Raw genomic sequence first — 87850 nt, forward strand, 5'->3', positions numbered from 1 at the left:
CGTTCTCATCCTGATTGACGCTGGATTCTCAGCCTGTTTGTCGCGCGGCAGTGGGCCAGCCGTTCGGAACTGTGTGGCAGTTTGTGTGGCAGTTTCTGAGAGGGACAACAAAAAACCCTCGAAAACCGATGTTTTCAAGGGTTTTTGGGGTTGACTTTGGTGCCCAGGAGAGGACTCGAACCTCCACGGCCTTGCGGCCACTGGCACCTGAAGCCAGCGCGTCTACCATTCCGCCACCTGGGCAGGTGTCGTGAGGAGGGCGTTTAGACTCGCGCCGCCGCACTGTCAACGGCGATTCTGGGGATTTCTTTCAATCTGCCCTATCGTCTTGTTCCGCGTCGTTTATGGCGCTACTTACCATACAGATTTCATGTGCCGGAGGCAAAGATGTCGAAACTTGTCACCATCTATGGCGGCTCGGGGTTCGTGGGGCGCTATATCGCCCGGCGGCTGGCCAATGCGGGCTGGCGCGTGCGTGTGGCGGTGCGCCGTCCCAACGAAGCGATGCATGTCAAACCCTACGGCACGCCGGGGCAGGTCGAGCCTGTGTTCTGCAACATCCGCGACGATGCCAGCGTGCGGGCGGTCCTGCAGGGGTCCGATGCGGTCGTGAACTGCGTGGGCACGTTCGATGCCGGCGGCAAGAACAATTTCGACGCGGTGCAGGATCAGGGGGCCACGCGCATCGCCCGCATCGCCGCCGAAGAGGGCGTTGCCCGGATGGTGCATATCTCGGCGATCGGTGCGGATGCCGAAGCCCCCAGCCGCTATGGCCGGACCAAGGCGGCGGGCGAGGCGGGTGTGCTGAAACACATGCCGGGTGCCCTGATCCTGCGTCCGTCGGTCGTCTTCGGGGCCGAGGATGCGTTTTTCAACCGGTTTGCGAAAATGGCGACCTCGACACCGGTTTTGCCGCTCGTCGGGGCGGGCACAAGGTTCCAGCCCGTCTATGTCGACGACGTGGCCGCAGCAGCCGTCATGGGCGTCGAAGGGCAGGCCAGCGGCGTCTATGAACTGGGTGGGCCGGACGTGCGCAGCTTTCGCGAGCTGATGCAGGAAATGCTTGGCGTGATCCAGCGCCGCAAGCTGATCGTGAACATGCCCTTCTGGGTGGCGGGGCTGATGGCGTTCGGGCTGGACATGCTGCAATCGCTGACCGGCGGTTTGCTCCACAACAGCATGATCACCCGCGATCAGGTCAAAAGTCTGCGGGTGGACAATGTCGTGTCCAAGGACGCCAGGGGCTTTGCCGATCTGGGTATCTCGCCGATGGCCACCGAGGCTGTCTTGCCCGAGTATCTGTGGCCTTTTCGCCAGTCCGGGCAATACGCGGCGATCAAGAAATCGGCGGGGAACCTGCGGGGCTGATCAGGTGTACCCGATCCACAGAAGCACCATACCCAGCACGACGCGGTAGATCACGTAGGGCGTAAAGCTGACCGCACGCAACAGGCGCATCATCAGCGCCAGTGCCAACAGCGCTGCGACAAAGGCAAAGACCGCAGCGATCGCGCCATCGCGGGCGGCCTGAACATCGGCGGTTGCAGCGACCTCGACCCCCAGGACCATGCCGCTGGCGATGATCACAGGGATCGACATCAGCATGGCGATCTTGGCGCCGTCGTGCCGGTCATATCCCAGCATCCGTGCCGCCGTGATCGTGATGCCCGAACGCGAGACTCCGGGGATCAGCGCAACCGCCTGCCACAGGCCCATCCTGACGGCGTCGGACATGGTCCAGTCGGCCTGCGTCTTTGCGGTCGTGCCGCGCTGATCGGCCCAGTACAGCAGCAGCCCGAACAGCAGCATGGTCCAGCCGATCACCGTGACGCTGCGCATGGCGTCGTCCAGCCCGGTCAGCTTCAGCAGCAGGCCGAAGATCACCGCCGGGATCGTCGCCACGATCAGCAACAGGGCCAGCCGCGCGCCCGGCGTGTCGGCGCGGCCTGTCAGCAGCCTTGGCAGCCCTGCCAGCGCGCCGCGCACGTCGGGCCAGAAATACAGGATCACCGCCAGCAAGGTGCCAAGATGGACGGCCACGTCGATCGCCTGTCCCTGATCCGCCAGTCCAGTGAGATTCGGCAACAGGATCAGGTGCCCGGACGAGGAAATCGGCAAAAACTCGGTGATGCCCTGCACGACGGCGACAAGAAAGATGTGAAACAGGGTCATTGCTGCGGTCCCGCGTTTGGTTGACCTTTGCTAACGACCCTTGAAACAAAGGGAAAGCCCACTTATAGGTCCGTATCGGACATAAATCAGACCGTTTTCATGTCGCGCGGCAGCGCGTCGCACAAAAAAAGTGTAAAATAGGTCAGCATGTGTGACTTTTATTTCATTTCGAACTGAAATATACCATCGCGACTGAATGGAATCTTAGCGGAGGCTTTCCCTTGGCCCAGCAACCGATGTTGAAATTTACGTCCATCCCCCGCGACATGCCCGAAAAGCGTGCCGCAGAAGAGCGCAGGACTGATTTCCACGAGATTTACGCCGAGTACGCTGCCGCCAAGGCCGCCGAGCAATCTGCGCGGTGCAGCCAGTGTGGCGTGCCCTATTGCCAGTCGCATTGCCCGCTGCACAACAACATCCCCGACTGGCTGAAACTGACGGCGACGGGCCGTCTGCAAGAGGCGTATGAACTGAGCCAGGCTACCAACACCTTCCCCGAGATCTGTGGCCGCATCTGCCCGCAGGATCGCCTGTGCGAAGGCAATTGCGTGATCGAGCAGTCGGGCCACGGCACCGTGACCATCGGTGCGGTCGAGAAATACATCACCGACACCGCTTGGGACAAAGGCTGGGTCAAGCCGATCAGCCCCGCGCAGGAGCGCCCCGAGAGCGTGGGCATCATCGGGGCCGGTCCCGGCGGGCTGGCGGCGGCGGATGTGCTGCGCCGTGCCGGCGTGCAGGTCACGGTCTATGACCGCTATGACCGCGCGGGCGGGTTGATGACCTATGGCATCCCCGGCTTCAAGCTGGAGAAGGACGTGGTGATGCGCCGCAACGACCAGTTGGTTCAGGGCGGTGTTACCTTTGTGCTCAACTGCAACGTGGGCGAGGATATCGGTTTCGACGAAATCCGCGCGAAACATGATGCCGTGTTGATTGCAACGGGTGTGTATCAAAGCCGCGATCTGGGTGGACCGGGGGCCGGGGCAGAAGGCATCGTCAAGGCGCTGGACTATCTGACCGCATCCAACAGGGCCGCCAATTTCGGCGATTCCGTGCCGGAGTTCGAAAGCGGCGCCCTGAATGCGGCCGGCAAGAAGGTCGTCGTGATCGGCGGTGGCGACACCGCGATGGATTGCGTGCGCACGGCCATCCGGCAGGGTGCGACCAGCGTCAAATGCCTGTATCGCCGCGACCGGGCCAACATGCCCGGGTCGCAGCGCGAGGTGCAGAACGCCGAGGAAGAAGGCGTTGTCTTTGAATGGCTGACCGCGCCCAAGGGATTTACCGAAGCCGATGGTCAGGTCGCGGGCGTGCTGGTGCAGAAGATGCGGCTGGGCCAGCCGGATGCCACGGGGCGCCAGTCTCCTGAGCCTATCGAGGGCGCGGATTACGTCGAAGAGGCCGATCTGGTGATCAAGGCGCTGGGCTTCGAGCCTGAGGATCTGCCGAAGCTCTGGGGCGTCGATGGGCTGGAAGTGACCCGCTGGGGCACGGTCAAGGCCGAGTTCACCACCGGACAGACCGCGCTGGACGGCGTGTTTGCCGTGGGCGACATCGTGCGCGGCGCGTCACTGGTTGTCTGGGCGATCCGCGACGGGCGCGATGCGTCGCAGGCCATTCTGGACCACCTGAACCAATCTGCCGCCGTGGCCGCCGAATAGGCAAAAACGGCGATACACAAACCATGCAAATCCCATGCACATGTCATGCGTGGGCAGATCGCAAGGCCGGACAGGCACATGTCAGCAAGACTGACATAACCGAGGAGAGGGCGAGATGATGAGGCACACCCGCTTGGCCGCCGGTCTGGCAGCGCCGGGTCTGATGGTCGCTTCGGTTCCGGCAGTGGCGCAGGAGTCGCCCTATGCCGGGATGGACGCGCGCGAGATTGCCAGCCTGTCGCAGGCGGATGTCGACGCCATTCTGGCCGGTCAGGGCTGGGGGCTGGCGCTGCCGGCCGAACTGGGTGGCTATCCCGGCCCGCTGCATGTGCTGGAACTGGCCGATGCGTTGGAGCTGTCCGATGCGCAGCGTGCCGAGGTGCAGGCTGTTTACGACGCCATGAAGGTCGAGGCGCAGACCGCGGGCCGCGCCTATGTCGAGGCAGAAGCGATGCTGAGTCACATGTTCAAGGCCGGGCACGCGTCGCCACAACGGCTGGAAATGATGCTGGGGCAATCTGCCGATGCGCTGGCCGATCTGCGGGCGGTGCATCTGCGGGCGCACCTAGAGGTGACTCCGGTCCTGAGTGACGCACAGAAAGAAGTTTATGCGCGCGAGCGCGGGTATGGCGGGGGGCATGGCGACGCTGATCACAGCGGCCATGCCAACCACTGAACAGGAGGTCAGACAATGACAAGATTTGATGCCGATTGGGCGCGCCGCGAAGACGCCAAGCGCAAGTGGATGGCCGAGAACGGCCTGTATTCCGAGGCAGAGGAAAAGGCCAGCTGTGGCGTCGGTCTGGCCGTGTCGATCGATGGCAAGCCCAGCCGCAAGGTGGTCGAGAACGGGATCAACGCGCTGAAAGCGATCTGGCACCGCGGCGCGGTGGATGCCGATGGAAAGACCGGCGATGGCGCGGGCATCCATCTGCAGATCCCCGTCGCGTTCTTTTATGACCAGATCGAGCGGACCGGCCACACCCCCCGCAAGGACGAGCTGATGGCGGTGGGGCAGGTGTTTCTGCCGCGCACCAACTTTGGCGCGCAGGAGACCTGCCGGACCATCGTGGAAACCGAAGTGCTGCGCATGGGCTATTACATCTATGGCTGGCGGCATGTTCCGGTGAACATCAGCGTTCTTGGGGAAAAGGCTAACGCCACCCGCCCCGAGATCGAGCAGATCCTGATCTCGAACACCAAAGGCACGGATGAAGAGACGTTCGAGCGCGAACTGTACGTGATCCGACGCCGGATCGAAAAGGCCGCTGCGGCGGCGGGCATCGGCAACCTGTATCTGGCGTCGCTGTCGTGCCGGTCGATCATCTACAAGGGGATGATGCTGGCCGAGCAGGTGTCCGAGTTCTATCCCGACCTGCAAGACGAGCGGTTCGTGTCGGCCTTTGCGATCTATCACCAGCGGTACAGCACCAACACGTTCCCGCAGTGGTGGCTGGCCCAGCCGTTCCGCATGCTGGCCCATAACGGCGAGATCAACACGCTGAAGGGCAACACCAACTGGATGAAAAGCCACGAAATCCGCATGGCCAGCGCCGCGTTCGGTGACATGGCCGAGGATATCAAGCCGATCATCCAACCCGGAAGCTCGGATTCCGCCGCGCTGGATTCGGTGTTCGAGGTGCTGGTGCGGGCGGGGCGGAATGCGCCCATGGCCAAGACCATGCTGATCCCCGAAAGCTGGTCCAAGCAGGCGGTGGAACTGCCGCAGGCGTGGATCGACATGTATTCCTACTGCAACAGCGTGATGGAGCCGTGGGACGGCCCCGCGGCGCTGGCGATGACCGATGGCCGCTGGGTCTGTGCCGGGCTGGACCGCAACGGGCTGCGGCCCATGCGCTATGTCATCACCGGCGACGGGATGCTGATTGCGGGCTCCGAGGCCGGGATGGTTCCGGTGGACGAGGCGACGGTCAAGGAAAAGGGCGCGCTGGGGCCGGGGCAGATCCTGGCCGTGGATATGGCCGAGGGCGCGCTTTATCACGACACCGAGATCAAGGACAAACTGGCCGCAAGCCAGCCCTTTGGCGAATGGGTCGGCAAGATTGTCGAACTGGATGACGAACTGGCCAAGGTGACGGAAAAGCCGCTGTTCCGGGGCGATGACCTGCGCCGCCGCCAGATCGCGGCGGGCTATACCATCGAGGAACTGGAGCAGATCCTGTCGCCCATGGTCGAGGACGCCAAGGAGGCGCTGGCCTCGATGGGGGATGACACGCCCAGTGCGGTGCTGTCCAAGCAGTATCGCCCGCTGTCGCATTTCTTTCGGCAAAATTTCAGTCAGGTGACGAATCCACCGATCGACTCCTTGCGTGAATTCCGGGTGATGAGCCTGAAGACGCGGTTCGGCAACCTGAAGAACGTGCTGGACGAAAGCAGCAGCCAGACCGAGATCATCGTGCTGGACAGCCCGTTTCTGGGCAACGCGCAATGGGATCGGGTGCGGCAGGCGTTCAATGCCGACATGATGGAGATCGACTGTACCTTTGCCAGCGGGCCGAATGCCTTGCAGGCGGTGCTGGAGCGTATCCGCGCCGAAGCCGAGGATGCCGTGCGCAGCGGTGCGGGCCATCTGGTGCTGACCGATCAGCATCAGGGCACCGACCGCGTGGCGATGCCGATGATCCTGGCGACAAGTGCGGTGCATTCGCATCTGACGCGCAAGGGCTTGCGGACCTTTTGCAGTCTGAATGTGCGATCGGCCGAATGTATCGACCCGCATTACTTTGCCGTGCTGATCGGCTGCGGGGCCACCACGGTCAACGCCTATCTGGCCGAGGATTCCATCGCCGACCGGATCGACCGGGGCCTGCTGGACGGGCCGCTGACCGAGGCCATGGCGCGCTATCGCGAGGCGATTGATCAGGGTCTGTTGAAAATCATGGCCAAGATGGGGATTTCTGTCGTGTCCTCCTATCGTGGCGGGCTGAATTTCGAGGCCGTAGGCCTGAGCCGTGCGATGTGCGCCGAGTTCTTCCCCGGCATGACCAGCCGGATCAGCGGCATCGGGGTCAGCGGTATCCAGAAGAAGGCCGAAGAGGTGCACGCGCGCGGCTGGCTGTCGGATGCGGTGATGCCGATCGGTGGCTTCTACAAGGCGCGCAAGTCCGGCGAGACGCATGCCTGGGGTGCGCAGTCGATGCACATGATGCAGATGGCCTGCAACAAGGCCAGCTATCAAATGTGGAAGCAGTATTCGGCCAAGATGCAGAGCAACCCGCCGATCCACCTGCGCGATCTGCTGGCGATCAAGCCGCTGGGCGATGCGATTCCGCTGGAAGAGGTGGAGAGCATCACCAGCATCCGCAAGCGGTTCGTCACCCCGGGGATGAGCCTTGGCGCGCTGTCGCCCGAGGCGCACAAGACGCTGAACGTGGCGATGAACCGGATCGGGGCCAAGTCGGACAGCGGCGAAGGTGGCGAAGACCCGGCGCATTTCGTGCCCGAGCCGAATGGCGACAACCCGTCGGCCAAGATCAAGCAGGTGGCGTCGGGGCGCTTTGGCGTGACCGCCGAATACCTGAACCAGTGCGAAGAGCTGGAGATCAAGGTGGCGCAGGGGGCCAAGCCCGGCGAGGGTGGGCAGTTGCCCGGCATGAAGGTCACCGACCTGATCGCGCGGCTGCGCCATTCGACCAAGGGTGTCACGCTGATCTCCCCTCCGCCGCATCACGACATCTACAGCATCGAGGATCTGGCACAGCTGATCTATGACCTGAAGCAGATCAACCCGCGCTGCAAGGTGACGGTCAAGCTGGTGGCCAGCAGCGGTGTCGGCACGATTGCCGCCGGTGTGGCCAAGGCCAAGGCGGATATCATCCTGATCTCGGGGCACAATGGTGGCACCGGGGCCAGCCCGGCGACCAGCATCAAATATGCCGGTCTGCCGTGGGAAATGGGCCTGACCGAGGCGCATCAGGTTCTGAGCATGAACAACCTGCGCGACCGGATCACCCTGCGCACCGATGGCGGCCTGCGCACCGGGCGCGACATTGTCATGGCCGCAATGCTGGGCGCCGAGGAGTATGGCATCGGCACCGCCGCCCTGATCGCGATGGGCTGCATCATGGTGCGCCAGTGCCAGAGCAATACCTGCCCCGTGGGCGTCTGCACGCAGGACGAAGACCTGCGCGCCAAGTTCACCGGAAACGCCGACAAGGTGGTGAACCTGATCACCTTCTACGCGCAGGAGGTGCGCGAGATTCTGGCCAGCATCGGCGCGCGCAGTCTGGATGACGTGATCGGCCGGGCCGACCTGCTGACGCAGGTCAGCCGGGGGTCGGCGCATCTGGATGATCTGGATCTGAACCCGATGCTGATCACCGTCGATGGGGCGGCCGACATCGTCTATGACCGCAACAAGCCGCGCAACGAGGTGCTGGATACGCTGGACGCCGAAATCGTGCGCGATGCCGCGCGATTCCTTGAGGATGGCGAGAAGATGCAGCTGCAATATGCGGTGCAGAATACCCATCGCAGCGTCGGCACGCGGGTCAGCAGCCATATCGTGCGGCGGTTCGGGATGCGCAATTCGCTGCAACCCGATCACCTGATCGTCAAGCTGAACGGCAGCGCCGGGCAGTCGTTGGGCGCGTTCCTGGCACCGGGCCTGAAGATCGAGGTGTCGGGCGATGCCAACGATTACGTCGGCAAGGGCCTGTCGGGCGGAATCATCGTGGTGCGCCCGCCGATGGCCAGCCCGCTGGTCGCCAGCGAGAACACGATCATCGGCAATACGGTTCTGTATGGGGCCACGGCGGGCTATCTGTTTGCCGCCGGCCGCGCGGGCGAGCGGTTCGCCGTGCGCAACTCGGGCGCGTCGGTTGTGGTCGAGGGCTGCGGCAGCAACGGTTGCGAATACATGACCGGTGGTGTGGCGGTGATCCTGGGCCAGATCGGGGCCAACTTTGGCGCCGGCATGACCGGTGGCATGGCCTATCTCTACGATCCCAAAGGTGCTTCTGCGCCGCTGATGAACAAGGAAACGCTGGTGACCTGTCCTGTCACGGTCGAGCACTGGCAGGCGCAGCTCAAAGGGCTGATCGAGCAGCATCTGGCGGAAACCGGCAGCCGCAAGGCCGCCGATATCCTGCAGCACTGGGAGGCCGAGCGCGGCAATTTCGTGCAGGTCTGTCCCAAGGAGATGCTGAACAAGATTCCGCATCCCCTGATGCTGGAGCAGGGCGCGATCCCGGCGGAGTGACCGATGCGAAGGGCGGGTGCATGGCATCCGCCCTTTTGCATTTTGCGCAAACGGCGCTTTGCACAGCACACGAGCCTGCCGTATATCTGCGGCCATGGCGCGGGCAAAATCATCCAGAAAGACCAAGGCGAGGGATACGAGCCTGAGGGCCGCGTTTCGCGATGCGCGTCCGCGTCCGGTGCGTTGGCTGCTGCGCTGGTCCTTGCGCGCCGTTCTGCTGGCGGCGGTTCTGGCCGGGTTGTGGGTGCTGGCCTACAAGGTGATCAACCCGCCGACCACGCCCTATATCATGCAGGAAACCCGCCGGCTGGGCGCGGTCGACCGGATCTGGGTGCCGATGGGGTCGATCGCGCCGGTGATGGCGCGCAGCGCCGTGGCGGCCGAGGATGCCAATTTCTGCCTGCATTGGGGGTTCGACATGGTCGCGATCCGTGCCGCGCTGGAGGATGGGGCGGTGCGCGGGGCCTCGACCATCTCTCAGCAGGTGGTCAAGAACGCCTTTCTGTGGCAGGGCCGCAACTGGTCGCGCAAGGCGCTGGAGGGCATCCTGACCCCGGTGGTCGAGGCCACATGGTCCAAGCGCCGGATACTGGAAGTTTATCTCAACATCATCGAGTTCGACGAAGGCGTGTTCGGCATCGAGGCCGCGGCGCGGCATTATTTTGACGTCGGCCCCGAGGCGCTGAGCGCGGTGCAGGCGGCGCGGCTGGCCGCGGTGCTGCCCAACCCCAAGGCGCGCGATGCCGCGCAGCCGACGCCGAACCTGCGCCGCCGCGCCGCCGGCATCATGGACGGGGCGGAGACGATCCGCCGGGATGGGCGGGCTGCCTGTTTCGAGGATTGAAATTCCCTGTCCCAGCGTGCATGCAGGGATACGTTTTCACCGCATGACTGAATGAGACCGCCCCGATGGCCCGATTGTATCACGTTCCCCTTTCGCCTTATTGCCGCAAGGTGCGGCTGGTTCTGGCCGAGAAGAAGATCGAGTGCGAGCTGGTCGAGGAACGCTATTGGGAGCAGAGCCCGGATTTCCTGCGCCGCAATCCTGCCGGCAAGGTGCCGGTGCTGAAGATCGACGGCAAGACCATGTCGGAAAGCACGCCGATCTGCGAATGGCTGGACGAGGTCTATCCGCAGCCCGCACTGATCCCGCGCGACACCGATGCGCGCTATGAGGTGCGGCGGCTGGTGGCGTGGTTCGACGACAAGTTCCATTCGGAAGTGACCAGCAAGCTGGTCTATGAGCGGGTGAACAAGAAGGTGATGAAGCTGGGCTTTCCCGACAGCGGCAACGTGAAATCCGGGGCGCGGGCGGTGAAGTACCATCTGGATTACATGGCGTGGCTGCTGGACCGGCGGCGCTGGCTGGCGGGGGATGTGATGACGCTGGCGGATTTCGCTGCTGCCGCGCATCTGTCGTCGCTGGATTACATCAGCGATGTTGACTGGAACCGCAGTGACGTGGTCAAGGACTGGTACGCCAAGATCAAGTCGCGCCCGGCCTTCCGCAGCATCCTGGCCGACCAGGTGCCAGGGTTCCCGCCGCCGCCACACTATGCCGATCTGGATTTCTGAGGCGGTTGCGCGGGCTGTCGCCCGCGCCAAGGCAGGGGGGCGTTGCCCCCCCGTCGCTGCGCGACTCCCCCCAGGATATTTGGGGAGAGAGGAAACATGAAGGATGATCTGAAAACCCGGTTGGTGGCGCAGGCGCGCGCGGAAGGGTTCGATCTGACGCGGGTGTGCCGACCGGATGCGGTGGGACATGTGCCCGCGCGGTTGGCCGAGTTTCTGGCCAAAGGCTATCACGGGCAGATGGCGTGGCTGGCGGACCGGGCCGCGTGGAGGGGCGATCCGGCGGCGCTGTGGCCCGAGGCGCGATCGGTGATCGTGCTGGGCGAGAGCTACACGCCTGACGATGATCCGATGGCCGGGCTGGCACGGCGGGATCGGGGGGTGATCTCGGTCTATGCGCGGGGGAGCGATTATCACGACCTGGTCAAGAAGCGGCTGAAGCGGCTGGCGCGGTGGCTGATCGCCGAGGCAGGCGGCGAGGTGAAGGTGTTCGTGGACACGGCACCGGTGCCCGAAAAGCCGCTGGGGCAGGCGGCGGGGCTGGGGTGGCAGGGCAAGCATACCAACCTGGTCAGCCGCGATCTGGGCAGCTGGTTCTTTATCGGGTCGGTCTTTACCACGCTGGAGATTTCCCCGGACGCGCCCGAGACGGATCATTGCGGGTCGTGTCGGGCCTGCCTGGATGTCTGTCCGACCGATGCCTTTCCGGCCCCTTACCAGCTGGACGCGCGGCGCTGCATTTCCTATCTGACGATCGAGCACAAGGGGCCGGTGGCGCCCGAGTTGCGCGCGAAGATGGGCAACCGGATCTATGGCTGTGACGACTGCCTGGCGGTCTGCCCCTGGAACAAGTTTGCCGCCGAGGCGCGCGAAATCCGCTATGCCGCGCGCGACGGCATGGTGGAGCCTGCGCTGGCCGAGCTGGCGGCGCTGGATGACGCGGCGTTCCGGCAGCGGTTTTCCGGCAGCCCGATCAAGCGGATCGGCCGCGACAGGTTCGTGCGCAACGTGCTGTATGCCATCGGCAATTCCGGCGACCTGGCGTTGCGGGCCGTGGCGCAGGGGCTGGTGGATGATGCTGACCCTACGGTGGCGGATGCGGCGCGCTGGGCAGCCGCGCGACTGGCCTAGCCTGTCGGTTCGACCACGCCGACGATCGGCCCCATGCGAAAGCCGGGGTCCGAGCGGTTCATCCCCGGCGCGTGCAGGCGCGAGATGTTGCCATCGAAATACAGCGCGTTGGGTGTGCCAAGGCCATCGCGGAACAGGCGTCCGAACTCGTGAAAGGTGACCGCCGCGTCGGACATCACGAAATGCGCGGTGCGGCCATCGGCGCTGGTGCCCACGCCGTTGCGGACATAGCGCGAGGTGCTGTCGGGCAGAAAGCGCGGGTGCAGCGCGCCGTCGATCACCAGCATCGGGCCGGATTGGGTGGCATGGCGGCAGGCGGGGCTGCGGGCGACAAAGTCCTCGGTCTCGATCACGTCGGCGCGGCCCTGCGCGATGCAAAACACGCCGTTGGGCAGCAGTCCGAAATTTCCCGGCCCGGCGGCGGTGACGACGCGCATCTGTTCCTGACCGTCCTCGACATAATGGCCCACCGGGCTGCGGTCGCTGTGATACATCCCGGCGTTCATCGCAAAGGCCAGTCGCAGCCCCTGACCGGCCAGCGCCCGGTCCAGTGCGTTGAAATGGCTGTAGGGTGTGCCGTCCGGCGCGGTCAGGAACAGGCGCAGATCCTGCGCGCCCGTATCGACGGTGCAGACCGTGTAGCGTTTGCCATCATGCTCGACCGGGCGGCATTCGACAGCGTGGGCCGTGGTTGCGGCGAACAGCGCCAGCGCGCCGAACAAGGCCGCGCGCAGGCTCATGGCTCGTCCGGGGTGTCGGTGTCGGGCTCGATATCGCGGCGCACGTTGTCTTGCGAGAACAGGCGGCGGGTTTCATCCAGCCGGTCGAATGTCTCGTCCAGCTGGAACCGCAGGTCGGGGGTGTATTTCAGCCCGACCTTCTTGCCGATCATGCGCTGCAACTCGCCCTTGTTGCGGGCCAGCAGTTTCAGCGTATCCTCGGACCCGTTGCCGCCCAGGGGCAGCACATAGGCGGTGGCGATGCGCAGGTCGGGTGAGGTTGTCACCTCGCCCACGGTGATCGACAGCCGGTTCAGCTCGGGGTCGTGGATATCGCCGCGCGCCAGCACCTCGGAGAGCGAGCGTCGGATCACCTCGCCCACGCGCAACTGGCGTTGGCTGGGGCCGGGACCATCATTGAATTTGTTCTTTGCCATGCACAGGCATTTAAGGGTTTGCCTTGGCTTTGCCAATGGGGGCTGCTTTGTTAAGGCTGCGCGAAATCATAGGAGCACTGGAAATGACAGATCTGCCGGGAATCGTGGTGACTGGGGCGTCGGGGCGCATGGGCCAGATGCTGATCCGCACTGTGCTGGACAGCCCGCGTGCGCGGCTGGTGGGCGTCGTGGAGCGGGCAGGCCATGACTGGGTCGGTCAGGACGTGGGCGTGGCGATGGGCGGCGCGCCCGTGGATCTGCATGTGACCGATGACGCGCTTGAGGCGTTTTCGCGCGCGCAGGCGGTGATTGATTTCACCGCGCCAGCCGCGACGGTGGAATTTGCAGGCATCGCGGCGCAGGCGCGGGCGGTGCATGTGATCGGCACGACCGGGCTGTCCGAGGACGATCTGGCCGCGATCGCGGCGGCGGCGCGCCATGCGGTGGTGGTGCGGGCCGGCAACATGAGCCTGGGCGTCAACCTGCTGGTGCAGCTGACGAAAAAGGTGGCTGCCGCGCTGGACGAGGATTTCGACATCGAGGTGATCGAGGCACATCACCGCCACAAGGTCGATGCGCCCTCGGGCACCGCGCTGATGCTGGGGCAGGCGGCGGCGGATGGGCGCGGCGTGTCGCTGGACGCTGTCAGCGACCGGGCCCGCGACGGCATGACGGGCGCGCGCAAGCGTGGCGATATCGGGTTTCACGCCATTCGCGGTGGGGACATCGTGGGCGAGCATGACGTCCTGTTCGCCGCCGAGGGCGAGCGGATCGTGCTGCGCCATGTGGCCACGGATCGCGCCGTGTTCGCGCGTGGCGCGCTGAAGGCGGCGTTGTGGGGGCAGGACAAGAAGCCCGGCGAATATGACATGGTGGATGTTCTGGGGCTGTAGCGCCGGGGAAAAGGGTGATCCGGAGGACGTGGTTTAACGTATCTTTCACGAGTTTCGCAAAGGATACGCGCCATGATCAGGATGATTTCCATATGTATCGGGCTGCTGCTGGCGGTCCCCGCCTGGGCCGAAGAGTTCCAGACCGTTCGTGACAGGGGCACGTTCCTGTCCATCGTGCAGGACAGGAATCTGAACATTCCGTTCTGGGGAATCAGGTTGGAGGTTCAGCCGGATGGCAGGATCAGGGGCGAGGCGCTGGGGCGTCCGGTATCGGGCATGTGGCAGTGGCAGGGCGATTACTTCTGCCGTGACCTTATGTGGGGCGAGCGTGATCTGGGTGCAAATTGCCAGGAGGTGAAGGTGCAGGGGCAAACCGTGCGCTTTACCTCGGACAGGGGTGAGGGGCGGTTCGCCGACCTGACCCTGCGCTGACGCCGGTCGCGATCAGAAATCGATCGCGATGCCCTTTTTCTCCCAATCGCCATAGCGCACAGGCTCGGGGCCATCGCGGCCTCCTAGCTCCTTGGGCATGGCGCTTGCCTCGGCTTCGGCCTTCTTGCGGCGCTCGGCGGCTTCGGCCAGGGCGCGCAGGGCGGCGGGGGGCAGGTCGGGATCGGTATCGGACATGACGGGTTCCTTTGGCTCTGTGCCCTTGATATACGCCGCAGGCCCCGCACAACAAGGTTGCCCTGATGTCCCAAGCTTCACCCGCCCGCCGCAGTGCCGTTTTCCTGCTGGATCAGATACTGGGCGAGGGGCGGCTGATGGCCGAACTGCCCGGCGCGCTGGAGCGGCTGGACCCTGCCGACCGTGCGCGCGCGCAGCGTCTGGCGCTGGATACCCTGCGGGGGATGGAGCGGGCCGATCGTCTGCTGGAGCCGCATCTGCGCAAGAACCCGCCGCTGCATGTGCGCAACATCCTGCGACTGGCCACGGACGAGATGTGCCGGGGCGGCGATGCGCATGGGGTGGTGAATGACGCGGTGGCGCTGACGGCGGCTGACAAGCGCGGCCAGCACATGAAGGGCATGGTCAATGCCGTGCTGCGCAAGATGGCCGATGCGGGGCCGGACTGGCAGAAGATTCGGGTGCCGCGCCTGCCGGAATGGTTGCGCGAACCGCTGGTTATGGCCTGGGGCGCGCAAGGCGTGACCGCGATGGAGGCGGCGCATTTCGCCGGTGCGGCGCTGGACATCACGGTAAAGGAGGACGCGCCTGGCTGGGCCGCGCGGCTGGGCGGCGTGGTGCTGCCAACGGGGTCGGTGCGACTTGCTGCGGCCGGGCAGGTGTCAGCCCTGCCGGGATTTGCCGAGGGCGCATGGTGGGTTCAGGATGCGGCCGCGGCCATTCCCGCGCGGCTGCTGGATGCGCAACCCGGCGAGGCGGTGCTGGACATGTGTGCGGCACCGGGTGGCAAGACCTTGCAGATGGCCGCCGCCGGTGCCGATGTGACCGCACTCGATATCTCCGAAGGCCGGTTGGCGCGGGTGCACGAGAATTTGGCGCGCACCGGATTGCGTGCGCAGGTGGTTGCAGGCGACGCGATGGCGCATGAGGACCAGTATGACGCGATCCTGCTGGATGCGCCCTGTTCGGCCACGGGCACGATTCGCCGCCACCCCGACCTGCCCCATGCCAAGGACGGTGCCGAGTTCGGCGCGTTGATCGACATGCAGGCGGCGATGCTGGATCATGCCCTGACGCTGTTGAAACCGGGCGGACGGCTGGTGTTCTGCACCTGCTCGCTGCTGCCGGACGAGGGCGAATGCCAGATCGACGAGGCGCTGGCGCGTTACCCCGGGCTGCGCGTGGATCGCGCGGCGCTGGACCGTCCGGGGCTTGATCCGGCGTGGCAGACCGAAGAGGGCGGATTGCGCCTGCGCCCGGATTACTGGCCCGATCTGGGCGGGATGGACGGCTTTTACATGGCGATGCTGCGGAAGGACCCGTGAAACGGCGTGCCGGGCCGACGCCATCTGACCCATTGCACAAATCTTGTGCGCGCGTCCGCCTGGCGGCGCATTTTGGTCGATCCGTAAATTTTACCGATTGATAAAAAATAGAATCGTGGAATACTCGCTCTCAACAAAGGCACCGAAAAGGCACCAACAGGAGAGACGGGATGGCAGCCAACGCGCTTACTCCCGGTATCGTCGCGGGGCGTCTGGCCCCCGCCGACTATGCCGAGCATTTTACCGACCTGCACCCAAGGCTGAGTGATCACGAGGCGCTTGTCGCCGCGGATCGCTGCTATTTCTGCCATGATGCGCCCTGCATCACGGCCTGTCCCACGGATATCGACATACCGCTGTTCATTCGGCAGATCGCCACCGGCACGCCCGAAGCCGCGGCGAAAACGATATTCGAGCAGAACATCCTGGGCGGCATGTGCGCCCGCGTCTGCCCGACCGAGACCCTGTGCGAAGAGGCCTGCGTGCGCGAACTGGCCGAGGGCAAGCCTGTCAAGATCGGCGAATTGCAGCGTTATGCCACGGACACACTGATGGCGGCGGGCGTGCATCCGTTCAGCCGCGCCGCGCCGACGGGTCGGCGGATTGCCGTTGTGGGCGCGGGTCCGGCAGGCCTTGCCTGCGCGCATCGGCTGGCGATGAAGGGGCATGACGTGGTGATGTTCGACGCCCGGCCCAAGGCGGGCGGGCTGAATGAATATGGCATCGCCGCCTACAAGACGCCCGGGGATTTCGCGCAGGCCGAGGTGGACTGGCTGTTGCGGATCGGCGGCATCACCGTCGAGAATGGCAAGGCGCTGGGGCGTGATCTGACCCTTGAGGCGCTGAAGTCCGAGTATGACGCCGTGTTCCTTGGCATCGGGCTGGGCGGGGTGAACGCCCTGAACGCCCCGGGCGAGGACAAGGCCGGTGTGCTGGACGCGGTGGATTTCATCGCCGATCTGCGGCAGGCGGGCGATCTGTCGGCCCTGCCCGTGGGGCGCGACGTGGTGGTGATCGGTGGCGGCATGACGGCGGTGGATGCGGCGGTGCAGGCCAAACTGCTGGGCGCGCTGAACGTGACGCTGGTCTATCGCCGGGGGCGCGAGCGGATGAACGCCAGCGTGTACGAGCAGGATCTGGCGGCCTCGAAGGGCGTGCGGATCATCACCAACGCCACGCCTGTTGCGGTGCATGGAAACGGCGCCGTGCGCGAGATCGAGTTCGAATACACCGATGACGCGCTGACCCCCACGGGCGAGCGGTTCCGGCTGGCTGCCGATCAGGTGTTCAAGGCCATCGGCCAGACGCTGACCGGCGATGGCCTGCCCGACCTGGAGGGGCGCAAGATCGCGATAACGGGAGCAGGCCGCACCAGCCTGCCCGGCGTCTGGGCCGGGGGCGATTGTGCCAGCGGCGGCGATGATCTGACCGTGACGGCGGTGGCCGAAGGGCGCGATGCCGCCGAGGATATTCATGCAACATTGACGGCGGAGGGCTGAGCCATGGCCGATCTGACGACGAATTTCATCGGGATCAAATCTCCCAACCCGTTCTGGCTGGCCTCGGCCCCGCCGACGGACAAGGAATACAACGTGCGCCGCGCCTTTGATGCCGGTTGGGGCGGTGTGGTCTGGAAGACGCTTGGCGAACCAGGGCCGCCCGTGGTGAACGTGAACGGCCCGCGCTATGGCGCGATCTGGGGCGCGGACCGGCGGTTGCTGGGGCTGAACAATATCGAACTGATCACCGATCGCCCGCTGGAGGTGAACCTGGAAGAGATCGCCCGGGTCAAGCGCGATTACCCCGACCACGCCATCGTGGTGAGCCTGATGGTGCCGGTGAACGAAGATGCGTGGAAAACCATCCTGGCCCGGGTCGAGGATACCGGCTGTGACGGTGTCGAGCTGAATTTCGGTTGTCCGCACGGGATGAGCGAGCGCGGCATGGGCAGCGCCGTGGGGCAGGTGCCCGAGTATGTGCAGCAGGTGACCGAGTGGTGCAAAACCCATTCCGACCTGCCGGTGATCGTGAAACTGACGCCGAACATCGCCGACATCCGCAAACCCGCGCAGGCGGCCAAGGATGGCGGCGCGGATGCGGTGAGCCTGATCAACACGATCAATTCGATCACCTCGGTCAACCTCGATCTGTTCGCGCCGGAACCCACGATTGACGGGCGCGGCGCGCATGGCGGCTATTGCGGGCCGGCGGTGAAACCCATCGCGCTGAACATGGTGGCCGAGATCGCGCGCACCCCGTCGCTGGCCGGTCTGCCGATTTCGGGCATCGGCGGTGTGACGACCTGGAAGGACGCGGCCGAGTTCATCGCGCTGGGGGCGGGCAATGTGCAGGTCTGCACGGCGGCGATGACCTATGGGTTCAAGATCGTGCAGGAAATGATCTCGGGCCTGTCGCAATACCTGGACGAAAAGGGCATGTCGTCTGTTGACGAGTTGGTGGGGCGCGCGGTGCCGAACCTGTCTGACTGGCAGCATCTGAACCTGAACTACGTCACCAAGGCGCGGATCGATCAGGACCTGTGCATCCAATGCGGTCGTTGCTATGCGGCCTGCGAGGACACTAGCCATCAGGCCATCGCGATGTCGCCCGAGCGGGTGTTCACGGTCAAGGACGACGAATGCGTGGCCTGCAACCTGTGCGTCAACGTCTGCCCGGTCGAGGATTGCATCACCATGGTCGAGATGCAGCCCGGTCAGGTTGATCCGCGCACCGGCAAGGTGGTCGAGGAGGCCTATGCCAACTGGACGACGCACCCCAACAACCCGGGGGCCTGCGCGGCGGAGTGACCGAGATTTTTCGTCCGAAAAATCTCGGGGGCGGCGTGCGCATCCGCGAGAAAATTCGGACGAATTTTCTCGCTCAGCAGATCACGCGCATCTGCCCGTCGTGGCAGATGATCAGGTATTGATCGCCGCATTCGATCAGGTGAAAGCCGCGCGCCTGCACCTCGGCCACCAGCGCCGCATAGCCGATTTCGCGATGCACATCGCGTTTCTTGCGGCGGATCAAGCCGCCGCTTTGCGCGGCCTTGGCCCCGAACAGGCGATTGCGCCAGCCGGGGTTATGCGGAGCGGGGATGGGATCATAGCGGGTCATGCCCGCAGACTGTGCCCCTCCCGGTAAACGTCTGGTTAAGGCGTCAGCATCTCGCGAAACATCCGTTCCAGATGCTGGCTCGCCCCGTCCCACATGTCGGGCTGGTCGGGCATCAGCACGGCCAGTTGCGATTCGAAATCGGCGTAATGCTGCGTGGTGGCCCAGATCGACACGATCAGGTGGCCGGGATCGACCGGGGCCAGCCGTCCCTGCGCCACCCATTGCGCGATCAAGGTGCATTTGCGGTCGAACAGAGGTTTCAACCCACTTTCCAGATGCGGGGCCATGCGTGGTGCGCCCTGGATGATCTCATTCGCGAAAAGGCGGCTTTCGCGGGGGTAATCGCGGCTCATCTGAAGTTTGCGGTGGATGTAGCCCAGCAATTCCTCCAGCGGGTCGCCGTCCTCATCCATCGCGATCAGCGGGTCCAGCCATGCCTCCATCAGCCGGTTCAGAAGGGTGACGTGAATCTCTTCCTTTCCGTTGAAATAATAGAGTATGTTGGGCTTGGACAGGCCGGCGGTCTCGGCGATCTGGTCAAGCGTCGCACCGCGGTAGCCATGCTGCGAAAACACGTCGAGCGCGGCGTCGAGGATGCGCTTGCGGTTTTTCTGCTGGATGCGGCTGGGCTTTTTCGGGCTGGGCTGGTCCATCGCTGCTGCATCTTTCATCACGTTGCCCCGGGGGATAGCCTGTTGGCGGCGGGCCCGCCAAGATGAATCTTGACAGGTTGCAGGCCATTGGCAATCGTGAGTTTACCAAATGGTAAAAAAGCGGCAAGCGAAGCCGCAAGGCAAGACAGGGGGATATCATGTCTGCACCGGGTGAAAACCTGCGGATCAATGGCGACCGTCTGTGGGACAGCCTCATGGAGATGGCCAAGATCGGCCCGGGTGTGGCCGGTGGCAACAACCGCCAGACGCTGACCGACGCGGATGCCGAAGGGCGCGCGCTGTTCCAGCAGTGGTGCGAGGCTGCGGGCTGCGAGATGGGGCTGGACACGATGGGCAACATGTTTGCGCTGCGCGCCGGCACCGACCCCGATGCGCTGCCGGTCTATGTGGGCAGCCATCTGGACACCCAGCCCACGGGCGGGAAATACGACGGCGTGCTGGGCGTGTTGGGCGGGCTGGAAATCCTGCGCACGCTGAACGATCTGGGGATCAGGACCAGGCACCCGATCGTCGTCACCAACTGGACGAACGAAGAAGGCACGCGCTATGCCCCGGCGATGCTGTCGTCGGGCGTGTTTGCCGGGATCCACGCCGAGGACTGGGCCAAGGACCGCGTGGATGCGGCGGGCAAGCGTTTCGGCGACGAGTTGAAGCGCATCGGCTGGGAAGGCGAAGAACCCGTGGGCGCGCGCAAGATGCACGCGTTTTTCGAGTTGCACATCGAGCAGGGTCCGATCCTCGAGGCCGAGGGCGTGGATGTCGGCGTTGTCACCCATGGTCAGGGGCTGAGCTGGACGCAGGTGACGGTGACGGGGCGGGACAGCCACACCGGATCGACCCCGATGCCGATGCGCAAGAATGCCGGGCTGGGCATGGCGCGCATTCTGGAAAAGGTTGAAGAGATTGCGTGGTCGCACGCGCCCCATGCTGTTGGTGCGGCGGGGCATATCGATATCTATCCCAACTCGCGCAACGTGATCCCCGGCAAGGCGGTGTTCACCGTCGATTTCCGCAGCCCCGATCTGGCGGTGATCGAGGATATGGAGACCCGGCTGCGGACCGAGGCGCAGGCGATCTGCGATGACATGGGGCTGGAGGTTGCGTTCGAAAAGGTCGGCGGGTTCGACCCGGTGACGTTCGATCCCGGCTGCGTGCAGGCCGTGCGCGACGCGGCCGAGCGGCTGGGCTACAGCCATCGCGAAATAATCTCGGGGGCGGGGCATGATGCCTGCTGGATCAACCAGGTGGCACCGACGGCGATGATCATGTGCCCCTGTGTTGACGGGCTGAGCCATAACGAGGCCGAAGAAATCAGCAAGGAATGGTCCACCGCCGGGGCCGAGGTGCTGTTTCATGCGGTGGTCGAGACGGCGGAGATCGTTGAATAAACGTTGGCGACTGGACCGGGGCGACCTGCGTTCACGGACAACAATAGGGAGATAGCAATGACCACAGTCATCAAGAACGGCACCATCGTCACCCATGACCGGACCTACAAGGCCGATGTGCTGATCGAGGGCGAGCGGATCGTCGAGATCGGCGAGGGGCTGAAGGGCGATACCGAACTGGACGCCACCGGATGTTACGTGATGCCGGGCGGGATCGATCCGCATACGCATCTGGAAATGCCCTTCATGGGCACATACTCGACCGATGATTTCGACTCGGGCACGCGCGCGGCGCTGGCAGGAGGCACCACGATGGTGGTGGATTTCGCGCTGCCCAGCCCGGGTCAGGGCCTGCTGGACGCCCTGCAGATGTGGGACAACAAATCGGGTCGGGCGCATTGCGACTTCAGCTACCACATGGCGGTGACATGGTGGAGCGAGCAGGTGTTCGACGAGATGAAGACCGTGATCGAGACGCGCGGGATCAACACCTTCAAGCATTTCATGGCCTACAAGGGCGCGCTGATGGTGAACGACGACGAGATGTTCGCCAGCTTCAAACGCCTGGCCGAACTGGGTGGCACCGCCATGGTGCATGCGGAAAACGGCGACGTGGTGGCGGAGCTGTCGGCGCGGCTGCTGGCCGAGGGCAATAGCGGCCCCGAGGCTCATGCCTACTCGCGCCCGTCGCAGGTTGAGGGCGAGGCGGTCAACCGTGCCATCATGATCGCGGACATGGCGGGTGTGCCGCTGTATGTGGTGCATGTGTCCTGCGAAGAAGCGCACGAGGCGATCCGGCGCGCGCGCCAACAGGGCAAGCGGGTCTGGGGCGAGCCGCTGATCCAGCATCTGACACTGGACGAGTCCGAGTATTTCAACGCCGATTGGGACCATGCCGCGCGGCGCGTGATGTCACCGCCGTTCCGCAACAAGGCGCATCAGGACAGCCTGTGGGCAGGTCTGCAATCGGGCAGCCTGTCGGTGGTGGCGACGGATCACTGCGCCTTTACCACCGAGCAGAAACGCTATGGCGTGGGCGATTTCACCAAGATCCCCAATGGCACCGGCGGGCTGGAGGACCGGATGCCGATGCTGTGGACCTATGGGGTGGGCACCGGCCGGCTGACGCCCGAGGAGTTCGTGGCCGTCACCTCGACCAACGTGGCCAAGGTGTTGAACTGCTATCCGAAGAAGGGTGCGATCCTGCCCGGTGCGGATGCCGATATCGTGGTCTGGGACCCGGAAAAGGAAAAGACCATCACTGCAGGTGCGCAGGTTTCTGCCATTGATTACAACGTGTTCGAAGGTCACAAGGTCAAGGGCCTGCCCCGGTTCACCCTGACGCGTGGCCATGTCGCTGTGTATGACGGCGAGATGCGCAGCCGCGAAGGGCACGGGCAGTTCGTCGCGCGCAAGGGCAACACGGCGACCAACACCGCGCTGTCGAAATGGAAAGACCTGACCGCCCCGCGCCCCGTAGAGCGCACGGGCATTCCGGCGACGGGGGTGTGAGCATGGGTTGGTTGACTTTTTGTTTCATTTGGAGCATTTTTGTACCAAATGAAACGTTTTGAAAGGACACTTCAATGCCCATTAAACGATACGCGCGCCCTGCGAGGCGACATGAGCAGGCACATCAAATATTCATGATTGTTTCCAGTTTCGTTGGACATAAGTGCTCGGGGAGGCTGGCCCGGCAAGGAATCCTTACATACGGGGAGTTGGCTCAGTTGATGGGCTATACAGTTCAGGCTGGCCACACGCTCTCCGAACCATTGGGAATGGTCGCCCGTTTCTGCCAAGCGCATGAGCTACCTCTACTAAATGTAATGGTAGTAAACTATGAAACCGGTGAGCCTGGGCATGATGTGATAATCAATCCTCTGCAATCGGTGACTAAGGAACAGAATCTTGTCAACTCATTCAAATGGTTTGAAGTCAGACCCCCGACACTCCGTTCGATGAGAGAAGCATCTGTAGAATGAGCATGTCAATCATAGCGGCGCGCGATCTGGACCTGACGTTCCAGACCAATGACGGCCCGGTTCATGCGCTGAAGGGTGTCGATCTGGACATCGCCAAGGGCGACTTCGTGTCCTTCATCGGGCCGTCGGGGTGTGGCAAGACGACGTTCCTGCGCTGCATGGCCGATCTGGAAACCCCCACCGGCGGCAGCATCACCGTCAACGGGGTGAGCGCCGAAGAGGCCCGTAAATCAAGGGCTTATGGTTATGTGTTTCAGGCGGCGGGCCTGTATCCGTGGCGCACCATCGGGCGCAACGTGTCCCTGCCGCTGGAGATCATGGGGTATGACAAGGCCGACATACGTGCCCGTGTGGCCCGTGTGCTGGAGCTGGTCGATCTGGCGGGGTTCGAAAAGAAGTTCCCCTGGCAATTGTCTGGGGGCATGCAGCAGCGCGCCAGCATCGCGCGGGCGCTGGCCTTCGATGCCGACATTCTGTTGATGGATGAACCCTTTGGCGCGCTGGACGAGATCGTGCGCGACCACCTGAACGAGCAGTTGCTCAAGCTTTGGGACCGCACCAACAAGACTATCGCTTTTGTCACCCATTCGATTCCCGAGGCGGTGTATCTGTCGACCCGGATCGTGGTGATGAGCCCGCGACCGGGGCGCATCACCGACGTGATCGAAAGCACTCTGCCGCGCAACCGGCCGCTGGATATCCGCGACACGCCCGAGTTTCTGGAGATCGCCCATCGCGTCCGCGAAGGGCTGCGCGCGGGGCATGCCTATGAGGGATAAGGCGGTCACATCCCGTGCACGGGCCATGCACATGGCATGCATATACGCATGCGTATGGTTCTGTAGCGGCCACAAGTCGGGGGAAGGGCGAGGATGACACGCAACGCGCTGCCGATCCTGACCATCGTCGCCGCGATTTTCGTGCTTTGGTATGCTGCCGCCGTCTGGCTGAACGCGGCCTGGGCCTATGACCGGGCGGGGCGCGCGGGGGTCGAGCTGTCATACACCGAAATGGTGGCCGACACCTGGGCGCAGGACAAGCCCAAGCTGCCCGCACCGCATCAGGTGGCGGTCGAGCTGTGGGAAACCACGGTCGAAAAGAACATCACGTCAAAGCGCAGCCTGATCTATCATTCCTGGATCACTCTGTCGGCCACGCTGCTGGGGTTCGCCATGGGCACCGCGCTGGGCATCGCGCTGGCGGTGGGCATCGTCTATAATCGCGTCATGGACATGAGCGTGATGCCTTGGGTCATCGCCAGCCAGACCATCCCGATCCTTGCCATCGCGCCGATGATCATCGTGGTGCTGAACGCGGTGGGCATTTCGGGGCTGCTGCCCAAGGCGCTGATCTCGATGTATCTGTCGTTTTTCCCGGTGGTCGTGGGCATGGTCAAGGGGTTGCGCAGTCCCGGTGTGATGCAGCTTGACCAGATGAAGACATGGAACGCCAGTTCGGGGCAGACGTTCTGGACCCTGCGCCTGCCATCGTCGATGCCGTATCTGTTCACCTCGATGAAGGTGGCGATGGCGGCGTCGCTGGTGGGTGCCATCGTGGGCGAATTGCCCACCGGGGCGGTGGCCGGACTGGGCGCGCGCCTGCTGGCGGGAAGCTATTATGGCCAGACGATCCAGATCTGGAGCGCGCTTTTGATGGCCGCGGCACTGGCGGCGGTGTTGGTGTCCGGTATCGGCCTGATCCAGCGGATCGTGCTGAAACGCATGGGGATGGCGTGATGGGCTGGGTTCTTGCAGGGCTGGTGGCATGGGCCCTGGGCTGGCTGGCCAATGTCTGGCTGGCACGCCTGCCCAAAAGCCGCGCCACGGGGCTGGCGGTGCCGGTGATATTCGGCATCACGCTGCTGGTGATGTGGGAATGTTTCGTGCGCGGACTTGATGTGCCTTCGGTCATCCTGCCGCCACCCTCGGCCATTGCCGCGCGGTTCGCGATTTCCACCGGCATCCTGTGGCAGGATTTCGTGCAGACCGTGATCAAGGGTGCGCTGTCGGGCTATGTCATGGGCTGCGGCGCGGCCTTTTTGATAGCGGTGGCGATCGACCGCTTTCCGTTTCTGCAACGCGGGCTGCTGCCGGTGGGAAATTTCGTGGCCGCGCTGCCGATCATCGGCATGGCCCCGATCCTGGTGATGTGGTTCGGCTTTGACTGGCAGTCCAAGGCGGCCGTGGTCGTGGTGATGGTGTTCTTTCCAATGCTGGTGAACACCGTGCAGGGCTTGCAGGCCAGCGAGAGGATGCAGCGCGACCTGATGCGCACCTACGGGTCCAGCTACTGGCAGACGCTGCTGAAACTGCGCCTGCCGGCCGCGATGCCGTTCATCTTCAACGGGCTCAAGATCGCAACCACGCTGGCGCTGATCGGTGCGATCGTGGCCGAGTTCTTTGGCTCGCCCATCAAGGGCATGGGCTTTCGCATCTCGACCTCGGTTGGGCAGTTGGCGCTGGATCTGGTCTGGGCCGAGATCGTGGTCGCCGCCATCGCAGGGTCGGCATTTTATGGCGGGGTCGCGCTGCTGGAAAAGGCAGTGACCTTCTGGCACCCGTCGCAACGAGGCAGAGCATAACAAAAAACAACCAAGCCAACAAACCAGCAAGGAGAGTATGACAATGAAACATGTGGGAACGACACTGGGTGTGGCCGCCCTTGGCCTTTGGGGCGGCATGGCCGCCGCGGACGAGGTGACGCTGCAACTGAAATGGGTCACGCAGGCGCAGTTTGCGGGCTATTACGTGGCGCAGGACAAGGGCTTTTATGACGAAGAAGGGCTGGATGTGACGATCAAGCCCGGCGGCCCGGATATCGCGCCGACGCAGGTGATCGCCGGGGGCGGGGCCGACGTGATGGTCGACTGGATGCCCGCCGCGCTGGCCGCGCGCGAAAAGGGTCTGCCGCTGGTCAATATCGCCCAGCCGTTCAAATCCTCGGGGATGATGCTGACCTGCCGCAAGGACAGCGGCGTGGCCACCACGGATGACCTGCCGGGCAAGACGCTGGGCGTGTGGTTCTTTGGCAACGAGTTCCCGTTCCTGAGCTGGATGAGCCAGCTTGGCATCCCCACCGATGGCAGCGACGAAGGCGTGACCGTCCTGAAACAGGGGTTCAACGTCGATCCGCTGATCCAGAACCAGGCGGCCTGTATCTCGACCATGACCTACAACGAATACTGGCAGGTGATCGACGCGGGCTTCACCCCCGAGGATCTGGTGGTGTTCAAATACGAGGATCAGGGCGTCGCCACGCTCGAGGATGGTCTCTATGTGCTCGAAGACAACTTGGACGATCCGGATTTCGTCGACCGGATGGAACTCTTTGTGCGGGCCTCGATGAAGGGCTGGAAATACGCCCAGGAAAACCCTGACGAGGCGGCCGAGATCGTACTGGACAACGACGCGACCGGCGCCCAGACCGAAGAGCACCAGAAGCGAATGATGGGCGAGATCGCCAAGCTGACCGCAGGCAGCAACGGCGCGCTGGACCCCGAGGATTACGAGCGCACGGTGCAGTCGCTGCTGGCCGGTGGGTCTGATCCGGTGATCACGCAAGAACCCGAAGGGGCCTGGACCCACGCGATCACGGACAAGGCGCTGAACTGAACCTGACCGGATGACGACGGCAAGGCCCGGGTGCCCCCCGGGCCTTTTCTTTTGCGCGCTGGCCTGTGAAAGACCGGGGGTCCCCTTCATCTTGCCGGGTAAACTCCCGCCGGAGGCATCCGACAGCGCCGCCAGTGCAATGGGTCAAGGTTCATCCCCCCGGTGCCACCCGCGGCGGCCCGGGCCGCCGCCCCCAAGGGCGCAGGCGAGNGGTCAGTGTCAAAGAAGCTGATGGAAGGAGGTATCAGCCCTTGGTGAAGTCGGGATAGGCCTCCATGCCCAGTTCCGATGTATCCAGACCGGTGATCTCGGCCTCTTCGCTGACGCGGATCCCGATGGTCAGCTTGAGGATGAACCAGACCACCAGCGCCACCACGAAGGTGAACACGCCGTAGGCCACGATGCCCGTCACCTGTGTCGTCAGGCTGGTGTCGCCGTTGTAGAACACCACGGCGAGGGTGCCCCAGATACCGGCAAACAGGTGGACGGGGATCGCGCCGACGACATCGTCGATCTTGAGCTTGTCCAGCAGCGGCACGGCGTAGACCACGATCACGCCACCCACGGCCCCGATCCACAGCGACCCGAACAGCGTCGGTGCCAGCGGTTCGGCGGTGATCGACACCAGACCGGCCAGCGCACCGTTCAGAACCATCGTCAGGTCGACCTTTCCATAGGTCAGTTGGGTCAGGATCAGCGCGGCGACGGCCCCGGCGGATGCGGCCATGTTGGTGTTGGCAAAGATCCGGCCGACATCGGTGATGTCACCCACGGTGCCCGCAGCCAGCTGCGAGCCGCCGTTGAAGCCGAACCAGCCCAGCCACAGGATGAACGTGCCCAGCGTGGCCAGTGCAAGGTTGGAGCCCGGCATCGGATTGACGCGCCCGTCCTTGTACTTGCCCAGACGCGGACCCAGCACGATGGCACCTGCCAGCGCGGCCCAGCCACCGACCGAGTGAACCACGGTCGAACCGGCGAAATCCGAGAAGCCCATTTCGGAAAGGAAACCGCCGCCCCACTGCCAGGAGCCCGAGATCGGGTACATGAAACCGGTCAGCACGACCACGAAGGCCAGGAACGGCCACAGCTTGATCCGCTCGGCCAGCGCGCCGGACACGATCGAGGCGGTGGCGGCGACGAACATCAGCTGAAAGAAGAAGTCCGAGGCGACCGAGGCATAGCCGAGATCGGCGTCGGCCGCATCCAGACCCACTGGCTCAAGCTGGGTGATGCTGAAGAAGCTGCCGATGTAGCCATTGAAATCGCCCGGATACATCAGGTTGAAGCCGACCAGCCAGTACATGATGCCCGCGATGGAGAACAGTGCGATGTTCTTGGTCAGCTGCATCGTCACGTTCTTGGAACGGACGAGGCCGGCCTCGAGCATGGCAAAGCCTGCGGCCATCCAGAACACCAGAAAGCCGCCGATCAGGAACAGCAGCGTCGTCATGATATAGGGCATGATATCGGGCGCGGCCTCGGCTGCGGCCTCGGTCTCTTGCGCCATCCCGAGGCTGGGCAGCGCGACAAGCGCGGCTGCCAACCCCAGTTTCGTTGCGAAATTCATCATCTTGTCCTTTCCCCCTGCACGCATCACAGCGCGTCTTCGTTGGTTTCGCCGGTGCGCACGCGCACGGCCTGCTGAAGGTCCAGCACAAAGATCTTGCCGTCACCGATCTTGCCGGTCTTGGCGGTCTTTGCGATGGTTTCGACCACCTGATCGGCCATCGCGGCGTTCACGGCGATCTCCAGCTTGATCTTGGGCACGAAATTCACGGCATATTCGGCACCGCGATAGATTTCGGTGTGGCCCGACTGTGCGCCGAACCCCTTGATTTCGGTCACCATCATCCCGCGCACGCCGATTTCGGTCAGCGCTTCGCGGACCTCTTCGAGCTTGAACGGTTTGATCGTTGCAATGATCAGTTTCACCTTAGTCCCCTTTGCGACTTGCGGCGGTGGGTGCCCGCCAGTTTGCAGATGCAGAAAATCGGAGAGTCGGGGCCAAGAGGAAGGTTTGGTGCTGTATCCGTGGGCATTAATCTGGGGTAAACGCACAAAAATTAATCTCAATAGGAAATATGCCTAAAAAATAGTCAAAACAAAAAGATCATGGGGTCCATGTGCAGGGTCAACATCTGTTGCTATCAGGGGTATGGTCGGTGCAATCAAAAGGGCTCGGGCAGGGCGATCATGGCTGATTCAGGACGCAGGCGGCCACCACTGGTGGCAGAACGGCGCTACGGCAGAACGACGAAGAAGACGGCGAAACCGGCAGCGCGCAAGCCTGCGGGCAAGAAACCCGTGCGGCGCAAACCTGCGCGGCAACGCAATCCGGTGGCCGCGTTCTTCATCGGGATCATCCGGTTCTTCTGGCGCATCATCTGGGGCGTGTCGTGGCGGCTGGGAACGGTGGCCTTGCTGCTGCTGGGTCTGGCGGTCGGGTATTTCTACAGCAGCCTTCCGGACCTGGATCAGGTGCTGGACGGGCGGCAGCGCGGGTCGGTCACGCTGCTGGATGCCAATGGCGCGAAATTCGCATGGCGTGGCGATCAGTTCGGCGGAGTCGTGACCGCGGACATGGTCAGCCCGCATCTGAAGAATGCCGTCATCGCGATCGAGGACAAGCGGTTCTATCGTCATTTCGGCGTCAGCCCGCGCGGGATCGCCAGCGCCATCCGCATCAACATGCGCGAGGGGCGCAGCCCGTTTTCCGGCCATGGCGGATCGACCATCACGCAGCAGACGGCCAAGCTGATGTGTCTCGGGGTGGAGTACGATCCCGCGCAATGGAAGACCGAAGCCGCCTACGAGGCGGATTGCCGCCGCAACTCGCTGTCGCGCAAGGCCAAGGAGGCGGTCTATGCGTTGGCGATGGAGGCGAAATACACCAAGGACGAGATCCTGACGATCTACATGAACCGCGCCTATATGGGCGGCGGGGCGTTCGGGGCCGAGGCTGCGTCGCAGCGGTTTTTCGGCAAGACCGCGGGGCAGTTGATTCCGGCGGAAGGCGCGATGCTGGCGGGTCTGTTGACCGCGCCCACGGCGCTGTCGCCCACCAATAACCTGGAGCGGTCGCAGGACCGGGCCGGGCTGGTGATCGGGCTGATGCGCGATCAGGGCTATCTGACGGACGCGCAGGCACGCGAGGCACGGGCCAACCCGGCGCAACTGTCCGAGGCGGCCGAGGCGCAAGCGGGCGGGTACTTTGCCGATTGGGTGATGTCGTCCGGCCCCGAGTTCTTTACCCGCAATACGTCGGATGACGTGATCATCGGCACCACGCTGGACCCGCGCGTGCAGCGGGCCGCCGAGGACGCGATGAAGCACATCTTTGAAACCAAGGTGCGCGAGGGGTCAAAGGCGCAGGCGGCCATCGTGGTCATGGATGCCGAAGGTGCCGTGCGGGCCATGGTCGGCGGGCGTCAGACCAAGGTGATCGGGGCGTTCAACCGCGCCACGCAGGCGCTGCGGCAAAGCGGATCGGCGTTCAAGCCGTTTGTCTATGCCGCCGCGCTGGACATGGGATATTCGGCCAACGACGTGATCGAGGACGCGCCCTATTGCATCACCATCCCCGGTTCGGGCGAGTGGTGCCCGCAGAACTACAGCCGCGATTACAAGGGCCCGGTGACGTTGACCCGGGCGCTGAGCGACTCTCTGAACATACCGGCGGTCAAGGTGGCGCAGAGCGTCGGGCTGGACATGGTGCGCAAGGTGGCCGGCGATTTCGGCATCGCCTCGGACATGGCGCTGGGGCCGGCGCTGGCGCTGGGGGCGTCCGACACGACGCTGATCGAGATGACGGGAGCCTATGCCGGTATCCTGAACGGCGGATCGTCCGTCACGCCTTATGGTCTGGTCGAGCTGAAGATGCTGGGCGATGACACGCCGGTGATGTCGGCGACGGGCGGTATCGGCGAACGGGTGATCCAGGAGGACGCCGCGCGCGAGCTGACATGGATGATGCATCAGGTGGTGACCGATGGCACCGGCGGCCGTGCGCGCATGCCCGATGGCCGCCCCGTGGCGGGCAAGACCGGCACGACGCAGGCCGCGCGCGATGCCTGGTTCATCGGGTTTTCCGCCGATTACGTGGCCGGTGTCTGGATGGGCTATGACGACAACACGCCTCTGACCGGGGTGACGGGATCGGGCCTGCCTGCCGAGATCTGGCACGAGACGATGACACGCGTGCACGAGGGCGTGCCGGTGCGCGAGCTGCCGATGACGCCGCCTGCCGCGATGTCCGAGTTTTCCGAGCAGCCCGGGCAGATGACGCCGCAGGACAGCACCCGCAACGGGATCGAGGCCGTGCTGGACAGCCTGTTCGGAGGCGGTCGCAGCGGCGGCGGTGGTGGCGGTGGTGGTGGTGGCGGCACAGCCGAGCCGGGCCAGGCACCGACGCAGGGTGGCACCCGGTAGAGGCGTCAGGCTGCCGCGCGCAGGTCCGCGATCATCTGGTCGATGTTGCCGCCGCGCCGGTCCAGCATCGCGCCGATCTCGGTGCGTTCGGTCAGCAGCATGTTCACGCCTTCGATGAACATGTTGAAGAACCTGTCACTGCCCGAGCGGTCGGAAACCAGAAAGGTCACGTTGAACGGGGCCTTGCCGCGCAGGATTGCCGTGGTGCGCACCTCGATGAAGCTTTTGACGGCGCGTGCCTCGTTCACCTCGATCCGGCCGCCGATGAAGTCGCGGAAGCGGCGGCCATACTTGACCGAGATGAAACGCTGGAACGCCTGGGTAAAGGCGCGCATCTGGGCGGGGTTGGCACGGCGGGCATCGGCCCCCAGCGCATAGCGGGCAATCGTGGGCACGTCGGCGTAGCGCGTGAAGATGCCTTCGAATTCGCGGTACATCGCGGCCTCGGACTGGCCCGAGCTGATGACGGCGTTGATTTCGGCCACCAGCTTGTCCACCAGCGACTTGGCCGCGGCCTCGGTCATCGCAAAGGCGGGTGTGGGCAGGAACGGCAGCGCGGCGATGGTGCCGCCGATCAGGCCGAGGAAGCCGCGGCGCGAGCGGTTGGAGCGTGGTCTATTCTGCATAGGGATCATCATAGGGGTCCTCGTACATCGGGTCGTTGCCGGTGGCATAGGGGTCGTCATAATCGGCATCCGAACCACCGCCGAGTTCGAACCGCCGGTTCTGCAGGTACATCAGCCGCGTCTGGGCATAGCTGTCGGCGCTGTCGTACAGCACCGAATCAACCGTGCCGGAAAACTGGCCCCGGTCGGCGACACGCGCGGCGATGTTGACGCCGGTGGCATAGTATTTCTCGGGTTTGGGCAGGCTGCCGGTCAGCGGATTCAGGAAAAAGTCGACCGCGCGGCCAGCCACGTCGCGCTGTGTCGAGGGGCCAAAAACGGGAAGTTCCACATAGGCCCCTTCTCCGACACCCCATGTGTGCAGGGTTTCACCGAAATCGGTGTCGAACTCGGGCATCCCCAGCGCGCTGGCCATGTCGATCAGACCGCCCAGCCCGACCGTGGTGTTCACCGCAAAGCGCAGGGTGTTCATGATCGCGCCTTCGACATTGCCCTGAAGGGCGTGGTTCACGAAATGCCGTGGTTCGCTGAGGTTGTCGGCGAAATTGGACACGCCGGAGGTGACCGGGCCGGGTACGCCCTGCGCAAGGCCCCGGCTGGCAGGGCCGACAAGGGCACGGTCGAGGTTGCGGTTGAACTCGTGGCGAACGCGGTTCTCGTCCTCGTAGGGGTCGTTGATTCCGCTGGAAACAGGGGCAGCACAGGCCGCGACTCCGGCAAGGGCCACGCCCGAAATCAGGGACCGAAAAAAGGATGAGCGCGTGATCTTCAATTTATTTCCCACCATAATGCATGTAGATGTACCTAATTCAATTGGCGGTCGAACCCACCCCCTGCTACCCAGATAGACAGTGCTGTGGCAGATTCGCGACAGCAACACAAAAGCATTTGAACACCCGCTGCCTGTTGGCAAAACTGTGCCGGGCAGATGAATGATTAGACAGATCGGCGGAAGACGTACATGACATCCAAGAAAACCGAAGCAGGACGCGCGGAACTGGTCGCGGTGCGCAAGCAGAGCCGGTACCTGTACTGGTTCGTCGGCATTTTCAGCGTGTTCGCCAACCTTCTGATGCTGACCGGCCCGATCTACATGTTGCAGATCTATGACCGGGTGCTGGGCAGCCGGTCGTATGAGACGCTGTTCGCGCTGACGGTGCTGGTGGCGTTCCTGTACGGCATGATGGGGCTGCTGGATTACACGCGCGGGCGCGTCATGGCCCGGGTGGGCGCAAGGTTTCAGTCGGCGCTGGACAAGCGGGTGTTCGACGCGGTGATCCGCAAGTCGGCGCTGAAATCGGACGAGCAGACCTCGGGCGGGCTGCGCGATCTGGAATCGGTGCAGCGGCTGATGGCGTCGCCGGTGCTGATGTCGGTGTTCGACATCCCTGCCACGCCGTTCTTCCTGCTGGCCATCGCGATCTTTCACCCGTGGCTGGGCTATCTGGCCATTGTCGGCGGGGCGATCCTGATCTTCGTGACGGTGATCAACCAGTATGTCACGCGTCGCCCGGTGACCGAGGCCAACAGCGCCACCTATCATGCCGAGATGGTGTCGAACCAGATCCAGTCGGAATCCGAGATGGTGCAGGCGATGGGCATGCGCGACGCGGCGTTTGCGCGCTGGCAGGCGGTGCGCGACCAGTCGCTGGACCGTCAGATCGGCGCGGCGGACCTGTCGGGCACGTTCACCTCGACCACCAAGACATTCCGGCTGTTCCTGCAATCGGCCATGCTGGGTCTTGGGGCCTATCTGGTGTTGCAGGGCGAGCTGACGCCGGGCGCGATGATCGCGGGGTCGATCCTGATGGGGCGCGCGCTGGCACCGATCGAGATGGCGGTGAACCAGTGGCCCGTGGTGCAGCGCGCGGTCAAGGGCTGGCAGAACCTCGAGGAACTGCTGGGCGAGGTGCCGCCCGAACAGCCGCGCACCGCCCTGCCGAAACCGCGCGCCATTCTGGACGTGCAGCAGGCCACCATCGTGCCCCCGGGCGAGGCCCAGGCGTCGCTGCGCATGGTCAGCTTCAAGGTCGAGCCGGGGCAGGCCGTGGGCGTGATCGGCCCGTCCGGGGCGGGAAAGTCCACGCTGGCCCGCGCCATCACAGGGGTCTGGCGACCGGCCGGGGGCAAGATCCGGCTGGATGGGGCCTCGCTGGATCAGTACGAACCCACGGTTCTGGGCGAGCATATCGGCTATCTGCCGCAGCGGGTGCAGTTGTTTGACGGCTCGATCGCCGCCAACATCGCCCGGCTGGCGGGCCAGCCCGACCCGGAAAAGGTGGTTGCGGCGGCCAAGAAGGCGGGTGCGCATGACATGATCCTGAAGCTGCCCAACGGCTATGACACGCAGGTGTCGGCGGCGGGCGGGCGTCTGTCGGGCGGGCAGATGCAGCGCATCGGGCTGGCCCGGGCGATGTATTCCGACCCGATGATCCTTGTGCTGGACGAGCCGAACTCGAACCTCGACAACGAGGGCAGTGACGCGCTGAACCTTGCGATCCGGCAGATGAAATCCGAAGGCAAGTCGGTTCTGATCATGGCGCACCGGCCCGCGGCGATTCAGGAATGCGACATGCTGCTGATGCTGGAAGGCGGACAGCGCGTGGCCTATGGACCAAAGGAAGAGGTGCTGCGCAAGGTCGTGCAGAACCATCAGCAGATCACCCAGAGCAAGGGCGGGGGCGGTGTACGATGAGCGACGCAAGGAAACGCTTTTCCACAAGCGGGCCGATGACGCTGGGCCTGATCACCTTGCTTGTGCTGGTCGGCGGGTTTGGCGGCTGGGCCGCCCTGACCAATATCTCAGGCGCGATCATCGCGGGCGGACGGATCGAGGTGGATCAGAACCGGCAGGTCGTGCAGCACCCCGATGGCGGTGTGGTCGGCGAGATCATGGTTGAGGAAGGCGACACCATCGAACTGGATCAGATCCTGATCCGGCTGGACGGTTCGCGGATGCGATCGGAACTGGCCATCATCGAAGGGCAGTTGTTTGAAATCCTGGCCCGCCGTGCCCGGCTGGAGGCCGAGCGTGACAGCGCCGAAAGCCTGACATTCGATCCTTTGCTGACCGAGGCGATGGCATGGCGGGTCGAAGTGCAAAGCCTGATGGACGGGCAGCAGCGCCTGTTCGAGGCGCGTGGCGAATCGATCGCGCAGGAGGTCGACCAGTTGCAAAAGCGCCGGGGCCAGATCGGCAACCAGGTCGAGGGCATCGAGGCGCAGCGCGTGGCGCTGACCCAGCAACTGGCGTTGATCGAGCGCGAACTGACCGATCAGCAATCGCTGCTGGATCGCGGGCTGGCGCAGGCCAGCCGCGTGCTGGCGCTGCAACGCGAACAGGCCCGGCTGAGCGGTCAGGTGGGCGAGTTGGCGGCGCAGAAGGCGCAGGCCGAGGGGCGGATCACCGAGATCGATATCGAGGTGATCAAGCTGTCGACCCGGCGGCGCGAAGAGGCGATCACCCGGCTGCGTGATTTGCAGTTCAACGAGCTGGAGCTGAAGGAGCAGCGCCGCGCCTTGATCGAGCGGCTGGAACGGATGGACATCCGCGCGCCTGTCAGCGGCGTGGTCTATGGCCTGCAGGTGTTCACGCCGCGATCCGTGGTGCGGCCGGCCGATCCGGTGATGTATATCGTGCCGCAGGATCGCCCGCTGGTGATTGCCGCGCGGGTCGATCCGACGAACATCGACCAGATCAGTGTCGGGCAGGAGGTGTCCTTGCGGTTTTCCGCGCTGGATCAGCGCACGACGCCGGAACTGTTCGGGACGGTGAACCTGATCTCGGCGGATGCGTTCACGGACGAGAACCAGGGTATTTCCTATTATCGCGCCGAGATCATCCTGAGCGAGGGCGAGCAGGCCAAGCTGCCCGAAGGCGTGACCCTGATCCCCGGCATGCCGGTGGAGGCGTTCATCCGCACCGCCGACCGCACGCCGATCGCCTATCTGGTCAAGCCGTTCACGGATTATTTTGCCAAGGCGTTCCGCGAAGGGTGACGAAGCGTCCTGTGGCGGTTTCATGGGTCGCAAGGCCGGAGCCCCAGCCGCAGGGCGGGCCCGGAATCGACGGCGGGGGTTTGACCGTGCGTTGCACGGCNATTTCGCGGTTTTCAAGCCAGCACGGGGCGGCTAGCGTGCGCGCGACGCCATCAACAGGAGAGCCGCCATGAGCCTTATCGAATCCCGCCTTGCCGAGCTGGGTGTGACCCTGCCCGATGCGCCTGCGCCAGCGGCGAATTACGTTCCCTATGTGGTGACCGGGAACACGGTTTACGTTTCGGGCCAGATCTCGATGCAGGACGGGGCGCTGATCACCGGCAAGCTGGGCGAGGGCATGACGACCGAGGCGGGGGCGGCTGCGGCGAAAACCTGTGCGATCTCGCTGCTGGCGCAGCTGCGCGCGGCCTGTGGAGGTGACATCGACCGGCTGGTGCGGGTGGTCAAGCTGGTGGGGTTTGTCAACTCGACTCCCGATTTCACCGAACAGCCCAAGGTGATCAACGGCGCGTCCGATTTTCTGGTCGCGGCGCTGGGTGACAAGGGGCGGCACGCGCGCTCGGCCGTGTCGGCGGCATCGCTGCCGCTGGGTGTGGCGGTCGAGATCGAGGCGATTTTCGAGATCGCATGATGTTGCCCCCCAGCTTTCTGCGCGCGCCCATCGCCCATCGCGCTCTGCATGACATCGGCGCGGGACGGGCCGAGAACAGCCCAAGCGCCATCGCCGCGGCGGTGGATGCGGGTTACGGCATCGAGATCGATGTGCAACTGTCACGCGATGGCCGCGCGATGGTGTTTCACGACTATGATCTTGGCCGCCTGACCGGGCAGGCAGGCGCGATCCAGCAGCGCGACGCGGCGGACCTGATGACGCTGCCGCTGCTGGGCACGTCCGATACGATCCCCAGCCTGCGTCAGGTGCTGGACATGGTGGCCGGGCAGGTGCCGCTGCTGGTCGAGATCAAGGATCAGGATGGCGGCCTGGGCCCCGCCGTCGGGCGGTTGGAGCAGGCGGTGGCCGACGACCTGCGCGGCTATGCCGGGGAACTGGCGGTGATGTCGTTCAACCCGAACGCGGTGCGCGTGTTCGGCGGCATGGCCCCGGATGTGCCACGCGGGCTGACGACCTGCGGGTTCGACGATGCCGATTGGGGGCTGGTGCCCAAGGCGCGGTTGCGCCGGCTGGTCGGGATACCGGACATGGCGGCAAGTGGCGCGTGCTTCATCAGCCATCACTGGGCCGATCTGGCGCGCCCGCGGGTGGCCGAGCTGAAGGCGCGGGGAGTGCCGGTGCTGTCATGGACCATCCGAAGCGCGCAGGACGAGGCGCAGGCGCGGCTGGTGGCCGACAACATCACCTTTGAAGGATATGCGCCTGAGATCCCTGCTTGAAGGGGTGCGGCCGTGCTCCAGATACTTGCCGAGGCAAAGGATGGCGCGGATATGAGCGAAACGCAGGTCGAGATCGAGATAGTGCAAAGCCTGGCGTCGGTGGATCCCGCCGACTGGGATGCCTGTGCCTGCCCCGAGGCGGCGCAGGGCGGCAGGGCCGAGGACCCGTTCACCACCTATCGGTTCCTGCGGGCGCTTGAGGACAGCGGCTCGGTCGGGGCGGGCAGCGGCTGGGCCCCGCATTACCTGCTGGCGCGGGCCGAGGGGCAGGTGATCGCCTGTGCGCCGCTCTATCTGAAATCGCACAGCCAGGGCGAGTACATCTTTGACCACTCCTGGGCGCATGCCTATGAGCGGGCGGGCGGGCGCTATTACCCCAAGTTCCAGATCGCGGCCCCCTTCACGCCTGCCACGGGTCGGCGGTTTCTGACCCGCCCGGGGTTGGAGCAGGCGGGCATGGCGGCGCTGGTGCAGGGCGCGGTCGAGATTGCGGCCAACAACGGGATCAGCTCGATCCATGCCACGTTCTGCACCGCGCCCGAGGCCGAGGCGGGGCGGGCACTGGGCCTGATGCACCGGCTGGGCAGCCAGTATCATTGGGAGAACCTGACCTATCAGGGGTTTGATGATTTTCTGGCGGCGCTGTCGTCGCGCAAGCGCAAGACGATCCGCAAGGAACGCGCCCGCGCGCAGGCCTTTGGTGGCGAGATCGTGCAACTGACCGGCGATGCGATCCAACCCGCGCATTGGGAGGCGTTCTGGGAGTTCTATCAGGACACCGGGGCGCGCAAATGGGGGCGGCCCTATCTGACGCGCGCGTTTTTCGACCTTGTCCAAGAGGGGATGCGCGATGATGTGCTGCTGGTGCTGGCGATGCGGGAAGGCCAGCCGGTGGCGGGGGCGCTGAACTTCATCGGAAGAACGGCGCTTTTTGGCCGGTACTGGGGCTGTGTCGAGGATCACCCCTGCCTGCATTTCGAATGCTGTTATTATCAGGCGATGGATTATGCGATTGCGCAGGGTCTGGGCCGGGTCGAGGCCGGGGCGCAGGGCGAGCACAAGATCGCGCGCGGATACCTGCCGCGTCACGTGCATTCGCTGCACTGGATCGGCGATCCGGGGTTCGCCCGGGCGGTCAAGCAGTTCCTGCGCGCCGAGCGGGATGCCGTGGATCAGGAGGTCGAGATCCTGACGGATTACGGCCCGTTTCGAAAAACCGAAGAGAAGGAACAGGAATGACCGACAAGCTGAGCGATACCGGGCGCAAGACGATGCTGGAGCCGTTGCTCGCCACCGGCTGGGAACTGGACGAGGGGCGCGATGCGATTGCCAAGACGTTCGTCTTTGACGATTTCGTCGGGGCCTTCGGGTTCATGACCCGTGCGGCGCTGTGGGCGGAAAAGTGGGATCACCACCCGGAATGGTCGAATGTCTACAAGACGGTCAAGGTTGTGCTGACCACGCATGACGTGGACGGCCTGTCGGCACTGGACGTCAAGCTGGCGCGCAAGATGGACCAGATCGCGGGGGCGTGACGGTTTCGGGGGGGCACCTGCCCCCCGTTTGCGCCGGTCAGTCGGGTTCGTGCAGGTAGGCACGGGCATAGGCGTCGTACCACTCCAGACAGGCGGGGTTGGCCATGGCATCGGCGGTGGCGACCTTGGCCATCGGGTGCCCCAGCAGGCGTTTCTTGATCGGCACCTCAAGCTTTTTGCCGGTCAGGGTATAGGGGATGTCAGGCGCCGGTTCGATCCGGTCGGGCACGTGGCGTGGCGAGGCGCGGGATTTCAGATCGGCGATGATGCCGGCGCGCAGGTCGTCTGTCAGGGTCTCGCCTTCGGCCAGTTTCACGAACAGGATCATGCAGCTTTCGCGGCCCAGATATTCCAGATCGACCACAAGGCTGTCGGCCACGGCTTCGCGGTCCTCGACCACGCGGTAGATGTCGGCGGTGCCCATGCGGATGCCGTGGCGGTTGATGGTGGCGTCGGACCGGCCATAGATGATCGCGCCGCCATGGGCCGAGATCCTGATCCAGTCGCCGTGCCGCCAGACGCCCGGATAGTGTTCGAAATAGCTGGATCTGTAGCGTTTGTCGCCTTCGTCGCCCCAGAAATACAGCGGCATCGAGGGCATGGGAACGGTGCAGACAAGCTCGCCCACGTCGTCGATCACGGGGGAGCCGGTGTCGTCGAACGCCTGCACGGCGGCCCCCAGCGCGCGGCATTGCATTTCGCCAGCGTGCACGGGCATCATCGGGTTGCCGGCCAGGAACGCCCCGGCGAAATCGGTGCCGCCGGCGATGGGGGCCAGCCAGATATGCTCGCCCAGTTCGCTCCAGATCCACTCGTACGCCTCGGGTGGCAGTGGCGATCCGGTCGAGCCTATGGCGCGCAGCGTGGACAGATCGGCCAGATCGCGTGGTTTCAGCCCCGATTTCATGCAGCCGATGAAATACGCCGCCCCCGCGCCAAAGGACGTGGTGCCGGTGCGGTCGATGAAGCGCCACAACCGGCCCGGGTCGGGGTGGTTGGGGTTGCCCTCGGCCAATGCAATCGTCGCCCCGGTCAGCAGCCCGCCCACCTGCGCGTTCCACATGATCCAGCCGGTCGAGGTGAACCAGCTGAAGGTGTCGGCAGGGGTCAGGTTGCCGTGCAGCCCCTGCAGCACCAGATGCTCCAGCACGATGCCGCCGTGCCCGTGCACGATGGGCTTGGGGCTGCCGGTGGTGCCCGAGGAATAGACAACCCAGAGCGGATGATCGAAGGGCAGGTCGACCGGATCGGGTGCTCCGGGCGTGGCCAGCAGATCGGCCCAGTCGTGCCGGGTGGTGTGGCGCGGATCGATCCCGGTGCCCGCGTCCAGCGTGATCCAGTGGGCCAGCGTGGGCAGCCCGTCGATCAGCGCCTGCACCTGATCGGCGCGGTCGCGATACTTGCCGGTGAAATCATAACCGGTGATGGTGAATATCGCCTTCGGCTCGATCTGGTCGAACCGTTCCAGCACGGTGGGTGCGCCCATGTCGGGGGCACAGAGCGACCAGGTGGCCCCGATGCTCGCGCAGGCCAGAAAGGCGATGATCGTGTCGGGCGTGTTGGGCAGGTAACCCACGACCCGGTCGCCGGTTTCGATGCCCATGGCGCGCAGCGACGCGGCCAGCGCGCCCACGCGCGCGGCCAGATCGTCCCACGTCAGGGTGGTCAGGGTGCCATCCTCGGCCTCGTGATGGATCGCCGGGTGGCCGGGGCGGACGTGGCGCAGCACCTGATCGACATAGTTCAGACGCGCCCCCGGGAACCAGACCGCGCCGGGCATGACCGGGTTATCCAGAACCGTGTCGAACGGGGTGGGCGAGGTCAGGCCGTGATAGTCCCAGATCGAGCGCCAGAAGGCATCGGGCTGGTCGATCGACCACTGCCACAGCGTATCGTAGTCTTGGAAATCCAGCCCGTGTTCGTCGGCCAGCCACCGCATGTAGGCGGCCATGGTGCTGGATGCGGCGAACGCGGCCGATGGTGTCCAGATACCGTTTTGCACTGTCATTCTTCATGCCCTCCCGTGTTGGGCGGCATGGTTTGCGGGGGCGGCGCCGGGTGTCAAGCCCGCCCGCCCCCGCGGCGCGATTTACATCGACGCCAGCAGGCCTTCGCCGCCCGAGGTTTCGCAGGCACCGGGATTTTCCTCGGTGTTCAGAACCTTGACCACGCCATCCTCGACCAGCATCGCGTAACGCTTGGAGCGGGCCACCAGACCGGCGGGGGGAGCATCGAAATCCATGCCGATGGATTTGGTAAAGTCGCTTGAGGCATCGCCCAGCATGGTGATCCCGGCGTCCGTCGCGCCGGTGGCCTGACCCCAGGCCCCCATCACGAAGGGATCGTTGACCGAGATGCAGATGATCTCGTCCACGCCCTTTTCGGCAAACTGGTCCTTGGTGCGGATGAAGCTGGGCACATGGGCCGAATGGCAGGTCGGGGTAAAGGCACCGGGCACGGCAAAGATCGCGACCTTGCGGCCTGCCAGCTTGTCGGCCAGTTGCACCTGTTGCGGGCCGTCGGCGCCCATCTGGGTCAGCGTTGCGTCGGGCAGCTTGTCACCTGTTGAAATGGTCATCGAGTGTCCTTTTGTCCGGGTTTGCGTTTTCCATGGTGCAGGATATAGAATTTCTGCGCGGGCAAGACCAACGGATTTCTTTGCAGGAGGGCAGGCGATGACACATGTAGTCGTGGTGGGGGCAGGGCAGGCGGGTGCGTCGTTGGTGGCGCGGCTGCGCAGTCAGGGCTTTGACGGGCGGATCACCCTGATCGGCGAAGAGGCGGCCCCGCCCTACCAGCGCCCGCCGCTGTCCAAGAAATACCTGCTGGGCGAGATGGAGCTGGAGCGGCTGTATCTGCGGCCTGAAAGCTATTACTCGGAGAACGGGATCGACCTGCATCTGAACGAGGTGGTCAATGCCATCGACCGCGCCGACAAGGTGGTGATCGCGGGGGGGCACCGGCTGAATTATGACCATCTGGTGCTGACCACAGGGTCGGTGCCGCGCCGGTTGCCGCCTGCGGTGGGCGGCATGTTGCAGGGCGTTTATACCGTGCGCGACCTGCGCGATGTGGACAGCATGGCGGGCGCGTTCCGGCCGGGCGCGCGGGTGCTGATCGTCGGTGGCGGCTACATCGGGCTCGAGGCGGCGGCGGTGGCGTCCAGCAAGGGCCTTCAGGTGGTGCTGGTCGAGATGGCAGACCGCATCCTGCAACGGGTGGCCGCGCCGGAAACCAGCGGCTATTTCCGCGATCTGCACCGCGCGCATGGCGTGGACATCCGCGAGGGCGTGGGGCTGAGCACGCTTTTGGGCGAGGGGCATGTCACCGGCGCGCGGCTGACCGATGGCAGCGAGCTGCCGGTGGATTTCGTGATCGTGGGCGTTGGCATCACCCCCGCCACCGAACTGGCCGAGGCGGCGGGGCTGGAGATCGACAACGGCATCGCGGCGGATGCGCAGGGGCGCACCAGCGACCCGTCGATCTGGACTGCGGGCGATTGCGCCAGCTTTCCCCATGAGGCGGGGCGGCTGCGGCTGGAATCGGTGCCCAATGCCATCGACATGGCGGAATGTGTCGCCGACAACATCATGGGCGCAGGCAAGACCTATGTGCCGCAGCCCTGGTTCTGGTCGGATCAGTATGACGTCAAGTTGCAGATCGCGGGGCTGAACGCGGGCTATGACCGGGTGGTCACACGGGCGGGCGACAAGCCGGGCAGCGTGTCGTTCTGGTATTTTGCCGGTGACCGGCTGCTGGCGGTGGACGCGGCCAACGATCCCCGTGCCTATATGGTGGGCAAGCGTCAGATCGACAGCGGCAAGACCGCCGATCCGGGGGCCATCGCGGACCCGGCGACCGAGCTTAAATCGTTGCTGCAAGCGTGAGGATCATCGCGGGCGAGTTTCGCGGCCGCGCGCTGGCCAGCCTGGGCAAGGGTGACGCGGCCGCGCATCTGCGCCCCACCACCGACCGCACGCGCGAAAGCCTGTTCTCGGTGCTGCAAGGCGGGCGCTTTGGTGACCCGATCACGGACGCGCGCGTGCTGGACCTGTTTGCGGGCACAGGGGCGCTGGGCCTCGAGGCGCTGTCGCGTGGGGCCGATCATGTCACGTTCGTGGAAAACGGACGCAAGGCGCAGGCGCTGGTCAGTCGAAATATCGAGACTTTGCAAGTGGTTGATCGCAGCCGGCTGATCCGTCGCGATGCCACGCGGCTGGGGCGGAATGACGGTGCGCCCTTTGATCTGATCTTTCTGGACCCGCCCTATGGCAAGGGCATGGGCGAGCGCGCGCTGGAGGCTGCGCATGCCGGTGGATGGATAGGAAACACAGCGTTGATCGTGTGGGAGGAGGGTACAGACATTATTCTGCCCCATTGGTGCGTCAGAGAAGATATCCGACGGTATGGGGATACGGAAATTTCGCTGATGCGAGCTGCTGAAACATGAATACGTACTATCTGACTTTCTCTTGGCGGGACATTCCCGTGGCACGGCTGACGAACCGGCTGACGATGCGGTTTTTCGGGCCATTGCGCTGGATCGCGGTGCTGCTGGCGGTGACGGTGCTGTTTGCGTCGTTCAACCTTTTGCAGACCCATGTGTTTCCGCATGAAAGCGGGGCGCAACTGTCCACGGTGCTGGCCGTCATCTGCTGCGCGGTGACGCTGGGCATCGGCAACACGCTGGGCCACAAGAGGTTGCAGGCGGAACTGGCGAATGCGCCGATCCGGCAGAAACCCTGCAGCCTGGCGATCAATCAGTACGGCATCGCGGGCGGGGGCGGTGCGCTGTATTCGCATGTGGATTGGGCCGATGTGACCGAGATCGCGGAAACCGGCAGTTTCATCCTGATCATGCTGTCGCCGCTGGAATACATCCCGATCCCTGATTTCTCGCTTCCGCCCGAAACGACGCGATCCGACCTGGTGCGGCAGTTGCGTGAATGGCATGCGGCCGCGCAGGCAACAGGTGACGAGGCTTTTGCCTGACCCCGAAAACCCGGCGGCTTACTGGTCGTAGGTCGGGTGGAACCGGCCTGCGGGCGACAGGGTGAAAATCTGCGCGCCATCTGCCGTGACACCCACCGAGTGTTCGAACTGCGCTGACAAGGATTTGTCACGCGTCACCGCCGTCCAGTCATCGGCCAGCACCTTGGTTTCCGGGCGGCCAAGGTTGACCATCGGTTCGATGGTGAAGAACATCCCCTCTTCCAGCCGGGGGCCGGTGCCGGGGCGACCATAGTGCAGCACGTTGGGTGGAGCGTGAAACACCCGGCCCAGCCCGTGACCGCAGAAATCGCGCACGACCGACATGCGCTGGGACTCCACATAGGTCTGGATCGCGTGGCCGATGTCGCCAAAGGTGTTTCCGGGTTTGACCGCCTCGATCCCAAGCATCAGGGAGTCATGCGTGACCTGAATCAGACGCTCGGCCTTGCGCGACAGCTTGCCCGCCACATACATGCGGCTGGTATCGCCATACCAGCCATCCACGATCACGGTCACGTCGATGTTCAGGATGTCGCCATCCTTGAGTTTCTTGTCGCCGGGAATGCCGTGGCAGACAACGTGATTGATCGAAATGCACGAGGCATGCCTGTAGCCCTTGTAGCCGATGGTGGCCGATTTCGCGCCAGCATCGGCGATCATCTGTTCGATCAGGCGGTCGATCTCGCCGGTGGTCTGACCGGGAAAGACATGGGGTGCAATGTCGTCAAGTATGCGCGCGGCCAATGCACCGGCGGTTTCCATGCCGGCGAATTCCGTTGCTTCGTGAATACGGATGCCGTCGCGTGTCACGCGACCCCTGTGCGCTTCGTTCAATTTGTCGGACCTTTTGCCGAATTTCAAAATCATACGCCCTATTTAGGGCAAAATATACCCAAGGACCAGTGCGGCGAATCGCGTACGCCCGTTCAGGGATGCACAAATGCAAGTGGTCGGCCAAGCGTTATCTTATGCGGCGTGATCGCGCAGTCAAATACCATCACCCGCACCCCTGCCTGCATCGCCCGGGACAGCCCCGCGGCATAGGCCGGGTCGATGTCTGCGGCGATGCCCGCGCGGTCGCAATCGGTGCGCTGCACCAGATACAGCATCGCGGCACGCGCGCCTTGCGCGGCAATCTGCGACAACTCGTGCAGATGTTTCAGCCCGCGCGCGGTGACGCTGTCGGGAAACTCGGCCAGCCCCGGCTGGCGCGACAGGGTGACGGATTTCACCTCGACCCAGGTATCGGGGCCGTCACCGGACAGCAGGAAATCGATGCGTGAGTTTTCGCCGTATTTCACCTCGGGGCGCACGATGGGGGCTGACAGCCCCGGCACCTGCCCTGCCTGCAAGGCGGCGCGCAGGGCGCGGTTGGGCACGGATGTGTCCACGCCGGTGAAATGGCCATTGTCATGCTCGACCAGCCGCCAGCCGTATTTCAGTTTTTTCTTCGGGTCGTCATTGGGTTCCAGCCAGATGCGCATCCCCGGATCGGCAAGACCCATCATCGAGCCGGGATTGGCGCAATGGGCGGTGATCTCGGTCCCGTCTTCCAGCCGTGCATCGGCCAGGAACCGCTTGTAGCGGCGGATCAGCGTGGCGGGCACAAGGGGCGTTTGAAAGCGCATGACAGGCGGCCTATGCGCTGCCGGCCAAAAAGGCAATTGTGTGAAAAAGAGAATTTTGATAAATAATAAAAAGAATCAATTATCAATATGGAGTTTCGTCATGACACGATTTTTGCCGCCTTACCTGTTCCTGTCGCTCTTGCTGCCGCTGGCAGCGATTTGGCTTTGGCATCCCCCGGCGCAGGTGCCGTTCGAGATCAACGTGCCGCCATGGGACGTGCCCCTGATCCTGGGTCTGGTGCTTGTGATCTGGGCGCGCGTGCAGTTCAGGCAAAGCGACAGCGAGATCATGACCTTCGATACACCGCGCAATCTGGTCACGACCGGGGTCTTCAGACTGTCCCGCAATCCGATGTATCTGGGTTTTGCGCTGATCCTTTTGGCTGGCGCCTTGTACGTGAATTTCTGGTGTGCCTTTGTCGTGCCTGCGGTATTTCTTGCAGTGTGCCAGTGGTGGAATATCCCCGCCGAGGAACGCAACATGCGCGCAGAGTTCGGACCGGCCTATGACGCCTATGCCGCCCGGGTGCGCCGCTGGATATGACATGGCACGACCAAAACCCGACACCGAAAAGATCAGGCACAAGCTGTTGCAGGCCGCCGAGGACATGCTGGCCGAAACCGGCGGCAGGCGCCTGGTCCTGTCCGAGATTGCGCGCCGCGTCGGGCTGAGCCAAAGCCATGCCCACAACTTCTTTGCGACCAAATCCGATCTGGTGCGCGCGCTGGCCGAACGCTGGTTTGCCGAGGTCGAGGGTGCCTTGGACGCGGTGCAGAAGGATCAACTGGATCCTGCCGAGGCACTTGAGGCTTATGTGCTGACCATCTTGCGGCTGAAACGGGCGCGTCATGATGCCGATCCGCGGCTGTTTGCGGCCTATATCGATCTTGCGGGCGATCATGGTGACGTGATCGCGGCTCACGCGGGGCGATTGCGGGATGGTCTGCGTGAAATCTTGTCACGACAGGTGCCATCGTCACATCTGGAGACGGCAACGGATATGGTCATGGATGCGACAGTGGCCTTTCGCATACCGCACATGATCGCCCTGATGCGCCCGGGCGCAAGTGATGAACGGGCGCGCCGGGTTGTCGCCATGTGTCAGGCGGCCCTGAATGGCGGGTTGCCGCGCGAGTGATGCATTGGAAAGCCCCGGGCGCTGGTCTAAAGTTGCGGCGTGGCCAACATCAGCAAGAAAGATACCCATGACCAACCCCACCGCCGCCATGATCGTGATTGGCGATGAGATCCTGTCCGGGCGCACGCGGGATTCCAACATGCATTATCTGGCGCAGGAACTGACCAAGGCGGGCATCAACCTCGCAGAGGTGCGCATGGTCAGCGACGACCCGGGCGCGATCGAGGGTGCGGTGCGGGCGTTGTCGTCGGCCTTTGACCATGTGTTCACCAGCGGCGGGATCGGCCCGACCCATGATGACATCACCGCCGATTGCATCGCGCGGGCCTTTGACCGGGCCATCGACGTGCGCGACGATGCGCGCGCGCTGTTGCAGGTGCATTATGACCGGATGGGCACCGACCTGAACGCCGCGCGGCTGCGCATGGCGCGTATCCCCGAGGGCGCCGTGCTGATCGAGAACCCGGTTTCCGCCGCGCCGGGATTCTCGATTGAAAACGTGCATGTGCTCGCAGGTGTGCCGGCGGTGTTTCAGGCGATGGTGGCCAGCGTGGTGCCGACGCTGGTGGGCGGCAAGCCGCTGCTGTCGCAGTCGCTGCGCGTGTTCCGGGGCGAGGGCGATATCGCCGGGCCGCTGGGCGCGCTGGCCCATGACTTTCCAGACCTGTCCATCGGATCGTACCCGTTCCAGAAAGACGGGGCCTATGGCGCGCAGATCGTCATTCGCGGGCAGGATGCCGCGCAGGTGGATGCGGCGATGACGCGGCTGTCGCGGATGTTCGACGCATGATGCCCACGGTGCAGCGGCTGTATGACGTGGTGGATGGGACATGGCCCGCCGCCGGGTTTCAGCGGCTTGGACCCTGGATGATCCGCGAGGGGCAGGGCGGCGGGCAGCGCGTGTCGGCGGCCAATGCGGTGGACCCGGTGCGCGATGCCGACATACCGCAGGCCGAGGATGCTATGCAAAAACTGGGCCAGCCCCGGCTGTTCCAGATCCGGCAGGGCGACGAGGCGCTGGATGCGATGCTGGCAGCCCGGGGCTATGCCGTTGTCGATCCGGTCAATATCCATGTCGCGCCGGTGGACGCCGTGGCCACTGAACGCCCGCCGCGCATCACCACATTCTGCCTGTGGGAGCCGCTGGCGATCCAGATCGACATGTGGGCCGCCGGGGGCATCGGGCCGGGGCGGATTGCGGTGATGCACCGCGCCAAGGGGCCGAAAACCAGCCTGATCGGGCGGCTGAACGATCATCCTGGTGGCACCGGCTTTGTCGCCATGCACGACGGCATCGCGATGGTTCACGCGCTGGAGGTGCTGGAACACCAGCGCCAGCAGGGCATGGGCCGCTATTTCATGCGCGAGGCCGCGTTCTGGGCGCAGGCCAACGGGGCCAGCCACCTGTCTGTGGTCTGCACCCAAGGTAACGACGGGGCGAACGCGCTCTATTCTTCCCTCGGGATGACCCTTGTGGGACAGTATCACTATCGCAAGCACGAGGAGGATTTCGCATGAGCGACAAAGACATTCCCACAGCCCTGAACCTGCCGCAGGTCGATCCGTTGCCACCGGCGACGCAAAAGTATTTCGACATCTGTCAGGACAAGCTGGGGCTGGTGCCCAACGTGCTGCGCGCCCATGCGTTCGACATCGACAAGCTGGATGCGTTTTCGGCGCTGTACAACAACCTGATGCTGGCCGACAGCGGGCTGAGCAAGCTGGAGCGCGAGATGATCGCGGTGGCGGTCAGCTCGGTCAATCGCTGCTTCTATTGCATGACGGCGCATGGGCAGGCGGTGCGCGCGCTCTCGGGCGACCCCAAACTGGGCGAGGCGCTGGTGATGAATTACCGCGTCGCTGACATCACGCCGAAACAGCGCGCGATGCTGGATTTCGCGGTGATGATGACAGAGGCAAGCCACCGGATCGAGGAATCGGATCGCGAGGCGCTGCGCGCGCATGGCTTTACCGACCGCGACATCTGGGACATTGCCAATGTGGCGGGGTTCTACAACATGACGAACCGCGTGGCCTCGGCCGTCGATATGCGCCCCAATGACGAGTATCACGCCCAGAACAGATGATGCGCCGTGCCGCTGCCCTTGTCCTGTGTCTGGTCGCTGCGCCGGCGTCCGCACTGGAGCTGAGCCTGCCGGTCAGCGCGCGGCCCACGGCAGAGGTGGTGACCGACCCTGACAGCTATGCCCTGCCCACCGGCCCGTTTGACGCGGGCAGGGTGCCGGCGCAGCAGGTCGAGGGGCGGGTATCGCGGCAGGCGTGGCGGATCGCCGGGCAGAACATGACCACGCTGCAACTGTTCGCGCCGCTGCGCGATCAGCTGTCCGATGCCGGTTACGAGGTGATGTTCGACTGCGCCGATGCGGGCTGCGGCGGGTTCGATTTCCGGTTCGAGATCGAGGTGCTGCCCGCGCCCGCGATGTATGTCAGCCTGACCGATTTTCGATTTGTCGCGGCACGCAAGGGTGCGGGCGATCACGTGACCCTGCTGGTCAGCCGCACCGGCAGTGCCGGGTTCGTGCAACTGGTGCGGGTCACGGGGCAGGGGGCCGAGGCGGACCTGCCCCGGATCACGGAAACTGTCACGCCGATGGCGGGCAATGGTGATCTGGCGCAGGAATTGCTGGCGCAAGGGCACGCGGTTCTGAGCGATCTGGAGTTTGCCACCGGGACATCGGATCTGAGCGAAGGGACCTATGCCTCGCTGGAGGCCCTGGCAGGGTTCATGCAGGTCAATTCGCAGGCCCGGATCGCACTGGTGGGTCATACCGATGCGGTGGGCGCGCTGGACGGCAATATCGCGCTGTCGAAACGACGCGCGGTTGCGGTGCTGGAACGGTTGGCGGATGCCCATGGCGTGCCGCGCGACCGGATGGTGGCCGAGGGCATGGGCTATCTGTCGCCCATTGCCCCCAACACCACGCCCGAGGGCCGCGAGGCCAATCGCCGGGTCGAGGTTGTTCTGCTGAACACCGACTAGCGCGTGTTATTCCGGGGTCGTCGCCTGCGGCGCGCCGGTGGCCATGTTGGTGCCGATATACGGCTTCTTGGCAGATTTCCACGCGGCGAACCCGCCGTCCAGATGCGCGATCTGCGTCACGCCAGCGGCAATGGCTGCACGCGCGACGCGCTCGGACCGCACGCCCGAGCCGCAATGGAACACGATGCGCTTGTCCGACTGGCCCGGCAGCTTGTCGCCGTTGAAAAACGCCATCGGCATCAGCAGCGCGCCTTCGATATGTTCGAACATGTACTCCTGCGGGGTGCGCACGTCGATCAGCACGACTTCGTTGGCGTCAAAGGCTGTCGCCACCTCGTCCACGGACCAGGTTTCAAAACTCGCGTCGCCAATCTTTTCGGTTTTCATGCTGTGTCTCCTTAAAACTTGTTTGCCGGGATCTTGAAGTAGGCATTGCCATCGCTTTCGGTCGGGGCAAGACGCCCGCCGCGCAGATTCACCTGCAAGGCGTAGAGCATGCGGTCGGGCAGCGACAGGGTGGCGTCCCGATCGTCGCGCAACTGGCGGAACGCCGCTTCGGTCTTGCCGGCCAGATGCGGGTTGTGCGCCTTGTGCTGCGCCACCGTCGCCTCCCATGCGGGGTCTTGGCGGTCGCCCACGGGCGGGTAGTCATGGCCGACGAAAAGGCGGGTGTCGTCGGGAAGCGACAGGATGGATTGCAGGCTGTTCCACAGATCGGCAGAGGTGCCGCCGGGGAAATCCGCGCGGCTGGTGCCAGCATCCACATGCATCAGCGTGTCATGCACAAAGGCGGCATCCCCGATGACATAGGTGATCGAGCCCAGCGTATGCCCGGGGTGCAGCATCACGCGCACGTCAAGATCGCCAATGCGGAACGTCTCGCCATCGGCGAACAGCCGGTCGAAATCACGGTCGGGGTCGAACGCGTCGGGCAGGTTGTAGAACCCGGCCCACAGGGTTGCGATGTCGCGGGTTTTCGCGCCGATGGCGTTGGGCGCGCCGGTCTGGTCCTTGAGCCATGCGCTGGCCATCATGTGATCGGCATGGGGGTGGGTATCGAGCACCCATTGCACGGTCAGGCCCTGCGCGGCGACGAAATCCAGCACCTCCTGCGCGCTGTCGGTGCGGGTGCGGGCGTGGGCGGGGTCGAAATCCAGCACAACGTCGATCAGCGCCGCCTTTTTGGTGGCCGGGTCGGCGGCGACATACATGATCGAGCCTGTGTCGGGGTCGTAGAATCCCGTGACCTCGGGTGACTTGGGGCCGGTGGACGGGCTGGTGCGGGTGAACATCGGTGCCTCATTTCTTGTGCTTCAAAGATACGTTTCACATGCAGGTAATAGAATATTATGGGATCACAAGGGGTGGTGCCGCATTTCCTGTCTATCCCTGCAACTCGCGCAGCATCGTCTTGCAGTGGTCTATCATGAAATCGGCAAACACCTGCACCTTGGGATCGCGATAGCGGCGCGAGGGCGACAGGCAGGCCAGTTGCGTGGGCAGTGGCGGTGTATCCGTGGCCACGGGCACCAGCGCGCCGCTGGCCAGATGGGCGGCCACCTCGAACAGCGGTTTCAGGACGATCCCGGCCCCGTCCAGCGCCCAGCCGGTCAACACGTCGCCATCGTCGCTTTCCAGCGGGCCGGTGATCTCGAACCGTTTTGGGCCGTCAGGCGTTTGCAGTGTCCATTGAAATTCCTGCGCGCCCGGAAAGCGCAGGTTCAGGCAGTCATGCCCCTGGGCCACCAGCGCGGCCCCGTCACGGGGCATGCCGCGCCGGGCGAGATAGGCAGGGGCGGCGCAAAGGACGCGCGGACATTCCTCGATTACGCGGACCTTGAGATCGCTGTCGGTCAGCGGGCCAAGGTGAAACGCCAGGTCCAGCCCCTCGCCCGCCACGTCGATCACCCGGTCGGACAGGCGCAGGCGGATGTCGATACGCGGATACTGCGCCTTGAAGGCGGGCACGGCGGGCGCGATGAACCGCCGCCCCACGCCCAGGGGGGCCGCCACGAACAGCGTGCCGCGGGGGGACTGGCTGGCCTCCATCACCGCGGCCTCGGCGGTGTCTATCGCCTCGAGTATCCGGCAGGCCCCATCATAGAACGTGCGCCCGTGTTCCGTGGCCGTCAGCGCGCGGGTGGTGCGGTTGAACAGCCGCACGCCCAGATGCTTTTCCAACTCGGCGATGCGCGACGAGGCGACGGCGGGCGAGGCGCGCTGGTCGCGGGCGGCGGCACTCATGCTGCCCAATTCATAGACGCGCACGAACATGCGGATGTTGTTCACATAGGCCATTTTCAGATTCTTTTTGAAACTGTTCCCGCTACCTGATGGATTAACAGACAAATGCCGCCTGCGGTAGGCTGCCGCGACCCAACCGGAAAGAGGTTCGAATGTATGATCTGGCCGCCATCGGCGCATGGGCCGAATTTGCCATACGCTGGCTGCATGTGATCACCGCGATCGCGTGGATCGGGTCGTCGTTCTATTTCATCGCGCTGGATCTGGGCCTGCACCGTGACCGCGCGTTGAGTACCGGCGCGGATGGCGAGGAATGGCAGGTGCACGGCGGCGGGTTCTACCACATCCAGAAATACCTGGTGGCTCCGGCCCACATGCCGGACGGGCTGGTGTGGTTCAAATGGGAAAGCTATGCCACCTGGCTGTCGGGCTTTGCCCTGCTGGCGGTGGTCTATTACCTTGGGGCCGAGTTCTATCTGGTCGATCCGGCGGTATGGGACGTGGCGCCGGGCTGGGCGATCCTCATTTCCATCGCGTCGCTGGGGTTTGGCTGGCTGGTCTATGACCTGCTGTGCAACCGTTTCGTCAACGCCAACCAGACCGGGCTGATGGTGGCGCTGTTCGTGGTGCTGGTGGGGATGTCGTATTTCTATGCCTCCGTCTTTTCTGGGCGGGCGGCGCTGCTGCATCTGGGGGCGTTCACCGCCACGATCATGTCGGCCAACGTGTTCATGATCATCATCCCGAACCAGAAGATCGTCGTGGCCGACCTGATGGCGGGGCGCAAGCCGGATGCGAAATACGGCAAGATCGCCAAGCAGCGCAGCACGCATAACAATTACCTGACGCTGCCGGTGATCTTCCTGATGCTGTCCAATCACTATCCGCTGGCCTTTGCCAGCGAGTGGAACTGGGTGATCGCGTCATTGGTGTTCCTGTTGGGGGTGACGATCCGGCATTTCTTCAATTCGATGCATGCGCGCAAGGGGATGCCGTGGTGGACATGGGCGGCGACCACGGCGATCTTCATCGTGATCATGTGGCTGTCTACCGCCCCGATGTTCCGCACGCCCGCGCCTGAACAGGCGCAGGGCGCTGGCGTCCGTTTCGCGCAGGCCGCGGGCTATGACGAGGTGCATGACATCGTGATGGGCCGCTGTTCGATGTGCCACGCGGCCGAGCCGTTCTGGGACGGCGTCCTGTGGCCGCCCAAGGGCGTGCGGCTGGACACCGAGTATCAGATTACCCGGCAGGCGCGGGCGATCTATCTGCAATCGGGGCTGACCCATGCCATGCCCCCGGCCAACCTGAGCTATATGGAAGAGGACGAGCGCGCCAAGATCGTCGCGTGGTATCGCGCGGCGACCGGGGGTTAGCCGCTGCCGATCAGCGCCCCGGCTGCGAACACCAGCGCGCCCCCCAGAACAACCTGAAACGCCGCGCGCATGAACGGGGTTTCCATGAATTTGTTCTGGATCCACGCGATCGCCCACAGTTCGATGAACACCACGACAAAGGCGATGATGGTGGCGGTCCAGAAATCGGTGATCAGGTAGGGCAGGGCGTGGCCCAGACCGCCCACCGTGGTCATCACGCCCGACGATATCCCGCGTTTCCACGGGCTGCCGCGCCCTGACAATTCGCCGTCGTCGCTGGCGGCCTCGGTAAACCCCATCGAGATGCCGGCACCCACCGACGCGGCGAGACCGACCAGAAAGGTGGTCCACGTGTCCTGCGTGGCAAAGGCCGTGGCAAAGATGGGCGCCAGCGTGCTGACCGACCCGTCCATCAGACCGGCCAGACCCGGCTGCACCCATGTCAGGATGAACTGGCGGTGCGACTTGCGCGCCTCGCTGTCGCGGGCGTCGTCGGAGAGGTGCTGTTCCTCAAGCCGGGTTGCGGTGGTCTGGTGCCCGGCCTCGGCGGCGGCCAGATCACCCAGCATCTTGCGGGTTTCGGCGTCGGATGTGTTCTGCGCCGCGGTCAGGTAAAAGTGCTCGGCGTCCCGCTCCATCGCCTCGGCCTCGTCGCGGATGCGTTCGATGCCCAGATTCTCGACCAGCCAGACGGGGCGGCGGGCGTAATAGCCAGCGACGTGTTCGCGCCTGATCAGGGGGATGACATCCCCGAACCGTTTGCGGTGCAGGTCGATCAGGCGCTGGCGGTGCTGGTCCTCCTCGACCGCCATGCCGTCGAACACCTTGGCGGTGTCAGGGTAATCGGGGCGCAGCATTTCGGCGTAAGAGCGGTAGATGCGGCCATCATCCTCTTCCGAGGAAATGGCCAGCGCCAGAACCTCCTGCTCGGACAGGTCGCGAAAATTTCGACGTTGGGTAAGAAAGCGCATCACAGCCTCATGAATTAGAATAATTCTAAAGTAGATGGCTGACGCGAGGATGCAAGTCCCTTGTGCTTGCTGAAACTGAACCGAACGGTTTACACTTGGCGACAGGAGAGGATTATCCATGGATGCACCAGGCGCAGCGGAGATCCGAAAGGGTCGCAAGTTCGATCAGGTCTTGCGGGGCGCGCGCGAGGTGTTCATGCGGGACGGATTCGAAGGCGCGTCGGTCGATGATATCGCGCGGGCTGCGGGCGTGTCGAAAGCCACTCTTTATGCCTATTTCCCAGACAAGCGCGTGCTTTTCTTCGAGGTGGTGCGCAACGAATGCGAGCTGCAGGCCGAGCGCGCGGTCGAACTGATCGACGATGACGCGCCGCCGCGTGCGGTGCTGACCATGGTGGCGCAAAGGATCGTGCCGTTCCTGCTGTCAGATTTCGCGCGGCGCATCTTTCGCATCTGCCTGGCCGAGTCGGACAGGTTTCCCGAGCTTGGGCGCGCGTTCTATGAAAGCGGGCCGGAACTTGGCCGCGCGCGGCTGACCGAGTACATGCGCGATGCTGTGGCGCGGGGCGAATTGCACATCGTTGATTTCGATCTGGCCGCCGATCAGTTTGCCGAGCTGTGCAAGGCGCATGTCTGGGTGCGGTCGGCCTTTGGCGTGCAGACCGAATACACCGAGGCCGAGTTGGCCCGGGTGATCGACGGCGCGGTCGAGACGTTTCTGGCCCGCTACGGGGTCTAGTCGATCCGCCGCACCAACAGCTGGTTGCCCGCGCCGATCTTTGTCTCGAACACCTTCAGTTCCGCCACCAGATCGGACAGCTTGCGCTTGCCATAGGTGCGGCTGTCGAAATCGGGGTGATCGGCCTGAATCTGCTGACCCAGCCGGCCCAGCGGATACCATTCGTCGTCCTGATCCACCTTCTCCATCGCATCGAACAGCAGTTGGCGCGCCGTGACCATCGCGTCCTGCGACAGGCCTGCCTTGGGGCTGTCCTTTTTCGGCTCGTCCGATTTGGCAAGGTTCTCGATCGCGACAAAGCGGTTGCAAGCGTTCTTCAGCGCGGGCGGGGCCTTGGATTCGCCGATGCCGATCACGGTCAGGCCCTGTTCGCGGATGCGGCTGGCCAGTCGGGTGAAATCGCTGTCCGACGATACCAGCACGAAGCCGTCGAAATGACCCGCATGCAGGATGTCCATCGCGTCGATCACCAGCCCGATGTCTGATGAATTCTTGCCCTTGGTCGCCGCCGTCTGCTGGTATTGCACCAGCCCCAGTTCCTGCGCCACGCGGGTCCAGCCCGACAGGTGGTTGTTTCCCCAGTCGCCATAGACACGACGCAGGCCCGGTTCGCCGAAACTTGTCACCTCTTTCAGGATGGCATCGGCGTATTTGGCGGGCACGTTGTCGGCGTCGATCAGCACGGCCAGAAGGGGGGTGTCTTTGGGCAAGTCTGCGGTCCTTTCGCTTTGGCGCAGAGTCGCACTGTCAGACGCGCGGCGCCACCCCCTTTCAGCGCCGTGCATCCAGTTTGCGGATCAGGGCCGCCACGCGCTGGCCGATGGCGGTGCTGCCCTTGATGGACGGGTGGATGCCGTCGGGGGCGTGAAAGGACGTATCGCCATGGGGCACCAGATCGGCGTTGGACAGGAAATGCACGCCGTCGATCTGCCGGGCCATGACGTTCAGCCGTGCCTCGAAGGCGTCGCCCTCGTCGCGGCAACCGTCGATGATGGAGGTCCAGCCGGGGCTGCGCAGGTAGCCGATATAGATCACCTGCGCCCCGGTTGCCCGGATGCGGCGCATCAGGTCGGGCACGGCCCCCTTGCGCCCATCGGGCGAGACCATCCGGTCCATCCGCCGATGACAGCGCGAACAGCCACAGCCCAGCCACAGGTCGTTGCCGCCACCGGTCACCAGCACCCAGTCGGGGCTGTCCTTGCCGAACTGTGCCGAAATGCGCATGCCCATAGCGCCGGTCATTGGCAGGTTGTAGATCACATGTGCGCCCGAAACGGCACGGGTTTCCACCGGCTCTTTCAGGGCACCCGCTACGATCTGCGGGATCGACCGGCCTGCAAGGGTATTCCACGCCATCAGGGAATCGCCGATGGCGATGATGCGCGCCTGCGGCCCCACGCTGCGCTCGACACCCTGCGCCGACAGCGGCGCTGCCAGACACAGCAGCATTGCCAACCCGGCGATCAGTCTGTTCAGGAAATACCGTACCACAACCCAGCCTTACCCTTCATGCGCCCGGACATCTGGACCTGTCGCGCACCCAGGCCATGATCCGATCCATACAGGCAGCACCGGGCCGGGTGAAGGCCCCAGCATGCCGTTTGCAGCCGGTTGCGGTGCCTGCGCCAACCTTTTGCTTTCAAAAACTGCAAAAACACGTTAAGTCGCGCGCATCTGAGACGTGACGCCCTGACCCCGGCGCATGGCAGGATGAGGGGGTCGGCGGCAATGGGGCCGCCATTCAATCGGGGACCCGGGATACGCCCGGGAGTGCCCAGACAGGAAACGACGATGTTCAACACTACGACGAAATCAATGCAGTGGGGCGATGAAACGCTGACACTGGAAACGGGCAAGGTTGCCCGTCAGGCAGACGGTTCCGTGATTGCCACGCTGGGCGAAACCAGCGTCATGGCCAACGTGACCTTTGCCAAGGAACCCAAGCCCGGATTGGATTTCTTTCCGCTGACGGTTCACTATCAGGAAAAATACTATGCTGCGGGCAAGGTGCCTGGCGGTTTCTTTAAGCGCGAGGCGCGTCCTTCGGAAAAGGAAACCCTGACCGCGCGTCTGATCGACCGTCCGATCCGCCCGCTGTTCGTGCCCGGTTTCCGGCATGAAACGCTGGTGATGTGCACGGTGCTGTCGCACGATCTGGAAAACGATCCCGACATGGTTGCGATGATCGCCACCAGCGCCGCGCTGACGCTGTCGGGCGTGCCCTTCATGGGGCCGATCGGGGCCTGCCGCGTCGGGTTTGTCGATGGCGAATACGTGCTGAATCCGGCCGTGGACGACATGCATGATCTGCGCCTCAAGCCCGAGCAGCGGCTTGATCTGGTCGTGGCCGGCACCAAGGACGCGGTGATGATGGTCGAATCGGAGGCTTACGAGCTGACCGAGGCCGAGATGCTGGGCGCGGTTAGCTTTGCCCACCAGCAGATCCAGCCGGTGATCGACCTGATCATCGACCTGGCCGAATCCGCCGCGAAAGAGCCGTTCAACTTTCAGCCGCCGGATTATTCGGATCTGTACGAGGCCGTCAAAGCCGCAGGCGAAACGAAGATGCGCGAGGCCTATGCGATCCTGGACAAGCAGGAGCGCACCACAGCCGTGCAAGCCGCCAAGGAGGCGATCAAGGCCAGCCTGACCGAAGAGCAGCTTGAGGATTCGAACCTGGGTTCGGCGCTGAAAAAGCTGGAATCGGTGGTGCTGCGCGGTGCCGTGGTCAGGGACGGCAAGCGGATCGATGGCCGTGCGCTGGACACAGTGCGCCAGATCGTGTGCGAGACCGGCCTGCTGCCGCGCACGCATGGTTCTGCCCTGTTCACCCGTGGGGAAACCCAAGGTCTGGTCGTGACCACGCTGGGCACCGGCGACGACGAACAGTTCGTTGATGCGCTGCACGGCACGTCCAAGCAGAACTTCATGCTGCATTACAACTTCCCCCCCTATTCGGTGGGCGAGGCGGGGCGCGTCGGCCCTCCGGGGCGTCGCGAGATCGGCCATGGCAAGCTGGCATGGCGTGCGTTGCAGGCGGTTCTGCCGGCTCCGACCGATTTCCCGTACACCATCCGCATCGTGTCCGAGATCACGGAATCCAACGGCTCGTCCTCGATGGCGTCGGTCTGCGGTGGCTCGCTGTCGATGATGGACGCGGGCGTGCCTCTCAAGACCGCGGTGGCCGGTGTGGCCATGGGCCTGATCCTTGAAGATGACGGATCATACGCGATCCTGACCGACATCCTGGGTGACGAAGACCACCTTGGCGACATGGACTTCAAGGTTGCGGGCACCGAGGCTGGCATCACCAGCCTGCAGATGGACATCAAGGTTGCGGGCATCACGCCCGAGATCATGGAAAAGGCACTGGCGCAGGCCAAGGCCGGCCGGATGCACATCCTGGGCGAGATGAACAAGGCGCTCTCGGGTGCCGGTGACTTCTCGGCGCATGCGCCGCGGATCGAGACGATGCAGATCCCCACCGACAAGATCCGCGAAGTGATCGGGTCGGGCGGCAAGGTGATCCGCGAGATCGTCGAAGTCTCGGGTGCCAAGGTCGACATCAACGACGAAGGCATCATCAAGATCGCGTCGCCCAACGGTGAAGCCATCAAGAAGGCATACGACATGATCTGGTCGATCGTGGCCGAGCCGGAAGAGGGTGGCATCTACAAGGGCACGGTCGTCAAGATCGTCGATTTCGGTGCCTTCGTGAACTTCTTTGGCAAGCGCGACGGTCTGGTGCACGTGTCCCAGATCGAGAATCGCCGCCTGAACCATCCGTCGGATGTGCTGAAAGAAGGTCAGGAAGTCTGGGTCAAGCTGCTGGGCTTTGACGATCGCGGCAAGGTGCGCCTGTCGATGAAGGTCGTTGACCAGGAGACCGGCGAAGAAGCCACCAAAGAGGCCGAAGAAGCCGAAGGCTGAAACGTCATTGCATATCATTGACTTGAACGGGGCCGACGATGTGTCGGCCCCGTTTTTCGTTCAGGGTGCTGGTGCGGCGCGAAACCGCGTCAGCCGACCAGCGCGTTGTCATCGCGCTTGACCGCGATCACCGACGACCGGGGCAGGCCCGTGCCATCGGGCCAGGAGCCGCCAGGGTGCTGGATGCCGACGAACATGGTGCGCCGATCCGCAGACCAGCACAGGCCGGTGACTTCGCAGCCCTTGGGACCGGTCAGAAAGCGCACGATTTCGCCTGTGACAGGGTCGCCCACCAGCATCTGGTTGTTGCCCATGCCGACGAACTCGCCCTCGTTGCTGTCGTTGCCGTCGGTCTGAATCCAGACCAGCCCATGGCTGTCAAAGGCCATCCCGTCGGGCGAGTTGAACAGGTTGCCCTCGTTCACGTTCTGCGACCCGCCATAGATGTTGTTATAGACCCTGGGGTTGCCCGCCATGACATAGAGATCCCAGTCAAAGGCCGTGTTGGCGTGATCGTCCTCTGCCGGACGCCAGCGCACGATCTGACCGTAATTGTTTGTCTCGCGCGGGTTGGGGCCGTTGACCGGGGTGTCATCGCCACCGGCGTTGGGCTTGACGCCACGGTTCCGGTTGTTGGTCAGGCAGCAATAGGCCTCGACCGCATGGGGGTTGGCTGCGATCCACTCGGGACGGTCCATCGTGGTGGCCCCGACCTTCGATCCCGCCATGCGGGCAAAGATCAGGATTTCTGCCAGTTCCATGCCCGTTGTTTCGGGGGTCAGGGCCAGCCATTCGCCCGTGCCGTCATCGTCGAACCGCGCGGCGAACAGCGTGCCGTCATCCAGCAGGCCATCGGTCGGGCCACCCGGCACGTAGACGCCGTTGGACACGAACTTGTACAGAAACTCGCCGCGCTCGTCATCGCCCATGTAGACGACGACGCGGCCATCGGGGGCCAGAACGACCTCGGCGTTCTCGTGTTTGAACCGGCCCAGCCCGGTGTGCTTGACCGGGGTGCTGTCGGGGTCTGTCGGGTCGATTTCCACCACCCAGCCCGCGCGATGTGGCTCGTTGGGGTTTTTCGACGTGTCAAACCGCGCGTCGTGCTTGTGATAATCATAGCCCCAGCCGTCGCTGCCGATGCCATAGCGGCCATAGCCATCCACCAGCGCATTCGGCTTTTGATCCTGCACCTCTTCGGTCGATCCGAAGTAACCGTTGAAGTTCTCTTCGCAGGTCAGATAGGTGCCCCAGGGCGTCTTGCCCGAGCCGCAGTTGTTCAGCGTGCCCAGTGACGCGGTGCCGGTCGGGTCGGCCTCGGTCTTCATCAGGTCATGACCGGCGGCTGGGCCTGCGATGGTCATCGGCGTGCGATGCGTGATGCGACGGTTGAACCGGCTGTCGGTGACCACCTCCCATCCGCTGTCGGATTCGCGGATTTCCATCACCGTCACGCCTTGCAGGTTTTGCAGTTTGCGAACGTCATCGGCATTGGCAACCACACCTTCCTGCGCGGCGGGCAGGTTGACCTTGCGGTTGGTGTATTCGTGGTTCACCGCGATAAGCTGGTGACCCCGAAACAGGAATGTCTCCATCCCGTCGGTGTTTTCGCCAAACACCATGTCCGAGCCTTGGACCGGCCCGCCCTCGGTCAGGTCATAGCCTTCGGCCTGCGGCATCAGCGGATCGCCCCACCGCACGAGGGTGTGCCACGAATAACCTTGCGGCACATGCACGTCGAAATCGGTCTGCGCCGCAATCGGCGTGAAGGCAAAGCGCGAGGCTGCCTGCGCCTGCGCGCTGTTCAGCAGGCCGGTGCCCATCACAGATGCGCCCGAGCCAAAGGCAAGGATACCGCCCAGAAATCCACGGCGCGAAATCGCGCGTTCGACCACCCGGTCGAAATCGTTTTCCTCGGGGCGGGGAAAATTGGCTTCGTCCCAGTCGTCGGCGGACAAATCAAGACTGTCGTGGGGGGTCATGCGTGGGTCTCCTGAAACCAAGGGCCTTCGTTATGATGCCCAAAAGATAAATCGGGTCGGTGACGCTGTCGTGACAGGCACCTTTCGTCTGTGCCGTCCGGCAACCCCACCAACCCAATGCCAAAGAGATGGCCAAACGGGCAGGTAAAACAGCCTTTCGGCACCATCTTTGAAAAACACGAATTGCGGTATCTTGATTCGTCGTCATCACATTCAGTAACGTCGATACAGTTGCCGATTGGGGGTTGTGATCGATGTTGACGCGTCGTTGCGTGTTAGGTGGTTTGTCGGCTGCCTGTGTTTTGCCAAATGCCACACTGGCGCATGCCAAAGGCTATTCCGTGCCGCCCGAGCACGCGCCGCGCATCGTCGAGATGGACCAGTATTTCGCCGATGGCGAAATCCACGTCGATCCGAATTTCTATGCGCTGTACCTGACCTTGCCGGATTACAAGGCGTGGCGCTATACCGTGGCCGTGTCACAGCCTGCCCTGTGGGAGCCGGGGACATATACCCTGAAATGGAAGGCCGAGTGGCCGCGCTGGCGCCCGACGAATGCCATGATCCGGCGCAACCCCGGGAAATATGCCAAGTATCGCAACGGGATGCCGGGCGGGCCGGGAAATCCGCTGGGCGCGCGGGCGCTGTACCTGTTCGACGGTGATCGCGACACGTTTCTGCGCATCCACGGCACGACACAACCCTGGACCATCGGCACGGCCAGTTCCAACGGCTGCGCGCGCATGGTCAATGACCATGTGATCCACCTGTTCGACCGGGTGCAAAAGGGCGCGCGCGTCGTTCTGCATCCCCGCTTTGATCAGGTGGCGTGATCCGCCTCAGATGATCTCGTCCTCGTCGAACAGGGGCTGGGCATCCATGTGCGATTCCATGCCTTCCAGCGCGGCCTCGGCGTTGGCGCTGCGGCTGACCTGCGCGATGTGAAACAGCGCGTCGCCTTCGTTGACCAGCGGCATGTTGGTGCGGCCCACGATGATTCCGCCGGTGTCGGCCAGCACATCCACCTCGGCCACGCCGAACGGGTCGGCAATCGCCCCGATCGTCTCGCCCTCGGTGATCAGGTCGCCGATGCCGCGAAAGGCGCGGAACAGCCCGCCGGCCTCGGCGCGGGTCCAGCTGGAATAATCGCACAGAACCGGCCTTGTGCTGCCCTTGGGCACGCCGCGCGATCCGATCATGCCCTGCTTCTGCATCACCCGCAGGATGCCCGCCACGCCCGTCCGCGCGGCCAGCTCGTCAAAGCGCAGGCCTTCGCCCGCCTCGTACAGCAGGACATCGACGCCCAGATCCTCGGCCGCCATGCGCAGCGATCCGTCCCGCAATTTCGAGGTCATCATCACCGGCGCGCCGAACGCCTCGCCCATCTCGACCAGCCGCTTGTTGCCCGATGTCAGGCGGATCTGCGGCAGGTTGCTGCGCGCGATGGCGGCGGAATGCAGGTCGATCCCGAAATCGGCGCGGCGCACCACCTCGGTCAGAAAGATATGCGCCAGCCGCGCGCCCAGACTGCCCGAGGGCGAGCCGGGAAAGCAGCGGTTCAGGTCGCGCCGGTCGGGCAGATAGCGCGCATGATTCAGAAAGCCGAAGGTGTTGACCACCGGCACCGCCATCACCGTGCCGGCCAGCGTGCCAAGCTGCTTGGTGCGCAGCAGGCGGCGCACGATTTCCACGCCGATCACCTCGTCGCCGTGGATTGCGGCGCTGACGAACATCACCGGCCCGGGGCGGCGGCCATGCACCACCTGCACCGACAGGGTCACCGGTGTATGGTCGGAGAAGGACGAGACCGGCACCTCGATCGTCTGACGGGTGCCGGGCTGGACCGTTTGCCCGGCCAGTGAGAAAGGGGCAGGCCGACCGGTCATCCCTTGCCTTTGGTCCGGGTGGCGCCGTCGCGGGCGGTGCGTTCGGCAAATTCTATGATCATCCCGGCAATGTCCTTGCCGGTGGCCTTTTCGACGCCTTCCAGACCGGGCGAGCTGTTGACCTCCATCACCACGGGGCCGTGGTTGCTGCGCAGCATGTCCACGCCGCAGACGTTCAGGCCCATGGTCTTGGCCGCGCGGATGGCGGTTGACCGTTCCTCGGGCGTGATCTTGACCGATTGGGCCGACCCGCCCCGGTGCAGGTTCGAGCGGAACTCGCCCTCGGCGCCGGTGCGCTTCATCGCGGCCACCACCTTGCCGCCGATCACGAAGGCGCGGATGTCGGTGCCGCCCGCCTCCTTGATGAACTCCTGCACAAGGATGTTGACGCCCGCGCCGCGAAACGCCTCGATCACCGACTTGGCAGAGCGCGCGGTATCGGCCAGAACCACGCCGATGCCCTGCGTACCTTCCAACAGCTTGATCACCACCGGGGTGCCACCCGCCAGCGCCATCACCTCGTCGGCCTTTTTCGGGTCATGGGCAAAGGTGGTCACCGGCAAGCCGATGCCATCCCGCGCCAAAAGCTGCATCGAGCGCAGCTTGTCGCGCGAGCGCCCGATGGCCACGGATTCGTTCAACGGATAGGTGCCCTGCATCTCGAACTGGCGCAGCACGGCCAGCCCGTAAAAGGTGATCGAGGCCCCGATCCGCGGGATCACCGCGTCGTATTTCGGCAGTTTCGAGCCGTCGTAATAGATCTCGGGCCTGCGCGAGGCGATGTTCATCGAACAGCGCAGCGTGTTGATCATGTCCAGCTCGTGCCCGCGCGCTTCGGCGGCTTCCAGCAGACGTTTGTGGGAGTAGAGACGCGGGTTGCGCGTCAGCATGGCGAACTTCATAGCGGGACCTCCCTGTGGCCCAGTGCAGTTTTTGGCGCTTTTCTGGAAAGCGCCGGCTCTCCCAGCAGAAAGGACCGGCCGGCATCCACCAGGATTCGGTGTCTGCGGATGGCGGTGCGGCCCAGGATGATCGGCATTGTCATGTTGGCCCGATCGGCCAATGTCACCTCGATACGCCAGCGCCTGTCACCCAGAACCAGCAGCGTGTCAATGACCATCCGGTCCTGCGGCGCGCCGCTGGTGTTCTTGACCGCGCGGTTGCCCAATAATGGCGCTTCGACGTCGCGGGCGCGCAACCCGCTGGCATGGGGAATGTGGAACCTGACCCATGGTTTTCCGTCCTTGTCGAATGGCCGGATATGGGTGGCATGGATGGCGGATGTGCGCGCGCCGGTGTCGATTTTCGCGTTGACCACGGGAATCCCAAGGTCAGGCAGGGCGATCTTTTCGCGCCAGCCGATGATCGTGGGTGGGGTTTTGGGGGCCTTGCGCTGGGCCGACATGCGCGCGTCTCCTTTCGCGATGACCGGGCCAGCCTGCCACAGCCACCCTGCAGGGGTAACCCCCGTTCTGGTCCCACGAAAAAGGCCCCCGTGGTGGGGGCCCTGGTCGCGTCAAAAGCTCTGAAAACTCAGGCTGTGTGCTTGGTCGTGCGCAGATACGGCAGTTTCACGTCGATCTCGCCGAATTTCTCGCGCGCCTGATCGTCGTTCAGCGACAGCGCCACGATCACATCCTGCCCGGCGGTCCAGTTGGCGCCGGTGGCGATCGGCTGACCGAAGGTGGCCTGCAATGCGTCCAGCGCGCGCAGCACCTCGGCAAAGTTGCGGCCCACCGACATCGGATAGGTCATGATCAGCTGCACCTTCTTGTCGGGGCTGATGATGAACACCGACCGGACGCTGGCGGAGTCGGCGGCGGTGCGGCCATCCGGCAGATAGGCCTCGGCGGGCAGCATGTCGAAGGCCTTGGACACGGCCAGGTCCTTGTCGGCGATGATCGGGAAACCGGCCTTGGCCCCGGAATAGCCCTCGATGTCGGATTTCCACTGCACGTGCTCGTCCACGCCATCGACCGACAGGCCGATCACCTTGGTGCCGCGCTTGGCCCATTCATCGGCCAGTTGCGCCACGGCCCCGAATTCGGTGGTGCAGACCGGGGTGAAATCCTTGGGGTGGCTGAACATGATCGCCCAGCTGTCACCGATCCAGTCGTGAAACGTGATCTCGCCCTGGTCGGTCTGGGCGGTGAAATTGGGGACGATGTCGTTGATACGCAGGCCCATGGGTCAAATCCTTCTTAAAGACTCGGGTTTATATTCCGCTTCTTAGATATATTCTAAACTCAAGATTACCAGAGGCAGCAGGCCTTGGTAAGCGGCATGGCGACAGGATGTCGCAAACCGGCGGACCTTTGCAGGCAAGGCTGCGCGAAAACGCGCTTGAAATTCGCACTGCGGAAATTTGATCAAATCCTTGTCACGCCGCTTGTCCTGCGTTCGCGTCAGTGCCAATGTAGGGTCAAATCACCGACCACGCGGTCGGGGATGATCAGTTTTTGCGGAGGTCCCGACATGATCGAGAAACGCCAGTTCTACATCAACGGTGAATGGGTCGACCCCAAAGAGGGCAGCGACCATCACGTCATCAACCCCACCACCGAAGAACCCTGCGCGGTGATTTCGCTGGGCGGCAAGGCCGACACCGATGCCGCCGTGGCCGCCGCCAAGGCCGCGTTCCCCGGTTGGATGGCCACCCCGGTGGCCGAGCGCCTGGCGCTGGTCGAAAAGCTGGCCGAGGTCTACAAGGCGCGCTCGGAAGAGATGGCGCAAGCCATCAGCCTCGAGATGGGAGCGCCCATCGACATGGCGCGCAGCCAGCAATGGGGCGCAGGCTATGGCCACATCAAGAACTTCCTGAAAGCCGCCGAAGGCTTTGAGTTCATCAAGCCGCTGGGCGATCACGCTCCGAACGACCGGATCATCCGCGAGCCGATCGGCGTCTGCGCGTTGATCACGCCCTGGAACTGGCCGATGAACCAGATCACGCTCAAGGTGATCGCGGCGGCCATCGCGGGCTGCACGATGGTGTTGAAACCATCCGAGGAAAGCCCGCTGGACGCGCTGGTCTTTGCCGACATGATGCACGAGGCCGGGTTCCCCAAGGGCGTGTTCAACCTGGTGAACGGCGACGGTCAGGGCGTGGGCAGCCAGTTGTCCGGCCACCCGGATGTGGACATGGTCAGCTTTACCGGTTCGACCCGCGCGGGCATCGCGATTTCCAAGAACGCGGCAGAGACGCTCAAGCGCGTGCATCTGGAACTGGGCGGCAAGGGCGCCAACATCATCTTTGACGATGCGGATGACAAGGCGGTCAAGCGCGGCGTCATGCACATGATGAACAACACCGGCCAAAGCTGCAACGCGCCCAGCCGGATGCTGGTGCAGAAGGGCATCTATGACAAGGCCGTGGAAACCGCGGCCGAAGTGGCCAATGGCATCGCGGTCGGCCCCGCCAACGAAGAGGGTAAGCATATCGGCCCAGTCGTGAACGAGGCGCAGTGGAACAAGATCCAGGGCCTGATCCAGAAAGGGATCGACGAAGGCGCGCGGCTGGTGGCTGGTGGCACGGGCCGCCCCGAGAACTTCAACAAGGGCTTCTATGTCCGGCCAACGGTGTTCGCCGATGTGACCAACGACATGACCATCGCGCGCGAAGAGATCTTTGGCCCGGTCCTGTCGATCATCCCGTTCGACACCGAGGAAGACGCGGTCAAGATCGCGAACGACACGGTCTATGGCCTGACCAACTATGTCCAGACGCAGGATGGCGCGCGTGCCAACCGTCTGGCGCAGCAACTGCGGTCGGGGATGGTCGAGATGAACGGCCAGAGCCGTGGCGCCGGTGCGCCCTTTGGCGGCATGAAGCAGTCGGGCAATGGCCGTGAAGGCGGCGTCTGGGGGATCGAGGATTTCCTCGAGGTCAAGGCGGTGTCGGGCTGGGCCGCAGGCTGAGCCTTGCCCCTTCGCTGATCTGATTGAGCGCGCCCAAGGGCGCGCTCTTTGTATCTCGGCCCCCCTGGGGCCTCGGGGATGAGGGGCGCTGCCCCTCAAACTCCCCGGGATATTTGCAGAGAGAGGAAGGTCAGAATGGGGCCTTGGCGCGAAATTTCTGTCCCACGCCACCATCGGGGTGGCGCAGGCGCAATTCCTCGGAATGCAGCATCAGGCGGGGGTGATCGTCGTGGGCGGGGCCGGTGGCATAGAACGGATCGCCCAGGATCGGGTGGCCAAGCGCCAGCATATGGACCCGCAACTGGTGGCTGCGGCCGGTTTTCGGCATCAGGCGCACGCGGGTTTCATCACCGTCATAGCGTACGACGCGCCAGTCGGTGACGGCGGGCTTGCCGGTGTCTTGGCAGACCATCTGCCGGGGACGGTTGGGCCAGTCCACGATCAGCGGCAGATCGACCGTGCCCTTGCGGGGCTCCAGCAGCCCGGACACCCGCGCGATGTAGGTCTTTTGCGTCTGGCGTTTTTCGAACTGCAGACCCAGGTGGCGCTGCGCATGGGGGGTCTGGGCAAAGACCATCACCCCGGATGTGTCCCGATCCAGCCGGTGCACCAGCAGCGCGGTCGGAAAGGCGGCCTGCACCCGCGCCAGCAGGCAGTCGGTCAGGTCCGGGCCCTTGCCGGGCACCGACAGCAGGCCGGCGGGCTTGTTGACCACAAGAAGTTCGTGATCGGCATGCAGGACGTCGAGCGGGGTATCGGGCGGGCTGTAGGTTTCGGTCATGATCACAGTCTAGCCGATGCGCCGGGCGACATAGTAGCCATAGCTGACGTGTTCGGTGTTGCGTTCGTAGAGGGCGATTTCCTGCCGTTCGGCGGCGACGACGGCCTGCGCGCGCTCGGAGTTGCGGTTGCGCGACAGGAAATCACCGAACCGGGCCTGAAGCGGCCGATAGTAGGTGTCGAGCCAGCAGCGGGCAGGCAGCGGGAAATAGCCCAGCGGGCTGTAGCCTGCCTGTTCCAGCGTGGCGAGTTTCTCGGCGGCGGTGGCGACCTGCGGATATTCGCGCGTCCAGTGATCGTGCAGATCGGCGGGGCGGTCGGTGGTCAGCCATGTCAGGTCGGACACGGCCAGCACGCCGCCGGGTTTCAGGAAATGCCGCCAGGCCTGCACGCCTTCGGCAAAGCCCATGCTGTAGATCGCGCCTTCGGACCAGATCGCATCCAGCGATTGCGGGTCAAAGGGCAGCGCCTCCATCGAGGCGGCAAGCGGCGTGATCCGGTCGCCCAAGCCTTCGGCGCGGGCCAGCCTTGTCAGCTCGTCCAGAAAGGCGGGCATCAGATCGACTGCGGTGATGGCGGCATCCAGCTCGGTCGCCAGAACACGGGTTGCCGCCCCGGTGCCGCAGCCGATATCGGCGATGCGCAGCCCGCGTGTGTCGCGCAGGCCCGACAGGGTGATGGCCAGCCGGGTTTCATCATTGCCGCCCGGGCCTTGCCGTATGCCGTCGCGGTGCAGGTCGATCAGAAGATCATGCGCGTCCATTGCGGGGCCTTTGCGGGTTGGGGTACGGGGCAGGTAGGCGGGGGCGGGCCCCAATGTCAACGCGGCGCAAAAGAAAACCGCGCCGAAACAGGCGCGGTCTGTGGTAATGTGCGGAGGGGTGGATCAGGCGGCCAGATCGGCCATGATCCGCGACAGGTGGTAATCGGTATCGCCCAGTTGCGCGTCAAGCATCACCAGCCGCTTGGCATAGTGCGAGGTCGGATACTCCCATGTCATCGCGATGCCGCCATGCATCTGGATCGCCTCTTCGGCGACCAGCCGGGCGGCGCGCCCGATCATGTTCTTGGCCATCGAGGCAAAGCGCGACGCATCCGGCCCGTCCAGCTCGGACGCCGCCTTGATGGTGATCGAGCGCGCCTGTTCGATTTCCGTCAGCATGTCAACCGCGCGGTGTTGCAGCACCTGGAACTTGCCGATCGGCACGCCGAACTGCTTGCGTTGCTTCATGTAATCGACGGTGGTGGCGTGGGTGACATCCATCGCGCCCACGGCCTCGGCGCACAGCGCCACGATACCGGCGTTGACCGCATCGGCGATGATCGCGCCCGCGTCCTCGGCCAGCAGTCTGGCCTTGGTGCCGTCGAGCAGCAATTCCGCCGCGCCGCCGCCATCCATCATCGGATAGCCGACAACCTGCGCATCGGGCGCCTGCACCTCGAACAGGGCGGGCTTGCCGCCCAGCATGGCCGCGACGATGAACACATCGGCCACCTGCCCGCCATAGATGCTGGTCTTGCGGCCCGACAGGCTGTGCCCGTCGCCGGATGCCTGCGCGGTGCAGTCCATCCCGGCGGGATCGTAGGGCGCGTCAACTTCCGACAGGGCAACCGCGTATTTGGTGGCACCCGACAGCAGCGCCTCCTGATCCGCGCCCCGCCGGGTCAGGATGCGGGCGGCCATGGTGGCGCCCAGCATCGGTTCGGGGCACAGGGTCCGGCCCAACGCCTCGAACACAACCGAGATGTCGAAGCCGGTGCCGCCAAAGCCACCCGCATCCTCGGGGGCCAGCGCGAACAGCGCGCCCAGTTCGGCCAGCTCGCCCCATTTTTCGGGGTCGTGGCAGGGCAGGTCATAGGCGACCTTGTTGCGATGCTCGACCGGGTACTTGTCGCCCAGGTAACGGTTCAAGCTGTCGGCCAGCATCCGGCGGTCTTCGGTCAGGTTGAAATCCATCGGTTACAGCTCCAATGCGGCTTTGGACAGGATGTTGCGCTGAATCTCGTTCGAGCCGCCAAAGATCGAGGTCTTGCGGTTGTTGAAATAGCGCGCGGCGTTGTGTTCGGTGCCATCGGGGCCAAAGGTCATGTTGCCATCGGCCAGGTATCCGGGGAAAGGTGCCGCGACAGGGCCAAGCGCACGGCGGGCCAGATCCTTGAGCTCCTGATGGATCACCGTACCCTTGATCTTGAGGATCGAGGTTTCCGGACCGGGCGCGCCCATTTCCTGTGCCTTGAACAGCATCCGCAGGTTGGTGATCTTCATCGCCTCAAGGTCCACCTCGGCCTGCGCGATGCGGGCGGCGAACAGCGGGTCGTCGATCAGACGCTTGCCGCCGCGCTTGACCTTGCGGGCCAGCGCCTTGACCTCTTCGAGGCTCTGCATCGAGAACCCGACACCGGCAATCCCGGTGCGTTCGTGGGTCAGCAGGAACTTGGCGATGGTCCAGCCCTTGTTTTCCTCACCCACAAGGTTTTCGACAGGAACGCGCACATCGGTAAAGAACACCTCATTCACCTCGTGCCCGCCTTCGATCAGCTTGATCGGGCGCATTTCGATACCGGGTGTGTCCAGATCGACAAGGATGAAGGAAATGCCTTCCTGCGGCTTCTTGGCATCCGGATCGGTGCGGCACAGGCAGAAGATCTTGTTGGCGTGCTGGCCCAGCGTGGTCCAGGTTTTCTGGCCGTTGATCACCCATTCGTCGCCATCGCGGTTGGCACGGGTTTTCAGCGACGCAAGGTCAGAGCCTGCGCCCGGCTCGGAATAGCCCTGGCACCACCAGTCGGTGCCATCCAGGATACGCGGCAGGATGGTGTCTTTTTGCTCCTGGTTGCCGAATTCGATCAGCACCGGGCCCAGCATGTTCAGGCCGAAGGGCACGATGCGCGGGGCATAGGCGCGGCAGCATTCTTCCTCGAAGATGTGCTTTTGCACAGGCGTCCAGCCGGGGCCGCCGTATTCCTTTGGCCAGATCGTCGCCAGCCAGCCCTTGCGCTGAAGGATGGCGTGCCACTCCTCCATCATGTCCTTGGTCAGCTCGCCGCCGCGGCGCACGGTCTCGCTCATTTCCTTGGGGAGATTGTCGGCAAGGTAGCTGCGCACCTCGTCGCGGAATTCCAGTTCTTCCTTGGTAAAGCTCAGGTCCATATCTCGGGCTCCTTAATTCAGGTCGGCGAATGTGCTGCCATCCTTGGCCATACGGGCCAGAATGGGCGGCACCTGCCAGTAATGGGGGTCTTCCTTGGCGTAGGCTTCGATCCGCGCGACCAGTTCGGCCGCGCCGATGCTGTCGGCGTAATGCAGCGGCCCACCGCGGAAACGCGGAAAGCCGTAGCCGAACAGGAACACCATATCGACATCGACGGGCCGCTTGGCGGTGCCATCCTCGACCACGCGGGCGGCCTCGGAGATCATGGCGGTCATGTATCGGTCGATGATGTCCTCATCCGCGAAGGTGCGCGGGGTGATCCCCTTGTCGGCGCGCACCTCGTCGATGATCGTCGCTACCTCGGGGTTGGGCACGGGCGCGCCGCTGTCGTACAGATAGTATCCTTTGCCGGTCTTGCGACCGAACCAGCCGTTTTCGCAGATACGGTCGGCCACGTCGCCGGCGTAACGCTCGGCCGGGTCGCGGTCATCCGCCTTGCGCTTGCGGGTCATCCAGCCGATGTCGAGACCCGCCAGATCGCCCACCTTGTGCGGCCCCATGGCAAATCCGAACCCTTCGAGCGCGTCATCCACCTGCTGCGGGCTGGCACCATCCAGCACCAGATAGCTGGCCACCTTGGAATAATGCGCCAGAATACGGTTGCCGATGAAGCCATCGCAGACCTGCGCCAGAACGCCGACCTTCTTCAGTTTCTTCGCCAGCGCAAAGCCTGTTGCCAGCACGTCCGGCGCGGTTTCAGCCCCCTGCACAATTTCCAGCAGGCGCATCACATGCGCGGGCGAAAAGAAATGCAGGCCCAGCACATCGGCGGGACGCTTGGTGCAGGCGGCGATTTCGTTGATGTCCAGATAGGAGGTGTTGGACGCCAGAATGGCACCGGGTTTGCAGATGCTGTCGAGCTTGCCGAAGATGTCGCGCTTGACGTCCATCTGTTCGAACACCGCCTCGATCACCAGATCGACATCGGCCAGATCCTCCATCGCCAGCGTGGGGGTCAGCATGCCAAGCACCGCGTCACGCTTGTCACCGGCCAGCTTGCCGCGTGACACCGCGCCGTCGATGTTTTTCGTGATGGTGGCGATGCCGCGGTCCAGCCCGTCCTGCGCCACCTCGACCAGCGTGACGGGAATGCCCGCCAGCAGGCAGGAGGTGGCGATGCCCGACCCCATCGTGCCACCACCGATCACGCCGATCCTGTCCAGCGGGCGGGTGTCGCCCTTGGCCTCGGGGATATTGCTGACCGCGCGTTCACCGAAAAACGCGTGGATCATGCCCGCGCGCTGCGGCGTGTCCATGCTGTCGATGAACGCCTGACGTTCGATCGCCAGCCCCTCGGCGCGGGGCAGGTAGGACGCGCGCACCGCCTCGACGATCTTGTGGGGCGAGAACATATGCGCCTGCTTCTTGCGCAGCATCGCCGCCGTCTCGTCCAGCGCGGTGTCGTCCTTGGGCGTCTCAAGGTCACAGGTCCGGCGGGTCTGCAAAGTGCCGTCCAGCACATCCTGCGCGGCTTTTAGCGCCACGTCGCGCGGATCGCCCTGGTCCAGCCGGTCGATCAGACCCTTTTCCAGCGCCTCTTTGGCATCGACCATCCGGCCCGACAGGGACATGTCCAGCGCCATGGGAATACCCGCCAGACGCGGCACGCGCTGCGTGCCACCGGCACCGGGCAGCAGGCCAAGGTTGATTTCGGGCAGGCCGACGCGCAGCCCCTCGATGCCGATACGGGCGTGGCACGACAGGCCCAGTTCCAGCCCGCCCCCCAGCGCGGTGCCGTGCATGACGCAGATCACCGGCACGGTGCTGTCCTCGATCACGTTGAACACGTCGGGCAGGGCAGGGACCTTGGGCGGCTTGCCGAATTCCTTGATATCGGCCCCGGCGACAAAGGTCCGCCCCGCGGCATAGATCGCGGCGACCTTGGCGTTGCCCTCGGCGTTCAGCTTTTCGATGGCCTGTTGCAGCCCTTCCCGCACGGGCTGACCAGTGGCATTCACCGGCGGATTGTCGATGCAGATCAGGGCGATGTCGCCCTCACGCTCGATCGAGATAAGGTCGTTGACCTGATGGATATCGGCCATGCGCTCCCCCCATGTGTCCGTGTTTCCGGGCCGCTTGTGCGATCCTCGGTCCTGCGAAAATGTAAAGCGGGCGTCGGTATCCGTCAACTAACGGAAATTCGTTTCGCAATGCGAAAAACGTAGCGTCACGCGCTCTGCCGCAAGCCCCGCGCCAGCGACGACAGAATGAACAGACCCGCCGCCACGCAGACGATGCTGGGGCCCGTGGGCGTGTTGTAGTGCAGCGAGGCTTGCAGCCCGCCCAGAACCGAGACCACGGCCACCACCGTGGCAATCCCGGCCATCTGCTCGGGCGAGCGGGCAAAGGGGCGGGCGGTGGCGGCGGGAATCAGCAGCAATGCCGCGATCAGCAACACGCCCACGACCTTGATCGCCACCGCCACCACCAGCGCCAGCGCCAGTGTCAGGATCAACTGCTCGCGGCGCGGATCGATTCCGCTGGCATAGGCCAGATCGGGATTCAGCGTGGCGGTCAGCAGGGCCTGCCAGCGCCACGCCAGCAGCACCAGCACCAGACCGGCCCCGCCCCAGATCACCGCCAGATCGCCGCGCGACACCGCAAGGATATCCCCGAACAGATAGGCCATCAGGTCGATCCGCACATCGGTCAGGAACGACACCGCCACAAGGCCGAATGCCAGCGCCGAATGGGCCAGCACGCCCAGCAGCGTGTCCATCGAATAGCCCCGCCCGGCCAGCGTGCTGACCGTCAGCGCCATCACCAGCGCCACGGCCACGGCCCCGCCGAACACCGGGATGTCCAGCGCCAGCGCCAGCGCCACGCCCAAAATCGCGGCATGGGCCGTTGCATCCCCGAAATAGGCCATCCGCCGCCAGACCACGAAACAGCCCATCGGGGCGGCGGCCAAGGCCACGCCGATGCCCGCCAGCATGGCGCGGATCAGGAAGTCGTCCAGCAGGGCCATCAGGCGCTTTCCTCGTGCCGGTGCGGGGTGTGGTCGTGATCGTGATCATGGCTGTGGTTGTGATCGTGCCGATACAGCGCCAGCGCGCCTTGCGTGCCGGTGCCGAACAGCGCGCGGTATTCCGGCGCGCTGGCCACGATGTCGGGCGTGCCCTGACAGCAGACATGGCCATTCAGGCAGACCACCCGATCGCTGGCCGCCATCACCACATGCAATTCATGGCTGACCATCAGCACGGCACATCCCAGGTCGCCGCGCAATTCCTCGATCAGCCGGTAGAACGCCGCCGATCCCGGCTGGTCCAGCCCTTGCGTGGCTTCGTCCAGGATCAACAGGTCCGGCGCTTCAAGCAGGGCGCGGGCCAGCAGGACGCGCTGAAACTGCCCGCCTGACAGGTCGGCCATCTGCCGACGTTCCAGATGCGGCACGGCCACGCGCCCCAGTGCCTGCGCCACTTCCGCGGCATTGCGTCTGCGCGGCAGCGACAGGAACCGCCCCACCGTCATCGGCAGGGTCGGGTCGATGTGCAGGCGCTGGGGCACATAGCCTATGCGCAGGCCGGGTGCATGGGCGATCCGCCCGACGGTGGCCGCCTGCGCGCCGATCAGCGCACGCAGAAAGGTGGATTTGCCCGAGCCATTGGGGCCGACGATGGTGACGATCTCGCCCCGGTCGATGCTGAAATCGACGTCGCGCAGCACCTGATTGCCGCCCAGCTTGACGCCGACGCCCAAGGCTGTGATCAGGCTCATGCCTCGGCCCGGGTGCAGTCGGGGCACAGGCCCTGCGCCTCGATCACGGCGCGTTCGATGGTGAACCCGGCCTCGCGCGCGGCCCGTCCCAGCGCGCCCTGAACCGGCTGGGCCTTGGCCTCCTGCACCGCGCCACAGATGCGGCAGATCAGAAAGGCCGGCGCATGATCCGCGCCCGGATGGCTGCACGCGGTATAGGCGTTCAACTGTTCGATCTTGTGGGCAAACCCGTGCGTCACCAGAAAATCCAGCGCGCGATAGGCCACGGGCGGTTGCGAGCCGAACCCTTCGGCATCCAGATCGGACAGGATGTCATAGGCTCCCAGCGCCCGGTGCTTTGCCAGCAGGATTTCCAGCACCCGCCGCCGCACCGGGGTGAATTGCAGCTTGCGTTCGGCGCAATAGGCCTCGGCCACCGAAATCGCGTCGGCGATGCAGGCGGTATGATCGTGGCTATGAAAGGCATTCGTTGTCATGGCACGCCAATCTAGGCCGGGGCGGCGCGGGATGCAATATTGTAACATCACGCTTGCAATGTTATATCATTACATCTATTCAGCCCTTCGACTGTTCCAATCCGAAAGGTATCCCGATGCTGCGCCCCGCCCTGACCGCCCTGTTGCTGACCTCGACCGCCGCCTTGGCGGATGTGCCCCGCGTCGTGACCGACATCGCCCCCGTGCATTCGCTGGTGGCGCAGGTGATGGGCGATCTGGGTCAGCCCGACCTGCTGGTGCGGCCCGGGGCATCCCCCCACGGCTATTCCCTGCGCCCGACCGAGGCACGCGCGCTGGATCAGGCCGATCTGGTGGTGATTGTGGGAGAGGGGCTGACACCCTGGCTGATGCAGCCGGTGCAGACCCTGGCCGGTGACGCGCATCTGCTGGAGCTGCTGGGCGTCGAGGGCGCAACCCGTCTGGACAGGCGCGAAGGTGCTACCTTTGGACGTCATAGCCACGGCGATGGCGACGATCACGGTCATGACGACCACGACCATGACCATGCCGAGGCTGACGGGCATGATCACGACGATCACGATCACGATCATGACAAAGCCGATGACCATGGCCATGATGACCACGACCATGATCACGCCAAGGCCGATGCACACGACCACGACGATCACGATCATGGCGCGTTCGACAGCCATGCCTGGCTTGACCCTCGCAACGGGGCTGTCTGGCTGGATGCCATCGCCGGCGAACTGGCCGAGCTTGATCCGGAAAACGCCGACACCTACCGCGCCAATGCCGAAACGGGCAAGGCACAGCTTGCCACGCTCGAAGCCGAGATCGCGGCCAGCCTGCCCGAGAATGGAACCGGCTTCATCGTGTTCCACGACGCCTATCAGTATTTCGAGGCCCGTTTTGGTCTGGCGGCCTCGGGTTCGATCAGCCTGTCGGATGCCACAGCCCCCAGCGCAGGCCGCATTTCCGAGCTGCGCGACAAGATCGGCGATCTGGGCGTGACCTGCGTGTTCACCGAACCGCAGTTCGATCCCGGCATTATCGCGGCACTGGGTGTCGATGATCTGAATACCGCCGTGCTGGACCCTCTGGGCACATTCGCGTTCGAACCGGGCGCTGATCTTTATCCCCAGACCCTGCGCGCGATGGGCGTGGCCTTTGCCGAGTGTCTGGCACCGCAGGGCTGATCGCCCCTTGCCTTGACCCGCCGCTTGCGGTTCCTTGCGCCCGGACTGGCGCAAGGAGGGGCGAGGATGAAGGCACTGGTGATGACGCGCTATGACAGCGCGCTTTCCCTTGAAACCGTGGACGATCCGGCCTGCCCGCCCGATGGGGTCGTTGTGCGGGTCATGGCCTGCGGAGTCTGCCGGTCGGATCACCACGCCTGGGAAGGCGCCGACCCGGACGTGGTTCTGCCGCATGTGATGGGCCACGAATTTGCCGGCGTGATCGAAGAGGTCGGGCGCGATGTGCGCGGTTTTGCCGTGGGTGACCGGGTGACCGCGCCATTCATTCTGGCCTGCGGCACCTGTCCCGATTGCCGCATCGGCGATCCCACCACCTGCAACCATCAGGACGTTATCGGCTTTACCGGCTGGGGCGCCTTTGCCGAGCGTCTGGCGGTCCGGCACGCCGATTTCAACCTGGTGCGCCTGCCCGACGCCCTGGGCTATGTCGAGGCGGCCGGCATGGGCTGTCGCGTCACCACGGCGTTTCGCGCGGTGGTGGACCGGGCCGGGCTGGCGCCCGGCGAATGGCTGGTGGTGCATGGCTGCGGCGGCGTGGGCCTGTCGGCGGTGATGCTGGGGGCCGCACTGGGCGCGCGGGTGCTGGCGGTGGATATCAACGAACAGGCCCTTGCGATGGCGCGGGATCTGGGCGCGACGCAGGTTCTGAACGCGGCCGGGCTGGACGATGTCGGCGCGGCGGTGCGCGACCTGACGGATGGCGGGGCCCATGTCTCGGTCGAGGCGTTGGGCGTGACGGCGACTTTTGAAAACTCGGTGCGCAGCCTGCGCAAGCTGGGCTGCCATGTGCAGATCGGCATGCCGGTGGGCGCGCATGATACCGTGACGCTGCCGCTGCTGGAACTTGTGTATTCCCGCCAGATCAGTATCGCAGGCTCGCGCGGCATGGCCGCGCGGCGGTTTCCGGCGCTGTTCGGGATGATCGAAGCCGGGCGGCTGGACATCTCTCGGCTGGTGACGGGCCGTATCGCGCTGGGTCAGGCCGAGGATGCCTTGCGCGGGATGGACGGGTTTCAGGGCGTGGGCGTGACGGTGATCACCGATTTCACGCGGTAGTTTTTTCAGCCTTGGTGTCGGTGATTGGTCCCGGTGTTCAACGTGACCGCCCAGGCCAAAGCGCCAATTCGATGGGCAATCCATGACGCGTCGGGGGCACCATCTCCAGCCAAGGCTTGCCCCTGACCGCCTGTCGCGCAAAAATGCAGGTCACGACAAAAGGTTAGGCCACCATGACAAGCATCACCCCGATCCGCGCGCGCACAGGTATCTGACGTGTCTGCCTCCTTCTCTCAACGGCTGGCGGGGTTGGTGCAGCAGATCTATCCCGATCTGAATGCAGATATTCTGGCCAGCCAGATCGTCGATGCCTTCTGGCCCGAGGGCACGCACCGGCGCAAGCGCGCCCGCCCGCCCGGCAACAGCCTGTGGTCGGAACGCGACGCGGTGCTGATCACCTATGGCAACTCGATCCAGGACGGGTCGCACAAGCCCTTGGACCTGTTGCACGATTTTTTGCTGCGCAAGATGAAGGGCGTGGTGAACGGCGTGCATATCCTGCCGTTCTTTCCCTTCACCTCGGACGACGGCTTTGCCGTGACGGATTATCGCGCGGTCAATCCGCAGCTTGGCGACTGGTCGGATATCCGGCGGATCGCGGGCGATTTTCACCTGATGTCGGATCTGGTGCTGAACCATGTCAGCAGTCAGGGGCCGTGGTTCAACGCATACCGGCAGGGGCAGCCGCCCTTTGACCGGTTCTTTTTCGAGGCCTCGCCCGAGGATGACCTGTCGGCCGTCGTGCGCCCGCGCACCACGCCGTTGCTGCAGGAGGTCGAGACCAGCAATGGCCTGCGCCATGTCTGGTGCACCTTCAGCCACGATCAGATCGATCTGGACTTCCGCAACCCCGAGGTGCTGCTGGAGATGCTGCGCATCATCCGGCTGCACGTGGATCAGGGCGTGCGCATCCTGCGGCTGGATGCGGTGGCGTTCCTGTGGAAACAGGCGGGCACATCCTCGATCCACATGGCGCAGACCCACGCGGTGGTGCAATTGATGCGCCTGCTGGCAGATTATGCCACCGAAACGCTGGTGCTGCTGACCGAAACCAACGTGCCCAAGGCCGAGAACCTGAGCTATTTCGGCAACCGGAACGAGGCGCATGCGGTCTACAACTTTCCGCTGCCGCCGCTGATCCTGCATGCGATGATGGCGGGCACGGCGCGCTATCTGCATCGCTGGCAATCCACCATGCCGCCCGCGCAACTGGGCTGTGCCTATCTGAACTTCACCGCCAGCCATGACGGCATCGGCATGCGCCCGGCCGAGGGCGTGTTGCCACCCGATCAAAAGGCGCGGGTGATCGACACGATCCGCAGCATCGGCGGGCTGGTGTCAATGCGCGCAACACCCGGCGGGGGCGAAGAACCCTATGAGCTGAATTGCAGCTGGTTCGAGGCGATGCGCGCCACCTTCGCGGGCGAGGACGCGCAGCAGATGGCGCGTTTCCTATGTTCGCAGACCATCGTGATGTCGCTCGAGGGGATACCGGCGTTCTACATCCACGCGATGCTGGCCACGCCGAACGATCACGATGCGGTCGAACGGCGCGGCATGAACCGGGCGATCAACCGGCACCGATGGGATTACCCCACGCTGCTCGAGCGGCTGGATGATCCGGCCTCGGATCAGGCGCGGGCGCTGCGTGGTCTGTCGGCGCTGCTGCGCCTGCGGGGGCGGCAGGCGGCCTTTCATCCCAATGCGACGCAATTCACCCTGCGGCTGGACGAGCGGCTGTTCGGGCTGTGGCGGCAAAGCCTCGACCGGCACCAGTCGGTCTTTGCCATCCATAATGTCAGTGCCGATACCGTCGCGGTTGCCCCCGGCCAGATCAACCTGATCGAGGGCGAGGAGTGGCAAGACCTGATCTCGGGCGAGCGGATCGATGCGGCCGGTCCCGATATCCCCTTTGCACCCTATCAATGCCGCTGGATCAGCAACCGCGCGCCTCAGGCGTACTCCTCGTGATCGGCGGTCACGGCGGCGCGCAGGTCAGACAGAAACTCGGGGTCGGCGGCGTGCACGCGGTTCCACGTCGGGATGAAGGGCGATTCCCGCGGGTTGTCCAGAAACACCTGGCCCGCGCGGATGATGTTCTCGGCGAACAGTTCGATCGATTCTTCCTCGCGGTGCCGGTCCAGTGACAACCCGTTCATCTTGGCATCGCTGTAATACCCTTCCAGCAGGTCCAGCGCCGATCGGTAATAGGTCGCTTTCAGCGTGCGGAACACGTTGGGCGTGAACACCGTGCCATCGGCGGCCAGCTTGCGGAATATCGCCTTGCAGATGTCGGTGGACATCCGGCTGAGGCCCTTGCTGGCATCCTCGGGCGACAGGTCCTGATGCTTGTGATCATAGGCATCCGAAATCTCGACCTGACACACGGATTTGGGCGCAAGGTTGCGCCATGCCTCGGACAGAACGCCGATCTCCAGCCCCCAGTCGGACGGGATGCGCAGATCGGGCAGCATCGGCGTGCGCATGGCAAACTCGCCCGACAGCGGATAGCGAAAGCTGCGCAGGTAATCGATGTAGTCGCGGTCGCCAATCACCCGTTTCAGCGCGATCAGCAGCGGGCTGACCAGCAGGCGGGTAACGCGGCCATTCAGCTTGCCGTCGCCCACGCGCGGGTAATAGCCCTTGGCCATCTGGTAGGGAAAGCCGGGATTGGCCACGGGGTAGACCAGCCGCGCCAGCATCTCGCGGTCATAGGTCAGGATATCGCAATCATGGATCGCCATCACCGCGCTGTCGGCGCAGGCGATCAGGTATCCCATGCAGGACCACACGTTCTTGCCCTTGCCCGGCTCCTGCGGGGCCAGCCCCAGCGCATCCAGCCGCGCACCAAGCTCCAGCATCCGGGGGCTGTCGTTCCAGATCACCGTATGGGTCTGCGGCAGGTGACCAAAGAACGCGCAGGCATGGTTATATTGCGCGGCGTCCGCCTGATCCAGCCCGATGATGATGCGGTGCAGATACGGCACCTGTGCCAGTTCGTTCAGGATATGCGGCAGCGCGTCGCCCTCAAGCTCGGAAAACAGGCTGGGCAGGATCAGCGTGATGCGCCGCGTCTGGGCGAATGTGGACAATTCATACTCCAGATTCTCCAGCGTCTGGGTGCGCAGATTGTGCAGGGTGGTGATATTGCCGTTCTGGTGGAAATCAGACATCTGGCGCGGCTTCCTTGATCAGGCCCAGCCGGTGCAGCAGGGCAAATATCGCTTGCGACCAGCCGTGCGGGCCGGGGGCGGTCGTGCGGATGATGCGGCCTGCGCCTTCGCCCCGCAAGGGGGGCAGGGGCGGCGCGTGGGGATTGGCGACGATCACGCCGAAATCGGCGGTTTCCAGCATCTCGGCATCGTTAGGAGCATCCCCCAGCGCGATGGTGGTGCGCGGGGCAAAGCGGGCGATCAGCGCGCCCATCCGGTCGGCCTTGGTGCCCCCCATGCTCAGCGTCAGGAACCGCCCGCCCTGGCGCGCATGCAGCCCGGCGGCCTGTGCGGCTGTCATGAAGGCATCAAGCGTCGCGGCGTCACCCTTCCACAGCCCCGGCTCGCTGAACCGGCGCTGTTGCGCGGCCCGCGCGGCTGACAGTGGCAGTCCGGTTATGTCGGCCACATCCTGCGCCGTGACATCGCCGAACCCCTGAAACCCCGCTGGCAGGGTTGCGAGGATGGCGCGGATGCGGCGGTAGTCGCTGTCATCGCCCGTGGCCTGCGCCCCGGCGTCCAGAACGCCCGCCCCGTTTTCCACGATGGCGGGCCAGTCGGTCAGGCCAAGGGCCGCGCGCAGGGGGGCGACCTCGGCCGCGGTCTTGCTGGTGGCCAGCACCACGCCCGCCCCCACCCGGTGCAAGGCAGCCAATGCAGGCAGGGCCGGGGTGTAATCATAGCTGTCGTGGTCCAGCAGGGTGCCATCCAGATCGGAAAACACCAGCAGGGGCAAATCGTCTGTCATGGCCCAAACTTAGGCCGCGTTTGCCCAAGGGGCCATCAGGCGGGGTGATTTCCTGTGCAACTGGTCAGAAAGCCGACTGCCCCGCCTGTTTTTTGGGCGTCTGGCGATCACCCCTTTTCCGCAGCCTCGATCTTGTCCTGCGTCTTTGTGTCGAAATCACCGGCGTCGTGCCGCTCGTGCAGCTGGCTGGACAGATCGCCCATCACGCGGTTGACCATGCGCCCGCGTTGCACCGCTGGCCGGGCGTCGATCTTCTCAGCCCACCGCAGCACGTTGGTATAGCTGGTCACGTCCAGAAACTCGGCCGCGTCATACTGGCGGCCCAGCACAAGCTGACCGTACCAGGGCCAGATCGCCATGTCGGCGATGGAATACTCGTCCAGCATCCATTCGCGCCCGTCCAGATGCCGGTCCAGCACGTCAAGCTGGCGCTTGACCTCCATCGCGAAACGGTCGATCGGATATTCCCACTTTTGGGGCGCATAGGCGTAGAAATGCCCGAAACCGCCGCCCAGATAGGGCGCGCTGCCCATCTGCCACATCACCCAGTTCATGCACTCGGTGCGCGCGCGGGTCTCCGTGGGCAGAAAGACTCCGAATTTCTCGGCCAGATAGAACAGGATCGACGCGCTTTCGAACACGCGCAGGGGCGGGTCCATGCTGTGATCGGCCAGCGCCGGGATCTTCGAGTTCGGGTTAATGTCGACGAACCCGCTGCCGAACTGGTCGCCATCGCCGATCCTGATCAGCCAGGCGTCATAGTCCGCGCCGGTATGGCCTGCGGCCAGCAACTCTTCCAGCATCACGGTGACCTTGACGCCGTTGGGCGTGGCCAGAGAATAAAGCTGCAAGGGGTGCTTGCCCACCGGCAGGTCCTTGTCATGGGTTGGGCCGGCGATGGGGCGGTTGATGCTGGCAAAGCGCCCGCCGGACTCTTGCTTCCATTCCCAGACCTTGGGCGGTGTGTATTCGTCGGACATCTGATGCCTCCTGTTTGCGCGTGATTGGGCGCAGGAAACAGGAAATCGCATGGGGCGGCAAGGCGGCTGGGGCACATGGGGTGTGCGCACACCAAAAAGGCCCCGCCAATGCGGCGGGGCAGGTGAGGTCGGTGCCGCAAGTCAGGACGCGGACACCGGGCGGTAACCTATGGGGTGGATCAGGTTTCCAGTTCCGAGCGGATCTGCTGACGCAGCAGGTCGATCGGAATGGTCTTGCCATCGCGGCGGAAGTGCCAGTAGGTCCAGCCGTTGCACGAGGGTGCGCCCTCGAACGCGGCGCCGACCTGATGGATCGAGCCCTTGACCTGATCGCCGATCAGCGTGCCGTCGGCGCGCACCTTGGCAATCCGGCCACGGGGGGAAAACAACTGCTCACCCGGGCGCAACATGCCGCGTTCGACCAGCTGGCCAAACGGCACGCGCGGCGCGGCGCGCTTGCTGGCCGAGACCTGCAACGCCTCGCGGTCGAACCGGCGCACGCCGTCGATGCGTTTCTGTGCCACCTTGCGATAGGCCGCCTCGCGCTCGATCCCGATGAAATCCCGGCCCAGCATCTTGGCCACGGCCCCGGTGGTGCCGGTGCCAAAGAACGGGTCCAGCACCACGTCGCCTGCGTTGGTGCTGCCCACGATCACGCGGTGCAGCAGCGATTCCGGCTTTTGCGTCGGGTGCGCCTTGTCGCCGTTGCCATCCTTCAGCCGCTCGTGCCCGGTGCAGATCGGCAGCACCCAGTCGCTGCGCATCTGGATTCCTTCGTTCAGCGATTTCAGCGCCTCGTAATTGAAGGTGTATTTCGCACCCTCTTCCTTGCTGGCCCAGATCATCGTTTCATGCGCGTTGGTGAACCGCTTGCCGCGAAAGTTCGGCATCGGGTTGGCCTTGCGCCAGACCACATCGTTCAGAATCCAGTAGCCCGCGTTTTGCAACGCAGCCCCGACCCGAAAGATGTTGTGATAGGAGCCGATCACCCAAATCGCACCGTTGGGTTTGAGCAACCGGCGCGCCGCTGTCAGCCAGTCCTGGGTAAACGAGTCGTAAGCGGCGAAACTGGCAAACTGGTCCCACGCATCATCCACCGCATCGACCTTGGAATTGTCCGGGCGATGCAGATCGCTGCGCAGTTGCAGGTTATAGGGCGGGTCGGCAAAGATCAGGTCGACCGACGCCTCGGGAAGGCTGTTCATCACCTCGATGCAGTCGCCGTCTATGATCGTGTTCAGGGGGAGCGCGGATGCGCCCTTGGTATCTGTCATTGTTCTCTTCTCTGCCTCTGACCCCGGCGCATTGGCGCGTTCTGTGGTTGCAGCAAAGATGAGTCAAAGCCGATTCGGCGTCAATTTCTTTTTTGAATCAGTCACTTATTGATTTGTCTTGATACAAGATATTGTGCACGGGTTTGAACGAACGCCTATGGTGTGGGGTCACACCAAGATTTTGAAGCGCCGCCTTGTGGCTTTTTGACGGGTAGCCTGCGTTCGTCTCCCAGCCATAGCCGGGGAACTGTTGCGCCAAATCCCACATCACCCGATCGCGCCATATTTTCGCCACGATTGAGGCCGCCGCGATGCTGACACAACGCGCATCGCCCTTGATCAGGGGCTGCGCCGAAACGGCCAGCCCGCGCGGAATCATATTGCCGTCGATCAACACGTGATCGGGGGCAACCGGCAGGGCGGCAATCGCGCGGGCCATCGCCAGATGGCTGGCGCGCAGGATGTTGATCTGGTCGATCTCGGCCACGCTGGCGCTGCCGATGCCCACCTGCGCCACGTCCTGCAAGATCTCGGCCAGGGCCGCCCGGCGTCTGGCGGTCAGCATCTTGGAATCGCGCAGGCCGTCGGGAATGCGGGCCGGGTTCAGCACCACGGCTGCTGCCACCACCGGGCCTGCCAGCGGGCCGCGCCCCACCTCGTCGACTCCGGCGACGATGCGCGACCCGGCTTCTTGGGCGGCCTGTTCAAAGGAATAATCAGGCGATGTCATGCCGCTGTGAAAGCGTGAAACCGCGCCACGGGCAACATGAAATCGGGGGCATCCGCGCAATCGACCGCGCGGATACCCCCGAGGGCCGGGCTGACCGGATCAGTAGCGCGCCAGGCTATAGCCGTGATTGCGCAGGCAATTGGCCTCGTACAGAACGTGGCTTTGCCGATTACCGCGCACCTGGATGCGGCAGTTGTTCGGCAGGGCGTTCACGTTGACACGGTTGTTGGCAAGACAGCGGCTGCCAAAGGCGCGGACCTTGCGGTTCCGGCCCGAGATATCCACCATGCAGGCGCCGGGCAGCAGCTTGCGGCTGACCCGACCGGGCAGCGGTCGGGGCTGGACATGGCCGCGCACGGCCGGATAGCGGTGTTGGTTGCCGTAGTTCCGAGTCGGGGTGTGAACGTGGGTCTGCTTGCGCTTGTCGTCGCGCCTGTCGTCGATCGCCTTGGCGATGATGGCCAGCGCGGCAATGCCGGCCAGCGCCTTGGCTACGTCCTTGGAGTCCGCCCGGGCCGGTGCGGCGGCAAAAGCGGTGACAGCCAAGGCGCCTGCCAGAATGGTTGCGATGAATTTGCGGGACATGAGGTGCCTCCTTCTCCCGTTTGGGCGATCCGTTGCGGGCGGCCCTGTTGCGATGGGGGCAGGGTGGGTCGGACCGGTGCGGACAGGCAATAACACCCCGCTGTTATCGGATAGCACCTGGTCCAAACCCCTTTGGATATTGAATATCACGCGGGATGCGCCCATTCTCGGCTTCATGAAAACACTTCCTGCCATCGTCGCTTTTGCGCTGACCCTGATGCTGGCCCTGCCGGCCCATGCGGCCTGTTTTGCCGACTACAAGGCGCGGCGCGACAACCCGCTGGAACTGCATTACGGCGTGGCAGAGATTTCGGGCCCCTGCACCAAGGCCAATGCACAGGGCCAGTTGCGCGGGCGTCTGGCGCGCGATGGCTGGCGGTTGCTGAACGTGTTGCAGGTGTTCGATGAAAGCGGCCTGAACAGCCGCCGCGGCAGCGCGGGGGCGTTCTTTCTGCGCTACTGACTCCTGACTACAGCGGACGCAGCGTGTCGCCGCGTTCGATCGTGGGCGCCAGTGTCACGATACGCTCGACCGCCCGCACCGGGTCAGCGGTGCGCGCCACGATGATTTCGGCGGCGCGACGACCGATCTCGTCGCGGCAGGCATCCATCGTGGCCAGACGGCGCGGCAGCCCGTGCAGCAGGTCGACCCCGTTGAACCCGGCCAGCCCGATCTGCCCCGGAATGTCATAGCCCTGCTCCAGCAGCCACAGCAGCCCGCCTGCGCCGATCAGGTCGTTCGAGTAGTACAGGAAATCCAGATCCGGACTGCGCGCCATCATCGCCGCCGTCAGTTCGCGCCCCTTGGACAGCGCGGATCCACCGGAATAGAACTCCTGATCCGCCACTTCGATGCCCGCGCGCGCCAAAGCCTGCGTGAACCCTTCGAAGCGTTTGCGCGCCCGGTGGTCCAGCGCCATCTTGGTGCCCATGAACCCGATCCGGCGATAGCCGGCCCTGACAATGGCCTCGCCCATCTCGCGCCCGGCCCGGCGGTGGCTGATGCCCACCATCGCATCCACCGGCGTGCCGTCGGTATCCATGATCTCGACCACCGGAATGCCGCTGGCCCGCAGCATGGCGCGCGAGGCATCCGAATGCTCGACCCCGGCAAGGATGATGCCCGACGGACGCCAGGAAAGCATCTCGTACAGCACCTTTTCCTCTTTCTCGGGCAGGTAATCGGTGATGCCCACAACGGGTTGCAGCGGCGTGTCTTCCAGAACGCGGTTGATGCCGGTCATCACCTCGGGGAACACCATGTTCGACATCGACGGGATGATCACCGCCACAAGGTTCACGCGCTGACTGGCCAGCGACCCGGCGATGCGGTTGGGCACATATCCCAGCGCCTTGGCCGCGCGCAGCACCTTTTCGCGGGTGGCGTCGCTGACATCGCCCCGATTGCGCAGCACGCGGCTGACGGTCATCTCCGACACGCCCGATGCCTCGGACACGTCACGCAGGGTCAGAGGGCGGTTGAGCGGTCGCGACACGTCCGGGGGATCCTGTCATTTGAATATGGTAGTCCTAGCGCGAACCTCGGCACTTGTTCAAGCATCCGGGCACGGCTAAAACCCAAAGCGTGGCCCCGTGGCTCAACTGGATAGAGCAGCCCCCTCCTAAGGGGCAGGTTGCAGGTTCGAATCCTGCCGGGGTCACCAAACCTGCCAATAAATACAATGACTTGCGGGAATTCAAATCCTGCATCGTGCAGGATTGCGCAGGATTTTGCGGCTTTTTTCCGCGAACATGCAGAGAACATCTCTACAAAACCTCTACAGTCAGATTTGACTAGAGTCGGTTCTCTCCTGCCAATCAAACAGAAAAATCCCGGTTCGGCGGCAACCGAAACCGGGATCAAATCTAAAGTAAAAGCCTCCAGCTTACCCCGACACCCTACCGCAAATCTTGACGTTGAAGCAACCTGCAATCAAGGCGGCAAACTGCTGCCGGGCGGTGCGTCATGAGTGTTCGGTTGACCCACAACGGCTTGCCTGCCGACATGCCATCTTACCGACTGAAGTTTTTTCTACAGCAGGCGAGGATTGTTCTCGGCCTGTCGAGTGGCGCGCTCAGGTATCTCGAATTCGCGATAGATAACTGCCAGCCGTCCGATTTCCGGGAGGGCAGGATTTGCGCCATCTGGTATTCGCTGGAGCGGCTTGCCGCTCTCCTTGGATTGTCAAAGCGCCAGATTGCCAGAATTGAAGCTGAACTGGTTGGTGCTGGCCTGATCAAACGCACTTATCCCGATCGAAAAAGCCGCTCCGGTGATCGTGTTGATGGTGTGATCAAGCGTGCAGCGGGCATCAACCTGGCCCCGCTTATCGAAAAGGCGGAGTACATTCGGCTGCTTGTCAGCCGTCAGATGCAGGCCGATGAAGACCGCGAGCGGTTGCGCGAGCATATTCAGGGCCTCTTTCTGCAGATACGAGATTTGGACGACGCGGATGCCGATGAGGCAGCGACCTGCATTCTGCCGCGTCGTCGGCCCAACGAGCTGAGCGACATCAAAAAAATGCAGGAGGTGGCCGAGGCGCTGGAAGCCGTACTTGCAGATTTTTCGACAGTTGCCGGACAGCCAGAGAAGACCGTCGAGTCGGACAAAAATGTCCGTCTCAATATGAATGAAGAAAAGAAAAATAAAACTCGTATCGCCGAGAAGCCAAGGGAGGAGGGGCGGTTGAACACCAGCCCGGCCCATGCCCGGCTTTTGGCTGGTCCACAGCTGGGCGAGTACATTGATCTGTACGCCTGTGGTGCTCCGCCGGATTGGCAGGCTGTCACGCGAGCGGCGCATGATCGGGCATATGAGCTGGGCGTCTCCAGCCGTTTGTGGCGAGAGAGATGCACACAGCTTGGCGAGGCGAGGACTGCGCTTTGCCTGATCGTGGCAGATCGAAATTCGCAGCGAGATGGGCCTTTTGGACGGAAGAACGCAGCCGCTTCCTTTGCAGGGATGGCCCGAAAAGAGGCCAGACAGATTGCCGTTCTCGACGGCTTGGTCGGAGAGCTGACACATGCGTTGCTCCGGTCAGGAGGCAACCTATGAACTACCCTCGTTGGCCTTCAGAGAAAGAGAGCAAGGTTACGCATGTGGCTACGCGACATGCACCTTGGAAGGGAATGGGCAGGCCCTTTCCCCTTCACCCCAAGCCCGGCGCGCGGAGCGCGTCAGGTGGCTGGTATGAGTAACCGAGAGCCAAAACCGCGTTTGGTGCGTGATCTGGTCCTGCGTGTTCGCTGCACGGAGGAGGAGCGTTCTGCGTGGCTGCTCAAGGCCCGCGCCCAAGAGCGATCCTTTTCGGATTATGCTCGTCACGTCCTGTCCGCTGAGCCGATTCAGCGGCGGGCGCGACCACCGGAGGTCGATCCCGTGCTGCTAGCGGCGGTTGGGCGCGCGGGCAATAACCTCAACCAAATCGCTCGGGCCATTGTAGCGCGACAAACTTGATGAGAAGAGCGCGTCAATCAGGATGAGAATCCTTGGTCGCGACGCTTGAGAAGATGCCGCCCT

General features: G+C 64.1%; 85 protein-coding genes and 2 tRNA genes. 46 read left to right on the plus strand and 41 right to left on the minus strand.

Annotated elements, in window-relative coordinates; all coding sequences use genetic code 11:
• Positions 1 to 157: 157 nt before the first annotated feature.
• Positions 158 to 243, minus strand: a tRNA-Leu gene (locus ACFTOW_RS07155).
• 144 nt (positions 244 to 387) lie between these two features.
• Between ACFTOW_RS07155 and ACFTOW_RS07160 the strand changes: the two genes are divergently transcribed.
• The gene (locus ACFTOW_RS07160; protein WP_379914379.1) at positions 388 to 1368 is read left to right on the plus strand and encodes a complex I NDUFA9 subunit family protein; all 981 of its coding nucleotides are present in this window, start codon (positions 388 to 390) and stop codon (positions 1366 to 1368) included.
• On the opposite strand, the gene ACFTOW_RS07165 is transcribed toward ACFTOW_RS07160, so the two are convergent.
• Positions 1369 to 2172 carry an undecaprenyl-diphosphate phosphatase gene (locus tag ACFTOW_RS07165; RefSeq protein WP_379914380.1) on the minus strand — a complete coding sequence of 268 codons (804 nt, stop codon included), beginning with the start codon at positions 2170 to 2172 and terminating at the stop codon, positions 1369 to 1371.
• Between the two features lie 221 nt (positions 2173 to 2393).
• On the opposite strand from ACFTOW_RS07165, the gene ACFTOW_RS07170 reads away from it, so the two are divergent.
• From ACFTOW_RS07170 to queG, 6 genes are all read left to right on the plus strand, one after another.
• Complete coding sequence (locus ACFTOW_RS07170; RefSeq protein WP_379914381.1) at positions 2394 to 3836, plus strand: NAD(P)-dependent oxidoreductase; 1443 nt, start codon at positions 2394 to 2396, stop codon at positions 3834 to 3836.
• A gap of 118 nt (positions 3837 to 3954) precedes the next feature.
• Complete coding sequence (locus tag ACFTOW_RS07175) at positions 3955 to 4512, plus strand: hypothetical protein (RefSeq protein WP_379914382.1); 558 nt, start codon at positions 3955 to 3957, stop codon at positions 4510 to 4512.
• 15 nt (positions 4513 to 4527) lie between these two features.
• Positions 4528 to 9057: a glutamate synthase large subunit gene (gene gltB / locus ACFTOW_RS07180; protein WP_379914383.1), complete on the plus strand. Its 4530-nt coding sequence runs from the start codon at positions 4528 to 4530 to the stop codon at positions 9055 to 9057.
• A 94-nt stretch (positions 9058 to 9151) separates the two neighbouring features.
• Positions 9152 to 9901 (plus strand): monofunctional biosynthetic peptidoglycan transglycosylase, encoded by a 750-nt coding sequence (gene mtgA / locus ACFTOW_RS07185; protein WP_379914384.1) that lies wholly within the window; start codon positions 9152 to 9154, stop codon positions 9899 to 9901.
• Between the two features lie 65 nt (positions 9902 to 9966).
• Positions 9967 to 10632, plus strand: a complete 666-nt coding sequence (fzlA, locus tag ACFTOW_RS07190) for an FtsZ-binding protein FzlA (protein WP_379914385.1) — start codon at positions 9967 to 9969, stop codon at positions 10630 to 10632.
• Between the two features lie 96 nt (positions 10633 to 10728).
• Positions 10729 to 11760: a tRNA epoxyqueuosine(34) reductase QueG gene (gene queG / locus ACFTOW_RS07195; RefSeq protein WP_379914386.1), complete on the plus strand. Its 1032-nt coding sequence runs from the start codon at positions 10729 to 10731 to the stop codon at positions 11758 to 11760.
• Here queG and ACFTOW_RS07200 read toward each other — a convergent pair.
• Positions 11757 to 12500 (minus strand): phosphodiester glycosidase family protein, encoded by a 744-nt coding sequence (locus ACFTOW_RS07200; protein WP_379914387.1) that lies wholly within the window; start codon positions 12498 to 12500, stop codon positions 11757 to 11759. The two genes, queG and ACFTOW_RS07200, sit on opposite strands and share 4 nt — an antisense overlap.
• Positions 12497 to 12916, minus strand: coding sequence for a 30S ribosome-binding factor RbfA (gene rbfA / locus ACFTOW_RS07205; RefSeq protein WP_379914388.1), 420 nt, complete (start codon positions 12914 to 12916; stop codon positions 12497 to 12499). Before rbfA ends, ACFTOW_RS07200 begins: the two co-directional genes overlap by 4 nt.
• Before the next feature lie 83 nt (positions 12917 to 12999).
• Here rbfA and dapB point away from each other — a divergent pair, with 83 nt between their 5' ends.
• Together dapB and ACFTOW_RS07215 are read left to right on the plus strand one after the other, a co-directional pair.
• On the plus strand, positions 13000 to 13809 hold the full coding sequence (gene dapB / locus ACFTOW_RS07210) for a 4-hydroxy-tetrahydrodipicolinate reductase (protein WP_379914389.1): 810 nt from the start codon (positions 13000 to 13002) through the stop codon (positions 13807 to 13809).
• Between the two features lie 72 nt (positions 13810 to 13881).
• A complete protein-coding gene (locus ACFTOW_RS07215) occupies positions 13882 to 14241 on the plus strand; it encodes a dihydrodipicolinate reductase (RefSeq protein ID WP_379914390.1) in 360 nt (119 codons plus the stop codon).
• A gap of 12 nt (positions 14242 to 14253) precedes the next feature.
• Here ACFTOW_RS07215 and ACFTOW_RS07220 read toward each other — a convergent pair whose 3' ends face one another.
• Positions 14254 to 14436 carry a DUF1674 domain-containing protein gene (locus ACFTOW_RS07220; RefSeq protein ID WP_379914391.1) on the minus strand — a complete coding sequence of 61 codons (183 nt, stop codon included), beginning with the start codon at positions 14434 to 14436 and terminating at the stop codon, positions 14254 to 14256.
• A 65-nt stretch (positions 14437 to 14501) separates the two neighbouring features.
• Between ACFTOW_RS07220 and ACFTOW_RS07225 the strand changes: the two genes are divergently transcribed.
• The 3 genes from ACFTOW_RS07225 (at position 14502) to preA (ending at position 18568) form a co-directional block, all read left to right on the plus strand.
• Positions 14502 to 15761 carry an RsmB/NOP family class I SAM-dependent RNA methyltransferase gene (locus ACFTOW_RS07225; protein WP_379914392.1) on the plus strand — a complete coding sequence of 420 codons (1260 nt, stop codon included), beginning with the start codon at positions 14502 to 14504 and terminating at the stop codon, positions 15759 to 15761.
• 170 nt (positions 15762 to 15931) lie between these two features.
• Positions 15932 to 17260 carry an NAD(P)-dependent oxidoreductase gene (locus tag ACFTOW_RS07230; RefSeq protein ID WP_379914393.1) on the plus strand — a complete coding sequence of 443 codons (1329 nt, stop codon included), beginning with the start codon at positions 15932 to 15934 and terminating at the stop codon, positions 17258 to 17260.
• Between the two features lie 3 nt (positions 17261 to 17263).
• Positions 17264 to 18568 (plus strand): NAD-dependent dihydropyrimidine dehydrogenase subunit PreA, encoded by a 1305-nt coding sequence (gene preA / locus ACFTOW_RS07235; protein WP_379914394.1) that lies wholly within the window; start codon positions 17264 to 17266, stop codon positions 18566 to 18568.
• A gap of 73 nt (positions 18569 to 18641) precedes the next feature.
• Here the strand turns inward: preA and ACFTOW_RS07240 are convergent, their stop codons facing one another.
• A complete protein-coding gene (locus ACFTOW_RS07240) occupies positions 18642 to 18878 on the minus strand; it encodes a hypothetical protein (RefSeq protein WP_379914395.1) in 237 nt (78 codons plus the stop codon).
• A gap of 35 nt (positions 18879 to 18913) precedes the next feature.
• Positions 18914 to 19531 (minus strand): TetR family transcriptional regulator C-terminal domain-containing protein, encoded by a 618-nt coding sequence (locus tag ACFTOW_RS07245; RefSeq protein WP_379914461.1) that lies wholly within the window; start codon positions 19529 to 19531, stop codon positions 18914 to 18916.
• A gap of 158 nt (positions 19532 to 19689) precedes the next feature.
• Between ACFTOW_RS07245 and ACFTOW_RS07250 the strand changes: the two genes are divergently transcribed.
• From ACFTOW_RS07250 to ACFTOW_RS07275, 6 genes are all read left to right on the plus strand, one after another.
• On the plus strand, positions 19690 to 20940 hold the full coding sequence (locus tag ACFTOW_RS07250; RefSeq protein WP_379914396.1) for a Zn-dependent hydrolase: 1251 nt from the start codon (positions 19690 to 19692) through the stop codon (positions 20938 to 20940).
• Between the two features lie 57 nt (positions 20941 to 20997).
• Positions 20998 to 22452, plus strand: coding sequence for a dihydropyrimidinase (gene hydA, locus ACFTOW_RS07255; protein WP_379914397.1), 1455 nt, complete (start codon positions 20998 to 21000; stop codon positions 22450 to 22452).
• Positions 22453 to 22921: 469 nt separating this feature from the next.
• Positions 22922 to 23704: an ABC transporter ATP-binding protein gene (locus tag ACFTOW_RS07260; RefSeq protein WP_379914398.1), complete on the plus strand. Its 783-nt coding sequence runs from the start codon at positions 22922 to 22924 to the stop codon at positions 23702 to 23704.
• 93 nt (positions 23705 to 23797) lie between these two features.
• Positions 23798 to 24661: an ABC transporter permease gene (locus ACFTOW_RS07265; RefSeq protein WP_379914399.1), complete on the plus strand. Its 864-nt coding sequence runs from the start codon at positions 23798 to 23800 to the stop codon at positions 24659 to 24661.
• Positions 24661 to 25506, plus strand: a complete 846-nt coding sequence (locus tag ACFTOW_RS07270; RefSeq protein ID WP_379914400.1) for an ABC transporter permease — start codon at positions 24661 to 24663, stop codon at positions 25504 to 25506. Before ACFTOW_RS07265 ends, ACFTOW_RS07270 begins: the two co-directional genes overlap by 1 nt.
• Positions 25507 to 25549: 43 nt before the next feature.
• Positions 25550 to 26536: an ABC transporter substrate-binding protein gene (locus ACFTOW_RS07275; RefSeq protein WP_379914401.1), complete on the plus strand. Its 987-nt coding sequence runs from the start codon at positions 25550 to 25552 to the stop codon at positions 26534 to 26536.
• A 244-nt stretch (positions 26537 to 26780) separates the two neighbouring features.
• Here ACFTOW_RS07275 and ACFTOW_RS07280 read toward each other — a convergent pair whose 3' ends face one another.
• Entirely contained in the window at positions 26781 to 28103 is a 1323-nt protein-coding gene (locus tag ACFTOW_RS07280; protein WP_379914402.1) for an ammonium transporter, read from the minus strand.
• A 26-nt stretch (positions 28104 to 28129) separates the two neighbouring features.
• Positions 28130 to 28468: a P-II family nitrogen regulator gene (locus ACFTOW_RS07285; RefSeq protein ID WP_024810600.1), complete on the minus strand. Its 339-nt coding sequence runs from the start codon at positions 28466 to 28468 to the stop codon at positions 28130 to 28132.
• Between the two features lie 261 nt (positions 28469 to 28729).
• Between ACFTOW_RS07285 and ACFTOW_RS07290 the strand changes: the two genes are divergently transcribed.
• On the plus strand, positions 28730 to 30964 hold the full coding sequence (locus tag ACFTOW_RS07290; RefSeq protein WP_379914403.1) for a transglycosylase domain-containing protein: 2235 nt from the start codon (positions 28730 to 28732) through the stop codon (positions 30962 to 30964).
• Between the two features lie 5 nt (positions 30965 to 30969).
• On the opposite strand, the gene ACFTOW_RS07295 is transcribed toward ACFTOW_RS07290, so the two are convergent.
• Together ACFTOW_RS07295 and ACFTOW_RS07300 are read right to left on the minus strand one after the other, a co-directional pair.
• Positions 30970 to 31590, minus strand: a complete 621-nt coding sequence (locus ACFTOW_RS07295; RefSeq protein ID WP_379914404.1) for an MlaC/ttg2D family ABC transporter substrate-binding protein — start codon at positions 31588 to 31590, stop codon at positions 30970 to 30972.
• Entirely contained in the window at positions 31580 to 32317 is a 738-nt protein-coding gene (locus ACFTOW_RS07300) for an MlaA family lipoprotein (RefSeq protein ID WP_379914405.1), read from the minus strand. The genes ACFTOW_RS07295 and ACFTOW_RS07300 overlap by 11 nt, the downstream gene beginning before the upstream one ends.
• Before the next feature lie 234 nt (positions 32318 to 32551).
• Between ACFTOW_RS07300 and ACFTOW_RS07305 the strand changes: the two genes are divergently transcribed.
• From ACFTOW_RS07305 to ACFTOW_RS07330, 6 genes are all read left to right on the plus strand, one after another.
• On the plus strand, positions 32552 to 34285 hold the full coding sequence (locus ACFTOW_RS07305) for a type I secretion system permease/ATPase (protein ID WP_379914406.1): 1734 nt from the start codon (positions 32552 to 32554) through the stop codon (positions 34283 to 34285).
• A complete protein-coding gene (locus ACFTOW_RS07310; protein WP_379914407.1) occupies positions 34282 to 35589 on the plus strand; it encodes an HlyD family type I secretion periplasmic adaptor subunit in 1308 nt (435 codons plus the stop codon). The genes ACFTOW_RS07305 and ACFTOW_RS07310 overlap by 4 nt, the downstream gene beginning before the upstream one ends.
• 169 nt (positions 35590 to 35758) lie before the next feature.
• The gene (locus ACFTOW_RS07315; protein WP_379914408.1) at positions 35759 to 36220 is read left to right on the plus strand and encodes a RidA family protein; all 462 of its coding nucleotides are present in this window, start codon (positions 35759 to 35761) and stop codon (positions 36218 to 36220) included.
• Entirely contained in the window at positions 36217 to 36981 is a 765-nt protein-coding gene (locus tag ACFTOW_RS07320) for a glycerophosphodiester phosphodiesterase family protein (protein WP_379914409.1), read from the plus strand. The genes ACFTOW_RS07315 and ACFTOW_RS07320 overlap by 4 nt, the downstream gene beginning before the upstream one ends.
• A gap of 51 nt (positions 36982 to 37032) precedes the next feature.
• Positions 37033 to 38220 (plus strand): GNAT family N-acetyltransferase, encoded by a 1188-nt coding sequence (locus tag ACFTOW_RS07325; RefSeq protein WP_379914462.1) that lies wholly within the window; start codon positions 37033 to 37035, stop codon positions 38218 to 38220.
• Complete coding sequence (locus tag ACFTOW_RS07330; protein WP_379914410.1) at positions 38217 to 38516, plus strand: 4a-hydroxytetrahydrobiopterin dehydratase; 300 nt, start codon at positions 38217 to 38219, stop codon at positions 38514 to 38516. Before ACFTOW_RS07325 ends, ACFTOW_RS07330 begins: the two co-directional genes overlap by 4 nt.
• A 37-nt stretch (positions 38517 to 38553) precedes the next feature.
• On the opposite strand, the gene ACFTOW_RS07335 is transcribed toward ACFTOW_RS07330, so the two are convergent.
• Both ACFTOW_RS07335 and ACFTOW_RS07340 read right to left on the minus strand, forming a co-directional pair.
• Entirely contained in the window at positions 38554 to 40524 is a 1971-nt protein-coding gene (locus ACFTOW_RS07335; RefSeq protein ID WP_379914411.1) for an acetoacetate--CoA ligase, read from the minus strand.
• A gap of 81 nt (positions 40525 to 40605) precedes the next feature.
• On the minus strand, positions 40606 to 41094 hold the full coding sequence (locus tag ACFTOW_RS07340; protein WP_379914412.1) for a peroxiredoxin: 489 nt from the start codon (positions 41092 to 41094) through the stop codon (positions 40606 to 40608).
• 97 nt (positions 41095 to 41191) lie between these two features.
• On the opposite strand from ACFTOW_RS07340, the gene ACFTOW_RS07345 reads away from it, so the two are divergent.
• The 3 genes from ACFTOW_RS07345 to ACFTOW_RS07355 are packed head-to-tail and all read left to right on the plus strand — an operon-like array spanning position 41192 to position 43508.
• The gene (locus ACFTOW_RS07345; RefSeq protein WP_379914413.1) at positions 41192 to 42403 is read left to right on the plus strand and encodes an NAD(P)/FAD-dependent oxidoreductase; all 1212 of its coding nucleotides are present in this window, start codon (positions 41192 to 41194) and stop codon (positions 42401 to 42403) included.
• A complete protein-coding gene (gene rsmD / locus ACFTOW_RS07350; RefSeq protein WP_379914414.1) occupies positions 42400 to 42966 on the plus strand; it encodes a 16S rRNA (guanine(966)-N(2))-methyltransferase RsmD in 567 nt (188 codons plus the stop codon). Before ACFTOW_RS07345 ends, rsmD begins: the two co-directional genes overlap by 4 nt.
• A gap of 38 nt (positions 42967 to 43004) precedes the next feature.
• Entirely contained in the window at positions 43005 to 43508 is a 504-nt protein-coding gene (locus ACFTOW_RS07355) for a YcxB family protein (protein WP_379914415.1), read from the plus strand.
• An 18-nt stretch (positions 43509 to 43526) separates the two neighbouring features.
• Here the strand turns inward: ACFTOW_RS07355 and map are convergent, their stop codons facing one another.
• Positions 43527 to 44375 (minus strand): type I methionyl aminopeptidase, encoded by an 849-nt coding sequence (gene map, locus ACFTOW_RS07360; protein WP_379914416.1) that lies wholly within the window; start codon positions 44373 to 44375, stop codon positions 43527 to 43529.
• Positions 44376 to 44434: 59 nt separating this feature from the next.
• Positions 44435 to 45136 carry a DNA/RNA nuclease SfsA gene (gene sfsA / locus ACFTOW_RS07365; RefSeq protein ID WP_379914417.1) on the minus strand — a complete coding sequence of 234 codons (702 nt, stop codon included), beginning with the start codon at positions 45134 to 45136 and terminating at the stop codon, positions 44435 to 44437.
• Between the two features lie 100 nt (positions 45137 to 45236).
• On the opposite strand from sfsA, the gene ACFTOW_RS07370 reads away from it, so the two are divergent.
• The 6 genes from ACFTOW_RS07370 to ACFTOW_RS07395 all read left to right on the plus strand — a co-directional run bounded on the left by ACFTOW_RS07370 (position 45237) and on the right by ACFTOW_RS07395 (position 49276).
• Positions 45237 to 45680 (plus strand): methyltransferase family protein, encoded by a 444-nt coding sequence (locus tag ACFTOW_RS07370; RefSeq protein WP_379914418.1) that lies wholly within the window; start codon positions 45237 to 45239, stop codon positions 45678 to 45680.
• Between the two features lies 1 nt (position 45681).
• A complete protein-coding gene (locus tag ACFTOW_RS07375; RefSeq protein WP_379914419.1) occupies positions 45682 to 46275 on the plus strand; it encodes a TetR/AcrR family transcriptional regulator in 594 nt (197 codons plus the stop codon).
• A 67-nt stretch (positions 46276 to 46342) separates the two neighbouring features.
• Positions 46343 to 47065, plus strand: coding sequence for a competence/damage-inducible protein A (locus tag ACFTOW_RS07380; protein WP_379914420.1), 723 nt, complete (start codon positions 46343 to 46345; stop codon positions 47063 to 47065).
• Complete coding sequence (locus tag ACFTOW_RS07385) at positions 47065 to 47793, plus strand: GNAT family N-acetyltransferase (RefSeq protein ID WP_379914421.1); 729 nt, start codon at positions 47065 to 47067, stop codon at positions 47791 to 47793. Before ACFTOW_RS07380 ends, ACFTOW_RS07385 begins: the two co-directional genes overlap by 1 nt.
• Positions 47790 to 48362, plus strand: a complete 573-nt coding sequence (locus ACFTOW_RS07390) for a peroxidase-related enzyme (RefSeq protein WP_379914422.1) — start codon at positions 47790 to 47792, stop codon at positions 48360 to 48362. Before ACFTOW_RS07385 ends, ACFTOW_RS07390 begins: the two co-directional genes overlap by 4 nt.
• On the plus strand, positions 48359 to 49276 hold the full coding sequence (locus ACFTOW_RS07395) for an OmpA family protein (RefSeq protein WP_379914423.1): 918 nt from the start codon (positions 48359 to 48361) through the stop codon (positions 49274 to 49276). The genes ACFTOW_RS07390 and ACFTOW_RS07395 overlap by 4 nt, the downstream gene beginning before the upstream one ends.
• 6 nt (positions 49277 to 49282) lie before the next feature.
• Here ACFTOW_RS07395 and ACFTOW_RS07400 read toward each other — a convergent pair whose 3' ends face one another.
• The 3 genes from ACFTOW_RS07400 to ACFTOW_RS07410 all read right to left on the minus strand — a co-directional run bounded on the left by ACFTOW_RS07400 (position 49283) and on the right by ACFTOW_RS07410 (position 51574).
• Positions 49283 to 49663 (minus strand): rhodanese-like domain-containing protein, encoded by a 381-nt coding sequence (locus tag ACFTOW_RS07400; RefSeq protein ID WP_379914424.1) that lies wholly within the window; start codon positions 49661 to 49663, stop codon positions 49283 to 49285.
• Positions 49664 to 49674: 11 nt separating this feature from the next.
• Entirely contained in the window at positions 49675 to 50568 is an 894-nt protein-coding gene (locus ACFTOW_RS07405; protein WP_379914425.1) for an MBL fold metallo-hydrolase, read from the minus strand.
• Between the two features lie 91 nt (positions 50569 to 50659).
• Positions 50660 to 51574: a LysR family transcriptional regulator gene (locus tag ACFTOW_RS07410; RefSeq protein WP_379914426.1), complete on the minus strand. Its 915-nt coding sequence runs from the start codon at positions 51572 to 51574 to the stop codon at positions 50660 to 50662.
• A 98-nt stretch (positions 51575 to 51672) separates the two neighbouring features.
• Between ACFTOW_RS07410 and ACFTOW_RS07415 the strand changes: the two genes are divergently transcribed.
• Positions 51673 to 52896, plus strand: a complete 1224-nt coding sequence (locus ACFTOW_RS07415; protein ID WP_379914427.1) for a urate hydroxylase PuuD — start codon at positions 51673 to 51675, stop codon at positions 52894 to 52896.
• Here the strand turns inward: ACFTOW_RS07415 and mbfA are convergent.
• A complete protein-coding gene (gene mbfA / locus ACFTOW_RS07420) occupies positions 52893 to 53867 on the minus strand; it encodes an iron exporter MbfA (RefSeq protein WP_379914428.1) in 975 nt (324 codons plus the stop codon). The two genes, ACFTOW_RS07415 and mbfA, sit on opposite strands and share 4 nt — an antisense overlap.
• A gap of 118 nt (positions 53868 to 53985) precedes the next feature.
• Between mbfA and ACFTOW_RS07425 the strand changes: the two genes are divergently transcribed.
• Positions 53986 to 54606 carry a TetR/AcrR family transcriptional regulator gene (locus ACFTOW_RS07425; protein ID WP_379914429.1) on the plus strand — a complete coding sequence of 207 codons (621 nt, stop codon included), beginning with the start codon at positions 53986 to 53988 and terminating at the stop codon, positions 54604 to 54606.
• Here the strand turns inward: ACFTOW_RS07425 and ACFTOW_RS07430 are convergent.
• Positions 54603 to 55316 (minus strand): NYN domain-containing protein, encoded by a 714-nt coding sequence (locus tag ACFTOW_RS07430; protein WP_379914430.1) that lies wholly within the window; start codon positions 55314 to 55316, stop codon positions 54603 to 54605. The two genes, ACFTOW_RS07425 and ACFTOW_RS07430, sit on opposite strands and share 4 nt — an antisense overlap.
• A gap of 61 nt (positions 55317 to 55377) precedes the next feature.
• Positions 55378 to 56097: an SGNH/GDSL hydrolase family protein gene (locus ACFTOW_RS07435; protein WP_379914431.1), complete on the minus strand. Its 720-nt coding sequence runs from the start codon at positions 56095 to 56097 to the stop codon at positions 55378 to 55380.
• Between the two features lie 300 nt (positions 56098 to 56397).
• Between ACFTOW_RS07435 and pnp the strand changes: the two genes are divergently transcribed.
• Complete coding sequence (gene pnp, locus ACFTOW_RS07440) at positions 56398 to 58536, plus strand: polyribonucleotide nucleotidyltransferase (protein ID WP_379914432.1); 2139 nt, start codon at positions 56398 to 56400, stop codon at positions 58534 to 58536.
• 89 nt (positions 58537 to 58625) lie between these two features.
• Here the strand turns inward: pnp and ACFTOW_RS07445 are convergent, their stop codons facing one another.
• Positions 58626 to 60518, minus strand: a complete 1893-nt coding sequence (locus ACFTOW_RS07445) for a PhoX family protein (RefSeq protein ID WP_379914433.1) — start codon at positions 60516 to 60518, stop codon at positions 58626 to 58628.
• 302 nt (positions 60519 to 60820) lie between these two features.
• On the opposite strand from ACFTOW_RS07445, the gene ACFTOW_RS07450 reads away from it, so the two are divergent.
• Positions 60821 to 61351: a L,D-transpeptidase gene (locus ACFTOW_RS07450; protein ID WP_379914434.1), complete on the plus strand. Its 531-nt coding sequence runs from the start codon at positions 60821 to 60823 to the stop codon at positions 61349 to 61351.
• Between the two features lie 6 nt (positions 61352 to 61357).
• On the opposite strand, the gene ACFTOW_RS07455 is transcribed toward ACFTOW_RS07450, so the two are convergent.
• The 4 genes from ACFTOW_RS07455 to ACFTOW_RS07470 form a co-directional block, all read right to left on the minus strand.
• Entirely contained in the window at positions 61358 to 62404 is a 1047-nt protein-coding gene (locus tag ACFTOW_RS07455) for a succinylglutamate desuccinylase/aspartoacylase family protein (RefSeq protein ID WP_379914435.1), read from the minus strand.
• Positions 62401 to 63306: a 30S ribosomal protein S6--L-glutamate ligase gene (rimK, locus tag ACFTOW_RS07460; protein WP_379914436.1), complete on the minus strand. Its 906-nt coding sequence runs from the start codon at positions 63304 to 63306 to the stop codon at positions 62401 to 62403. The genes ACFTOW_RS07455 and rimK overlap by 4 nt, the downstream gene beginning before the upstream one ends.
• Entirely contained in the window at positions 63303 to 63809 is a 507-nt protein-coding gene (locus ACFTOW_RS07465; protein WP_379914437.1) for an ATP-dependent zinc protease family protein, read from the minus strand. Before ACFTOW_RS07465 ends, rimK begins: the two co-directional genes overlap by 4 nt.
• Positions 63810 to 63937: 128 nt before the next feature.
• Positions 63938 to 64591: a peroxiredoxin gene (locus ACFTOW_RS07470; protein ID WP_379914438.1), complete on the minus strand. Its 654-nt coding sequence runs from the start codon at positions 64589 to 64591 to the stop codon at positions 63938 to 63940.
• 288 nt (positions 64592 to 64879) lie between these two features.
• On the opposite strand from ACFTOW_RS07470, the gene ACFTOW_RS07475 reads away from it, so the two are divergent.
• Positions 64880 to 66319 (plus strand): aldehyde dehydrogenase family protein, encoded by a 1440-nt coding sequence (locus ACFTOW_RS07475; protein WP_379914439.1) that lies wholly within the window; start codon positions 64880 to 64882, stop codon positions 66317 to 66319.
• Positions 66320 to 66449: 130 nt separating this feature from the next.
• On the opposite strand, the gene ACFTOW_RS07480 is transcribed toward ACFTOW_RS07475, so the two are convergent.
• From ACFTOW_RS07480 to ACFTOW_RS07515, 8 genes are all read right to left on the minus strand, one after another.
• Positions 66450 to 67100, minus strand: a complete 651-nt coding sequence (locus tag ACFTOW_RS07480) for an RluA family pseudouridine synthase (protein ID WP_379914440.1) — start codon at positions 67098 to 67100, stop codon at positions 66450 to 66452.
• Positions 67101 to 67109: 9 nt separating this feature from the next.
• Positions 67110 to 67862: a class I SAM-dependent methyltransferase gene (locus ACFTOW_RS07485; protein WP_379914441.1), complete on the minus strand. Its 753-nt coding sequence runs from the start codon at positions 67860 to 67862 to the stop codon at positions 67110 to 67112.
• 123 nt (positions 67863 to 67985) lie between these two features.
• Entirely contained in the window at positions 67986 to 69056 is a 1071-nt protein-coding gene (locus tag ACFTOW_RS07490) for an acyl-CoA dehydrogenase family protein (protein WP_379914442.1), read from the minus strand.
• Positions 69057 to 69059: 3 nt separating this feature from the next.
• On the minus strand, positions 69060 to 70250 hold the full coding sequence (locus ACFTOW_RS07495) for an acyl-CoA dehydrogenase family protein (protein ID WP_379914443.1): 1191 nt from the start codon (positions 70248 to 70250) through the stop codon (positions 69060 to 69062).
• 12 nt (positions 70251 to 70262) lie between these two features.
• Positions 70263 to 72353 carry a 3-hydroxyacyl-CoA dehydrogenase NAD-binding domain-containing protein gene (locus ACFTOW_RS07500; protein WP_379914444.1) on the minus strand — a complete coding sequence of 697 codons (2091 nt, stop codon included), beginning with the start codon at positions 72351 to 72353 and terminating at the stop codon, positions 70263 to 70265.
• Positions 72354 to 72478: 125 nt separating this feature from the next.
• Complete coding sequence (locus ACFTOW_RS07505) at positions 72479 to 73279, minus strand: metal ABC transporter permease (protein WP_379914445.1); 801 nt, start codon at positions 73277 to 73279, stop codon at positions 72479 to 72481.
• Positions 73279 to 74031 carry an ATP-binding cassette domain-containing protein gene (locus ACFTOW_RS07510; protein ID WP_379914446.1) on the minus strand — a complete coding sequence of 251 codons (753 nt, stop codon included), beginning with the start codon at positions 74029 to 74031 and terminating at the stop codon, positions 73279 to 73281. Before ACFTOW_RS07510 ends, ACFTOW_RS07505 begins: the two co-directional genes overlap by 1 nt.
• Positions 74028 to 74507: a transcriptional repressor gene (locus tag ACFTOW_RS07515; RefSeq protein ID WP_379914447.1), complete on the minus strand. Its 480-nt coding sequence runs from the start codon at positions 74505 to 74507 to the stop codon at positions 74028 to 74030. The genes ACFTOW_RS07510 and ACFTOW_RS07515 overlap by 4 nt, the downstream gene beginning before the upstream one ends.
• A 116-nt stretch (positions 74508 to 74623) precedes the next feature.
• Here ACFTOW_RS07515 and ACFTOW_RS07520 point away from each other — a divergent pair, with 116 nt between their 5' ends.
• From ACFTOW_RS07520 to ACFTOW_RS07530, 3 genes are all read left to right on the plus strand, one after another.
• Positions 74624 to 75685, plus strand: a complete 1062-nt coding sequence (locus ACFTOW_RS07520) for a zinc ABC transporter substrate-binding protein (protein WP_379914448.1) — start codon at positions 74624 to 74626, stop codon at positions 75683 to 75685.
• 66 nt (positions 75686 to 75751) lie between these two features.
• Positions 75752 to 76801 carry a zinc-dependent alcohol dehydrogenase family protein gene (locus tag ACFTOW_RS07525; RefSeq protein ID WP_379914449.1) on the plus strand — a complete coding sequence of 350 codons (1050 nt, stop codon included), beginning with the start codon at positions 75752 to 75754 and terminating at the stop codon, positions 76799 to 76801.
• A gap of 216 nt (positions 76802 to 77017) precedes the next feature.
• Entirely contained in the window at positions 77018 to 78772 is a 1755-nt protein-coding gene (locus ACFTOW_RS07530; RefSeq protein ID WP_379914450.1) for a sugar phosphorylase, read from the plus strand.
• On the opposite strand, the gene ACFTOW_RS07535 is transcribed toward ACFTOW_RS07530, so the two are convergent.
• The 6 genes from ACFTOW_RS07535 to ACFTOW_RS07560 all read right to left on the minus strand — a co-directional run bounded on the left by ACFTOW_RS07535 (position 78754) and on the right by ACFTOW_RS07560 (position 84330).
• Positions 78754 to 79974, minus strand: coding sequence for a glycosyltransferase family protein (locus ACFTOW_RS07535; protein WP_379914451.1), 1221 nt, complete (start codon positions 79972 to 79974; stop codon positions 78754 to 78756). The two genes, ACFTOW_RS07530 and ACFTOW_RS07535, sit on opposite strands and share 19 nt — an antisense overlap.
• The gene (locus tag ACFTOW_RS07540) at positions 79967 to 80761 is read right to left on the minus strand and encodes an HAD-IIB family hydrolase (protein ID WP_379914452.1); all 795 of its coding nucleotides are present in this window, start codon (positions 80759 to 80761) and stop codon (positions 79967 to 79969) included. Before ACFTOW_RS07540 ends, ACFTOW_RS07535 begins: the two co-directional genes overlap by 8 nt.
• Positions 80762 to 80868: 107 nt before the next feature.
• Complete coding sequence (gene yghU / locus ACFTOW_RS07545) at positions 80869 to 81741, minus strand: glutathione-dependent disulfide-bond oxidoreductase (protein ID WP_379914453.1); 873 nt, start codon at positions 81739 to 81741, stop codon at positions 80869 to 80871.
• Positions 81742 to 81920: 179 nt separating this feature from the next.
• Positions 81921 to 83015 (minus strand): site-specific DNA-methyltransferase, encoded by a 1095-nt coding sequence (locus ACFTOW_RS07550; protein ID WP_379914454.1) that lies wholly within the window; start codon positions 83013 to 83015, stop codon positions 81921 to 81923.
• Positions 83016 to 83112: 97 nt separating this feature from the next.
• The gene (locus tag ACFTOW_RS07555) at positions 83113 to 83745 is read right to left on the minus strand and encodes a ribonuclease HII (RefSeq protein WP_379914455.1); all 633 of its coding nucleotides are present in this window, start codon (positions 83743 to 83745) and stop codon (positions 83113 to 83115) included.
• A 99-nt stretch (positions 83746 to 83844) separates the two neighbouring features.
• On the minus strand, positions 83845 to 84330 hold the full coding sequence (locus ACFTOW_RS07560) for a hypothetical protein (RefSeq protein ID WP_379914456.1): 486 nt from the start codon (positions 84328 to 84330) through the stop codon (positions 83845 to 83847).
• A gap of 175 nt (positions 84331 to 84505) precedes the next feature.
• Between ACFTOW_RS07560 and ACFTOW_RS07565 the strand changes: the two genes are divergently transcribed.
• Complete coding sequence (locus ACFTOW_RS07565) at positions 84506 to 84793, plus strand: hypothetical protein (RefSeq protein ID WP_379914457.1); 288 nt, start codon at positions 84506 to 84508, stop codon at positions 84791 to 84793.
• Between the two features lie 7 nt (positions 84794 to 84800).
• Here the strand turns inward: ACFTOW_RS07565 and ACFTOW_RS07570 are convergent, their stop codons facing one another.
• Complete coding sequence (locus ACFTOW_RS07570; protein WP_379914458.1) at positions 84801 to 85826, minus strand: LacI family DNA-binding transcriptional regulator; 1026 nt, start codon at positions 85824 to 85826, stop codon at positions 84801 to 84803.
• 91 nt (positions 85827 to 85917) lie between these two features.
• Between ACFTOW_RS07570 and ACFTOW_RS07575 the strand changes: the two genes are divergently transcribed.
• From ACFTOW_RS07575 to ACFTOW_RS07585, 3 genes are all read left to right on the plus strand, one after another.
• Positions 85918 to 85994, plus strand: a tRNA-Arg gene (locus tag ACFTOW_RS07575).
• A gap of 314 nt (positions 85995 to 86308) precedes the next feature.
• On the plus strand, positions 86309 to 87385 hold the full coding sequence (locus ACFTOW_RS07580; RefSeq protein WP_379914459.1) for a helix-turn-helix domain-containing protein: 1077 nt from the start codon (positions 86309 to 86311) through the stop codon (positions 87383 to 87385).
• Positions 87386 to 87520: 135 nt separating this feature from the next.
• Positions 87521 to 87787: a plasmid mobilization protein gene (locus tag ACFTOW_RS07585; RefSeq protein ID WP_379914460.1), complete on the plus strand. Its 267-nt coding sequence runs from the start codon at positions 87521 to 87523 to the stop codon at positions 87785 to 87787.
• Positions 87788 to 87850 lie beyond the last annotated feature (63 nt).

It is taken from the genome of Lacimonas salitolerans (genome assembly GCF_042677865.1).
Classification (GTDB): Bacteria; Pseudomonadota; Alphaproteobacteria; order Rhodobacterales; family Rhodobacteraceae; genus Lutimaribacter; species Lutimaribacter salitolerans.

What these genes read in the sequence shown, in the direction of transcription:
- ACFTOW_RS07160 (WP_379914379.1), top strand. Translation starts at nt 388, where the DNA reads ATGTCGAAACTTGTCACCATCTATGGCGGCTCGGGGTTCGTGGGGCGC.
- ACFTOW_RS07165 (WP_379914380.1), bottom strand. Translation starts at nt 2,172, where the DNA reads ATGACCCTGTTTCACATCTTTCTTGTCGCCGTCGTGCAGGGCATCACC.
- ACFTOW_RS07175 (WP_379914382.1), top strand. Translation starts at nt 3,955, where the DNA reads ATGAGGCACACCCGCTTGGCCGCCGGTCTGGCAGCGCCGGGTCTGATG.
- gltB (WP_379914383.1), top strand. Translation starts at nt 4,528, where the DNA reads ATGACAAGATTTGATGCCGATTGGGCGCGCCGCGAAGACGCCAAGCGC.
- mtgA (WP_379914384.1), top strand. Translation starts at nt 9,152, where the DNA reads ATGGCGCGGGCAAAATCATCCAGAAAGACCAAGGCGAGGGATACGAGC.
- fzlA (WP_379914385.1), top strand. Translation starts at nt 9,967, where the DNA reads ATGGCCCGATTGTATCACGTTCCCCTTTCGCCTTATTGCCGCAAGGTG.
- queG (WP_379914386.1), top strand. Translation starts at nt 10,729, where the DNA reads ATGAAGGATGATCTGAAAACCCGGTTGGTGGCGCAGGCGCGCGCGGAA.
- ACFTOW_RS07200 (WP_379914387.1), bottom strand. Translation starts at nt 12,500, where the DNA reads ATGAGCCTGCGCGCGGCCTTGTTCGGCGCGCTGGCGCTGTTCGCCGCA.
- rbfA (WP_379914388.1), bottom strand. Translation starts at nt 12,916, where the DNA reads ATGGCAAAGAACAAATTCAATGATGGTCCCGGCCCCAGCCAACGCCAG.
- dapB (WP_379914389.1), top strand. Translation starts at nt 13,000, where the DNA reads ATGACAGATCTGCCGGGAATCGTGGTGACTGGGGCGTCGGGGCGCATG.
- ACFTOW_RS07215 (WP_379914390.1), top strand. Translation starts at nt 13,882, where the DNA reads ATGATCAGGATGATTTCCATATGTATCGGGCTGCTGCTGGCGGTCCCC.
- ACFTOW_RS07220 (WP_379914391.1), bottom strand. Translation starts at nt 14,436, where the DNA reads ATGTCCGATACCGATCCCGACCTGCCCCCCGCCGCCCTGCGCGCCCTG.
- ACFTOW_RS07225 (WP_379914392.1), top strand. Translation starts at nt 14,502, where the DNA reads ATGTCCCAAGCTTCACCCGCCCGCCGCAGTGCCGTTTTCCTGCTGGAT.
- ACFTOW_RS07230 (WP_379914393.1), top strand. Translation starts at nt 15,932, where the DNA reads ATGGCAGCCAACGCGCTTACTCCCGGTATCGTCGCGGGGCGTCTGGCC.
- preA (WP_379914394.1), top strand. Translation starts at nt 17,264, where the DNA reads ATGGCCGATCTGACGACGAATTTCATCGGGATCAAATCTCCCAACCCG.
- ACFTOW_RS07240 (WP_379914395.1), bottom strand. Translation starts at nt 18,878, where the DNA reads ATGACCCGCTATGATCCCATCCCCGCTCCGCATAACCCCGGCTGGCGC.
- ACFTOW_RS07245 (WP_379914461.1), bottom strand. Translation starts at nt 19,531, where the DNA reads ATGGACCAGCCCAGCCCGAAAAAGCCCAGCCGCATCCAGCAGAAAAAC.
- ACFTOW_RS07250 (WP_379914396.1), top strand. Translation starts at nt 19,690, where the DNA reads ATGTCTGCACCGGGTGAAAACCTGCGGATCAATGGCGACCGTCTGTGG.
- hydA (WP_379914397.1), top strand. Translation starts at nt 20,998, where the DNA reads ATGACCACAGTCATCAAGAACGGCACCATCGTCACCCATGACCGGACC.
- ACFTOW_RS07260 (WP_379914398.1), top strand. Translation starts at nt 22,922, where the DNA reads ATGAGCATGTCAATCATAGCGGCGCGCGATCTGGACCTGACGTTCCAG.
- ACFTOW_RS07265 (WP_379914399.1), top strand. Translation starts at nt 23,798, where the DNA reads ATGACACGCAACGCGCTGCCGATCCTGACCATCGTCGCCGCGATTTTC.
- ACFTOW_RS07270 (WP_379914400.1), top strand. Translation starts at nt 24,661, where the DNA reads ATGGGCTGGGTTCTTGCAGGGCTGGTGGCATGGGCCCTGGGCTGGCTG.
- ACFTOW_RS07275 (WP_379914401.1), top strand. Translation starts at nt 25,550, where the DNA reads ATGAAACATGTGGGAACGACACTGGGTGTGGCCGCCCTTGGCCTTTGG.
- ACFTOW_RS07280 (WP_379914402.1), bottom strand. Translation starts at nt 28,103, where the DNA reads ATGAATTTCGCAACGAAACTGGGGTTGGCAGCCGCGCTTGTCGCGCTG.
- ACFTOW_RS07290 (WP_379914403.1), top strand. Translation starts at nt 28,730, where the DNA reads ATGGCTGATTCAGGACGCAGGCGGCCACCACTGGTGGCAGAACGGCGC.
- ACFTOW_RS07295 (WP_379914404.1), bottom strand. Translation starts at nt 31,590, where the DNA reads ATGCAGAATAGACCACGCTCCAACCGCTCGCGCCGCGGCTTCCTCGGC.
- ACFTOW_RS07305 (WP_379914406.1), top strand. Translation starts at nt 32,552, where the DNA reads ATGACATCCAAGAAAACCGAAGCAGGACGCGCGGAACTGGTCGCGGTG.
- ACFTOW_RS07310 (WP_379914407.1), top strand. Translation starts at nt 34,282, where the DNA reads ATGAGCGACGCAAGGAAACGCTTTTCCACAAGCGGGCCGATGACGCTG.
- ACFTOW_RS07315 (WP_379914408.1), top strand. Translation starts at nt 35,759, where the DNA reads ATGAGCCTTATCGAATCCCGCCTTGCCGAGCTGGGTGTGACCCTGCCC.
- ACFTOW_RS07320 (WP_379914409.1), top strand. Translation starts at nt 36,217, where the DNA reads ATGATGTTGCCCCCCAGCTTTCTGCGCGCGCCCATCGCCCATCGCGCT.
- ACFTOW_RS07325 (WP_379914462.1), top strand. Translation starts at nt 37,033, where the DNA reads ATGAGCGAAACGCAGGTCGAGATCGAGATAGTGCAAAGCCTGGCGTCG.
- ACFTOW_RS07330 (WP_379914410.1), top strand. Translation starts at nt 38,217, where the DNA reads ATGACCGACAAGCTGAGCGATACCGGGCGCAAGACGATGCTGGAGCCG.
- ACFTOW_RS07335 (WP_379914411.1), bottom strand. Translation starts at nt 40,524, where the DNA reads ATGACAGTGCAAAACGGTATCTGGACACCATCGGCCGCGTTCGCCGCA.
- ACFTOW_RS07340 (WP_379914412.1), bottom strand. Translation starts at nt 41,094, where the DNA reads ATGACCATTTCAACAGGTGACAAGCTGCCCGACGCAACGCTGACCCAG.
- ACFTOW_RS07345 (WP_379914413.1), top strand. Translation starts at nt 41,192, where the DNA reads ATGACACATGTAGTCGTGGTGGGGGCAGGGCAGGCGGGTGCGTCGTTG.
- map (WP_379914416.1), bottom strand. Translation starts at nt 44,375, where the DNA reads ATGATTTTGAAATTCGGCAAAAGGTCCGACAAATTGAACGAAGCGCAC.
- sfsA (WP_379914417.1), bottom strand. Translation starts at nt 45,136, where the DNA reads ATGCGCTTTCAAACGCCCCTTGTGCCCGCCACGCTGATCCGCCGCTAC.
- ACFTOW_RS07370 (WP_379914418.1), top strand. Translation starts at nt 45,237, where the DNA reads ATGACACGATTTTTGCCGCCTTACCTGTTCCTGTCGCTCTTGCTGCCG.
- ACFTOW_RS07375 (WP_379914419.1), top strand. Translation starts at nt 45,682, where the DNA reads ATGGCACGACCAAAACCCGACACCGAAAAGATCAGGCACAAGCTGTTG.
- ACFTOW_RS07380 (WP_379914420.1), top strand. Translation starts at nt 46,343, where the DNA reads ATGACCAACCCCACCGCCGCCATGATCGTGATTGGCGATGAGATCCTG.
- ACFTOW_RS07385 (WP_379914421.1), top strand. Translation starts at nt 47,065, where the DNA reads ATGCCCACGGTGCAGCGGCTGTATGACGTGGTGGATGGGACATGGCCC.
- ACFTOW_RS07390 (WP_379914422.1), top strand. Translation starts at nt 47,790, where the DNA reads ATGAGCGACAAAGACATTCCCACAGCCCTGAACCTGCCGCAGGTCGAT.
- ACFTOW_RS07395 (WP_379914423.1), top strand. Translation starts at nt 48,359, where the DNA reads ATGATGCGCCGTGCCGCTGCCCTTGTCCTGTGTCTGGTCGCTGCGCCG.
- ACFTOW_RS07400 (WP_379914424.1), bottom strand. Translation starts at nt 49,663, where the DNA reads ATGAAAACCGAAAAGATTGGCGACGCGAGTTTTGAAACCTGGTCCGTG.
- ACFTOW_RS07405 (WP_379914425.1), bottom strand. Translation starts at nt 50,568, where the DNA reads ATGTTCACCCGCACCAGCCCGTCCACCGGCCCCAAGTCACCCGAGGTC.
- ACFTOW_RS07410 (WP_379914426.1), bottom strand. Translation starts at nt 51,574, where the DNA reads ATGGCCTATGTGAACAACATCCGCATGTTCGTGCGCGTCTATGAATTG.
- ACFTOW_RS07415 (WP_379914427.1), top strand. Translation starts at nt 51,673, where the DNA reads ATGTATGATCTGGCCGCCATCGGCGCATGGGCCGAATTTGCCATACGC.
- mbfA (WP_379914428.1), bottom strand. Translation starts at nt 53,867, where the DNA reads ATGCGCTTTCTTACCCAACGTCGAAATTTTCGCGACCTGTCCGAGCAG.
- ACFTOW_RS07425 (WP_379914429.1), top strand. Translation starts at nt 53,986, where the DNA reads ATGGATGCACCAGGCGCAGCGGAGATCCGAAAGGGTCGCAAGTTCGAT.
- pnp (WP_379914432.1), top strand. Translation starts at nt 56,398, where the DNA reads ATGTTCAACACTACGACGAAATCAATGCAGTGGGGCGATGAAACGCTG.
- ACFTOW_RS07445 (WP_379914433.1), bottom strand. Translation starts at nt 60,518, where the DNA reads ATGACCCCCCACGACAGTCTTGATTTGTCCGCCGACGACTGGGACGAA.
- ACFTOW_RS07455 (WP_379914435.1), bottom strand. Translation starts at nt 62,404, where the DNA reads ATGACCGGTCGGCCTGCCCCTTTCTCACTGGCCGGGCAAACGGTCCAG.
- rimK (WP_379914436.1), bottom strand. Translation starts at nt 63,306, where the DNA reads ATGAAGTTCGCCATGCTGACGCGCAACCCGCGTCTCTACTCCCACAAA.
- ACFTOW_RS07465 (WP_379914437.1), bottom strand. Translation starts at nt 63,809, where the DNA reads ATGTCGGCCCAGCGCAAGGCCCCCAAAACCCCACCCACGATCATCGGC.
- ACFTOW_RS07470 (WP_379914438.1), bottom strand. Translation starts at nt 64,591, where the DNA reads ATGGGCCTGCGTATCAACGACATCGTCCCCAATTTCACCGCCCAGACC.
- ACFTOW_RS07475 (WP_379914439.1), top strand. Translation starts at nt 64,880, where the DNA reads ATGATCGAGAAACGCCAGTTCTACATCAACGGTGAATGGGTCGACCCC.
- ACFTOW_RS07480 (WP_379914440.1), bottom strand. Translation starts at nt 67,100, where the DNA reads ATGACCGAAACCTACAGCCCGCCCGATACCCCGCTCGACGTCCTGCAT.
- ACFTOW_RS07485 (WP_379914441.1), bottom strand. Translation starts at nt 67,862, where the DNA reads ATGGACGCGCATGATCTTCTGATCGACCTGCACCGCGACGGCATACGG.
- ACFTOW_RS07490 (WP_379914442.1), bottom strand. Translation starts at nt 69,056, where the DNA reads ATGGATTTCAACCTGACCGAAGACCGCCGGATGCTGGCCGACAGCTTG.
- ACFTOW_RS07495 (WP_379914443.1), bottom strand. Translation starts at nt 70,250, where the DNA reads ATGGACCTGAGCTTTACCAAGGAAGAACTGGAATTCCGCGACGAGGTG.
- ACFTOW_RS07500 (WP_379914444.1), bottom strand. Translation starts at nt 72,353, where the DNA reads ATGGCCGATATCCATCAGGTCAACGACCTTATCTCGATCGAGCGTGAG.
- ACFTOW_RS07505 (WP_379914445.1), bottom strand. Translation starts at nt 73,279, where the DNA reads ATGGCCCTGCTGGACGACTTCCTGATCCGCGCCATGCTGGCGGGCATC.
- ACFTOW_RS07510 (WP_379914446.1), bottom strand. Translation starts at nt 74,031, where the DNA reads ATGAGCCTGATCACAGCCTTGGGCGTCGGCGTCAAGCTGGGCGGCAAT.
- ACFTOW_RS07515 (WP_379914447.1), bottom strand. Translation starts at nt 74,507, where the DNA reads ATGACAACGAATGCCTTTCATAGCCACGATCATACCGCCTGCATCGCC.
- ACFTOW_RS07520 (WP_379914448.1), top strand. Translation starts at nt 74,624, where the DNA reads ATGCTGCGCCCCGCCCTGACCGCCCTGTTGCTGACCTCGACCGCCGCC.
- ACFTOW_RS07525 (WP_379914449.1), top strand. Translation starts at nt 75,752, where the DNA reads ATGAAGGCACTGGTGATGACGCGCTATGACAGCGCGCTTTCCCTTGAA.
- ACFTOW_RS07535 (WP_379914451.1), bottom strand. Translation starts at nt 79,974, where the DNA reads ATGTCTGATTTCCACCAGAACGGCAATATCACCACCCTGCACAATCTG.
- ACFTOW_RS07540 (WP_379914452.1), bottom strand. Translation starts at nt 80,761, where the DNA reads ATGACAGACGATTTGCCCCTGCTGGTGTTTTCCGATCTGGATGGCACC.
- yghU (WP_379914453.1), bottom strand. Translation starts at nt 81,741, where the DNA reads ATGTCCGACGAATACACACCGCCCAAGGTCTGGGAATGGAAGCAAGAG.
- ACFTOW_RS07550 (WP_379914454.1), bottom strand. Translation starts at nt 83,015, where the DNA reads ATGACAGATACCAAGGGCGCATCCGCGCTCCCCCTGAACACGATCATA.
- ACFTOW_RS07555 (WP_379914455.1), bottom strand. Translation starts at nt 83,745, where the DNA reads ATGACATCGCCTGATTATTCCTTTGAACAGGCCGCCCAAGAAGCCGGG.
- ACFTOW_RS07560 (WP_379914456.1), bottom strand. Translation starts at nt 84,330, where the DNA reads ATGTCCCGCAAATTCATCGCAACCATTCTGGCAGGCGCCTTGGCTGTC.
- ACFTOW_RS07565 (WP_379914457.1), top strand. Translation starts at nt 84,506, where the DNA reads ATGAAAACACTTCCTGCCATCGTCGCTTTTGCGCTGACCCTGATGCTG.
- ACFTOW_RS07585 (WP_379914460.1), top strand. Translation starts at nt 87,521, where the DNA reads ATGAGTAACCGAGAGCCAAAACCGCGTTTGGTGCGTGATCTGGTCCTG.